The sequence below is a fragment of the Flavobacterium franklandianum genome, assembly GCF_007097365.1.
Classification (GTDB): domain Bacteria; phylum Bacteroidota; class Bacteroidia; order Flavobacteriales; family Flavobacteriaceae; genus Flavobacterium; species Flavobacterium franklandianum.
The window spans coordinates 374,150-489,492 of record NZ_VJZR01000002.1 but is presented as its reverse complement, the minus strand read 5'-3'; the positions used below and the strand labels follow the sequence as shown (position 1 = coordinate 489,492).

The following is a 115,343-nucleotide window of genomic DNA, read 5'->3' as shown; positions in this document are numbered from 1 at the left end:
AGATTTCGATATGAAAAACCGAGTTTCTGTCGATGTGCAAACTATTTTTCACAAAAAAGAAGAACGAACATTGAGCGCTGCATTAAAATTTTATTGTGGACAAAGTCTTGAAAATGCCCATACTGCTGAAGCGGATACGATGGCAACTTACGAAATTATGAAAGCCCAATTGGATCGCTACCCAGAATTGGAAAACGATATGAAATCACTTTCGGAATTTACCACTAGAAAAAAAATTGCCGATTTTGCTGGAATGATTGCATTTGATAAAGACGACAACGAAATTTTTACCTTCGGAAAGCACAAAGGAGTAAAAGTTGATAAAGTTTTAGAAAATGAACCCGGCTATTTCAGCTGGATTCAAAATGCTGATTTTCCTTTATATACAAAAAAAGTTTTGACGGCAATAAAATTGAGAAAATTGAACACAAAATAGGTTTCAGTCAGCAGGTTTCAGATTGCAATCTGAAAATCTGCAATCTGCAATCTGCAATCTGAAAGAAATGAAGATAATCTGTATCGGTAGGAATTATGCTAAGCATATTGAGGAATTAAAAAACGAAAGACCATCAGAACCAGTGATTTTTATGAAACCTGATTCGGCGGTTTTATTGAAACAACATCCTTTTGTGATTCCAGAATTTTCAAATGACATTCATCACGAAATCGAACTGATTGTAAAAATTAACAAAGTTGGAAAATATATAGACACCAAATTTGCTCATAAATATTATGACGAAATTAGTGTGGGAATAGATTTTACAGCACGAGATTTGCAAAACGAATTAAAAACCAAAGGATTGCCATGGGAAAAAGCGAAATCGTTTGATGGGTCGGCAGTAATAGGCGATTTTTTACCTAAAAGTCAATTTAATTCATTAGAAAATATTACTTTTGAACTGACTAGCAACAGCAAAACGGTTCAAAAAGGCAATACCGATTTTATGTTATGGAAGATTGATGAGCTAATTTCTTATGTTTCACAATATTTCACATTAAAAATTGGCGATATTATTTTTACAGGAACTCCAGAAGGAGTTGCAGTTGTGAAGTCAGAAGATATTTTAGAGGGATTTTTAGAAGGAAATAAATTATTTAGCATACAAATCAAATAAATGGCACTATATTACAACCTAGCAAAAGTGTACGCACTTTCAGATAACGACCCGGAATTTGTCCTGCAAATCGTAACGTTATTTGTCAACGAAATTCCAGAAGATATCGCAGAAATCAAAGAAGGAATCAAAAAGAAAGACCATAAACACGCCTATTCTTACGCTCATAAAGTAAAACCATCCCTAGATTTACTGGGTTTAAAAGTAGCTTTCGAAGAAATACTTCAGATAGAAGCATGGACAAAAACTGAGGGTGAAACTAAGGAAATCAAGGAGACTTTTAGGAGCGTTAAGCATCAAGTAAAAGATGCAATTAAGGAATTAAAAAAAGATTTCGATTTATAAGGAGCTTTTCCTGCTGTACGTTTCAAGTTTTTTTTAAAATCACTTTTTTTCTAAAAAAAATAAAAAAGGAGCTTCCTCTAGTCGCTCTTTTTATTTAGAAAAAATAGTGATTTTAAGCAAAAAGCTTTCCACTTCCATCAGGGCTAAAACAGATAGCAGGTTTCAGATAGCAGTATAATTGGAAACCTCTAAAATCTAATTTTCCCACTTCAAACCTCTAACTTCAAATGAAAGCATCCATAATAACCATTGGTGATGAAATTTTAATAGGACAAATTGTCGATACAAATTCGGGTTTTATAGCCAAATCATTAGACAGAATCGGTGTCGAAATTCACGAAATGATTTCCATTAGTGACAACAAGCAACACATTCTTCAGACTTTTGCAAAGTTTCAAAACACCGTAGATTTAGTCATAATTACGGGTGGACTTGGACCTACAAAAGACGACATTACCAAGAAAACTTTTTGCGATTACTTTGATGACGAACTAGTTGTAGATAAAAAGGTTCTCGGGCATGTTACCCAACTTATCGAAGGGTTTTACAAACGTCAGATTACTCAAATAAACAAAGATCAAGCCTTAGTTCCATCTAAATGTACTGTACTTCACAACCAAGTGGGAACAGCACCGGGAATGTGGATGAAAAAGGAAAATACCGTCTTTATTTCGCTTCCAGGAGTTCCATTTGAAATGAAATATTTGGTCGAAAACGAGATTATTCCCAAGATTGTCATAGAGTACAAGCGACCTTACATCATTCATAAAACCGTTTTAACCTACGGAATTGGAGAAAGTTTATTATCTGAAACGATTGAGGATTGGGAGAATAATTTACCGGATTTTATAAAACTAGCCTATTTACCGAGTCCAGGCCGAGTAAGATTACGCCTTTCAGCTCGTGGAACTGACAAAGAATTTCTAGAAAAATCCATTTCGAAAAATGTGACAACATTATCTAAAATACTCGGCGATAGCATTGTAGGTTTTGATGATGACGAAACCCTTGAAATTGTAATTGCCCAACTTTTGACACAACAAAACAAAACAATTTCGACCGCCGAAAGTTGTACAGGAGGTAAAATTGCCCAGGTTTTAACCTCAGTTTCAGGAGCTTCAAAGTATTTTAAAGGCAGCGTGGTTTCTTATGCAACCGAAGCGAAAATATCGATTTTAGGAATTTCGGAGGATTTAATAAAGAAGCATTCAGTAGTAAGTGCAGAAGTAGCTAGGGAAATGGCAATTTATATTCAAAAAATAATGAAAACGGACTATGCAATTGCCACAACTGGGAATGCTGGGCCTTCAAAAGGTGATTCAGATGCCGAGGTTGGGGCAGTGTTTATAGCAATAGCTACACCAAATGAAGTACTAATCGAAGAGTTTAATTTTGGCCAACCTCGTGATAAAGTGATAGATAGAGCCGCAATAAAGAGTTTAGAAATGTTGCGAAAAGAAATTTTGAAAAATGTGCCATAATTTTTTTGCGTAATAGGTTTATTTTTCTTTTCTTTGCACCCTGATTTTGAATAACGATAAAAGATAAGATAATGTCAAGAGTTTGCGACCTTACAGGTAAAAGAGCGATGGTAGGAAATAACGTTTCTCACGCTATGAATAAAACTAAGAGAAAATTTTCTGTTAACTTAGTTAAAAAGCGTTTTTATCTTCCAGAAGAAGATAGATGGATTACTCTAAGAGTAGCTGCATCTACGGTAAAAACAATTAATAAAAATGGAATCGCTGCAGTTTTGAAAAAAGCACAAGCAGGCGGATTTATTAAATAATCCATTCCTAAAAATACATCAAGATGGCAAAGAAAGCAAAAGGAAATAGAATCCAAGTAATTTTAGAATGTACTGAACACAAAACAACAGGTGTTGCAGGAACTTCAAGATACATTACAACAAAGAACAAAAAAAATACTCCAGATAGATTAGAGATTAAAAAATTTAATCCAATCTTGAAACGTGTAACTGTTCACAAAGAAATTAAATAATAATTAGAGATTTTAAGATAATCTTAGATGTCACATTTGAGATATATTAAAATACAAATAACATAGAATCATGGCAAAGAAAACCGTAGCATCCTTACAGACATCTTCTAAGAGATTATCAAAAGCCATCAAAATGGTAAAATCTCCTAAAACTGGCGCATATACATTCGTAGAATCTATTATGACTCCTGAAGCAGTTGACGAATTCTTGAAAAAGAAATAATTAACTTTCACATTATATAGAAAAGCTACTTTCATTCGGAAGTAGCTTTTTTATTTTTTATATTTACCGTCAGAAATGTATGCAATCATTGCAATTTTCTTAAGTTGATTACCTAATTGATTTTGCAATTTTATAATCGTAAGTTGCTAATCATAAATAATTTATCAAATGAGTTTTTTTAAAAAATTATTTTCTTCCGATAAAAAAGAGTCGCTTGACAAAGGTCTAGAAAAATCAAAAACATCTTTTTTTTCTAAGTTAACCAAAGCCGTTGCTGGAAAATCTAAAGTTGATGATGAGGTTTTAGATAATTTAGAAGAAGTATTAGTTTCTTCGGATGTTGGAGTAAACACAACGCTGAAAATTATTACCCGAATAGAAAAACGTGTTTCCGAAGACAAATTTCTTGGAACCGACGAGTTAAACCAAATTCTACGTGAAGAAATTGCTGGTTTACTGTCTGAAACAAATTCTGGCGAAGCTACCGAGTTTGTAATTCCAAATGCAACAAAACCTTATGTTTTGATGGTTGTGGGAGTTAATGGTGTTGGAAAAACCACTACTATTGGCAAACTCGCTTATCAATTCAAAAAAGCGGGTTACAAAGTAGTTCTTGGTGCAGCTGATACTTTTCGTGCTGCAGCAATCGATCAATTGCAAATATGGGCAGATAGAGTTGGCGTTCCTATCGTAAGACAAAATATGGGAAGTGATCCAGCTTCGGTAGCTTTTGATACTTTACAATCGGCAGTTGCTCAAAATGCCGATATAGTTATTATTGATACAGCGGGTCGTTTACACAATAAAATCAATTTAATGAACGAATTGACCAAAGTAAAACGAGTAATGCAAAAAGTCGTTGGCGATGCGCCACACGATGTTTTATTGGTTATTGATGGTTCGACTGGCCAAAATGCTTTCGAACAAGCCAAACAATTTACAGCCGCTACCGAAGTAACGTCGCTTGCAGTAACAAAACTTGACGGAACTGCTAAAGGCGGAGTGGTTATTGGGATTTCAGACCAATTTAAAATTCCTGTAAAATACATTGGAGTTGGCGAAGGAATTGAGGACTTGCAAGTCTTTAATAAATATGAGTTTGTAGATAGTTTCTTTAAATAAAAGCAAAATGAATTTTTCTTCCATTAAAAATTTACCCATCATTTTTTTTTATTTATTGAGCATAACATCCTTTGTTTTGTCGAATGTTGTTAGAGACAAAAATAGGGTGCTTTATTATATTTTGCTAGTGTTGGGTGCTGGTTTTTTTATTTTTGGATTTTTCAAAAGCAGAAAAAATAAACAACAATGAGAATAAAAGGTTAATAGTAAACTCTTTTATTACTTCTAGACCTTTGAGGTTTTAAAAACCTCTAAGGCCTGTTTAAAACCCAAAATGTAATTTTGGAATTAATTATTTTTTAGTACAAAGCACTAATTTTTGCCCATAATTCTTCATCAAAACCGGATAGTGCAAAAGTAGGATTGGCTGGATTTGCAACCTCTCCCATTCGTATTACTACCATTTTTTTACTTGGAATAACATAGATTTTTTGGTCATTTTTCCCCAAAGCCATAAACATATCATTGGGTCCAGTAGGAATTAAACTTCCTTTAAACTGAAGCTGAGATTGCGGCAAATGATAACTTTCTTTTCCGTTCAACCACCACAAATAACCGTATCCTAAATTAATGTTTTGGGATGTACTCGTGGCTTCGTTAAAATAAACTTCATTTAGAATAGTTGTGTTTTCCCACTTTCCCTTGTTCAACATTAATAAACCAAAACGAGCCATACTTCTTGTAGTACTGTAATACACACTATTATTCTCTACTTGAATCCAAGATCCTGTCATTCCGATTTTGTCTCTCAGTTTAGTATTGAAATAGTTAGTCCAAGTTTGTCCACTTGCTTTGGCAATAACATCTTGCAATTTTACATAAACATTATGATATGCCCAACGCGTTCCTGCATCCGCTTTGTAAGTGAGGCTTGCTGGATCAACCGCATCAGCATTGGCAAGATCTTCGATACCAGAAGTCATTGTAAGCAAATGTTTACTGGTAATTAGGTTTTCTTTAGTCAATGGTAAGCTTGTCCAACTGGTTCCAATATAATCGGACACTTTATTGTTGATGTTAATCAAACCTTCTTGCTGTGCAATTCCGGTAAGAGTTGCAGTCAAAGTTTTTCCTGCACTTGCCCAATACCATCCTGTAGAAGCAGAATGTCCGTTGAAATAATTCTCCATAACGATTCTTCCATTGACTAAAACGATGAAACCTTTGGAGTTTTTGAGTGCTAAATAATCTAACAGAGGTTGTACAGCAGTTTGTTTCCAACCCAAATCAGCAACAGATTTTGTTTCCCAAACATCGCCAGTCATAGGCGGAAAATAGATTGATTCTGGAGGAGTTCGACTTGGTAATGGAGTTTCCGAACTGCAACTAACACATAATAAAACAATTAGTAAGCTATAGATTATTTTATACATATTTTGAGTATTTAGGAATAAGACCAAAAATATTAAAAAAAGTTTAGTGAGTTTTTTTATTTTTTATTTTCTTTGGAATTTAATAAGAGTAACTTTGTCGAAGAGATAAAATGTCTTTTTATCCCAGAAACCCTAGCCATGATGGCTGAATTGTTTACACAATTCCCTTTTGTGACGGTGTCAGCCAAAGAGATATAGTGAACAGCAGGATTTAGCTCCAAAAAAAATAATTTTATGAAAAATACTTTTAACATTGTATTCTTATCGTTTCTTTTTGTCTCTTGTCAACAAAAGATAAAACCTGATGATATTGCCAAAATAAATGGCTATTGGGAAATCGAAAAAGTCGTTTTTGAAGATGGGAATGACAAAGATTATAAGATAAACGAGAGTTATGATTATTTTGAAATTGGCAAAAATAACTTAGGTCTTCGTAAGAAAGTAATGCCCCAATTAGACGGCAGTTTTATTGTAAACGATACTCAAGAAAGTTTAAAAATTCGGTTCGAAAAGGATAAAGTTTATCTAGATTACAATACTCCTTATGCCAAATGGTCAGAGGAATTAATTGCGATTTCAGACGAAAAGATGGTTTTTATGAATACCAAAAAAAACCAATATCATTATAAAAAAGCAACCCCAATAAACATTCTAGGTGATGGCAAAAAGATTAAATAATCAAAGTACCGTTGGCGATGTTTTAAAGCACATCATTCAAGCTAACAAATTGCAACCCGGAATGGATCAAATTGATGTGAGAGAAGCTTGGAAAAACCTGATGGGCAACGGTGTGAATCATTATACCAAAAATGTGGTTTTGAAAGGCAGCACCTTGTATGTAGAACTTTCTTCGGCAGTTTTGAGAGAAGAATTAACCCACGGAAAATCGAAAATTGTCGCCATGATTAACGAAGAATTGAAACGCGAAGTAGTTAAGGAAGTTGTTTTGAGGTAATGATTTCAGATTGTAGATTACAGATTTTATGACAATTCTAAAATACAAAAAGGCTTTCGAATACCGAAAGCCTTTTTGTATGGAACTAAATATTGAAATTACAACTTGAGATTCATCCCCAATTTGAAGTTTCTTCCAAGAGTATTATAACCCACATTTTCTACAAATTCTTCGTTCAAAATATTAGTTGCTGTACCAAAAATGTTTAGAATACCTTTAATTAATTCATAGTTCAAGGAGGCGTTTACCAATTGGTAAGAACCAAGAACTACATTCTGAGTTCCGTATGTATTTCCATCAAAGAAAGCGTCATTTCTACCATCTACATACTGATAATTGACGTTAAAAGTAGTCCTTGTAGCAATTTGATAATCCAATGATGAATTCACTTTATGCTTTGGAATCAATCGATCCAATGCTTTATCTACTTGGGTAAAAGTATAATTGGAATTCCATTTTAATTTTTCACTCAAAGCAAAACTGATTTGAGTTTCAACCCCTTTGGCTTTATTCGTCCCATCGATATTAATGTATTTATAGGCGGATGAAAATCCAATAAAATTAGTCTGCTCACGATAGAATCCTACTACAGAAAATATAATCTTCTTATCCAAAAGGCGTGTTTCAAAACCAGCTTCAACTGTGGTATTTTTTTCCGGTGTCAAAGCCGTATTTCCGTATGGAGAAAACAATTGATACAAACTTGGGGTAACAAAAGCTGTGCTATAAGATGCCAAAACTTTCAACGGAAACGCTTTGAAATCATAGGATGGATTCACATTATAAACCAACTGATTTCCATACTCGCTATGAATGTTCAATCGTGCTCCAGCGTTCACATTCAACCCAAAATCTGAAGTAAAAACTCCAGTCAAATAAGGATCAATCATATTGAATTTAGTGCTCTCTTTAGCGATATTGCCATAAGGCGTTATACTGTTCATATCAAAAAATTGATATTGCGCTCCTGTCACAACAAACAATGATTTAGTAATTTCATATTTATTAAAAGCATCCACATTTACGTTTCTAGAATCGTATTTCGAATAGCCAACCGTGCCAGAATACGAATCAAATTCGTCATAAGAGCGACCAATTTGATTGTAACTAGAATTCAATACCAATTCTCCTTTATTGTATTTGAATTTTGGCAAAAATCCAAATCGAGATTGTTCTGATTTGGAATGATTCTGGCTAATGTCGTTTGCACCTGTATTATCGAAACCTCCATCATAATCATTTTCCACTTTGTCGTAATTTCCAAAGAAATCCAAAGTCAATTTATCGGAAACTTTATAACCTATTTTCCCTAAATAATTGATTCTCGAAAATCGATCGGCTTCATAACTTAGGCTTTCATTTGGCTCAGCAATTTGGGAGATTCCTGTAGTTGCAGTACTATTCAACGAAGCAAAATAATTCAATTTTTTGGCGTTTCCATTTACTGAAAACCCTTGATTGTAATCCTGTGGAATTGTTTTTGAAGTCGATGCTGTGTTATACGTTCCCACATTCATATACCCATTTCCCTGAATGGCTTTCTTGCCCGATCTTTTCAAAGTGATATTGATAACAGCAGTAGCTGCGCCAGTTCCATACAAAGTGCTCGAAGCCCCTTTCATAATTTCGATGCTTTCCACTTGCTCGGCAGGAAGCAAACGCAAATCATATTCCAGACTAATTCCCGACGCATCGGTAACCGGAATTCCATCAATAAGAATCAAGACTTGATTGCTTTTTCCGCCACGAATGTAGTAGCCTAAATTTTTTCCTGCAGCACTTTGACCTCCGTTGATTTCGACACCCGCAACCGAATTAAGAATGGTTGCCACACTTTGTCCTTGCTTCATTTTTAAATCAGCGGAAGTGATTTTGGTAATTACTTTTCCAGATTTTTCTTTGGCCAAAGCAAATTTGGAATCCGAAATTACTACTTCATCCAATTGAGTTTCGGATGCATTGCTGTCTTTTTGCTGCGCAAATACACAGTTAGTCATTAGTACGAATAACGCACTAATACGAACGATTTTGTTGTTCATTTTAATAAAACATTTTTAATAATAAAAAATGGGAGAAAAGCATAGAATGACCCATACCCAAACCTTTTTTCCCGAAAGTTTGATACTCGATGTAATAGGCAGGTCTCCTGGCTTGCGTCTTGTTGTTTACCTTCCCATTCAAAGTTAGAAATTAGAAATATGAAGTAAGAAGTATTTAACTTCTAACCTCTACCTTCTAGCCTCCCACTTCCAAACAGTGGTTTTGTAGATAACAACAAGCTTTCTAGCTTACAGTTGCGGGTACAGCCCAGGATTTTCGATTTTAGATTTTAGATTTTAGATTTTTTACAATCTGAAATCTGCAATCTGAAATCTGCCACCTGATTCCCTTTTAATGCGGTTTTGAAAAACAAAACAGCAACCTCAATACGGCGGCAAAGATAGCGCAATTGTAAATTAAAATCATTGCAATTTTATTTATATATTTGTAGTAAACTATAACATTATGGAAACAATTATCGTCCATCCAAAAAACAATGAAGAACAAAAAGTAATAAAAGCTTTTCTGGAAGCATTGAAAATCAAGTTTGAAAACCTTAAAAACAAATCCGAGGAGACTGATTATAGTCCTGAATTTGTTGAAATGATTGAACAAAACAGAAAGGATTATAAAGCAGGAAAAGGTATTAAAGTCAATTTAGATGATATATGGAAATAATATTCCTGCCCAAATCTAAAGAACACCTTGACTTTTTTAAGAAAGTCAATAACCCTATTATTCTAAAAAAAATTCGACAACTTTTAGAAATAATTCCAGAAACACCTTATTCTGGAATTGGAAAACCTGAACCATTAAAGCATCATTTGTCTGGACTTTGGAGCAGAAGGATTAATCAGGAACATCGATTAGTTTACGAAGTCATACAAGCTGATAATGTAATTTTGATACATTCCCTAAAAGGTCATTATTAAAAAAAGACTACTTCTTATTCTCCTTCTTCTTCGAAAGTTTGACAATTAACCAAACGAAACCAACTAGAAAACACAAGATAATTATTCCCGCAACAACATAAATAAAAGTGTTTGAATTGCCTCTCATAACTTCCTTTTTAACAAATTTAATATCTTTGTTATGGTTAAAAAGTATCAAAAGTTACACAAGTATATTTTTGTGAAAACAAAAAACGATACTTTTGTAAAAAATTACCTTAAATGAAATCCTTACAAAATAGCGCTTTCTACTTTTTAGTCTTTTTGCTGTTCATTCAATGCAAAGAAGTTACAAAAAAAGAAACAACACTTGCCTCTTCAAAAAATGAAATTCAATATGCCAAAGGATTGGAAATCTACAAATACTCAGGTTTTTCCATCCTAAAAATCACAAATCCTTGGCCAAATGCTAAAGAAAGTTTTACTTATATTCTTCAAGAAAAAAACGGAATTATTCCAGATAGTTTAAAACAATTTCCGCTAATTCAAATTCCACTAAAATCGATTGTAGTAACCTCAACAACACATATTCCGGCTTTGGAATTATTGGGAGTAGAAAATACTTTAGTGGGTTTTCCGAATACAAATTATATTTCTTCAGTTAAAACCCGAAAGTTAATTGATGCCGGAAAAGTTCGCGAAGTAGGAGTCAATGAAAATCTGAACACCGAAGTTTTAATCGATATGAAACCCGATGTGATTGTGAGTTTTGGTTTAAATAATAGCAATCCAACTTTGGACAATCTTCAAAAAAGTGGTTTGAAAGTAATGCTCAACGGCGATTGGACAGAACAATCTCCTTTGGGAAAAGCCGAATGGATTAAGTTCTTTGGCGCACTTTACGGTTTGGATTCTAAAGCAGATACTATCTTCGCAAAAATTGAAAAAGAATATAAGACTACTTTGGAATTAGCTAAAAAAGCGACAACAAAACCAACTGTTCTCAGTGGCGCAATGTATCAAGAACAATGGTACGTTCCGCAGGGCGAAAGCTGGGCAGCCTTGTTTTTGAAAGACGCCCAATCCCAATATTTATGGGCAAACACTAAAGGAAATGGAAGTTTATCCGTACCCTTTGAAGTCATTTTAGAGAAAGCACAAAAGGCGGATTTCTGGATTGCTCCTGGCGATTTTTCAAGTTTGAAACAAATGAGCGACAGCAATCCACATTACAATCAATTTGCTTCGTTTAAAAATAAAAAAGTATATTCGTACAGCCTAAACAAAGGCGCAAAAGGAGGAATTGTTTATTTCGAATTAGCCTCTTCTCGCCCCGATTTAGTTTTGAAAGATTTGATCAAAATAGTACATCCTGAATTAGTACCTAATTACAAACTTTTTTTCTTTCAAAAATTAGAATAAGACACGAATTATATTAATTTAAAAAACTTAATTATCTTAATTCCTTAATGGTTTAAATCCTTGCAACACAAAAACCGAAATATCCTTTTATTCACCATACTGACATTGTCGCTGCTATTGCTATTGTTATTGAACATCAGTTTGGGTTCGGTTTCTATCCCCATAAAAGACGTTTTCTACAGCTTGACGGGAGGAAATTCCAGCAAAGAAACTTGGGATTACATCATCGTAAATTATAGATTACCCAAAGCCATTGCGGCAATTCTTGTGGGAATAGGACTCGCCATCAGCGGATTGTTGATGCAAACTTTGTTTAGAAATCCATTGGCTGGACCGGATGTTTTGGGATTGAGTTCTGGTGCAAGTTTGGGCGTAGCAACGGTAATTTTAGGAGCTGGATTTTTACCTGCATTTTTAGCTTCATTTTTATTGTCTTCTTATGGAATTATATTGGCTTCGAGTTTGGGGAGTTTCTTGGTTTTATTGGCCGTTTTATCGGTTTCGCAACGATTGCGCGACACAATGGCTATCCTGATTGTAGGATTGATGTTTGGCAGTTTAACCAGTGCCATTGTGGGAACACTCACCTATTTCAGCTCCGCTGAGCAATTGCAAAAATTCACTTTTTGGTCTTTAGGAAATCTGGGTAATTTGTCTTGGTCATCGATTGTGATTTTATCTGTTTGTGTAGTGATTGGTTTGTTTTTAAGCCTTTTGAATATCAAACCCTTGAATGCTTTGTTGCTTGGCGAAAACTACGCCCGAAGTATGGGAATGAACTACAAAAGAACCCGATTGATTATCATCTTGGCCACCAGTATTTTGACGGGAAGCATCACCGCTTTTGCCGGTCCAATTGCCTTTATAGGATTGGCCGTTCCGCATATTGCCAAATTGGTTTTTCAAACGAGTAATCACACTATTTTATTCTGGAGCACGTTGCTTTTGGGAGCCATAATTATGTTGATTTGTGATAGCATTTCGCAACTTCCAGGAAGCGATATTACCTTGCCAATTAATGCGGTGACTTCTTTATTTGGTGCGCCAATCGTAATTTGGTTATTGCTTCGAAAACGTAAAATGATGAACTAATATTTTTTTAAACGCATAGAAACATAGTTTTTATTACTTTTATCAAGACGCTTCGCTTTATTACAGTAAATCATAGCTTTGCTAAAACAAAGAATAGTCAATCTCATTCTTTCTACTATGCTTCTGTAATTTTTTAAAAAAATAAATATGATAACACAAAAATATTTAGATGATTTGACATACGAAGTCATAGGTTCACAATAGAAGTACACAAAATAATGGGAAGAGGTTTGCTTGAAAGTGTTTACCATCAGTGTATAAAAGAAGAATTAGCACAAAGAAAAATAAACTTTTCTACAGAGATGAAAGTTCCTCTAGTTTATAAAACCAAAGAACTCAAAATAGATTTTAAATGTGATTTATTCATCGAAAATTGTTTAGTTGTAGAATTAAAATCGGTAGTACAATCAAACCCTATATTTGAAGCTCAACTTTTAACCTATATGAAACTTTTAAAAGCTCCGAAAGGAATTTTAATCAATTTTAATTGTTTCAATATTTTTAAAGATGGGCAGAAAACTTTTGTAAACGAATATTTTAAAAATTTACCCGAAAAGTAACTTATTCCTCTATGTTTGAAACCAAGTTTCAACTATAAACTCTTTTAAAGATTCCCAAAAACTATGTTTCTATGCGTTTAAAATCTTATCTTGTAAATAAAAATGAGCAATAAAAATATCCTTTCAACTTCAAATTTAAGCATCGGTTACAAAACCAAAAGCTCGACAATAATCATTGCCGAAAATCTAAACTTGAATTTAAGGGAAGGTAAACTAATCGCTTTAATCGGTGCAAATGGTATTGGAAAATCAACACTTTTAAGAACTATTACAGGAATCCAAAAAACCATTTCAGGAACAGTTTCTTTGAACGAAAAGGACATTCACGAATTGGACGCTTTGACTTTGGCACAAAATTTAAGTGTTGTTCTTACCGAGAAATTACCCCCAAGCAATCTGACGGTTTGGGAACTCATTGCTTTGGGAAGACAGCCTTATACCAATTGGATTGGAACCCTAACCGACAATGATATCGCGAAAATAAACGAAGCAATCGAACTGACACAAATTGGTCATTTAATACATAAAAGACATTACGAAATTAGTGATGGGCAATTGCAAATCGTATTGATTGCAAGAGCTTTGGCACAAGACACGCCTTTAATAATATTGGATGAACCCACAACCCACTTGGATTTATTACACAAAGTAGTGCTTTTTAAACTCTTGAAAAAATTAACACAGGAAACGGGAAAATGTATTCTATTTTCGACCCACGACATCGATATGGCGATACAATTGAGCGATGAAATGATCATTATGACTCCCGAAAACACCATACAAGATCAACCTTGTAATTTGATTATGAAAGGCAGTTTCAATACTTTATTCAAAGATGAACATATTGTTTTTGATAGTGAAAAGGGGAAGTTTGTGATTTCTTCTTAACCACAAAGACGCGAAGCCCTTCGACAAGCACAGGATGACGCACGGAGTTCACAAAGTTGGCTCGAAATCCATATTTATCAAGTACTCCAATACTGCAACCTGCTATCTGCTACTTACCACCTGCTATCTGCCTTTTCGCTTCGCCAACCACAAAAGCAACCGAATTGGCAATATTAAAACTTCGAATTAATTTTGACATCGGAATGGTTAAATGATTTTCGAATTGAGCCAAAACTTCCTCGCTTAAACCAACGCTTTCTTTACCAAAAACCAGCCAATCGCCATCTTGAAATTCGGCATCATAAATGGATGTTGTTGCGTGAGAACTCATCAGGAACACTCGGGATTTATCTGGAATTTGGGTAATCCATTCCTCTATATTTTCATACTCGGTTACGTCCAAATGTACCCAATAATCCAAACCAGAGCGTTTCAGATTTTTATCATTGATAACAAATCCAAACGGATGAATCAGGTGCAAACGGCTTTCGGTACCCACACACAAACGACCAATATTTCCAGTATTGTTGGGGATTTCAGGTTCTACAAGGACGATATTTAACATATTTGAGGTTTTGGGTTTTGGGTTTTGGGTTTTGGGTTTTGGGTTTTGGGTTTTTAGGTATTAGTTCAAATGCTTTAATAACTTACAATTCAAAATTCATAACTTCTCTTACTTCTCCAGCTTGCAAATTATCCAAAAAAACATTTCCTATTCGGACTCTCACTAATCTCAAGGTAGGAAAACCAACGGCAGCCGTCATTTTTCGAACTTGGCGAAACTTTCCTTCATTGACAGTGATAGAAGCCCAAGAAGTAGGTCCGTGACGTTCGTCTCTTATTTTTTTTCCTCTCGCTCCAAAGGCTGGAATTTCATTTATAATAAAAGACTCACACCGTTTGGTGATATATTTCGTGCCGTTGAAACCAATTTCGACTCCTTTTTTCATTTCATCAATGGCTTCCTGCGTGATGATTCCATCCACTTGAACATAATATTCTTTATCTACTTTTTTGCTTCGAACAATTTCGCTCATTTTACCATCGGTGGTAAGCATTAACAAGCCTTCGGAATCTTCATCAAGGCGACCAATAGCCATTGTTCCTGCTGGAAAATCGTGCAATTCACCCAAGAGTTTTTTCTTGCGTTTCAATTCATAAATAAATTGACTCAAATAACCGTAAGGCTTGTGGAGGATGAAATGGTGGTGGGACATATTAAAATGTAAATTTCGTGTAAAAATAAACAAAATGCATAACTCCGAGAAAACCATCCTGTAATTAAATTTGTAAAAAACACCACATTAATCACAATACATTAAATTAAAGCACTTTACGGTTTTCCGTAAAAAATTCCTTTTATTTTTAACTTAATTTACATAACTCCAAATCAGTCCTAACTATTAAAAACCAAATTATGATAAAGAAATCCATTTTAATAGAGAATAAAACTTCGATTACTGCCAAAAACCTGCAACTAATAATCAAATCTGAAATCAGGGAAAGTTCGATTCCCATTGAAGATATTGGATTTTTAGTTTTAGATCATCAAGAAATTTACCTCAGTTTACCCGCAATGAATTTATTGGTAGAAAACAATACTTCGGTAATTATTTGCGCCAAAAATCATTTACCAAACGGAATGTTTCTCAACCTCAACAGCCACCATATTCAACAGGAAGTCTTCAAAAACCAAATCGAAGCTTCCATTCCGTTAAAAAAACAATTGTGGCAACAAACTATTGTCGAAAAAATAACCAATCAAGGCATACTTTTAGCAAAAATCACCGAAAATAAAAATAGTTTCGAATTCTTGGCTAGCAAAGTTTTGAGTGGTGACACTACTAATATGGAAGGCGTGGCAGCTGCTCAATATTGGAAAACCTTTTTTGACACTTATGACATCAATTTCAGGCGAGAACGCTTTGGCGATTATCCCAACAATTTCCTCAATTATGGTTATGCAATTCTTCGTGCCGCAACCGCCAGAGCATTATCTGGAAGTGGATTATTGAACACCTTGGGCATTCATCACAAGAGCAAATACAATGCTTTTGCTCTTGCCGATGATATTATGGAACCTTTTAGACCGTTGGTTGACGAAAAGGTTTTTGAGATTATGCAACAATACGAAGAACAGGAATTAAACACCAAAATTAAATCGGAACTTTTACAAGTATTAACCCGAACCGTTTATTTCAAAGACGAAAAAAGTCCGTTGATGGTGGCACTACAAAAAACAGCCAGCTCCTTACAGCAATGTTTTATGGGAAACAGAAAGAAAATCAAATACCCTAAATTATGGAACTTAACGCCTACCGAATAATGTGGTTGTTCGTGTTTTTTGATTTGCCCACAGAAACTAAAAAAGATCGGAGAAATGCTTCACAATTTCGAGGCAATCTTCTAAAAGATGGTTTCTCGATGATGCAATTTTCAGTTTATATTCGTCATTGCGCTAGTGGCGAAAGTGCCGATGTTCACGAAAAACGGATTAACAAACTCGTTCCACCTTTGGGAAAAGTCAGTGTTTTACGAATTACCGACAAGCAATTTGGGATGATTATCAATTATCTGGGCAAAGCCAAACAAGATGCTGTAGATGTGCCAACTCAATTGGAATTGTTTTAAATCATTGGTTCTTGCCGATTATCCCAAAAATAAGACAATTGAATTGTTTCTTTGTTTATTTCGTAAAACAAGGAACATTGCTTGTTAATAGTAGCTTTTCTAACTTTATTATTAAAATTAGAACTTTTATAAATATAGGGATGCTTAGAAATAGATTGAATTACAGAATCTACTTTTCGTATAAACTTTTTTGCAGACAGAACACCAAATTTTGCTTCAATATAAAGTACAATTAAATCAAAAGTTGTCTCAGCGTTTTCTGACCAAACAACTTTCATAAGTTATATTTGGTTTTGTATTTAGCCATAACTTCTTCGTGCGTAGAAAATTTTCCTTGCTTGAATTGTTCCTGACTCTCAAGAATCCCAGATTTTACGTGCTCTGGAAGTTCCTCCCAAAAATCAACTTCTTTTTCTTCAAAAGTGATTTTTGCTTTTATGGCAGTGGCAATTTCTTGCAACATACTTTTGTATTCCTCTTGGGTTTCAATAACTACTCTCATAATCGTTGTTTTTACAAATGTACTGATTTTTAAAAAGTTAATTTTATTTTTTGAAAATCTTTAGAAACAAAAAAATGCTCCAATCTAGCCTATCACGTGCTAAAAAGGAGCATTTTATTTTACGATATTCTTCTTTATTCTCTTGATTATTAGAAGGTAACAAGCCAACTAATATCGTGTTTTCTAATCTTTAATCAAACCACAACATATTTGTTTGTCGATTACTACTTCTAAACAATATCGTGTTTTCTAATCTTTAATCAAACCACAACGCTGCTTCAGCGTCTGCTTTTGCTTGCGCTAATATCGTGTTTTCTAATCTTTAATCAAACCACAACCTTACTGGAGTTGCACTCTCTATTCAAAAAAATATCGTGTTTTCTAATCTTTAATCAAACCACAACCTGTTTTAACTTGCTTTCCATCAACTTTTTAATATCGTGTTTTCTAATCTTTAATCAAACCACAACTACTGCACTAACTAACGATGTTATTGCCGAAATATCGTGTTTTCTAATCTTTAATCAAACCACAACTCGATTTTGTTATTATGAACATACAAAAGCAATATCGTGTTTTCTAATCTTTAATCAAACCACAACCCAGATTATTTCTTATTAGACCACGGGCATAATATCGTGTTTTCTAATCTTTAATCAAACCACAACATACGAGCCTGGTTCCATCAACACCTTCTCAATATCGTGTTTTCTAATCTTTAATCAAACCACAACCAACTTTCTCAACATCTCTACACCTGATAAAATATCGTGTTTTCTAATCTTTAATCAAACCACAACTGGCGGGTTGAACGAAATGTTTAAGGAATTAATATCGTGTTTTCTAATCTTTAATCAAACCACAACCTATATTTTGCTTTGTTCCGAAGTTTACCCAATATCGTGTTTTCTAATCTTTAATCAAACCACAACTTCAGAATTTAATAGAATCATTTTTAAAAAATATCGTGTTTTCTAATCTTTAATCAAACCACAACGCAGTTGCGACTTCTACTGATATTGATTTTAATATCGTGTTTTCTAATCTTTAATCAAACCACAACCCATTGGTTGGATGGAGCAAAGCGAAGTATAATATCGTGTTTTCTAATCTTTAATCAAACCACAACGCTTGCTACTATACAAGTGCGGGTGTTTTTAATATCGTGTTTTCTAATCTTTAATCAAACCACAACTTTGAGTCTGAGCTTGACTGTTTTGATTTGAATATCGTGTTTTCTAATCTTTAATCAAACCACAACTTTCATTGACTTTACAATCAAAATCTTTCTAATATCGTGTTTTCTAATCTTTAATCAAACCACAACTTAATGTAAAGAATGTCACGTCTAAAGCCCAATATCGTGTTTTCTAATCTTTAATCAAACCACAACTTTCTGTCGTTCCTGTATTACTTACGTCGGAATATCGTGTTTTCTAATCTTTAATCAAACCACAACTATTTATCATTACTCATTATTTCAATTTTGAATATCGTGTTTTCTAATCTTTAATCAAACCACAACTTTTGACTTCTATTTGTTGTTTTAAGAGTAATATCGTGTTTTCTAATCTTTAATCAAACCACAACTATTAGTTGGTTTACTCGGTTTTAGGTTTTAATATCGTGTTTTCTAATCTTTAATCAAACCACAACCCGCAAGTCCTTGGACTATTTATCCTAGGAATATCGTGTTTTCTAATCTTTAATCAAACCACAACCACGATATGCATCCATTTTCAAACCTGAAAAATATCGTGTTTTCTAATCTTTAATCAAACCACAACTATGACTTTGACTACAAAGGGATAGAATTGAATATCGTGTTTTCTAATCTTTAATCAAACCACAACAGTCAAGCGGCAATCTTCTTACCCACTTAGAATATCGTGTTTTCTAATCTTTAATCAAACCACAACTATACAATGTGTCCGTTTTGCGGCTTTAAAAATATCGTGTTTTCTAATCTTTAATCAAACCACAACTAATATCCGTGGCCTTCATAGCTAGAAGGTAATATCGTGTTTTCTAATCTTTAATCAAACCACAACTTAACTAGATGCTGTGAGCAATTGAATTCCAATATCGTGTTTTCTAATCTTTAATCAAACCACAACCTGCTGTTGGCGGTGTCTTCGGAACAAACTAATATCGTGTTTTCTAATCTTTAATCAAACCACAACTAAGTTGTTCTTGCCATATTCATTATTCTTAATATCGTGTTTTCTAATCTTTAATCAAACCACAACACTTATTCAAGCGCTATTGCAATGGGACTAAATATCGTGTTTTCTAATCTTTAATCAAACCACAACCATAACGTAATGCAAAAAATGGTTTTTCGTAATATCGTGTTTTCTAATCTTTAATCAAACCACAACCTTTAATTCGTTTAGCAGACGATATCAGTTAATATCGTGTTTTCTAATCTTTAATCAAACCACAACTTTCTTCTTCTCCTCGCTTTTTTCTTTCCTAATATCGTGTTTTCTAATCTTTAATCAAACCACAACGAATAATCACGGCGGTTTCGTCTATTGCCAAATATCGTGTTTTCTAATCTTTAATCAAACCACAACCTATGGGGATGAAGCTCGTTTGCTCAAGAAAATATCGTGTTTTCTAATCTTTAATCAAACCACAACATGTCTTAGATTTATCACCCAAAGCATTAAAATATCGTGTTTTCTAATCTTTAATCAAACCACAACTGCAATAACTTGTCATAAAGCTCAGGGTAGAATATCGTGTTTTCTAATCTTTAATCAAACCACAACGTAATTTGTCCAAGCGCTTTGGGGTCTGACAATATCGTGTTTTCTAATCTTTAATCAAACCACAACGTTGTGTCTACTCCAAGATTTTGTCTAATTAATATCGTGTTTTCTAATCTTTAATCAAACCACAACTATTAGGCTGTTGTTGTTTTAATCTTTAAAAATATCGTGTTTTCTAATCTTTAATCAAACCACAACGTCAACGTATCTGTTTCTATTTTCTTAGCAAATATCGTGTTTTCTAATCTTTAATCAAACCACAACCAGTATTGTTTTGCTACTCTGTTGGCGTCGAATATCGTGTTTTCTAATCTTTAATCAAACCACAACTTGGGAATCTTACAAAGATAATCTTAAAGAATATCGTGTTTTCTAATCTTTAATCAAACCACAACTTTTTAAAAATGATTCTATTAAATTCTGAAAATATCGTGTTTTCTAATCTTTAATCAAACCACAACCTTGTGGTTCTACTACAGAGATGTGGCTAAAATATCGTGTTTTCTAATCTTTAATCAAACCACAACGACGCGTTTAAATCAACCCAAAAACTATTTAATATCGTGTTTTCTAATCTTTAATCAAACCACAACCGGATGACAACATTATTACTCGAGCAGGATAATATCGTGTTTTCTAATCTTTAATCAAACCACAACTGAAAGCTACTGCATCCCTGCTGGGCGGATGCCATACCTTTCAGTTGTGGTTTGGCTGTTTAAGAGGTCGAAAAACTTATGTCAAAGAACTTCTTAAAAATTTTGCCTGCCAATGATAGCCATTATTTCTATTGTATCGGCATTGATTTTGTAAAAAATAGTATCAACTCCACAAACACAATATCTATATCCTTGTCGAAAACGAATAGCTTCGGGAAAAAGATACGGATTTGATGCTATTTTTGAAAAACAATCAAAAAGCATATCATAATATTTATTCGCTTGAAGCATTCCGAAACGACTCATTCCATATTCAAAAATTCGAGTCAAATCCTCTTCTGCTTGAATATTTAGTTTGTAACTAAACATTTAATTTTTTCTTAATTTCAGTTAATAACTCTTCTTTGGTTTTAGTGCTAAATCCACTTTTTTCCGCTTTATCAAGTTTCATTCTAACGAACTCAACATAATCTTCTTGCCTCCGAGCTTGCGTGATTAAATAATTTACAGCTTCACTTTTGCTCGTAAATTCTTCTTTTGTTACTTGCTGTTTTAACCACTCATCATTTTGATTGGCTAAAGTGATACTTTGTCGTGCCATAATAATAGTTTTTTGTTTGGTGTAAATTTACACCAAACTTTTTGAAATGGAATTATATTTTTAAAATTTTATCAATAAAATCCCAGCTTACAACGCATTAACTTTAACCAACATTATTTTGTATTTTTCAAATTAAACAAGTATTACCTACAAACTAAATCCTTTTCTGTATTGGTCGTGTGCATCATCAGCTCTTTTTCCCAACAAATCTGTCTCAATAATTTTAGGATTCTCTAATATGATATTAGTATAAATTTCAATAGCCAATCCATCAAAAACTTGATCTGGATTACTCGTTAGCTTACTTACAAAAGCTTTAAAATTGACTCCTTGCTCTAACATATTAGCAATAGCAATATTTTCATAAGCTGCTAAATATCCTAATTTATGGCTACCAAAAAAAACCTCAACTGCAAAACTATCATAGTAGTTTTTTATCTCTCGATTAAGCACTAATTCTTGACCAACAACAAGTTGATTTCTTATTTTTCCAAATTGATAATGCGTCAACCCCTTGACATAATTATCATATATTTTGACTGGTTTTTGCGACCAAGTAGTATTAGGAATTATCAAACCCGTTGTACCTAAACCTAAAGTTCTAAAAAAATCTAATCGATTCATAACTTATTTGAAATTTATCTTGCCAGAAGAAGACAATACAAACTCATATCCTTCAACTAACATATTTAATTTACTTACTTGTAATCTAATTTGTTCAAATGGCGTTTCAAAATCTACATCATAAATTTCTTTTAAATCACTAGCCTGCCTAGCTTCAAAATGAGTTCTAAAAGTTAACCTACCTTGGGCGTCAAATTTAGCTAATTTGTATAATCGATTATGTAAATCGTTAATAGGTAATTCTAAAATCTCTTGAGTATTTTCTTTAAAAAACAAAACCATCAATCCTTTTTTTAGAATATATTTTAATGGCAATCCTGTTTTATCGTGAGGATTAGTTACGATGTCATAGTTGATTTTATTTTTTCCATTACTTAACTTATAATATGAACCTGCATCAATATTATTAATCATTTCATACGACCTTTTTATTTTTCCTTTTTTATCAAAATCTTCATAAATAGCCATTGCAAAATTCTCATCATTCTGAGCAAATACTTTTTGTTTGTGTTCGTGTCGAGATTTTGATAATAAACTATGCTCTTTAATTTCTAATGGATTCTTTACTGAATTGGCATACAATCTAACTTTGTTTATTGGAATTCCTTTTTCTTCATTCATCCAAACCTTTTGATTTTCAGCAAGTTTATTTTTTTGTTGTGGATTTGAAGATAGCAGTAAAACCTTAGCGGCAATTGCTTGTTTTACCTTTTCTTTTACAACCTCATCAACAATATTTTCCACATCAGAAGCTTTAATACTTTCTAAATCTTTCCGGATTACATAGCGTATTTCTTCCTGTTGCAATGGGTTTTTAATTGCCCCATAAATACTGTCTTGATGCAAAGAACCACGAATAGTGTCACCTTGATGAAACCTTGCCATTTTTTCTCCGTTGCTATCTTTCTTAAAAATTATTTTGTTATTGTTGTCTGTTCTCGGAACATTTTTTCCGTTCGCATCTATTTCCATTTCGGCAACAAATTGTTTTTTCCCTCGTATTCTGATGATTTTTTTAGATTGTTTCTTTACATTATCCGGTGTATGGTGGGAAACCAGAATTTCATCCTCAATCTTTTTTAAATCTTCGGTAAAGGTTTTCCAAGGTTTTGATTGTTCAAGAACTGACTTCATCAATTTGTATTGATTTTTTTCCAAATCGTCTTCCAAATCCCAAGCGTGCGCCATTACATCATATTTGTCTTTGGTCATACAGGCAATTGTAATCGCATCAATACAATGATGTGTGTGCTTGCTACGGTCTTTGATTTCATAATATTTCTTCCCGTCTTTAATATAACTTTCCTGAATCCCCCAAGCTTTTCTAAACTCGGCTACCATTCCGCCTTTTACCGCTTCTACTCTACCAAAATACGATTTTAAATACGCACTGGCATATTTGGTTATAATTCCTGTATCCGGAATTTGGCTATTTTTGAAACCTACTTTTGGTTCTGTATAAGTAAACCGTTCGTATTTTCCTTTGAAATAGTCTTTTTCCAAATTCAATTTATGGCGAAGTCTTATTTTTCTATCTTTCTGTTCCTTTGTAGTTGCCGCTTTAATTGATTTTGAAATATTATTTATATCATATTCTAAAGCCAAATATTTCTTTTGCCAAGGTGAAACCCTAGCTAAAATATCGCTGTGGTTACTCAATTCAACAGGCATTTTATTCTTTTTAATTTCCCGATTATATCGCTTGCTGCACAAAGTTTTGTTCATTTGTGAATTGTCCTGCGATCTACTTCTTGGAATAGTATGTTCGATGTCGAAATCTGGGTCGCTACCAATAATTTGACAAATACTAATATTGGTATAATGCTCTTCATAAATTGTTTTTCTATCTTGTTCAATCCATAATTGATAGCGTAAAATATCATCTTCTGTCGGTTCAATGTCTATACCACTTTCCGCTTTATAATCTTTTTTGATTTCCTCAATATACTCTTTCCTGCTTTTTTCTATGTCCCTTTGAAAATCCTGAATTCCTTTTCGTTTATTGGCATCGTTTAATTCTCGAGCCATTTCGATATGGATTCTCGTTTTCTCGTCAACTTGCCCTTCGATAATTAAAGCATTCAATACTTTTCGCAGTTGATGCAAAGCTCGCATCGCCATTGGATTTTTTATCGAAGATATTAACGGACTTCCTAAAACTAATTTTTCGTTTCCATTTCCATCTTTTAAAATTTGCTTTCTAAAAACATCAATATCCGATGGGTGATACAGTTTTTTAAGCTTATTCTTGGCATTACAAAAAACTTGCCCATCATCATTTTGACCATCTAAAAAATCAAACACTTTTTCGTCTAATCGTTTAATTGTTATGAATTCATATTTCTTTAATTGCTCAATATAAACGGGGAACAACTGGTTTAAAATAGATTCTTTTTGGTCTTCAATTTGATTTAATTTCACAAATGAACTTACCTTTTTATCTAAATCTAATTTATAGGTTGCTTCCGCTTCTTTTGAATAGTAGAAACCTCCAACTTTACACTCTTTTATAAGTCCGTTTACAATTTCCAATACATTATTATCAAAGGTATTTGTGGCTATTAATTCGGCGATTTTAGTTTGAATGTATCTTCTATCGTCAAGATTTTTCCAAATGTCGGCATCTACAATATTCTCTATATTTGCCATAAATACAGCGTGTGAATACAATAATCCTGCTCTTAAAAAAGGATTGATTTTATTGATTGCTGTTAAACTCAAACTAGCAAAATCTTTCTTTAATTTTATTTTACTGAATAAAATGGCTTTCTTGTCCTCTAATTTCAGTTTGTCCTTTGCAAATTCCTGTAAATATAAATCAGATGAAGAAACGGAAATTAAATGCCATAAATCATTATAATCTACATTTCGAGTTACGCTTTCGCCGCTCTTATTCAGAGTTTCATAAGTATAGACTTTCGTTTTCCAATCCTCTCCCAAAGCATTTTTAAACGAAGTAGAAACCACACAACCACTCACGGAAGAATTCATATTATAATTAAACAAGTAATTGACCGATGCCGCTATTGATGATTTATAAAACGCATATTTACTACCACTTGGCACCAATTCCTTGGCTAAATCATCAAAATTAAAGTTGTCTTTTTTACGCAAAAACTTGGGGATTATTTTCAATCTTTCCTCATTAGACAGAAATCGTAACCTTTCATCATCGGGAGTTTTTATTTTTATGGTATTGATGTAACACCACATCCTATATTCTTCAAAATCAGGATGCGAAACGGCACATCTTGACTTGCTTTTTTCGAACGTACATTTGCCAATTAATCCTTTCTGAGATTTTAATGGTCTTTGAAAAAAAATTGCTTTATACAATTCTTTGGCTAATCCAAAATATCTTTTTTCGGGAAGTTTTTCATTAGCAATTATTCCGTCAATTCCTTGAGCCAAACAAATAACTTCAAATTCAGAACGGTAATGTTCTTCACGAGCTGTATATTGATTTCTAATTTTTCCTTTGTTATATAAACTAAAAAAGTATTGCCCTAAAGTCTTGAAATTTCCGTCTTTCATTGCTTGGGAAATCTCTCCAATTTTTTGTTTAACAGCTCCTAAATCTTCTTTCTTGTTTAAACGTTCAATAAGTATGGATTTAGTTTTCTCAAAATCTTTTGAGTTGTCTTTAATCGTTTTATCAAATGAATTATATAAGGTTTTCAATTTCTTTTCTCCTTCGTCCAAATCTGTGGCTTTGCGTTCAATTAAATCACGATCTTGGAAATAGTCTGTTAGTTCCAATTGAAGTTCCGTCATAGTTGAAACATTTTCAAGAATATCAAGAAAAGCAGGTTTATGTTGCTCAACAACACCTTCTGCTGATTGATCTAATCTATTGCTCAAAAAACCTCTTCGTTGCGCAATAAGATAGAAAGCTCTACCCAATTCTAATAAAGAAACTTTTTGTTTACTGGCTCTATCTCTAAAAACATAAGGATTTAAGTTTTTGGCATCATCGGTACGCAACCAAGAAATGAATTCCGGATTAAGTGGATATTTTTTAAAACCAGATTTTCTCCATTCTATAACTTCTTCTACAGATAATGGACACATATTATTTTTAGAAAGTACTTTTAGAGTTTCATATTTTCTTAATTTTCTACGAAACTTTATTTTTCTAGCACTTCTGAAAGCGGTTCTTTCTGCTGCACGAGAACTTTCAATTCCTTTCTCTGATTTAACACCTTCTGAAAATATCCGAACTCCTTTATCTAAAAGAGAAAATTCTGTTCCATCTTTATCAACAATCGCCCACCCAATCGAGTTTGTCCCTAAATCTAATCCTAATATTTTTGCCATAATAATCTGTATTTTGTAAGAATTTCTAAAGTTACTGAGAAAATAATTCATTGCTTTACGGTTTTCCTCATTCAAACTAAAGTTTTTTTTATTTATATTTGTAATGATTAAAATTTCTAATCTTTAATCTTATCACAATAAGGCTATATGCCGTAGATGAAAATCTTAAGTCCTGCTTCGGTGGGACTTTTTTATTTCCTTCCTAAAAAAATTACACCGCTACAAAACATTAGATCCTTCTCCACAAACCAAATGCTATGTTAAATGATTGCATTACCATAGCCAAATAGAATATCTTTATAAAAGTTGACTCTATTAATCCTAAAACAACCACTATGGGAAATAATGATCTAGGTTCAAAAAAGATGAACAATAAGCAAAATACGCCAGAAGAATTCAGCAATGAAATCCTACCTGAAAATTATGATCCTACAGCAACAAAACTTGTGGCAGAAGTAGAAACCAATAGTAGTGGAGACCAAAAAGTTGTACACAGAGCACGAAATGTTGATGCAAATCCGGAACAAAATAATAGTGAAGAGAACCAACAACCAAGCTCTAGTGTCGAGATTTTTTCAGATAAAGAAACCCAAAGAATGATTGAAAACAAAGACCACAACTCGGATATTACGGCACACCGATATCCCAATTCGGATCCCGATAATCACGAAGATCGAGGAAATATCAAATTAGACGAATAATTTTTTTGTTTTTTTGAGAAGCCAATAAGAAAGAAATTTTTTGTTGGCTTCTTTTTTTGTCCTTACCACACGAATTCTTAAAATATTATTTCAAAAACACTCTAATAATTTCATACTTTTACTTTTTCACAAAAAACTATTGTACGGACAAGTCGCGACTTGTCCCTACGTATAAATAAAAAACTTTTATGCTAAATATGCTTCCGTTTTTACTGCTTTTTATTGTTGCGCTCGCCATTGGTGTTTTCATTGGAAAAATTCTATTTTCGGCACGATTTCAATCTGAAAAAATAAGTTTAGAAGAAAAATTAATCGCTTCAAACAACCAAATCAACCAACAAAAAGAGCAGTTTTCAATAGAAAAAAACACATTCGAAAAGCAACTGGAAGTTTCAAATACTGAAAAAGAAAGCATTAGAAACGAAAAAGACAGCTTGGCTATTCAATTGACAAAGAAAGAAGTCGATTTTGAAAATCTTTGGCAACGCAACAAAGAACAAAAAGAAGAAGTAGAAAAACTTCAGGAAAAATTCACCAAGGAATTCGAGAATTTGGCCAATAAAATATTAGACGAAAAATCCAGCAAGTTCACCGAACAAAACAAGGAAAATATGAAAAACATCTTGTCACCTTTGCAAGATAAAATTCAGTTATTCGAAAAGAAAGTCGAAGATACTCACAAGGAAAGCATTGATTATCACGCGGCTTTGCGCCAACAAATTCTGGGTCTGAAAGAAATGAATCTTCAAATGAGCAAGGAAACTTTGAACCTGACCAAAGCCTTAAAAGGCGATAGCAAAATGCAAGGAAATTGGGGAGAATTGATTCTGGAACGCGTGCTGGAAAAATCAGGTTTGGAAAAAGACCGAGAATATTTTGTGCAACAATCCCACACCAATGCGGAAGGAAGTCGCGTTTTTCCCGATGTGGTCATCAATCTTCCCGACGGAAAAAAGATGATTGTCGATTCGAAAGTGTCGCTGACTGCTTATGAAAAATACATCAACGAGGAAGAGGATAGTTTGAAAATAGGCTTTTTAAAAGAACACGTCAATTCCATCAAACGTCACGTAGAGCAACTAGGCGAAAAAAATTACCACGATTTATATCAAATAGAAAGCCCTGATTTTGTCTTGCTTTTTATCCCGATGGAACCCGCTTTTGCCTTGGCGTTAAACGAAGACACGACTTTATACAACAAAGCTTTCGAGAAAAATATCGTGATTGTAACGCCTTCTACCCTATTGGCGACTTTGCGCACTATTGACAGTATGTGGACCAACCAAAAACAACAGGAAAATGCTTTTGAAATTGCCCGTCAAGCCGGTGCTTTGTATGATAAATTTGAAGGATTTGTAGCTGATTTAATTAAAATTGGAAAGAAGATTGACGAAAGCAAAGTCGAATACCAAGGTGCGATGAACAAACTCGTTGACGGTAAAGGAAACCTCATCACGAGTGTCGAAAAATTAAAAAAAATGGGAGCCAAAGCCAAGAAAGCACTTCCTGACAACATTTTAACTAGAGCTGGAAAAGACGAAAATTTGGAGTTAAATTAAACCACCTTGGGACAGAGCCCCAGAGGTATTAGAGAAATATCAGCCACAGATTCACAAATTTTCAAAAATATTTTTAATCTGTGACTCGAGCAATAGCGAACAGGCGAAGCAATCTGTAGCAAAAAAACCGAAGCGAGGAATAAAACATAAAAGAAATTAAAAAAACTATATGAAAAAATTTTTAGTCATTACTATTGGAATTCTGGTATTATCAACTGTTTGCTACTTTACATTTTTGTACAATGCAACGTATAGCGAGGGCATTCGTTCGGGAGAATTGATAAAATTTAGCAACAAGGGAATGGTTTTCAAAACCTATGAAGGGGAATTGAGCCAAGGTATTTCGGGTGCCCAAATTTTTAGTTTCTCCGTATTAGATAGTGATGAAAAAGTCATCAAGGATTTGAAAGCATTGGAAGGTCATTATGTAAAATTAACATATATAGAACGGTATAAAACATTCCCTTGGTGGGGAGATTCCAACTATTTTATCACTGGGATAAAAGAAGAGAATTCTCCATTCAAAATAAAATAAATTTTCTAAAAATATTAGCTGCTCTATTTAAGAATTATTCGAATAATTCGGTATCTTTAGGTAATTAAATTGGCAGCAAAATGAAAAAAATCATTTCAATCCTTCTATTCTTACTAGTCCATAATTCATTTGCCCAAAAAGAAATGACAACGGCTAATGGTGTCATACATTTTGAAGCATCGGTCCCTTTATACGAAGAAGTTACGGCAACAAACAAAACTATTTCAAGTAAATTAAATATAGGAACTGGAGCTTTAACTAGTGTAGTTCCAATGAAAGAATTTCGTTTTAAATTGTCTTTAATGGAAGAACATTTTAACGAAAAATACTTAGAAACTGACCATTATCCACAAGCTACTTTTAAAGGAAAAATTGAAGGTTTTAATTTGAATATCATAGACTCAAACCCCAAGGAATTTAAACTGAAAGGAGAATTAAAAATACACGGCAAAATAAAAAAAATATATACAATTGTTGCATTAAAAAAAATAGAAAACAAATTGGAAATTGTTTCAAATTTCAATGTGAATATTAAAGATTACAATATAAAAATTCCTGAAATATTGAGTATGAAAATAGCAGAAACTGTAACTATTCGAACTGTCTTTTGGGTTCAATAAAATCATTTACCAATACAATCCTCAAGAGCCAATTCTAGATTATTAAATTGAAATTGAAATCCTGTTTTTTCGATTTTTTCCGAAGAAACTCGTCGCCCTGCCAAAATAATTAATGCCATTTCGCCCAGTACCATTTGTATCAAAAAAGCAGGAACTTTGGGCAACCACAGTGAATATCCGTAGCATTTTGCCAATGTTATCGAAAAGATTTCGTTGTTTGTATTGTCGTTGATGGCCGCATTGTAAGCACCGGACATTTCATTGTTTTTTATAGCTTCTAGATAAATGGAGCACAAATCATCAATATGAATCCAAGGCATGTACTGTTTTCCTGAACCCAAAGCAGAACCCAATCTGTATTTAAAAATTGGGGCTAATTTCTTTAAAAAACCTTCGTCTTTCCCCAATACTAATCCTGTTCTAATTTTTACAGTACGAATTCCCAAACTCGCAATTGTATCTGCAGCTGCTTCCCATTTTTGACAAGTTGAACCTAAAAAATCATTAACTGCTAAAGTGTTTTCGGTACAAATCTCGGAACCATTAACAGCACCGTAAATCCCGACTCCAGATGCGGAAACAAAAGCTTCCAATTTTTTATTGTGTTTTTTCAAAACGTCATAAATCAACTGAATGGATTTTTCTCTGCTTTGAACAATTGACTCTTTCCTTTTGGCTGTCCATCTTTGGTCGGCAATCCCTTCACCAGCCAAGTGAATAATATAATCTGCTTTCAAAACCGCTTCTTCCTCTATAAAATGATTTGCAATATCCCAGCGAAAATAGGAAATATCAGCAGTATTGTGTTTAATACTTCTGCTAAAAATCGAAACAGAGAAATTATTTAAAATCAACAAACGGGTTAAGTATTTTCCAATAAAACCTGTTCCTCCAGTTATTAATACGTTCTTTTTCATATTACAAATTTAAGTATTATAATTATAGAATCAAACATTAACATTTATTTTTGTTTAACTTATATTGTTTTATCTTAAACAATTAGTATATTTACACCATAATTTAAAATTATAAAAAAATGGCAACTAAAAAAACAACCATTACCAGAGACAAAATAGTTTCTATGTATATGAATTATCGACTAGAAAAATCAGATCGACCAAAATCAGTTTATTTATTTGCTAAAGAAAATGGTTTTGATGAAGCCATTTTCTATTCTTTTTTTGGCACTTTAGAAAGTGTTGAAAAAGAAATCTATATAATATTTATTAAAAAAACGATAGTCTTGATTCAAAAAGACCCTGCATATGAAAATTATGATATGAAGAGTAAAATGCTGAGTTTCTACTTCACCCTTTTTGAAATGATGTCTGCAAACAGAAGTTATGTTCTCTTGACTTTAAAAGAACATCAGAACCAACTAAAAAATCTGATGCAACTTACGAGTCTCAGAACCGAATTCAAAATCTATGTTTCGGAAATTATTACTGACGAGGTGAGAACCCAATACGAAAAATTTCAAAATATCCAAGAAAAAGCGATTAAGGAATCAGCTTGGATTCAATTCCTTATGATTCTGAAATTCTGGTTAGAAGACGAATCTGCTTCATTCGAAAAAACAGATATTTTCATAGAAAAATCTGTAAAAGCTAGTTTCGAATTGATGAACATAGCTCCCATTGAAAGCATAATCGATTTAGGAAAATTTCTTTTTAAAGAAAAAATGCAACATAACTAATGAAAACAATAGACTACATCCCTACTTCAAAAATAGAAAGAGCCACAAAACTCGTTCAAACCGGTGCCAAAGTGGGCGTCAATTACTTAAAATATTACGGTGAAAAAATGGTGAATAGCGATTTAAATCGTGACAAACTCAATGAAAATAACGCCGAAGACATTTATGACGGACTCAAAAGCCTGAAAGGAAGTGCGCTGAAAGTAGCTCAAATGTTGAGTATGGACAAAAGCTTTTTGCCACAGGCTTATGTAGAGAAATTTTCTTTGTCGCAGTTCTCAGTTCCGCCACTTTCAGCTCCATTAGTCTTGAAAACGTTCAAGACAAATTTCGGCAAATCACCTTATGAAATTTTTGATGAATTTGACGCATTTTCCGTAAATGCTGCAAGTATTGGTCAAGTACATATGGCCGTGAAAGACAACAAAAAATTAGCTGTAAAAATACAATATCCTGGAATTGCCAATAGTATTTCCTCAGATTTAGCTTTGGTAAAACCTATCGCGATTAGAATGTTTAATCTTCAAGGCAAAGATTCTGATAAATATTTTAAGGAAGTAGAAGACAAATTGACCGAAGAAACTAACTATTTATTAGAACTTAAACAAAGCCAAGAGGTGGTTTTGGCCTGCCAGAAAATAGAAAATTTAGTTTTCCCAACGTATTATCCGGAATATTCTTCAGAGAAAATCATCACCATGGATTGGATGTCGGGGATTCATATTTCTGAATTTACAAAGAAAAATACCAATCTGGTAATCGCTGATAAATTAGGCCAAGCACTTTGGGATTTTTATATGTATCAAATTCATATTCTAAGAAAAGTTCATGCCGATCCTCACCCAGGTAATTTTTTGGTAAGCCCAGAAAACCAGTTGGTGGCAATAGATTTTGGCTGTATGAAACAAATTCCAAAAGAATTTTATATTCCCTATTTTGAATTAATCGACAAGAAAATCATTGACAACAAAGAACTATTTAGAGAAAAATTATTCGAATTGGAAATCTTAAGAGTAGATGATACCAAGGAAGAAACAGCCTATTTCACACAATTATTTTACGATTTATTATCTCTGTTTACTCAACCTTTTCAATCAGAAACATTCGATTTTTCGGATGAATTATTTTTTGAAAATATTGCAAAATTAGGCGAACAATTTTCAAAAGACACCAATTTGCGAAAAATGAACGGCAATCGCGGTTCAAAACATTTTATTTATATGAATCGAACTTTCTTTGGGTTATACAATTTGATGTTCGATTTGAAAGCGAAAATCGTAGTGAATCAATATAAAAAATACCAAAATTGAAAAAGGAATTCACCGACATTGAAAAAGACCGAATAATTGAAATGGCTTGGGAAGATCGAACCACATTTGATTCCATTTTAATGCAATTTGGCTTGAAGGAACAAGAAGTGATCTACTTAATGCGAATTGAAATGAAACCCACGAGTTTTAGAAGGTGGCGTGAAAGAGTTCAAGGCCGCAAAACAAAACACGAAAAGCTAAGGGATTTTCAGGAAGGCAGATTCAAATGCAGCAGACAAAGACAAATCAACAACAATAAAATTTCTAAGAGATAGAATATGAAAAATATAGTAATCATTGGTGGCAGCAAAGGAATAGGAAATGCCATTTTGTTGCAACAATTAGAAAACAATATAGTACATAACATTAGCCGAAATACTCCTGATCTCTCGCACACAAACCTAAAACATTACACAGTAGATGTGTTGAAAGATACTCTTCCTGATATCGAAAATATTGATGTTTTGATTTATTGCCCGGGTTCAATTAATTTAAAACCTATTGGCAGTTTGAGTATCGAAGATTTTAGAAATGATTTCGAAATCAATGTGATTGGTGCGGTGAAAACTATTCAAAAATATCTGCCTGTTTTAAAAAAAGGCACTAATCCATCTATCCTTCTCTTCAGCACTGTGGCAGCAAAGCTAGGAATGCCATTTCACGCTAGTATTGCAACGGCAAAAGCTGGAGTCGAAGGTTTGGTAAAATCGCTCGGAGCCGAATTGGCATCATTCGTTCGAATTAATGCTATTGCTCCTACTATTACCGACACTTCGCTTGCAGCAGGAATTTTACGAAACGATCGAATGAAAGAAAATATGATGGAACGCCATCCGATGAAAAACTACCTAAAACCAGAAGAAGTGGCAAGTATGGCCAATTACCTTATTTCGGAAAATGCAAAATCAATCTCCGGACAAATCTTTGAAATGGATTACGGTATTGTAACTTTCAAAATATAAAAAAGACACCTAAAACAACTTTATTACCGAACAAAAAACAAACAAAATGATAGCCAAACAAATAAAAGGGTACGAAAAAATAGAAAAATATGATACCGAAACCACGTCGATACTAGCCGATAACTACCGAAGCATAATTGAAAATTTAGGTGAAAACATCTACCGTGAAGGTCTTGAAAAAACACCAGAAAGAGCAGCAAAGGCGATGCAATATTTAACACACGGTTATGAATTAGATCCTCTTGAAATTCTAAAATCTGCTCTATTTACAGAAAATCACAAGCAAATGATTGTCGTAAAAGACATAGAAGTGTATTCGATGTGTGAACACCATATGTTGCCATTCTTTGGAAAAGCCCATGTCGCTTACATTCCTGACGGAAAAATTGTTGGTTTAAGTAAAATTCCAAGAGTTGTAGATGCTTTTTCAAGGAGAATGCAAGTACAAGAAAGATTGACAGATGAAATAAAAAATTGTATTCAAGAAGCGCTAAATCCGTTGGGAGTTGCCGTTGTGATTGAAGCCCAACATATGTGTATGTGCATGCGTGGCATTCAAAAACAAAATTCGGTGACCACAACTTCATCGTTTAACGGAGCATTCGAAAAAAACAAAACAAGAAAAGAATTTATTAGCTTGGTATCTAATAAATTGAGTTAACTTTAGAGAGTTAAAATAGAAAAAAAAAATGAAAATTCTCTTAACAGGTGCAACAGGATATATTGGCAAGCGACTTCTACCTATTTTAGTAAGTCAAGGCCACGAGGTCATTTGTTGTGTAAGAGACAAAAATAGGTTTTATACTCCGAAAGAGTTTATAAATAAAATTAATATTATCGAAGTTGATTTTCTGAAAACAGAAACATTGGATGCCATTCCAGAAGATATTGATGGAGCCTATTATTTAATTCATTCGATGTCCAGTTCCGCAGTTAATTTTGATGAATTTGAAAGGATTTCTGCTGAAAATTTTGTTCAAAGATTAAATCAAACTCGGGTAAAACAAGTTATTTATTTGAGCGGAATCGTAAATGACAAATCACTTTCTAAGCATTTATCCTCCAGAAAAAAGGTTGAGGATGTTTTGAATACAGGAAATTTTGCTACCACAACACTCAGAGCTGGAATTATAGTAGGTTCAGGCAGTGCTTCATTCGAAATTATACGAGATTTAGTTAATAAACTTCCAATAATGATAACTCCAAGATGGTTGAATACTAAATGTCAGCCTATTGCGATTCCTGATGTTTTAGAGTTTTTATCAAAATCATTATTGAATCACGTTACTTACGGAAAGAGTTTTGACATTGGCGGCCCAGATATTCTGACTTATAAAGAAATGTTGTTGGGTTTTGCCAAAGCCAAAAACCTAAAAAGATGGATTTATACTGTTCCTATAATGACACCCAAATTATCTTCCTATTGGTTGTATTTTGTCACTTCGACTTCCTATAGACTTGCCTCGGCTTTAGTCAGTAGTATGAAAGTAGAAGTGATTTGCAGGGACAATAAAATCAATGATTTATTAGGAGTAAAACCTATGTCCTATGAAAAAGCTTTGTCTAGAGCTTTAATAAAAGTAGATGAAGACAAAGTGGCTTCTAGTTGGAAAGATTCATTAGTCAGTGGCCGTTTTAATAGTAATATTTCAAAATTTTTAAAAGTTCCCAAAAAAGATTGCTTTATCGACAGACGCAAAAAAGAAATAGAAAACAGAGCCTTTACCATCGATAGAATTTGGTCTATTGGAGGAGAAACGGGTTGGTATTATGGCGATTGGTTGTGGAATTTACGTGGATTCATCGACCAGCTCTGTGGTGGTGTGGGTTCCAGAAGAGGAAGAACCAACAAACACGAAATTCATTCGGGAGATGCTTTAGATTTTTGGCGGGTTTTGTATGCCAATAAAGAAGAAGGCAAATTAGTTTTATATGCTGAAATGAAACTACCTGGCGAAGCTTGGCTAGAGTTCAAAATCATTAATAACACCTTATATCAATCGGCAACATTCAAACCCGATGGATTTTTAGGACACCTCTATTGGTATTCAGTCCTACCCTTTCACGGATTTATATTTCAAGGTATGTTGAATAAATTAATCAAATAAACTGTAAAAATATATAATTTTTTAAAGTAAAAAAAAGTAAAACCATTAAGACATTTAAGGTTCATTGAGAAATAAAAACTTTGATTTTTTAATATTCTTTATGGTTTAAAAAAATCACTTCAAAATTCCTGCTTTGTAAGTAGCGATAGCGCGATCTCTAGCAAATGCGTGTTCAACCATTGGCTTACAGTAACCCAAATCGAATTCGGGAATCCATTTTCGGATGTATATTTCTTTTTCGTCAAATTTCTTAAGTTGAATTTCTGGATTGAAAACCCTAAAATAAGGCGCAGCATCACAACCCGTTCCAGCAGCCCATTGCCAGTTTCCAACATTGGAAGACAATTCAAAATCCAACAACTTTTGAGCAAAATAAGCTTCGCCCCATTGCCAATTGATTAATAAATGCTTGCAAAGAAAACTCGCCACCACCATTCGAACCCTGTTGTGCATATAACCGGTTTCGTTGAGTTCACGCATTCCGGCATCGACCATTGGATAACCTGTTGTGCCAGAACACCAGTGTTTGAAATCTTCTTCGTCATTCCGCCATTGAATGCCGTCGTAAGATGATTTGAAATTGTGTGAAACCACTTTTGGAAAGCTGAATAAAATTTGCATAAAGAATTCTCTCCAAATCAATTCGCTCAAAAAAACATCGTTTTTTTTCGCTGCCCAATTCACTAATTTCCGAATGCTGACTGTTCCAAAACGCAAATGTGGCGACAAATGTGAAGTAGCATCCAAAGCCGGGAAATCACGAGTTTCGTGGTAATTAGTTACATTTTTGAGATTATGAGGAATGACTTTTATAGTACTTTGTTCAAATCCTATTTGCTCCAATGTTGGAAAAGTAAAGAAGGGATTCATCGCGTCTCTATAGAAATTAGAAAATTTATCAGAAGCATCATATTCTTGAACCGGAGCCATTGAATTGTATTTTTCTAACCATTTATTTTTATAAGGTGTGTAAATTGTATAAGATAAACCATCGGATTTTGTGATTTCTTTTTCCTCAAATATCACTTGGTCTTTGAAGGAGAAAGAATTTATTTTATTACTTGTCAATAATTCACAAATAGCCCAATCTCTTTTGATCGCATAAGCTTCGTAATCTTTATTGAAGAAGACTTCTTTGATGTCAAATTCTTGAATAAGCTGTTGCCAAACTTCGTGAGTTTTTCCTTTTTTGACCAAAAGGAAACTTCCAAACGCTTGAAGTTTTACATTAATTTTAGAAAGTGAATCGTGAATAAAACCAACTCTAGCGTCATTTTTGGGTAAACTATCTAGAATTGCCTCATCGAAAATAAACAAAGGAATTACTGGAAATTGAGATTGTAATGCGTGAAACAAACCAATATTATCCTCTAAACGCAAATCTCTACGGAACCAAAAAAAGGTTATTTCTGGTTTACTCATTTTTTAGAATTAAACATTTCATCCACTTTTACACATCGATAATCAAAAATTTCTTTCAATTTATTTTTCACCAACAATGAATTCATTATGCGACCAAGAAAACCCAAAGGCAAAGCATAATGAACTAAATCTGTCATTTTTGTACCGTTTTCAGTAGCTTCAAAAAAATGTTTGTGATGCCATAAAGCATAGGGACCAAAGCGCTGTTCGTCGACGAAATAGCTATTCTCTTTCACGTAAGTGATTACCGTCATCCAACTCAATTTCAAACCTAAAAGCGGGGAAACTTTGTATTGAATAATTTGTCCGGCATACATTGGTTTATTATCAAAATCCGTGATTTGAAAACCCATATCTTTGGGGGTGATTTTTTGCAAGTTTCTTGGACTTGAAAAAAAAGTCCAACATTCTTCGACACTTGCATTTACGTGTTGAACCGTTTCTTTTGTGTATACTTTCATATTACTTTTTTTCTATTTTTTTTATCAAAACCAAACTCATCAACAACATCGAAAAGGCATATCCAATATCTTCTATTGGGATTGTTCCTAAACGAATTCCTAAGTTTTCGGCATTATTATAAAACACTACAGGTTCGTCAATAAAACTTCCGGTTAGTATTCCGTTGACTATAGAAAATGGAAATAAAACAATCAGGAAGCTAATAAAAAAGGTGTTCAAAATGTGAGGAACTTTAAAAACGGTGTACGTTAATAATAGCACCCAAACTGTGTAATTGACAGCAGTGTATAATTTATCGTAATTAGCAAAAATGGTTGGCAAAAGAATCGCCATTAAAATCCAATATATGATTCTCACTGTTTTGTCCGAAAGAGAAACTCTTGGATAAAAATAGTGAAAGGCAAAATGAATAAAGATACTCGCATAAGGAATACAGATGAAAAACAACCATTCTTCTATGGGTAAATCAAAAAAATCAATTCCTGAATGGTAGCGTGGATTGAAACTCCAAACCCCCATTTTGGTAAAAATGATGTCCCAAATAATGAAGAATATTGCAGTTATAATTATAGCAGAAAAAACGGCCTTCCAACGTTTTATATACTTCATTCTGTTTTCAAAACTATACAGAAAGGGCACCAGAAAGGAGGCTATATTTAGAAAAAGATATAAAGACATTTTAAATTTTAAAATATTTGAAAGGCACGAAAAGCATCCCAAAACATTCTCCATATTCTTTTCCTAAGTGTTTGTGGTGCACTTTGTGACCTTTGCGAAGCGCTATTAAATACTTGTTTTTGGTATTCTTGAACAGCTTAAATCGTTGATGGATAAAAATGTCATGAACAATAAAATAGCTTAAACCATAAGCAAAAATACCTAGACCTATGAAAAATCTATAATCAAAACCTGCGGATGCTCCAAAGTAAAATAAAAGAATACTTGGAATAGCAAAAATTACGAAAAACAAATCATTTCGTTCAAAAATGTGAGCGTATTTAGGTTGATGATGATCCGCGTGTAAATACCATAAAAAACCATGCATTACAAATTTATGAGTACACCAAGTTATACATTCCATTATTAAATAAGTAGCCAAAAAAATTAAAAAAGATATCATCCTGAGAACGTTTTATAGTTGTTATAAAGGTATAAAAGTTAAACTAATTTCAATTTGTAAGTTACAAAAGAATTAGCAAATAAGAGTCCCTTAGTATAGTTAGAAATTCTAATTCTTGAATTCCTAATTTCTACGCAAGGTGTATTTTCTAATTTTTTTAATAATTTTTTATAATATACGTAGGCCGTATAAACACCAAATTTTGCTTCTAAAGGTAATTTTTTGATTCCTTGTAATGCCACTCTGAAATCTTCTTCAATTTCTTTGATAATCATAGCTTTAGAATTTTCATCAAAGGACTTTAAATCGACACCTGGGAAATAATTTCGATTCAAAACCAAATTGTCGTCTTTCAAATCTCGCAAAAAATTAACTTTTTGAAAAGCTGAACCCAATCGCATTGCCTCATCTTTCAACAGTTCATATTTATCATTATCACCGTTTACAAAAACTTTCAAACACATTAAACCTACTACATCAGCAGAACCATAAATATATTCATCATATTCTTCCTTGCTGTGATAATCAGATTTTATCAAATCCATTTTCATACTCTTCAAAAATGATTGAATCATATCATCCGAAATGTTATATTTATTTACCGTTTGTAGAAAAGAATTTAAGATCGGATTTAAACTTATCCCAAATTTTTGTGCTTTATAATAATCTTTCTCAAAATCATCTATCAAAGTTTGTTTGTCGAAACCATGAAAGGAGTCTACAATTTCATCGGCAAAGCGAACGAAACCGTAAATACTATAGATACCATCTCTAATACTTGGTGCTAAGATGTGAACTGCCATAGAAAACGAAGTGCTATAGTTTTTAGTCACTAAGACACTACATTTAAAAGAAACATCATCAAATAATTTTTTCATTTAATATATACTATTTATCAATTGTTACACAAAAGGAATTCTTTTAGGCAAAATAAGTTCAAAAATTAAGCTTCCTATTCAAAATTAAAAAACCAACTTATTATAGACTCGTTTTATCAAAACTTTTTTTAATCAAGTCGGAAACTATTTTTCCCGAAATTATTGATGGTGGAACACCTGGGCCAGGAACAGTTAATTGTCCAGTGAAAAATAAATTTTTTACTTTTTTACTGATAATCTTTGGTCGCAAAAAAGCAGTTTGAGTCAAAATGTTAGCCAATCCATAAGCGTTTCCTTTGTATGAATTATAATCATTAATAAAATCCTTCACACAAAAACTTTCTTTAAAGAGAATACTTTCTATTACTTTTTGGTCTGTCAAGGTTTCAAATCTTTCTATTATATTTTTGAAATATTTTTCTCTTATTTCAGGAGAATCTTCAATTCCTGGGGCAATTGGAATTAGGAATATACCAGCTTCCTGTCCCTCTGGAGCAACACTGTCATCAGTTTTACTTGGAAAACTAGCATAAAATAATGGTTTTTCAGGCCATTTGGGATCATCATAAATGTCTTTGGCGTGAACATCAAACTCGGTATCAAAAAACAAAGTATGATGCGAAACATCTTTTATTTTTTTATCAAAAGCAACATAAAACAAAAGTGAAGATGGAGCAAATATTTTTGAATCCCAATACTTTTCGGAATATCCTCGGTATTTTTCATCTAATAAAGTTTCGGTATGATGGTAATCAGCTCCGCTTAAAACCACATCGGAATATAGTATTTCTCCATTTGAAACTACACTTTTCACCACACCTTTTTCAACATTTATTTTTTCTACATTCTGATTTGTTTTGATTTTAACACCCAATTCTAACGCTAGAAGGTACATTGCTTTTACTACTTCGTACATGCCACCTTTGGGATGCCAAGTTCCTAAACCAAAATCTGCATAATTCATAAAGCTATAAAAAGAAGGTGTATTCGAAGGTTTTGCTCCTAAAAACAACACAGGAAACTCCATTATTTGTTGCAAACGATTATTTTTAATATTTTTTCGAACAGAAGTTCTAATTGTACTAAAAAACTGATTGGCTTTTTTTATTGTAACTGGTGTAATTAATTCCGTAATCGAAATACCCGGTCTGTAAACTAAATCTTTGATGGCCACATCATAATTATGCTTGGCATTATTCAAAAATGATTCTAAATGTTTGGAACTTCCTTTTTCCTGAATTTCAAAAATATCGAATATATCATTTAAATTATCAGGAATTTGAATAGTATCTAACTTATCGAAATACACGACATAAGCAGGATTTAATTTATCAAGATGGTAGTAATCTGATGGTTCCTTACCAAAATCATCAAAGAATTTTTCAAAAACATCGGGCATCCAATACCAAGTAGGACCAATATCAAATGTAAATCCATCCTTTATAAGTTGTCTTGCTCTACCTCCTACAGTACTGTTTTTTTCGAGAATTGTAACATCAAAACCCTCTTTCGCCAAATAACACGAAGCTGCTAGTGACGAAAATCCAGAACCGATAATTGTGATTGATTTCTTCATTTGTTTAGCAAATGTAATAATAAATTAAACAAAAATAACACAGTTAACAATAAATTATAATTCTTCAACTAAATCCGAAATAGAATTATAAACTGATATTTTGTCTGAAATATTATTTGTATCAATAAATTCAATCATTCTACCAAGGAAGCAAACACGTGAATTTGAGTCAATTATATTAGTGGTAATTTCTTCAATATAGTTATTTATTGCGTCTTTTGTTGGCTCAACCGTCAAATAGGAAACATAAACAATAGTGTCGAAGTATTTTTTCATATCCTTCAAACTTTCTATAGGCACACTTTCACCAAGATAAATTGTTTTGTACCCATTTAATAAAATCTCATAATTCAAATACATTAAACCTAGTTCATGAATTTCGTTTTCAGGAAGGTAAAGGACATATACTTTATCGGTTTTTGTTGGTTCAAGAATTTGGAGTTTTTCTGTATTTAACAGTAGTTTTTGCTTGATCAAAAAAGTTATAAAATGCTCTTGAGCAGGAGTAATAGTACCAGCTTGCCATAGTAAACCAATTTCTTGCATCAAAGGAATTACAATCTCATAAAAAACATCACGAAAGCTTTTTTCAGAAAGTAACCTATTATAGGTGTTAAAAAATAAAGCCTGATCAAAATTAATCATAGCCATTTTAAAAGCGTTTATAGCATGGTTTTTTGTGCTTTTTTCAGAAATAATTTCCCTAACTAGAAGCTCAATTTTTTCTGTTGAATGCTCCGCAATTCTTGATATTTTATAACCATAATCATTTAACAAAACTACATTTAGTAATTTTTGCAAACTCTGCAAATCATAATTCCTAATGTTGGTATCAGAACGCATTGGCTGAAGGACATTATATCTTTTTTCCCAAATTCGAATAGTATGAGCTTTTATTCCTGATAAGTTTTCAAGATCTTTAATACTAAAAACAGTCTTGACATTATACACGTTGTTTATCATTTTCAAATATTTATTAAACAAATGTATAAAAATATTTTAACAATGTAAAAAAAAATATAATTTTAAGTTCGGATAAATAATTATTGCTTGATAACTTTTTTGGTGATGGATCCTTTGTCATCATAAATCGAAATAAAATATACCCCTTTAGAATACTCGCTCCAATCCATATTTAAAGAGTCCGATTTTAGTTTTAAATCATAAATTAATTTGCCAGAAACATCAAAAATTTTAATACCGTTCATTGGTTTTGTTGCATGGATATTTAAAAAATGAGTTCCAGGATTTGGATAAATAGTTATTGTTGTAGTTTCATCAAACGAAGTTGTCGCCAAGCTATTATTTGAAGACATCCAGCTTGAAGCCAAATTATTATCCATTTCGGTACTAATTAATTGCAAATAGTTTCCTGTTCCATCTGCAGCGATTGGCCAAGGCATTGCATCGAAATATTCTACAGAATCAATTGTATTTCCAAAACCATCGGCTAATACTATCTTTTGAGAACTATTGGATAAATTTCTGGTAAATTGTCCAAAAGCAGCAATTCCATATTTGGCCTGAAAAGACAATGAATTACTAGCCAAATAAATACTACCACCAGCAACCACCAATGAATTTGCAGGAAACTGATAACTCAGTCCTAATTCTTTAAAATAAATTCCAGTTAAATTAACAGATGTATTGCTTGTGTTTTTAATCTCGACAAATTCTTGAGAATCACTTTCGGTACTTGTTGCACCCTTTGGGTTATAGTTAATTTTGGTAATAACTAGCTGCGGAATTGAAACTGTACTGCAATTTGCAAAAGACCCCAAATTACTTGTCATCCAGGAAATTCTATTCGACAACCAAGTTTTTAAATTACTAATTTCAGTTGGCGAATAATGAACTGCTGGATAAACATCGGTAGCCCATTTTTGTTCTTCTCTGACTTTAGCTTCACTAATTAAAGCAACTGTTTCGTCAATATATTGTGTCAAACTATAATAATTCAAGGGTTGTCCGGTCTTGGTCAATTCGTTCCATCTTTTAGACAAATAACATTTATATGTGGGATTATTGAATAAATCTTTCCAGAATTTGGCTCCTTCATTATCTCCGTTTGCAAATTGCCAAATAGTAGAATGACTCCTGTCGTATCCCCAAAGAAACAAATCGTTACCGTATGTTAAATTGAAATCCCAAATAGGTCCAGCTCTTAATTTTCCAGCTCTATCTTTGTGAAAATAAGTACTGTATTGATACCCATCTGCATTCGAAGCCAACTCATTGACAAGCATAAAATCGACAAATGAAGGAATGTCAATCACAGAAGGATAACCTGAAATTAAATCAACATTATTAGTTTGTGATGTCGTTTCTAATTTCAAAAACTGATTGTATATATAAGAGTTTTGCTCGGTGGTAACTGCCGCAGGTTTTGGTAATTCGTGTATAAAATCAGTCCAGCCTGCATAGGAATTCATAGTCCAAGCAATTGGGTCTCCACCAGTAGTTTTGTCGGATTTTGTGATGTAGCCGCCTGTTACATTTGGCGAAGCAGTATCTGCAGCAGCAATTTTTAACACATTCACCCGACCTGTACCCGCTTTTATTTTTTCTTGTAAGAGATACAATCCTCGATATTCCCCATTAATCACAAGTTCACAATAAGCAGTTCGTGTTGCATATTCGCCTATTTGTCTGGACAAATTATAAGACAAATAATCTCTTATAAGTGAAGGATCAAAGGCTAATCCATTCAAAATCCAATCATTTTCGCTTGGCATTCCCAGTAAGCTAACATTATTATTGTTGGTATTATCCGTTTTTAAAGTAGTTAAACCATAGCCTTTTTTGGGTAATTCCTGCGAGGACGAACCTCTAATTTCTATGCCAATTCTACCATTATAATTTAAAAAAGTAGCTGTATTAGCATCCGAAAGAAAATTTCTATTTCCATCGGGATGTTTGATAATCTTCATACTTGCCAAAATTTTTGGTTCATCAAGTATTGGCAGTGGTTGATTATTGTTATCTAAATCCGTAGTAATAATAACAATTGGCAAATTACTGTCAGTGAAAGTCTGCGAACTAACAACTTGAGAAAAAATTAACGCAACCAATAAAAATATTCCAGAAACTATTTTAAACTTAAAAAAAGATAATTTTGTCATAACACATTTATTTACATCAAATATAAGGACAAACAAGATAAATAAATGCCCCAAATTGCATCTATTTAATGAGATTACAATAATTTACAAGTTATATTTCAATCTAATAAATATGTAAATCTGAAACAAAAAAATAGGCTTACATTTGAAACTTTAGTTCAAAATAAAAATAAAAAAATGACAACAACAGATACAATCGGATTTTTAGGCGTTACAATATTATTGATAGCTTATTTTTTAAATTTAAATAACAAACTCGAAAAAGACAGTTTTGTCTATTTGCAAATGAATTTTATAGGTGCAGGATTAGCTTGTTTTGCCTCCGTTTTAATGAAATATTTACCTTTTATAATCTTGGAAGGATGTTGGACTATAGTCTCCGCTTTTGGACTATTTAAATATTTCAAACAAAAATAAAATCAACAAATAATACAGATAAAACTTTATTCTACTCCTAGCTATTTATAATAGCCTACCTTTCCAAAAAAATGGCGATTGAACAAAAAGTTCGGCTGGTAGAAGAATTATTTTTAGGTCTTGAAAAAGAAATTTCTGTTTTTAAATCCGAAACTAGTTTGCATTGTCTTGTAGGCTGTGGCAAATGCTGTTCTAAACCGGATATTGATGCGTCTCCATTGGAATTTCTGCCTTGGGCATTTCATCTGTTTTTGAATGGAAAAGCCGAAGAAGTTTTATTAGAACTAGACAACTCCTCTATCACAACTTGCCACATATACAGACCTTTAGCACTTTTAGAAGAATACAACGGAAGCTGTAGCAACTATCGTTATCGCGGATTAATTTGTCGCCTTTTTGGCTATGCCGCCAACAGAGATAAATATGGTGAATTGCGATTGGCAACCTGCAAAATCATAAAAGAAGACCAACTAGAAAGCTACAACAACACCGAAGAAGCCATTAGTAAAGGACTTTATGTACCCATTTTTACCGATTATTATATGCAATTGGCACAAATTGATTACCGAATGGGAACCACTTTACTTCCAATAAACGATGCTTTGAAAATGGCTATTGAAGAAGTATTGCAATATTATGCTTACAGACCCTTTCCGGGAGAATTAGAGGATATTGCTTAAAGAAGTACCCCAAAAAATAATTTATATTCTTTAAGCGAAATCGATAATAATGTTGTGATAATCATTTTATTTTCTAAATTGGTTCTTCCAAAACCTGTATTATGAAAAAATTGACCAAAGCGGAGATTAGTCAAGAAGTATTTGATTTGTATGATGACTATGCTCACAATAAAATCGAAAGAAGACAGTTTATCGAAAAATTGTCCGTTTTTGCCGTAGGAAGCATAACACTACCCTCGCTTCTTAGTTTTATGACGCCGAATTATATCGATTCGATTACTGTAAAATCGGATGACCCAAGACTGAAATCTGAATTCATCACTTACGAATCTCCAAAAGGCGGAGGAAACATCAAAGGACTTTTATCTCAACCAACAGGAGCCAAGAAAAAACTGCCTGGAATTATTGTTGTACACGAAAACCGAGGTCTGAATCCCTACATTGAAGACGTAGGAAGAAGAACGGCTGTCGAAGGATTTATTACCTTGGCTCCGGACGCCTTGTCGCCATTGGGCGGTTATCCCGGAAATGATGATGCAGGAAGAGAATTGCAAAAAAAACGGACTCGCGAAGAAATGCTAGAAGACTTTATTGCCGCCTACGAATTCCTAAGATCACATAAAGATTGTAATGGTTATGTTGGCGTGGTTGGATTTTGTTTTGGCGGTTGGATTGCCAATATGATGGCGGTAAAAATCCCAACATTGGCTGCTGCCGTTCCCTATTACGGTGGACAACCCACAGCTGAAGATGCCGAAAAGATAACTACACCGCTATTATTACAGTATGCCAGTTTAGACACCAGAGTAAACGAAGGGTGGCCTGCATTTGAAGCTATTCTCAAGAAAAATAAAGTAGAGCACACTGCCTATTTCTATGAGGGTGTCAATCACGGTTTCCACAACAATACAACTCCACGATATGACGAAAAATCAGCTACTTTATCTTGGACACGAACCATTCATTTTTTTAAAGAGAAACTAAAGAAGAAATAATATAAATTTTTAAGAATAAGAAGGCTCAATATGAATCAAAACATGTCCTAATTCTGGAATTTCACTGCGTAAAGTATCTTTTAATAAATGCGAGATGTCGTGACCTTCTCTCACCGTGATATCGGCGTTGACAATGGCGTGCAAATCGACGTGGTATTTCATTCCTGCTTTTCGTATGAAACATTTTTCGGTACTTTCAACCCCATTGACTTTAAGAGAAACTTTCCTGATTTCGACAATTAAATCGTCGTATAAATTTTCGTCCATTATTTCTCCTAAAGCGGGTCTGAAAATTTTATAACTGTTATAGAAAATAAATCCTGAGGCAAAAAGTGCCGCCAAATCATCAGCCGATTCGTAGCCTTTTCCAAAAAATAAGGCAATTGATATTCCTATAAATGCCGCCACCGATGTTATTGCATCGCTTCGATGGTGCCAAGCATCAGCTCTCAACGAAGAACTATTGGCTTCTTTGCTTCGTCTCATTACCAAACGAAATGAATATTCTTTCCATAAAATGATGACTCCAAGAACAATTAGCGTCCAAGATTCAGGCAATTTGTGTGGAACTCCAATATTGGTAATACTTTCGTGAGCAATAATGGTTGCGGAAGTAATCAGGAAACCAACCACTAAAAAAGTAATTAATGGTTCGGCTCGACCGTGGCCGTAAGGATGATTTGCATCAGCAGGTTTGTTCGAATATTTGATTCCAAATAAAACTAAAAAAGAAGAAAAAATGTCTGTTGTAGATTCGATTGCATCTGCAGTCAAAGCATACGAATGCCCAAAAAAACCAGCCAATCCTTTAATCAAAGCCAATAAAGTATTGCTTACAATACTAAAGTAAGTGGCTTTTACCGCAGTTTGTTCGTTTGTCATTTTAGTTAAAATAATAAACCTCAAAGGTTTGAAAAAAACCTTTGAGGTTTAGCGTTTTTATATTGAATAAAATTAAGCTCTAACTATCTTGGCGCCAATAGCTCTCAATCGTTCGTCGATGCGTTCGTAACCTCTATCAATTTGTTCAATATTTTGAATAGTACTTGTTCCATTGGCCGAAAGTGCAGCAATCAACAACGAAATTCCTGCTCTAATATCAGGTGAAGACATTGTGGTAGCTTTCAGTCTTGATTTGAAATCGTGACCAATTACAACAGCTCTGTGCGGATCACACAAAATGATTTTGGCTCCCATATCAATCAATTTATCAACGAAAAACAAACGACTTTCGAACATTTTTTGATGAATCAAAACATCACCTTTACATTGTGTTGCAACAACAATAACAATACTCAACAAATCGGGTGTAAATCCTGGCCAAGGTGCATCTGAAATGGTAAGAATAGAACCATCAATATCGGTTTTTACTTGATATCCGTCTGTATGAGCTGGAATGTAGATGTCATCCCCTCTTTTTTCTAAGGTGATTCCCAGTTTTCTAAAAACATTTGGAATCAATCCCAAGTTTTCCCAACTTACATCTTTAATGGTGATTTCGCTTCTGGTCATTGCTGCCAATCCTATCCAACTTCCAATTTCAATCATATCTGGAAGGATTCTATGTGTACAACCGCCAAGATTTTCTACACCTTCAATAGTCAATAAATTCGATCCAATTCCAGAAACGTTGGCCCCCATAGCATTCATCATTTTACACAATTGTTGCAAATAAGGTTCGCAAGCTGCATTATAAATAGTTGTGGTTCCTTTGGCCAAAACAGCTGCCATAACAATGTTAGCAGTTCCCGTTACCGATGCTTCGTCGAGCAACATATCAGCTCCAATTAAACCTTCAGGAGCTTCTACTCCATAAAAATGTTCTTCTTTGTTGTAACGAAATTTAGCTCCAAGATTGATGAATCCTTCGAAATGGGTGTCTAATCTTCTTCGTCCAATTTTATCTCCTCCTGGTTTTGGGATATATCCTTTTCCGAAACGAGCCAAAAGTGGCCCTACAATCATAATAGAACCTCGAAGTGCTCCGCCTTCTTTCTTGAAAGCATCCGTTTCGAGATAATTTACATTTACATCATCGGCTTGAAAAGTATAAGAACCCGCTCCATTTTTTTGGATTTTGACCCCTAAATTTCCCAAAAGGGTAATCAGTTTGTTAATGTCTATTATATCTGGAATATTATTGATGGTCACCTTTTCTGGAGTCAATAATATAGCACATAATATTTGCAATGCTTCGTTTTTGGCTCCTTGTGGCGTGATTTCACCTTTCAAGGTAACGCCGCCTTCTATTTTGAAAATTCCCATATTTTTTAGGTTAGAAGTTAGAAGTTAGAAGCTAGAAGTTGTCCACGGACCGACTCATAACTTATAACACATAACAGTTTTACAAAGGTTTTCTATTTTGATTTTTATGCGTAGGATTTGGCTTTCCTGTCTTGCTATTCTTGTTGCTTTGAATTTTTGGTGGTCCTGCAGGAGTAATTTTATTGGAAACTCGTTTGTTGGTTCGCAATAAATCAGTAGTAGTCAAAAGTTCTTCGGTGCTTTGTAGCATATTCAATTTTCCACCAGACAATTCAAATAAATGTTCGAAAATGACATCGTCTTTTACGGTGTCTTTATTCCAACTCAAGTACGATTTTTTCATATGATTGGCAATTACTTTTACCAAAGCATTTTTCATTTCGCCTTCCTCCCATTTGTTGGCAACATCAATCATATACTTAATATTATTACCATAATATCGGTATTTTGGAAAGTTTTGTGGGTATTGTAGCACATCTGGTTTCAACTGTAATACTTCACGGGTAGGAACTGGATATGGCGAATCAACATTCAATTTAAAATCGGACATTATGAAAATTTGATCCCATAATTTGTGCTGAAAATCAGGAACATCACGCAAATGGGGATTCAAACTCCCCATCACTTGTATGATGTATTTTGCCGCTTTGTTGCGCTCTTCCTTATCTTCGAGGACAGTCGCTTGATCTATCAATTTTTGCAAATGACGACCATATTCTGGAATAATCAAATGAGATCGCTCTGCATTATACTCCAAATGATGAACGACATCGTTTGCAACTTCTTTTACGTATTTTGTATTCATATTTATAGGGAAATAATACCTTTTATAGTAGAAACTTCAATGTATTTATCAATTATTTCTTGAGAATCTTTCATCATAACATCGACAGAAATACTTGTGAATTTACCGGTTTTGGATTTTGTAGTTTTTATTACTGCTCCCATACAATCAAAAGCTTCTTGCACACGAAGAACATTTTCCTTTTCAGAAGGCACAATAAATTTATACAAATATATTGACGGCCAAGTTGAACTCAAATCCAACTCTGCTTTTAATCGTTCATAAAACTCTCTGACTTCTTTTTCTTTTTCTGATTCCATTCTAAAATTAAAATAAAGGCAAATATACAGTTTTGAAATTACATTTTGGATTTTAGATTGCAGATTTTAGAATACCGAGTTTAGAAAATTAAAAAATAAATTTAGATTGAATTATTTTCAAAAAGAAAGAAACTCAAGCACTGAACTTAATTCTTATCAAAAAGTTAAAACCGCATAGAAAAACAATCTTTTTTCTTAATAAAAATGGGCAGTTGCTCAACATAGAGTTCATAGCTATGAGTAAATAAAATACCTATGAAAAACTTTATAAATAGTACTCTTTGATAAACTTCTATGTGGTAAAAATTATTTATTGAACTCCATTTATTACTAAAAAATAATGTTTCGAAATTCCGATAACTTTAGGTAAATTTGCACCTTATTTGAAAAACGTGAGCAAAGAAATTATAGTTATCATAGGTGGCCCTGGAACTGGAAAAAGCACCATCATCGATGGATTGATAGAAAAAGGTTTTTGCTGTTATCCCGAAATTTCTAGACAAGTAACTTTAGAAGCAAAAAAACAAGGCATCGAACAGTTGTTTCTTGAAAATCCTTTACTTTTCAGTGAATTGTTATTAGAAGGCAGAAAAAACCAATTCAAAAGCGCTATAGAAGAAACCCACAAAATTGTTTTTATTGACCGAGGAATTCCTGATGTTCTAGCCTATATGCACTATATTGGCGACAGTTATCCCACTCATTTTGACTTGGCTTGTCGTGAAAATTTATACACAAAAATCTTTATTCTTCCACCTTGGGAGGAAATATATGTGAGCGACGAAGCGCGTTACGAAAACTTTGAACAAGCAAAACTCATTCACAACCATCTTTCAGAAACCTATCAAAATTATGGTTACGAACTCATAGAAGTTCCAAAAGACAGTCTTAATAACAGAATTTTATTTATCTTAGATGAAATTTCTAAATAGTTTAGGAGTTTTAATTGCTGAGTTTTTAATTTTTTAAAGCTAATCAACAACTTTTTTTAATGGCTGAAGCATTAGCAATTCTTCAAAAATATTGGAAACACGACAAATTTAGGTCACCACAAGACGAAATTATCAATTCCGTTTTGGATGGTAAAGATACTTTTGGGCTGATGCCAACAGGTGGCGGAAAATCAATTTGTTTTCAAGTTCCAGCCTTAATGAAAGACGGAATTTGTTTGGTCATTTCGCCCTTGGTAGCCTTGATGAAAGACCAAGTGCAACGTTTGCAAAACCTCAACATCAAAGCTATTGCATTAACTGGCGGAATTCAATCGGACGAAATGATTACTCTTTTGGACAATTGCGAATTTGGAAATTATAAATTCTTGTATTTATCGCCAGAAAGATTACAATCAGATTGGATTTTGGAACGCATCAAAAACCTACCTATCAATTTGATTGCTATCGATGAAGCACATTGTGTATCCCAATGGGGACACGATTTTCGTCCTGCTTATTTAAAAATTTCCAACTTAAAAACTCATTTTCCAAAAGTTCCATTTCTGGCACTCACCGCTTCGGCAACAAAAACAGTTCTCGATGATGTCATTCTTCAATTAGGATTAGAAAATTCAGCGATTTTCACCAAATCATTTGCAAGAAAAAACATTGCCTATATGGTTTTTGAAGTCGAAGACAAACTGTATAGAATGGAGCAAATATTAAAGAAGAATCCACAACCTTCTATAATATATGTCCGAAATAGGAAATCGTGCTCGGATACTGCCTCGCAATTGCAATCTTTAGGGTTCAAAGCTACTTTTTATCACGGCGGATTATCCGTTAAGGAGAAAGAGAAAAATATGAGCCTTTGGATGAATGAAGAAGCTCAAATTATTGTTGCCACCAATGCTTTTGGAATGGGAATTGACAAATCGAATGTAAAAACGGTCATTCATATTCACCTTCCCGAAAGTATCGAAAGTTATTATCAAGAAGCTGGTCGCGCCGGAAGAGATGATCAAAAAGCATTTGCCATTATTCTCACCAGCCCATCTGACAAAATTCAAGCGCAAAATCAATTCATTAATGTATTGCCGGATAAAATAATTCTTACCCAGATTTATATCAAATTATGCACCTATTTCCGAATTGCTTATGGCGAAGGAATCAACGAACAATTTTCATTCAATTTGAATCATTTTTGCCAAAAATATGGCTTTCCAACCTTGAAAACTTTCAATGCCATTCAGTTTTTAGACCGTCAAGGCATTTTGAGTATGTCACAAGAATATTCCGAGAGAATCACGATGCAATTTATTATCGAATCCAAAGAAGTCATTCGCTATATGAGTTTGAATTCTAATGAAGAACCTGTTATTTTGTCCTTACTTCGAACGTATCCGGGAATTTATGAATCGCAAACTCCCATTAATTTATCGTTAATAGCCAAAAAATCTAGTTGCGATGAAGCGTTAATCCTTTCTGTTTTTGAAAAATTGAAAAATCTTGAAATCATTGATTATCACAAAAAAAGTAATGATGCCACCATTATTTTCAACGAAGTTCGCGAAGACGAAAGAACGATAAATCGAGTTTCGAAATATCTAGAAACCCAAAACAAACAAAAAGTAGCCCAATTCGAATCGATTTTGAAATACATCAATGAGAAGAAAGTGTGTAAAAGCAAGTTGATTCTGGAATATTTTGGCGAAAAAACCGAAACTGATTGTGGAATTTGTTCGTATTGCATTTCCAAAAAAAAGAAATCTAACGATGGTTCTGTGGTTTCAGAAAAAATCATTGCATTATTAAAAATACAAGCATTGAATTCAAGAGAAATTCAAAAACTAACAAAAAATAGCGAAGACGAAGTTATCTTTGCTTTGCAAAACTTATTGGAAAACAATAAAATCGCTATTAAACCCAATAATAAATATTCACTTAAATCCCCACCCCAAACCTCCATAAAGGAGAGGGAGTAGGAACTAAAAAAAACAGAAGTCATTTATTACAATCTTAATTTCTGGACTAAAAATAATCATTATGGAAAAATTAAGAATCGTATTTATGGGAACGCCCGAATTTGCAGTTGGCATTTTGGACACCATAATTAAGAACAATTATAATGTTGTAGGCGTTATAACCGCAGCAGATAAACCCGCAGGTCGTGGTCAAAAAATAAAATATTCGGATGTAAAAGAATATGCTTTGGCCAACAACCTTACTTTATTGCAACCCAATAATTTGAAAGACGAAGGCTTTTTAGCCCAATTGAAAGCTTTAAATGCCAATTTACAAATTGTCGTTGCTTTTAGAATGTTACCCGAAGTGGTCTGGAGAATGCCCGAATTAGGCACATTCAACCTTCACTCCTCTTTATTACCTAATTATCGCGGAGCCGCCCCAATAAATTGGGCTATAATAAATGGAGACATCAAAACTGGAGTGACCACTTTCTTTATCGATGATAAGATTGATACTGGAGCAATGATTTTAAGTTCCGAAATTGAAATTGCTGCTGACGAAAATGCAGGACATTTGCATGATAGATTAATGCAATTGGGAAGCGTGACCGTTTTAGAGACTTTAGCATTGATTGAAAAAGGAAATATTACAACAACTATTCAGAAAGATAATTTAGAAATAAAAACGGCTTATAAATTAAATAAAGAAAATTGCAAAATTGATTGGACAAAATCGGCACAGGAAATCCATAATTCAATTCGTGGTTTGAGTCCATATCCATCGGCTTGGTGTTTTTTTCAGGACAAAAACGAAGAATGGAATGTAAAAATTCACGAAGCAAAAATGACTTTTGAAAGGCATTCTATGGCAGTTGGCAGTTTGATTTGCAGTAAAAAAGAAATGAAAATTGCAGTGAAAGATGGGTTTATTGAGGTGAATAGTATACAATTTCCCGGAAAAAAGAAGATGAATGTAAGAGAATTATTGAACGGAATAGCTTTTTCCGAAAATGCAAAGGCGTATTAATACCAATAAAACGGGTGTTTAGGAAGAATTTACATTGGTTTATGAACAAAAAAAACAAGTTATCAACAAAACAAGTTAAAATTAATCAAAACGCTTGTAAGGGAACATATTCCTACTAATTTTGTTATTATTAACAAAGTTTTTTTAACCAACATTTAATAACTAAACATTATGAACAAATCAGAATTAATCGACGCTATCGCTGCTGATGCAGGAATTACAAAAGCTGCTGCAAAACTAGCTTTAGAATCATTTTTAGGAAACGTAGGTAGTACTTTGAAAAAAGGTGGAAGAGTATCTTTAGTAGGTTTCGGATCATGGTCAGTTTCTGCAAGAGCTGCAAGAGATGGTAGAAATCCTCAAACAGGAAAAACAATACAAATTGCTGCAAAAAATGTAGTAAAATTTAAAGCTGGAGCTGAATTAGAAGGAGCTGTAAACTAATTTAAGCTTTCTTAAATATAATAAAAACCTTCCTATGGAAGGTTTTTTTATACTTTTTATCGATTAAATTTTGTTTGAATTATCTTTTTTTCTTAGTTTTAATTAAAATATAACCTATGATTTCAGAAAAATTAAAAAAAGGAAAACTACTTATTGCAGAGCCTTCTATAATTGGAGATTTGTCTTTCAATAGGTCTGTAATTTTATTGGCGGATCACAACAATAAAGGTTCGGTAGGTTTTATCATTAATAAACCTTTAAAATACACCATAAATGATTTGGTTCCCGACATTAAAGCATCTTTCAAAATCTACAACGGTGGCCCTGTCGAACAGGATAACCTATATTTTATACATAATGTACCCAATCTAATTCCGAATAGCATAGAAATATCGAATGGCATCTATTGGGGAGGTGAATATGAAATTACAAAGGAGTTAATCAATAACGGTAAAATAAACAAGAATAACATTCGATTTTTTTTAGGATATACAGGATGGGATGTAGACCAGTTAGAAACTGAAATGGCAGAAAGCTCTTGGATTATCACCCAAAACAACTACGAAAATAAAATAATTGGAAAATCAGCCTGCCACTTTTGGAAAAAACAAATTATGGAGTTAGGCGGAGAATATCTAGTTTGGGTCAATGCTCCTGAAAATCCAACATTCAATTAATCACCATTCTATCGTATTATTCAATTTTTGAACAATTAGCTTCGAAAAATCAATCGTAAACTCTTTTTTGCGGTATTTCGTAATGGGCTGAATTCCTTTAATCACATTTGTAATAAACAATTCATCGGCTTTTTGCAGGTCGAATGGAGAAATTACTTCTTCAATAACTTCTAAATTTTCTATAGTTCGAGCCAGACTCAATATTTGTTTGCGCATAACCCCATTCAAACAACCCTCAGAAACTGGTGGTGTGGATAGGGTGTTCCCTTTGAGCATAAATAAATTTCCTTGCAAGGCTTCAATTACATTCTTGCTGTCATTCAATAGCAAACAATTATCCAAATCATTTTCAGAAGCATAAATACTTGCCGTAATATTTAGTAATTTATTTGTCGTTTTTATTGATGAAAGCAATTGTTTTGCCACATAAAAATCAGTATATAAATCTACAATATATTCTTTTTGAAAAATTGAATAGGGCGTATTCTCAAGACTTTCTATAGTAATCAAATAAGAAATAGTATTGTTTTGTGGCAAATAGTATCCGCCATCATTACGATACACAGTAATTCTAGCACGTGCAGAATTTTCTATTTTTTTGGCTTTAGCCAAAGTAAGGATTTGTTCTTCCAAAAACTCCATTGTGAAATTCATTGGAATTTCCATACGGACAATTCGCATTGAAGACATTAACCTAAAATAGTGATCTTCTAAAAAAAGAATTTTAGAATTCACTATTTTAACTGTTTCAAAAACGGCATCTCCATATAAAAAAGCACGATTGTGAGTCAACAAATTAGTATCTTTAGAGAGAATAGAACCATTAAAATTTATCATATTATTCAAAAAAAAAGTCCCGCGATTAAAGCGGGACAAATATAAGCTATAAATAACAATATTACTAAACCGAACCAATTACGTGTTTGAGATCGGATATCTGATTTTCCCACAAAAGCTTAGCTTCATTTACTTCGTCTAAATCCGCAAAATCAATAACTGTCAAAGAAACATCTTTTGTAATTTCGTCTACTAAAATATGAAGCTCAAAATAAAATTCAGTGTCTTTGTTGTTGTCATCAACCCATTTAAACCTCACTTTTTCTCCTGATTTTTTGGAACAAAGCCTAGCTTTCTCTTCTGAATCATTCCAAATGAAAGTAAAAAACTCTCCACGAGAATTAACGTTGTCGGCAAACCACTCTGACAAACCCGATGGAGTCGAAATATATTGGTACAACAATTGGGGAGATGAGTTTATTGGGAATTCTATTTCGTATCGTATTTTTGAATCCATTAGGCAGTATTAATTTTTTGGAAATTTATAGAATATAAAGCCAATAAAAAAGCTTTTTTAAAAATATTTTTTTTTATTGAATATATGCTTGTAACCTCTAATTTAATTTTTATATTTGCACCCGCATTGAAAGATGGTTTTCATCTGGAAATATGGCGAGATAGCTCAGTCGGTTAGAGCGCAGGATTCATAACCCTGAGGTCCCGAGTTCAAATCTCGGTCTCGCTACTAAAACAAACCCTTAAACATCAATTGTTTAAGGGTTTTTTTATTGAAATTAAGATTTAAAATATAGACTTTAAATATTTTTAGTAAAAAACCCAAGTGAAGAATTTTATAAATCGGACATTAAATATCAATACCCTTTAAAAGGAAAAAGGTACAAATGAAATGCTGTTTTCATTTATACTTTTAGAGAGTAAATCAAATATTTTAATTTATAATGAACTTTTTAATCCCATAATAAACTTCAGGATCTACATACTAATTTTTAAAAACCCCATATTTGCATTTGGATTCTTAATAATCCACGTGATAAGTTGTGAAAAATACAAATTAAAAAAACTTATATGCTTGCGTTTAAGCTTTGGTTTTCAATAGAATCCAAATTATTGATTTTTTTTAATTTCATCATACAATTTCAAAAATCGATTCAATTGTTTTTGCAGAATAGTGCGTTTTGTATACTATTTATACAATTCTTTACCAATAAAAAAGATAGTTACATAAATACCTGTAAGTAAACCAATAAAATTGAAAGCTATATGCCCATAAATTTTATTATTTAAGTTTAAAAAGCATTTTTATCTCCTTTTAAAGTTACAATAACTGTCCAAAAACAAATTTTAATGTCAGCGATTAAACTCCAACGCTGTACATATTCGATATCTTTATTAACCCGTCGGATCATATCATTTACAGTTTTAGTTTCGCCTCGAAGACCCGAGACTTGTGCTAAACCTGTGATCCCTGGCTTGACAAAATGACGAACCATAAAATTATTAATATGGTCATTATAGTCAGAGGTATGTTTTATCATATGAGGGCGTGGCCCAACAACACTCATATTTCCCATAAATACATTAAAAAATTGCGGGAATTCATCCAAACTAGTTCGACGGAGGAATTTGCCAATTGGGGTTACACGATCATCTCCTTTTTTAGCTTGTTGACTTTCATCACCGACATTTATATACATGCTCCGAAATTTATAACAACAAAAGGGTTCGTTTTTTTTACCTGTTCGCATTTGTTTGAATAAAACTGGCCCCTTACTTTGTCTTTTGATAAGGAAGGCTAATAAAGGATAGAGCCACGACAAGATTAAAACAATGACCAAACTACTAAAAACAAGATCGAATATTCTCTTAACTAAACGATTATAGGCGTTCTGAAGTGGCTCAAATCGAGGCTTTATAACATGAAAATTATCTAAATGGCTGGAACTAAAATGTTTTTTTGAGATTAGTGAAAAATCAGGAACAAATTTCAAACGCATACAATGCTTATCACCAAGTTCAAAGAAATAATTTAAATCAGAAATTAAATCGGGTTTAGATACAATGTATAGTTCATTGACATTGTTCTCTGATGCATTAATAATAGCATCGGAAAGTGCTAAACTAAATTCTTCATTTGTTGTATAATTCTCAGACGAATTTTCATTAAGAATACCCATAAAATGGATAAAATACGAATGGGTCTCCAAATGAGACGCTAATTCAATACTCGTTTTATTAAATCCCCAAATCGCTACTGTATAACGCTTTACAACCCATCTTTTTATATTTCCTGTTATTAGTGCAAACAAAATTCTGGATATCAAAAAATAGAACAGCAAAAAACTTAATTGAAATAAATTGGCTCTACTTCCGAAAAAGTATAGAATGTTATCTTGAAAAAGATAAATATAAATATACCATAAGATTCTTTGTGTAAAGAAAGCACGCCAACTATTGCCGAAAAATTCTTCTAAACTAAAAAGAACATCCACTCGATACAATTTAAAGTAAGTAACTGAAAACAACCAACTTAAGATTGTAATAGGAATCATTTTATCGAGAAACAAAACATTCAAACCAACTTTTTCAACTGCGGCTATTTTCAAAAATAGCATAGTACCAAATATCATGGCTATCATATCAATGACAGCACAGCAAATTATGAAGGTAAATTTATGTCTATTTCGCATTTGTTAATCTTTTATTGTTAATCTTTTAATCTGACATATAAATTGAATAGAAATGCTCCAATTAAACTTCCTAGAATTCCATAAAAAACATCCATTAAATCTGGATTCCTTTTTCGAATTAAAAATTGTCCGCCTTCGGCTATACAAACTATAATTGTTGCTATTCCTAAGTTTTGAATAAAATTCAAATTTTTACTGTAATTTATTTCGTTTGAACTTTTTTGCTGCGAATAAGTTTCTAATAAGAAACCTACAGCTAAAAAAGGAATTGCAGTACGCAAATTGTAATAATGATCACTCCATTTCAAAAGCCATCTAGGCAAATAGGTTTCGTCTTTAAAACTTGGATCTGGCAACCATGAAAAATAAAAAACCGCAGCAATAACAAAAACAAAAATTAAAAGAACTCTTTTTTTTGACATTTTATTCTTATATGAATTTAATTATTTAGCCTTATCTATTGCATAATTTATAATTCATACATGAAAAAAGAAAATTAGGCTTTTTTGAACCAAGACTTTTTTACTTTTTTTTCTTGATATTCATACCCATAGTTGATCCCATAACTATAACCGTATGAACTTTTTAAATTGACTTCGTTAATAAGAATACCAACATTTTTCAATTGTTCTTTTTTAATAAATTTATTTAACTGAACTAATGATCTCTTATCTGTATAATTGAATTTCGATACATATACTGTTACATCTGCTAAATGACTAAAATTGAGCGTATCAGACACCATTTGCACAGGAGCAGTATCTAGAATAATGAAATCATAAAGGCTCTTTGCCTCTTCAATTAATGTTTCAAAATTAGAATTGGTTAATAACTGAGTTGGATTAGGGGGAATTTCTCCTGCTATAAGGATGTCGAGATTGCTAGAAAAATTAGTGTCTTTTTTTAATGAACTTTTCCAATCAATACTATTATCAAACAAGTAATTTACTAGACCAATTTCATTTTTATTTAAATTAAAATATTCATGCTGTTGCGGATTCCTTAAATCGGCACCAATTAGCAAAACTTTTTTATTTTGATTACTTAATGTTATAGCATTATGAAAGGCGCAAAAAGATTTTCCTTCTCCTTGAATAGAAGAAGTGAACAGTATTACTTTCCCTATATTTTCATTTTTTCCTGGTAATAAATAAAATATATTAGAAACTAAAGTTCGTGAAGCCTCTGCTATAAGAGAACGAGAATTTGCTGTATTGTCTAACTTATCATTAGGGTTTGCTTTAGGGATAAATCCTAAAAAAGGTATATTTGCATTTACTTTATGAATATCATCCTCATTATGCACTTTGGAGTCTAATTGTAAATTGAGATAAATAATTCCAAAAGGAAGTAGTAGACCTAATAAAAAAGCACCTAACAAAAATGACTTGGGCTGCGGAAAAATGGGTGTATAATTTGTTACCGGTGAATTTAAAGTCTTTAAATTAGACTCTAAAATCGCGCCATTCAAAATAGCTTCTTCCCTTTTCTGTAATAATGCTGTATATGTTTCCTCCTTCGTATTTAAATTACTGTTGATGTTTCCCAAAATTTTATCATTTGTCGGGATGCTTTTCGCTTTAGAGTTGGCAACATTTTGTTCTGTTTTATTTGCTCTATTAGTTTGTTTTAAACTATTTAAATAACTTTCTAAAGTATTCAAAATTTCTAGTCTTTGAGATTTTAGTTGTGTCATTAAAGCTATGTAGGTAGGATTGTTTTTTTGTGCTCTTTGTAATATTAATTCACTCTCCATAAGTTTTGTGTTATAATTCAAAAGCATTTGATTTATTGATGTAGCTTCTAACTTATAATCTGTCCCCAAAGGCTTTAAACCATTAGAATTTCTGATGTCATTAATTGCATAATTAGTTAATGATATTTGTCTTTCATTAAGGTTAAAGTTTTCATTTTTTTGACTTCTATCTGCCGTTTTTTCTACAATATAATTGTCCATCACTAAGATGTCATTATTTTGTAAAAACTTTTCTTTCACACTCTCAATAGAATCTTTTTCTTTGGTAAAACTTTTTATCCTTTGATTTAAATAAGAAACTGTATTTACGTATAGTTTTTGCTTATTCATAACAATATTTTCATCCAACAAAACTATAATCTCATTTAAAATTTTTCTTGAACGATCTGGGCTTGATCCTATATGATTTATTTCTATAGTTCCTTTCGAGTCTTCTTCAGACACTACAATAAGCGCTTTCTTCAATTTCTTTTGAGCTACATCGTTTGGTTCTAAACTCACCAAATATTCACTATCAAAATAATCCGAAGGGTTTTTCATCGCTTTTGGAGACAATAAAATTCTAAATGGCAAACCATCTACAAGTTGGGTTCCTTTATATCCATTTACAACAAAACTTTTTTCCGTATTGGGGTCGGTCAAAGTAAAACCTTGTTTATTTATTTTTATCGTGTAAGTAATTTGAGGTAATATATCATTATCGATGGTTGGCCTTACAATAAAAGGAACTTCATTTACAAATTTACTTTGTACTTTATACACCATTTCAAAATAACTAATATTTAAATTCATAACCTTAACCACTTTCATCAAAAAATCATTCGATGTAACTAGCCTGATTTCTTCTTCTAAATTATCTTCTTTACTGGTTTCTTCGGAACTATTAGAACTATTCGAAATTATTTTCGTTTTTTCATCTTGCTTTTTATCAATAAAGAGTAAGGCCGAAGTTTGGTATGTTGGCGTAATTGTTACAATAAAATAAAAAGCGATACCCAAACACAAAATCAAACTAAGAACAAACCATTTCCAATGCAAGAAATATTTGAAAAATTCACTTTTAAAATCCATATTATTTTAATTAATTTGTAGAAATTTCTAAAAAAATTAGCATTAGTAAGAGGAAAGATATTTTATCATATTTCATATCATCAAACCCTCAATAACGACAAGTTTTTTATTAAAATTACGATATAATTTCAATCAAATTACTTAATTAAAGCCATTTTTGAAATTTATTTATTTTTTTTAAATCCGTATTATTGCAGTTTAAATAACAAGAAGAGTGATAAAAGAGATGCTGTTATTCCCAACAATTGTATTGGATCTTTGATAAGACCACCACTATTAACTTTAAGCTTATTAGGTGTTACGACAATAACATCATTTTGTCTGATGCGATAATCAGGATTTGACATCCACGAAGCCGTAGTTAAATCAATATGGTAAACTAGACGTTTTCCGTTTAACTCTCTAATAAGTTTTACATCTTTTCTAATTGCCGAGTAAGTAAGATCTCTTGCCAATCCAATTGCATCTAAAAGGCTAATAGACTCTTCTGTAAAAGGAATTACACCTGGTGAATTTACCTCTCCCAAAATCGTGAATTTGTTATTTAGGACTCTAACAAATACAGTAGGATTTACCAAATACCCTTCATTTATAAGACGTTCTTTAATTTTTTTTTCAGTCATAGTCGGAGTCATACCGGCCACACTAACTTCATTCAAAATAGGCAAAGTAACATTTCCTTGAGGGGTAACTAAGTATCCTGATAGTTTCATTAAGTCAACTGAACCATTTGCACTAGTAGATACAGGAAGATTAAAAGGTGCTGCTACTAAAGGATTGAGATCACTTATGTCTATTTTTAAGATATCATTGGGTTGAATTTTTGTTGCTGCATAATTTAAAGTCGAATTAGAATACTTATCTAAATCTTGTAAATACAACATCTGTTTCTTGGTGGTGCAAGACTGTAGCATCAATAAAAACAATATGACAATTGTTAGTAGGATTTTTTTCATAGTGATTAAAAGTTAGTATTATTAATTTTTATTTTATAATAACAAAAATAAAGAATATTCAGTAATAAAAAATCCTTTTTTAAAAACAAAAAAAAGGATTAGAAATACAGATTTTATAGTTGAACTAAGTACTGCCTTAAAGCAATAGTTTTTTTAAGAAAGACAACTGCAAATGCCGCTAAACCGTGAAATCTGTAAATTTTATAGTCTTCATACAAAACTTCGAAAGCTCGTTTTATGCTAGTACTCATTCCGCCCATTCTCATTTTGACAATATATGCATTAATATAACCCATATTAATTTTATGCTTGTAAATATAACGAAGTAAGAATTCTGTATCAGAAGCTATTTTAAAATCAAGGTTGTACAAACCATGTTTGTCGATTATCGATTTTTTTAAATAAACGGTAGGATGCAAAGGCAACCATCCCGATTTGACTTTTTTAAGACTAAAAATACCTCCTATTCTGTCACGAATCAATCGCTCTTCTTTATCATTTGAAACATAAACTCCATCCCCGTAAACTCCATCTAAATTTGGTTCATATTCAAAACGAGCTGCAATTCTTCTGATAGCGTTTTCGTCATAAAATTCATCATCAGAATGCATCAAGCCGATAACATCGCCAGTTGCCAATTTAACTCCCTTGTTAATAGCGTCATACATCCCTTTATCAGGTTCTGAAACATATTGACTTATCCTATCTCCATAAGACTCAATAATTTCTTTTGTTCCATCTGTAGAATTACCATCAATTATAATATATTCGACATCATGATAATTTTGTTTCAATACACTTTTGATAGCTTTTCCAATAGTCGCTTTACGATTGTAACATACTGTGATAATTGTAATTCTCATAATAAATATTTATTGAAGTAAAAATCTTTCTCCTTTTCGAAATCAAAATTATATCAAAGGTATTCTACTAAAAAATGTTTTCGATGAAACACAGCAATACTCGTTAAAAACACAAAAAAACTATCTTTAACATTCAAAAGGCATAGAAATGCGCCTTTAATTAGAAATTAAAAAAGGGCAGTTCAAACTGAACTACCCTTTTTAATTTCTAATTAATCATTTCACTAGTATATTTATTTCAACTAGAGCATATTATATATTTTATTTATTGAACCAATAGTAAAACTAAAACATTAATAAATGTAACAGCTATTTTCTAATAGAGTAAAACATATTGTAAATAAATCGTGGTTTCAATAAAAAAACAGACTACAATTTTAACAATAGCTTGTCAAAATAGCTGATGGTTGTAACCAACCCTTCACGCAATTGTATTTTAGGCTCCCACCCTTCTAGTTTATCTTTAGCTAAAGTAATATCGGGTTGTCTCTGTTTGGGATCATCTTGAGGTAAATCGAGATGAATGATTTTTGATTTGGAATTCGTCAATTCTATAATTGCCTGAGCCAATTCGAGCATCGTAAATTCATTTGGATTTCCCAAATTTACAGGTCCCAAAAAGGCAGGATCTGAACCCATCATCCTAATCATACCTTCTACCAAATCATCTACATATTGAAACGAGCGGGTTTGCAAACCATCTCCAAAAATGGTAATATCTTTTCCTTGTAAGGCTTGAACAATAAAATTGGACACTACTCGCCCATCAGCTGGATTCATATTTGGTCCATAGGTATTAAAAATACGTATGATTTTGATGGCAACATTATTTTGATTGTGATAATCCATAAATAAAGTCTCGGCACAGCGTTTGCCTTCATCATAACAAGAACGAATACCTATTGGGTTTACGTGCCCCCAGTAACTTTCGGGTTGGGGATGTACAAGAGGATCACCATACACTTCACTTGTACTGGCTTGCAGCACTGTTGCCTTGACGCGTTTTGCTAGTCCCAATACATTAATAGCTCCCATTACAGAAGTTTTTATCGTTTTTATAGGATTGTATTGGTAATGAACAGGCGATGCAGGACAAGCTAGATTGTATATTTCATCGACCTCAGCATAATAAGGCTCTGTAATGTCGTGGCGTACCATTTCAAAATAAGGATAGTCTAACAAATCAATTATATTCGATTTGGCTCCTGTAAAGTAATTGTCAAGACAAATCACTTCATTTCCTTCATTTAATAATCTTTTGCACAAATGGGAACCAACAAATCCAGCTCCTCCAGTTATTAATATTTTTTTCATATTAGTTTGTTTTATATTTTTCTGAATTTAATTGTTAATATTAATTCTAAAAATAAATATTATAAAATTTGATTTTCTCATTTGCCAAGCTCCCAAAAAAGAACTATTATTATAATTGATTTGACTTAGATTCTACTTTTTTTAAAATAATAAATTGCTCATAAATACTTTTCATAACACAAAATCTAAATCCTACTTTACCATCCAAAAAACCTAATTTAAGTATGTACATATAAAAAAACTTAAATAACGGCCGAAAGGGCATTTTGTAACTCAATGCTTTAAGTACTCTTCTTTTTTCGTGTGACTCTCCATAGATTAATTTACCAAAAGATATTTTTTTCAAGTTCACCTTTTGCTCATTTTCAGCCTCCTCAGAGGCATATTTTAAATGTTTAATGACCCATTGATTAACCCCCTTACTGAAAAAAAAATGCTCGTAAGCATTTTCTAATTTTCCTAAACCTTTTTTAAGATTACATTCTCTTTGCCCGTGTCCATATTGTTCAAATCGAGCATCTGTAAGTTTATGAAATCGCATTTGATAGACTGTTCCCGCTGAGTATTTCAACCAAGTACCCCAAAGTATTTCTTTTGCCGGTACCAAAAATGCACCAAATTGATAAATATCAATAACTTTATTACATTCTATTCTTAACTCTTTTGTAAAATGTTCATCTGCATCCAAATGAAACACCCATTCATATTTAAAATCTATAGTATCATTTGCAAAATTACGCTGTTGAGCAAAGTCTGTAAATTTATTTTGAAAAACTCTTAATCCATTTTTTTTTGCAATTTCAAAAGTTTTATCACTACTGTAACTATCTATAATAACAACATCATCGCACCATTTTATAGAATCTAAACAATCTAATAATGTGCCTTCTTCGTTATGAGTTAATATGACTATGCTAAATTTATTTTCCAAATTATTTATATCTTTTTTATTAAACAACTAATTTTTTGAAATACAATTATTCATTTGTTCTAAATTTAATTAGTTTCGCAGGATTACCTCCTACAATAGTATTTTCAATTACACTTTTGTTTACAACAGATCTAGCTGCAATAATCGCATTATCTTCAATACGTACTCCGGGACCTATAAAAGCATCCGCAGCAATCCATACTCCATTTCCAATTTTGATTGGTTTTAGTATCAAAGGGAAATCGTTTTTTGCATAATCATGCGTAGAAGCACACAAATAGGTCTTTTGTGAAATTACCGTATTAACACCAATACTAATTTTTCCTTGATTATAACAATCCACATTGGGTCCTAAACTAGAATTTGCTCCCATTTCTAAATTCCAAGGTGCCCATATTTTCACTGAGGCATAAATATGGGAGGACCAATCTATTTTAGCACCAAAACATTTTAGTACCAAAACTCTCCATTTTTTAAATAACCTAGAAGCAAAAGTTCGAAACAAAATTATACAAACTAAGTTCCAAACCAATCTCGAAATTTTATTCTTTAAACTAAAAGAATGACTGTAAGTAGATAAATCCAATGTATTATTTTTCATTGAGAACCTTTTTATATAAATCAACTATCTTTTTTGACACTTCCTTTAAGTCATATTTTTCCGCTACGAGTTTTCGTCCTTGATTTCCCATAACTTCTAAAATTTCAGGTGGTGTAGAAAAGACTTTTTCTAAAGTATTTTTTAAATTTTCCACCGACAAATCAATCCACCACCCACATTTATAGGTCTCTAAATCTTCCCAGGGAGTTCCTGTAGTGGTTATAACTGGAACTCCAATTACTAAAGCTTCAGCTACAACATTTCCAAAATTTTCACTGTAGGTGGGAAGAACCAATACATCTGCAGATCGCAAAAAGTCCCATTTATCTTTGTCGTATTTTGCCCCTACAAAATGTACGTTTTTATATTCCTTAACGCTACTTATTAATTTTTTCATATAATCTGGATCTCCCTCACCTCCGATTTCTAAAGACCAGCCTTTAGTCTGACTATTGCACCAAGCTGCTAACAAAAGTTCAATCCCCTTTTTGGAATGAATGCGCGACAAAAATACCATTTTTTTAGTACCATAGTTTTGTTTTTTTTCTTTTATAACGCTCAAATCAATACCGTTTGGAATAATGCAAATGGGATTGTTAAACCCCAATTCTTTGATATGATTGGCTTCCATAAGAGCGGTGGCGTGAATGTATGATGCTCTTTGGATAGCCTTCTTTTGATATAAAAACATACCGATTTTTTTCTTCCAAGAGTTACGAGCCATAATCCAAGGTTCTAGCATGCCTCTTGTAGTTATTATATAGGGTATTTTTTTTTGATAAGCCCAAAAAGCCATCACTTGAATGTAGGGATTCCAAATATGTTGGAGGTGAATTATGTCTACATCCTTAGGAGATAATCTGGAACCATAAAGAAAGAGTTTCCAAATAGAATAAAAGCGAACAGTTAAACTTGCTCTATCTGCCACTTTTACCATATCAGAACTCTCCTGTGTTATCAATTCGATAGTTGTGTCGAGCTCTGCCAATTCGACACAAGTTTGAGGTACCGATCGGGCTGGACCTCCAGAGCTTTTATCAATTGAATTAACTATATGTACTACTTTCATAAATTTTTGTTTTTGTTATAACTAGTAAAAAATATATTTTACCTATAAAAAAATAAATTGTTGCAAATATGGTGCGGTTGTACCATAAATTTTAAATTGAATTCTAAATAAAATCACCATCATTACAAATATAAAAAATCTTCTATTTTTATAGAAAAGTGTTTCAAATACTTTCCCTTTTTACCTGAAATGCCTTCTGTAATATTAAGTAATTTAATCCAGCATTTTTTTGTATAAATCGCATAATAAATAAGCCACCGTTTTGATGTCATATTTTTCTGCTACGAGTTTTCGTCCATTATTTCCCATTGTCTCTAAAATTTCAGTAGAGGTATTAAATACTTTTTTTAAAGTGTTTTCTAAATTGTTAACTGATAAATCAATCCACCAGCCACATTGATGTATTTCTAAATCTTCCCAAGGAGTTTTTCGGGTAGTAATCACAGGAACACCAACGGCTAAAGCTTCAGCAACTACAATTCCAAAATTTTCGCTGTATGAAGGTAGAATCATAAGATCGGCGGACCGTAAAAAATCCCATTTATCTTCACCATATAAGGCTCCAACAAACCTAACATTGTCGAGGTCTTTTGAACTCTGGACAAGCGATTTTAAATACCATGACTTTCCACTCCCCGCAATTTCCAGAGTCCAACCTTTTGTATCACTGTTACGCCAAGCTTTTAGAAGTAATTCAATACCTTTCTTAGGATGAATACGAGATAAATAAACTATTTTTTTGGTCCCATACTGTTCCTTAGCCTTTTTTATTTCGCTTAAATCAATCCCATTTGGAACGATACTAATCGGATTACTGAAACCCAGAGCTTGAATATTAACTGCTTCCATCTGAGCAGTAGCGTGGATTCGTAAAGCACTTTGAATGATTTTTTTTTGGTAAAAAAACAGGCCTATCTTTTTTTTAATAGGATTGTTCGCAAGTATCCAGGGTTCCAACATACCGTGAGGGGATACAATTACTTTAATTCCCAATTTTTGAGCTTGCTTCTGAAAACCATAATTTTCAGGACTCCAAATACCATTGATATGGACTATATCTGGTTTTTCGTCAACTAAAAATTGACGAAACTCTTTCAACATCAAAAACCACCTAATGATATTGGTGTCAAAAAATTTAATTTTAACTCCATTGATTGCTATTGGATCGGGTGAGATTCCAGTGGCAATTATTATTTCAAGATAATTTTTTAACTCAGAAGTTACTAATCGGATGTATTCCGTAGTACCTCCTTTATTTTTATCTATACCAGCAATAAAATGGATTACTTTCATTGTTCAATTTTAAGTTTTATGGAATCTAAGATTTTGTTACTAATAAACAAATCCTACTTCTCTATTAAAATATTTAAATTCTTTAGATAATTCTTTAATCTCTTTCGCTGGATTCCCTCCATACAGTCGATAAGTGTTTGTAAAAGATTTATTTAATAATGAGTTTGCTCCGAGTACACTGTAGGCTGGTAAAGATGCTCCACCCAAAATAGTTGATGCAGTTCCAACAAAACAATAATCTCCTATTGTTATAGGATGGCTGTCTTGAATATTCAATTCTAAATTAATGGAATGCGTCAATAATTGGCTAGAATACCCGGCAATCGTTACAAAACGACCAATTTTAATTTCATTGGTACAATCGATATGGTGATTTTTAGTAATAGCAGAATGTTGACCAATAATTAAATTTGATTTACGGTCTTCTTGATGCAAAAAATGTTTAGAATTAGTATTAGTAGGAAATCCTGTAATCCAATTTCCACGTGCAATGCTGGAATATTTTTCAATAAAAATTAAATCTAAATGTAAAGCAACATTGAAATGTCCAATTTTAGAATTCTTATCCATTACTAATTTTTTTGGATAAATCCAGGAAAGTCCTATTCTAGCAGATGGGTGAATTTCGTATCTAAAAAAACGAACCAACATCAATCGTTTTAACGACCAAGGCAATAAAACAGTTATTATTTTTAGTAAAAACATAATTAATCATTTATTAATTCTATATACTGCCGTATTGTATTTTCAAAATCAAACCGTTTAGTATTGATATACCCCAAACGAATTACTTTTTTTCTGAATGGTTCACTATTCAATTTCCTTAATTGATCTGCAAATGAAATCACATCATCAGGATTAGCATACAAGGCTGCATTACCTCCCACCTCATCCATCATTGGTGCTTTATTACTAGTAATAACTGGTGCTCCACAAGCCTGCGCTTCAATAATAGGCCATCCGAAACCTTCGGAATAAGATGGGAAAACCATAGCTTGACAAATCGAGTATAAGGCAATAATTTCTATATCTGTAGGACGATCTAATTGCACTATCCTATCGCTAACTTTCAATTTTTCAATTAAATTAAGTAGTTCAATATTTAATGGCTCTCCCGCTAAAACCAAAAGACCATCCCAATCGTCTTGCAATTCATCAATCAAATGTATCAATAATTTTCTATTTTTTCGTACCAAATCAGAACCAACATGCAATAGTAAAGGTTTATCATTTTGAAGTTGATATTTACTAAGTATCTCCTGTACTTGGTTCACTTCCATAGCTTCAAAATTTTTAGAAATAGCATTGTGTATGCAAATCCACTTTTTATTTAGACGAGGTAGTGTATCAATCTCCGTTAATTGATTCAATGTAAATTCAGATACTGCTGCTAATTTCTTGGCTCTAGATATGGCTTTTAAAATAATTTTTTGCAACACTTTACCTGATTTTGTTGCTGAGCAATAGGTGTCAGTAAACCCCAATCCAGCTCTAATTGCTAAAACATCGTGACAGGTTATTATAGTTTTATTTTTAGGTAAAAAATAGAGGTAAAAGGCATTAGAATGATCGCAAATGTGATAGCCAACTCGCTTGGATAAAATAAAATTTAAACTACGAATATAATAAAGTTGAAAGGGGAATACAAGGAATTTGTCAACATATCCAAACCATTTTTGCAAAATAGGACTTTTGAAGCCTAAATTTCTAAATATTTTATAAGGACGAATGACACGCGCTTGGAGTTTTGATTTTGCATATCCCTCAGCCATTAATTCCTCGAAAATTCTCATACTGAACTGGTTGTCAGGCTTATAATTTCCTATTAAAATTATTTCTTTAATCATAAAATATTTTTTTCTGAAGGAGTTTCATTTTTTTTCAAACTAGCCATTACTAAGCCTGCCATACTGACACCATATCCTAAAATACTAGGTTGCGCCCATTGACCCTGTGCAATTGCAGCACAAGCGGCTCCGCAAATAATAAAGGGGAGTAATTTTTCTTCTTTTGGTAAATTCCATGATTGAATAGCAATATTGGCTGCAAAAAATAGACGTAGAATAATTAGTCCCCCTCCAAAAATAATTCCTTGTTCTCCCGCCAAACGACTAAACTCTGTTTCTGCAATTAAGAAATCCACTTTACCAGATAACATTTTTGCTCCAGCATTGGTACCCATACCCAAATTACCCGCAAACAACGGTTGATTGAATAAATCAACAATTGGCTGCATAAAATCATTTAACATTCTTAACAAAATTGAGTCTGTTAAACCACCTCCACTAGTGCTTTTATTAGCAGCATCAACACGATGCATAAATACTTTTGAACTTAAGTTAAATAAAGTTGAATATTGCTGTAAAATAAGTATTACACAATATAATACAACACCTACTATTATTATTTTAAACATCATTTTGGCACTGGTAACCGAAGCCATTATGGCAAACAAACCAACTATGAGTACACTAACAACTGCACCTCGGCTAATGGTAAGCGGTAGGGCTATAACTAATGTTGTAGTACTTGCATAAAGTAAGATTTTGGGACAAGGTTCTTTGGACAACCAAAAATAAAATATAAATACTGACACTGCAGAATAAAAAATAGACAACCCTGAGGTAAATGAAAAAGTACCAGAAGGTCTAAAATAGCCCATTGCCCCCGAAAAACCGGCACTTCCCTCCCCTCCAATTCCGATATTAATAAAAGCGGATTGTGGACTTGTAAATTGAAAATAAACAATTAATGTTACCAAGATGTTGACAACCAACATCGCACGACCTAATTTTAGCACATCCTCTTTTGAAAAAACAGAACCAATGATAAAAACCAAAGGAAAATGTAGCATCATAATCCTTGCTCCATACAGCCCTACAAATAGATTCCCATGACCAAAAGTTAGTGTTACTACCAATCCTAATAATGTAAAAATTGCACTTAAAACTACATAAGGATTTAAAAATTTTACATTCAAATTTAAAGCCTTAATTATAATATAAACTGCAATTGGATCACGAACAATCAACAAAGGGGTAGCTAAGCTAGGTAAAATCCATTTTCTTAATGCTCCTTCAAAAATCCAAAGTAAAAAATACAACCAAATGGCTATTTTTATTGCATTATAATTCGGAATTACCGCTTGATCTGAAACTGTATTCATCACTCTTTTTTTATACCTGCTTTAACGATGAAAGTGCATCTGCCATCTCTTGACCATAAACCGCCCATGGTCTAGTTTGAGCTTTTTGTTGAGCAGCAAGTCCGAATTGTTCTACAATTTCTGGTGTTTCAAGTATTTTAGTGAAGACTTCTTTGATTGCCTCAGAAGAGCCTGCTGGCACAATCCATCCATCCACGCCATCCTTGATTACGTCCGGCCCTGCTGTACGATCTGTTGTAATAACGGGAACCCCTTGCGACATTGCCTCTGTAATCACCAAACCAAAACCTTCAAAAAGAGAAGGAAAAACAAAAACATCATGTTCGCGCATACAAGATAACACTTGATCATGAGACAATGATGGTATCCAATGATGTTGTTCTAAAGCGATGTTTAATGCGTTGCAGTTAGGAACAGCTTTATTTCCTATAATAGTTAACTCCACTTTATTTTGTAATCCTTCTACAGCTTCAAATAAATACGAAAGTCCTTTTCGTTGCGATAAACCACCAACAAATAAAATTTTTAGTTTACGATTAACTAGGGATAGATATTTTTTTTTTTGACTAACTTCTGGAAAACCATAAGGTATAACTTTTATTTCTGGTAAATTTCCAGGATACTCTTCTAATGTTTTTTTGGTAAAACTGCTTGCTACAAAAACAATATCAGCTAAAGATAGTTCTTGGTCTTTTTTATGTAACTTGGTTTGAGAATCATTAAACCCTGTGAGTGTTTCAGACCAATTTGGATTGGAGTCAAATTCATTTTGCATTAACAAACGAGCACTTTTCCAATAACCAATAGGTAAATCATAAATACAATTTATATCCAATTTTTTTGCTTTAGCAAAAGTGGCTAAAGCCCCATCTTCATAGGCATATACCCCTGTAATTCCTTCTTTTTTGGCCGCAACTAAACTATTTGCCACCCATTTATCGTGTTTTTGGTACACCTTATCAATGCAAAAAAAACCTTTTTCGTGGGACAATAAAAAGTCTAAATGTAATTTTGAAGCCAATAAACGACCAAACTCATAAAAAGATTTTGATTTTGTGTAAGGCTGCCACGATTTATCTAAACTTCTTCTTTTTAAATCTTTTAATTTAGATTGTTCACCTAATTTGAATAATAATTGACCTTGAAAAATAGCAACACAAGTATATAATTTAAATAAAAAATTTTTTTTGTGTAAACCATTTATTAAGGCTTTTGCATTTGCGTTTAATGTGGGATGAGAAAACAATATCATTTTAACCAAGCGTTATTTGTGGCAAGAAATTCACAAGGATTATAATTCAAAACTTCTATTCTCTTTTTTTCTATTTCTTTTGCTGGATTACCTATTACAATAGCATAGTCGTTTACATTTTTACTTACTACAGCACCAGCTCCCACAACTGCCCCTTTTCCAATTCGTACACCCGGCAAAATAATTGCATTCGTAGCTATCCAAGCATAATCGTCTATAAAAATTGGAGCTTTTTTATGACGCCAGAACGAATCCAAAACATCATGTGAGGCACTTAAGATAACTACACCATCATTGATGCAAACATATTTTCCTATAGTTACTTTATCATGCAAGGCAATCTCAACTCTACCAATAAAAGAAAATTCTCCAACCGTTAAATTTCTTTTATTTCCTCCAATTTTGGCTATCCCCATTTCAGCAGTATCAGATATTTTAGCACCTTTTCTGACAAGTTTTCTTCTTCGAAAATTAAATAAAATAACATCTTGTAAAGTAAAAATTCTTTTTACCCAACAAATAAAAAATACTTTACTAAAAAATTTATATTTTGAACGATTTATCCATAAATAATTAAGACTGGCCATAAAAATTAAATTTATAATTAACTAAAAAAATTATATCTTATTTTATTCCATAATTTTATTTCTTTTTGAATCTTTTTTTAAAACCTCCAAATAGTCCTAAATAAATAGGGATACAATTTTTAAATGGCAAATAAACGACTTTTAAACCGTTCTTTTTAATCATAAAAAATGCTCTTATAATACCAGGCTGAATTTTGGATCCTATAAAAAATTGTTTAAAAATTAAAAAAAATATCTCATATAAAGGTCTAAATTTTGCATAAACATAATTTATATTGAGTGTTTTGTTGTAATTCAATTCAGAAAAGATATCCCCTCTTTTATCATAGGATTCACGTTGACTAATAAAATGGTATAAAAAATTATCATTATCATATATAATTTTAAACCCATTTGCTTGGATTCTTTGAGCTAAATCTATCTCCCAACATTGCTCAGCTCCCTTAAATTCTAAAAAACTATCAATACACATGCTTTTTAATGCTTCTCTTTTAAAAGATAAGTTTACTCCTTTCAAAACATCAACTTCTGATGGTGATTTAATAATTCCAAGATGATGATTCCCTACCATAGTATTCCATTTAAATACACCAACTTCTTTTACAGGATTATATCCATATTTAGAATCAAGGTTTTTATCAGTTAGTTTATCAGGGCCTCCAAAAGCTCCCATTTTAGGGTCATTTAAAAATCCTTCTTTAATTCTTTTTGCCCATCCTTCGGGAAGTACAATATCATCATCTGTCAAACAAATAATATCTTTAGTACTTTTAAGTAAACCACAATTTAAAGCATTTACCACACTTGCTTTTTGAATTTGAATAACTTTAAAATTGTCATTAAGACCTTTATATTGTATTGCTAAATTGAAACTTTCAATATCATTTGGTCCAATTACAATTATGACTTCATCAATGTCATTAATTTGTTTATATACTGATATAAGTGTTCTTTGAAAATCAATTATTCTTTTATATGTAGGAATTATAAGACTAATTTTGTTCATTTTTTATGTAACTTGTTTAATGTTCTAAAAAAGGTTTGTATTTTTATTATATCAAAAAGCTTCTTAAATATTTTAGAGGATAATTTTTTAAAAAATCATTCAATTTAACAAAAATTAATTCAAAATCCGTTGATTCAATATTATATTAAATTATTTTTTTCTGGTTGTGTTAAAAAAAATAACTAATTTACTTTTTCTAATTGCAAGAAAATTGAAAAATTTAATTTCTATTTTATCAAAAAAAATGCATTTCAAAAAAAATTAAAATTATAAACAGTCAAATTGTTTTAAAATATCAAATTCAAAAATAATGTAAATTAATTAAAATTATTTTTAAAACTTTTTAAAATTTGCCAAATAGTATCGTAATTTTAAAAGTTGTCTTCCTAATTTTCATTTCTAATTTGGACTGTTGTAAATGATTGTTACATTTATATTAGAAAATAAAATCTAATAAAAAATCAATAAAAAATGACAATAAGAAATCTCAAGATAAAAATAAAATCCTTTAAATTTATATTCTAACAAATTCTTACCATTTTTAAAAAAAGATCCAACAAACAAATTTATTCTTTTCACACGATATTTAAAATTCTTTGGAGTATTTGCTTTTTTAATTGCATATTGATGAGATTTTATCCATTTTTTATAATTGGCCCATTTATCAGCTCTACGCCACGGATGTATTACCTTTGCACTTGCAATAAAAGTAGTATTTACAACCGCTTTTAGTCTTTCATAAAAATCAGTATCTTCAAGAGCTGCAAATGGAAAACCTTCATCAAAACCTCCTAATTTATTAAAAACTTCTTTTTCAACTGCGATATTACAAGTCCAAAAACAACCTCCAGTTAAATTCATAGGGCATTGTTCATCAAATCTTTCTCTATGTCTATCTGCATTTATATACCCTTCAATACCTCTATAAACTCCTTTATTAATTTCATTTAAATATGACAATAAGATGTCATGATCTGGAAGACAATCATCATCAATAAAAACAAGCCAATCTCCTTTTGCTTGTTTTGCTCCATTATTTCTATTTGATGCAGGCCCTTTTTGAGGTCCAGAAATAAAATGAACAAAAGGATATTCGCTTTTTAAATTTTTAATTTCTTCGTTTTGTTTGCTATCATCGCTTACAATTATCTCAAATTTTGTTGAATCAATAGTCTGAACATCAGGCATTAAATTATCCAAACATTTTCTCAATAAATCATATCTATTGTATGTGGGTATTATTACTGATAGAAACATATTTTATATTTTTTTAATTATTAGAAATTTTAATTAATATTTTTAAAAATTATAACTCATTTTAAAAAATTCATTTTAAAAATATTATATTATCTTTTTTTAATGAAACGCGCAGGTACACCAGCCCAAATTTCGTATGATGGAACTGATTTGTTTACTACTGATCCTGCTGCAATAATACTTCCCTTACCAATAGTAACTCCCTGCAATATAACACACGATGTACCAATCCATACATCATCTTCAATAATAATTTCTTTACTTGTTATTGGTTGCAAATTAATATTTGCATTACGATTAAACTCATGTCCTGTATCATTAATTGTACATTTACTAGCAATTAAGCAGTTACTACCAATAACAATCTTAGTATTACAAACAAACTCACAAGCGTGACCAATAAACACTTTATCCCCTAATTTAATATATGAACTATCATTAAAGGGGTGCCATAATCTAAAATCAACATCATCTTGTATCTCACAATAGCTACCTAAAATTAATTTGTTCGGCCAATCACACCTCATTTTCCCAATTTGGGTACCACTACCCGCCTGCATACCTCTTACTTTAAATAAAATAAGAGAAATATTTTGAACAAAGTTACGAACTTTAATATTTATTAAAGCGACTATGTTTGGTCGTTTCATAGCTATTATTTTTTTATTTGTATGATTTTGAATACACTGAACAAAGTAGTTTGCAATAATGCGACTAAACCCAAAGCTATATTTAAATACAAAACTCCTTTTAAACTACTTAAATCTAATAAGCTAGCAAAGATAATTATTGCCAACAAATTAATAGTAATTAACACAACTGGTGGCAATGCCCAACCTCTACTACTATACAAAGAAAATGCAATTCCAGATATCAAACCAATACAACTGCCAACAAAACTTAACACAAGTTCGTAATTTAAACTCTTATAGTCTTTACCAAGAATCCAAAGTATTGGAATTGGAAAAAAGTAAACGAACAAAACTATCAAGCTTGACGATACAATTAGTATCAACATGATTTGAATAAAACGTTGTAATAGTATTTTTTTTTCCAATGCCAATTTTGCAAAACGAGGAATTATTAATGTTCCAATTATTGTGCCCAAAACAGATAATAGTATACTAATTCTGCCTAAAGCACCCAGCTGTGCTAGAGAAGTTGTATTTCCAAAAATTGAAATTAGCCAAATAGTAATTTGACCAGACACACAAAAGTAAATAGAAGTTGGCATAATTTTCTTAACTAAAGCTAAAATTTCGAGACGTATTTCTCTATCGGGTTGTTGATTCTTGTCTGCATATTCATAACCCATCTTGCTCAATTGAAAATTACCCCAAATTCGAGGAATGCCAGAAGCTAAAATACCCACAAATGCCCAAGGAAATAGAAACAATGTCAAAGCTGTTAATAATAACCTGCCCAAACCAACTTCAACTTGATTTTTTTGCAAAGGAAGTATAGCTTGATGCAATTTAGGTATAATTTCAAGCACAGAGTCTGACAAAGCAGCGTAAAAAGCTGGAATTAAAGCTAATGCAATGAGTAAGGATGTTAACCAACTAGCTCCATTATGTACTAAAAGATAAAATAAAATTGGCACAGATACTAATAGGCTCACAATTCCAAATTTCCGCATTAAATCTAAACCGGTAGCCAAAACAATTCCCATTTTTTCATTATTCTGCCATACTTTTCCTCCTTGAGCCAATACACTAGTACTGATACCGCCATCCGTGAGTATTGCCATTGTTCCCAACATGGTATTTGCCAGAGTATAATAGGCATATTCCTGAACTGGTAATAAACGAATAATTAAAATACCTGAGGCAAACCCCACAGCCTGCACAATAATTTGAGCACCGCCAGTTATCGAAATTAACTTTCCCCAACTAACGATTGTATTGTACTTAGGATGTCGTTTTAATTTTATTAAAATATTTTTCAAGTGATGGAATTAAATCGTTAAAAATAATTTTTTTTTAATTAAGAAGGTTACCCTTTCCCAATTCCTTTGACCTGAAAACCAATTGCTATTAATTTTTCTACATCAAGAATGTTACGACCATCAAATACAAAAGCGGGTTTATACATCTTGGTATAAATACCTTCCCAATCGTAGGTTTTAAATTCGTCCCACTCGGTCATTACCGCAACAGCGTGAGCCTGATTCAAAGCCTCCATAGGAGTTTTATAAACAAAAATTTGTTTCAATTTTAATGCTATTTTTTGCTCTGTAAGCCCATTTAATTCCCATAAATAGCTCATATCGGCTTTAATTTTTGCCTCAGAAACTTTAGGGTCATAAACATGTATTTGAGCACCATCCTCGATTAGATGTTCCGCTACATAAATGGCTGCAGACTCTCGGGTGTCATTCGTATCTTTCTTGAACGCCCAACCCAAAAAAGTAATTTTTTTGTCGCTTACGGTATTAAATAACGAACTGATAATTTTTTTGGCAAAACGCGATTTTTGGTAATCGTTCAATATAATTACTTGCTCCCAATAATGGGCAACTTCTGGTAAATTAAAAAAGCGACACAAATAAACCAAATTTAAGATATCTTTCTGAAAACATGAACCTCCAAATCCTACCGAGGCTTTCAAAAATTTAGGTCCTATACGGCTATCCGTTCCAATGGCATTGGCCACCTCGTCGACATCAGCCTCTGTAACTTCACACAAAGCCGAAAGTGCATTAATAGAAGATATGCGTTGTGCCAAAAAAGCATTTGCTGTCAATTTAGACAATTCAGAAGACCAAACATTAGTGGTTAATATTTGCTTTGGTGTCAACCAATGTGCATACACATCAACCAGAGCTTGAATTGCTTCTTTGCCTTTAGGAGTTTGTTTCCCCCCTATTAGTACCCTATCGGCATTAAATAAATCTTCAATAGCAGTTCCTTCAGCCAAAAATTCTGGATTAGATAACACCTCGAAATGTACACCATTTCCCGTACTGTCCAGAATGGTTTGGAGGGTTTCGGCTGTACGAACAGGTAATGTTGATTTTTCGACAATAATTTTATCGTTTTTTGCTATTCGGGCTATTTGTCTAGCACACAATTCTACAAATTTAAGGTCTGCAGCCATGCCTTTCCCTTCTCCGTAAGTTTTAGTTGGCGTATTTACTGCGATAAAAATCATATCTGCAGCATCAATTGCAGCATCAACATCTGTAGAGAAAAAAAGATTACGCCCTCTGGCTTCACCAACAACTTCGGCCAATCTGGGTTCATAGACTGGTAAATTATCTAAATTTTCATCATTCCAAGCAGCAATTCGTGCTTCATTTAAATCGACCACAGTCACTTTAATTTCAGGACACTTTAACGCGATAACCGACATCGTTGGACCACCAACATAACCAGCGCCAAGACAACAGATATTTTTTATTTTCATTGTATATTAATTTTTCTTCAAATATATTTATATATTTAATACTATACTCCCTTTAATGCAAAAGGATAAAATATTCTCTATCCAATTTTGATCTTTCTGAATAATAATCAAATTAGACATTACCATAGAGCTCAAATACAAATGCATTATCTAGTGTTCATTAGTATATGTTTGAAAGTTCTTTTTTATACACTTCTTGACGAAGAATTGTACTTGAAAAACGATGGTCTCTAGTATTAAAAAAAAGTTCGATTCCCTTGTCCTCACAATACGTTCTGCCAGTGAAATCTGTGTTCTTGTATTCATCACCCACAATGCGGACATCAATGGTGAATGACTTCAAGATGTCTTCCAAGTCTTGCTCAGTAGCATAAGGAACCACTTCATCCACAAACTTGCAGGCTTTCAATTGAATGTAACGTTCGACTACAGTTTGTGTAGGTTTATTTTTTGTTGGACGGTCCAAAGTAGGATCAGTCTGTAAGCCCACAATTAAATAATCACAATGAAGTTTTGCTTCTTCAAGCATTTTTACATGCCCTGCGTGTAACAAATCGAAGGCACTAAAGGTTATTCCTGTTTTCATCTTTCTAGTTTTTTACATTAATTAGGTATATTTGGTGCATTATAATTCAATTGATTGGTAAATTAATTTCTTAAAATTGTAAGCATTTTTTAAGAATTGAATAAGGGTACCCCAACGACAGTCCCATATAAACTATCCAATTACTCTTGAAAATTATTGATAATTAGATAAATAATATTTTGAATGGATAAAAGGGTTATTCAAATCAAGGCTAAGTCGCGTTTTGCACACTAATTTATTCAAAAATGGAACAAAAATAATTTCTTATTATTGTTTCAATTAGTGCTGCGTGTTTACAAAACACAAAATATCCTCATTTTTGCTTCTTTATCTATTATCATTTTCAAAAATATATAAGATTTTCTTACTACAATAATAAATCTGTTCAAAGGATTTTAAAAATCGATAAAATACAGTTCAATCGATTTCGGCTTTATAAAACAAAGAAGAAGATGCCTATTATCTCTAAATCAAAAGTTGGTGTTAAAATTGAAAAGTAGTGGAAAAATTTCGTTTTTTATTAACACCAATTAGAATTCTATAAAAGTTTGATTGTTTTTTGTCACTTTTAGCGCTTTCGAAGTTCAGCATTTTGACAAATATAGTAAGAGATCTAGTTCATTTAAAAAAAATGAGGTTCCGATTAATTGTTGTTAATCTGAACCTCTAAAATTTTATAATTTTGGGTTGTTTTTTTTATTGCGTCACTAAGAATTGAGGGTATGGATTTGGCTTAGAGTTAATAATTACGGTTGGAATATTATCATTAATATTTACTAACAACTTACTCAAAGTAGGATTTGATAAGAAATTACTATTTACGTAAACAGCTTGTGTCTTTCCGTAAGTTCTTGTAACATTTCCTGCTATTATTGAGTTAAGTATATAATTCTGGTTATTATAATGTGTAGTAGTTAATGAAAATAAAGGAATATTATCACTAAAATTACATCCTTCAATAAAACTTCCCCAACTTCTGATTATAGCATCTGTTGTATTGTTATTATAAAAATTACAATTATACAATGATAAAGGGCTATCACGTATAATATTTGAACCTTTATGATTGGTAAAATCACAATTAGCAGCAAATGAAAAATTGTGACTATAAATATCAAATGCCAAATCATTATTGTCAAACTTACAGTTTATCCAAGCATTTAAATTATTTGCTCTAGTAGCTCTCATTGAAATTGCTGTATTACAATTTATAAACTGTCCGTTATAAAAAACAGCTTTATCTACATAACCTGCGTTTTCAAAATCATATGTAGGTTTAGGTTCTTGAAAAAATCCTATATTACAATTTACAAAACTTATATTATTTAAAAAAACATTGTCAAGCCCAAAATTCCAATACAAATGAATACCATAATTTTGATTTCTAAAAACAACATAATTAGAATTTAAAAAAGCAAGTTGTCTTATCTCATCTGGTGAATATAACCCAACACTGCCTCCCTGCAAAGTTAAAAAATCTAATTTAAAATTATTATCTCCTGTCGGTGATTCAAAAAGTGTAATTAAAGGAAAATCATCTGTTAAACCACATATCACTGTTTTTCCTGTTCCTGAACCTTTTATTCCTTTTAATCCATCGACTATTAGATTTAAGGTAGAACCAATATAAAAAACGCCTTCTGGAAGCTCAGCAATACCATTTGTATCAATTAAATTTTGGATGTACGCTCTACTATCAGGTTTTCCTGCTCTTTGAGTTCTCCAATTTGCACCAAGTGGGTCTGGTAAAGTTTCCCAAGTTGGTCTTACCCAAGGTGTATGTTGCGTTCCTATAATATGATTTGTTAACTGAGTTGAATTTTGAACAATTGATTTTTGAACAATTCCATTGTAAGTAATATCGTTATCTGCAATACCATTATATGGAAGGTCATCAATAAAATAAGCTTTAAAATCGTATCCTATAATTGTTCCTGCTTTTCTTACATAATCATCATGTCTTCCTTGGTAGTATAGGACATTAGTTTTTGAAGAAATAGTTGGCGAGCCACTTTTACCCTCACCTTTAATATATTTATGAAAAAATAATAAATTATTAGCATCTATATCAAATGTAGGTGTTTGAACAGAAGAATAACTATTTGCACCACCAAAATCTGCGATTTTTACATCGCCCATATTTTTAGCATAAAACATTGGTTTAGTACCTAAACCATTTAGATTCCAAGCTTCACTATCCAAACCCACAAAAGTTGCTGATTGTAGATTATCTATATCAGTCGTTTCACCAGCTGGTGTTAAAAAATTTGTATGTAAATGAACATTTCCATAACTAGGAGTTGTGCTATTTCCTTTCATAACAAGTTGTGGAGAATTACCATGAACTTGATGTCTTATTATTTTATTATTTCTAAAATAACCTGAACCACTACAATCTATTTTTATTGCAGAAAGAAAATTTATCAGCAAATTATTTTCAAACATTACATTTGCGCCAATCAAATTACTGTATTTAATAGATTTGAAAGTGCAACCTGAAATAACACTGCCAGATTGAAGTAGAATATTAGTAGGAGTTAAACTTTCTAAATATACTTTGGTACTTCCTGCAGCAACAGTTATCGTAGAAACTTTTGTTATGGAAGGATGTCCATACAACCTTTGATTACTTCGCATAACAATATTGACTCCTGAGTAATCCCCTTTTTCTAATCGTACTGAACCATAAGTATCTAAAGCAACTTGCAAAGTGGCTTTTTTAGTTATAGGTAATAAATAAGCCTTAAAATATTCAATTTCTTCTAGTTGGTTATTTACTATTGGCAATACCGGAAGTACTTGTTTTTGAGGCTCATCAATACCATAGTTGTAGTTCTGCGAAAAAACTACACTTGAAAAGAGTAAAAAATAGATTAGATGTTTCATTGTCCCGATATTATATAAGCATTTACACCTGATTTTCTTAGCAACCCAAATTTTACGTTCCCAGTTGTACTAGTAAACAGCGCACTAAGATTCGAATAGTTAATTGTTACGCCTGAGGATGCTTGTATTGTTAAAACAGCTCCATTATGAGCTTCTAAATTAATAGTATCACCTACTAACATGCTTCCAAAGTCAGAAGTTAATGTTAATATTGATGATGTTGTACATTCAATAATATTGTTTATGTCAGAAGCAGCAATACTTCTGGAGGAAGTAAATGGTATAACTACTGCTTTAGAAGTATTTGTTCCAGTTGCACCTACTAATCTTTCGGCAGTTTTTGCATGTAACGCATAAGGTACACTCAAAAGTTGTGTAATCCCAATAATGTTATAATTTGTCCCACCAGTAGCATCCACTTGTGTTTCTATAAAATAGGGTCCTTTTTCCCAAGCTATGGCACTAAAAGTGCCTGATGCAATATTTCCTGTTCCAATTTCAAGAGAAACTAGACCGTTGTTATTTGTTTTAACTAAATGAGTCTCTTCATAAACTTTAGTTCCTGTTGTAGCACCTTGATGCACAATAACTTTCAGACTTATATCCGAATTTTTTACCAAGCTATTGGTTTGTGATCGAATAATTGCTTGATAACTCAATTTTTCTGGTGCCTGTGCAAAAACATTAAGCGTAACAGTCACAAATAATAGTATGGTAAGTATAAGTTTCATAATTTTATTTTTTTAATATTTTAAACGTTTTCAAAATTTTGTTATCAACATATACTTGGAGTATATAAATAGAGGAACTAAGATCATTTAAATCAATCCGAGTATCAGCTTGATCAATTGTGTTTTGTTTTAAAAGCCTACCTTGTAAGTCATATAGTTGGTATGATTGCAGTCCACTTTTAAACTCAATTCCTTCCATATTTACAGTAACAAAATCTGTTGTTGGATTTGGGAAAATGACTATTTCTGCTTTGGGCTCAACACTATTTTCTGGAGTATCTAAAGTTTGACTTAATTCTTCTTGTTGAATTCCTTGGGCTACATCGTAAACAGATTCTCCAATATAAGTATAGAATACTTGCCCGATTGAATAAGTAACTGAACCAGAACTACCAGTTGCATCGTCACCAGATGCATTAAAGGTTTCCATAGTATCATTAGCATTTGCTTGAGTAGTTTGACTAATACCTTTAAAAGAAAAAAGCAACATCATTATTACAAGTAGGTTTGTAATATTTAAATTTAAAGATTTCACGATTTTTGGGGGCTTTAATTAATTTGCATTTATTTCTAATACAAAATTATTTAATTAAAAAAATAAAACCGACAAAATTCTAATATATCCGATTAAATACACTAAAATAGTATTATTAATGATATTTTACTTACGTTAAGCAATACGGGAAACACAATGATAATGTTAATAGTTTCCTTTTAAAAAAAACATTATAAGACATTACTTATGTTTTAAAAAAAAATCAGGATGATAATCATATATCTTCGATGAACTACTTAATATTTACAAAATAACGTTGTTTTATTTAAATAATTGTACTGGCAAACTCTTTTTATTTAAATTTTAAAATATATGTGAATATTGTTTTTATTCCATAATAATTAGGGCGTTTAATTAGATATTTCATATTTTAATTAACAAGTACTATGCTGGCTTTAAACTATTTATGCAAAAAACAAGAAAAAACCTTTATCTAGAAATATTTCCACAATTGAACATATTTTTTTTGAGAAAGATATAATTGTAACAAAAGTTGAATTTTAATTTTCAAAACACAAAACGGATTAGAAAACTGGTCTGATCCGAAGGAAAAAAAATAAACCATTAAGGATAAATCAAACAAAATATTCATCTGTAAAAAATTTAGTAGTTGCTTAAAAAAATTACCCCAAATAATTAACTTCAAAAGTTTATTGTCAATTATAAAAAAAAATAGACCTAATATAAAAATATGCTATTCAACGATTTTTATAGCTTTATATAGAAAATGCAAGTATTAGTGAAATATTTTTCTTTTTTTTGTGTTGATTTACCATGATAAGTAGCCTATTATTAACTTATTAAAAAACAGTAAATAAATTTAATTTTAATGTACTTAAAATGAAAAGCCCAGATAACAATCCTATTGAAAATGAAATAAGAGGACCCCAAATGGCGTATCCAAATAGTACTATACATGATCTTTTTACAGAGCAGTCAGAAATACATCCAAATTCAATAGCACTTGAATTTGAAGATAAGCAAGTTAGTTATGCCGAATTAAATACAATAGCAAACCAAATGGCAAATTATTTTTGGTCTCAGGGTTTGCGACCAGGCCAAATCGTAGCGGTTTCTTTAGATAGAACACCGGAATTAACCGCTTCATTATTTGCTATTTTAAAATGTGGAGCTGCCTATTTACCTTTAGATTCAAAATTTCCGACAACACGTTTAGAATTTATGCTCGAAGATTCTGAAGCTAATTTTTTGCTAACTTCAAAATCAATTTCAACTTCACTACCGAATCATTCAAAAATGATATGGATCGAGGACCTATTATCGGAACTAGACCAATATTCTTCCCTACCTATTTCTGTTGCCGTTTCGAACGAAGCTGTTATTTACATCATTTATACTTCAGGCTCCACGGGTAAACCCAAAGGAGTTACCGTAACTCATAAAAATTTAGTTAACTTTCTTAGTAGCATGAGCGCTGAACCTGGGATCAATAGGAATGACAAATTAGCATCAATTACGACTATTTCATTTGACATTTCGGGTTTAGAATTATTTCTTCCACTACTAGAAGGAGCGACAGTGGTTTTTGTTGATTACGAAACTACGCGTGATGGCCAGCTCTTATTAGATTTTATACAAAATAAAGGAATTACAATCCTTCAAGCCACACCAACAACCTGGCAATTACTTCTTGATTCAGGCTGGGAAAACCCACTAACGTTAAAAGCTCTTTGTGGTGGCGAAGCGATGCCATTGAATCTTGCACGAAAGCTAATTTCAAGATGTGATTCACTTTGGAATATGTATGGTCCAACAGAAACAACAATTTGGTCGGCTGTAAAACAAATTCAAGCAGATGATGAATTAATTACAATTGGATTTCCTATCGCAAACACTCAAATCTATTTATTAGACGAAGTAGGACAGGCAGTTGCCTCAGGATCAATTGGAGAAATAGTAATTGGTGGAGATGGGGTCGCACAAGGCTATTGGAAACGCGCTGAACTTACCGCTGAAAAATTCATTCCAAATCAATTTTCGACTGAGCCTAATTCTATTATGTATCGTACTGGAGACTTAGGGAAGCTATTACCAAATGGTGAATTGCAATGTTTAGGTCGTATAGATCATCAAGTAAAAATTAGAGGTCATCGTATAGAATTAGGTGAAATAGAAGCTACACTTAATAGTATTGATGGTATAATACAATCTGCAGTAATTGTGAGTGATTATTTAGGAAATGAAGCTAAAATTATTGCGTATTTGAAATCTAGTGAACTATCAAAGGATGAAAAGCAAATTCATAATGCACTTTCAAAAATTTTACCTGAAATTTTATTACCCTCTAGATATATTTGGATAGATGAATTTCCGATAACTCCAAATGGTAAAATTGACAAAAAAAACTTACCTCTTCCAGAATATGTTCGACCAGATTCAGCACCACTTTTAAGAAAACCACGAACAGCAATTGAAAAAGAAATTGCAAAAGTTTGGATTGAAGAACTTAAGCTGCCAGTTGTTGGTATAGACGATAATTTTTTTGAAATGGGAGGAACATCGATCTTAACACAACGAATAGTAACTATACTGAGAAAATGCCTTAGTGAAAATATATCCGTTTCAAATTTATATCGATACCCAACCATTGCAACATTATCTGAATATTTAGCCGTTCAAAATAAGTCGCAAAACGTAATTGATTACTCGAAAAGGGAAGATGAAAAATCTTCAAGTGATGTTGCCATTATTGGTATGGCTGGAAGATTCCCAGGAGCAGCATCCGTTGGAGAACTTTGGGACATTTTAAAAGAAGGAAAAGAAACGATTTCCTTTTTTAAATCTGAAGAAATTGATGTAAGTATTCCAGAATCAATAAGAAATAATCCCCTTTATGTAGGTGCTCGAGGAATTATACAAAATGCAAATACATTCGATGCTGCTTTTTTTGGAATCAACCCCAAGTTAGCCGAAGTAATGGATCCACAACAGCGATTATTTTTGGAAATTTCGTGGGAGGCTCTTGAGCAAAAGGGATATTTACCAAAACATTATAATGGGCGCATAGGTGTCTATGCTGGTACCGGAACGAATACATATTACAAGAAAAATATACTTCCTGACAATGAAATTTTAGATCAAATAGGGTATTTCCAAGCAGAAACTGTTAACGACAAAGATTATATTGCTACAAGAACTGCTTATCACTTGAATATAAAAGGTCCAGCTGTTAGTATTCATTCCGCTTGTTCCACTTCTCTACTTGCTATTGCACAAGCTGTACAAGCCATTAGAAATGGGCAGTGTGACATTGCACTAGCTGGGGCATCAAGTGTAACAGCGCCAATTTTTAGTGGCCATTTGTATGAAGAAGGTTCAATGTTAAGCGCCGATGGTCATTGTCGCGCTTTTGACGCAGCAGGTAAAGGAACTGTATTTAGTGACGGAGCTGGAGTTGTGCTCCTAAAAAGTCTGGAAAGTGCTATCAATGATGGTGACAAAATATATGGGATAATCAAAGGGATAGGGATTTCGAATGACGGAGGCAACAAAGGAAGTTTTACCGCTCCAAGTGCCGAAGGACAAGCTGCTGCAATTAGTGAGGCGCTCTTTGATGCAAAAGTTACACCAGATTCTATAAGTTATGTAGAAACACACGGAACTGCAACTCCTATTGGTGATCCTATAGAAATTGAAGGTCTAAAAATAGCATATGGCAAACAATCTAAAAATGGTTATTGCGCAATAGGATCTATAAAAACTAATATGGGTCATCTTACTGCAGCAGCTGGTGTAGCAGGATTGATTAAAACAATCTTGGCCATGAACAACAAACTTATACCCGCCTCACTAGGTTTTGAAAAACCCAATCCTGCTATAGATTTTGAAAACAGTCCGTTTTTTGTAAATGCTAAATTACGCAATTGGGATTCCGATGCACCTCTAAGAGCCGGTGTAAGTTCGTTTGGAGTTGGCGGAACTAATGTACATCTTATTGTTGAAGAATATCCTACTGAGCAAAAAGTTTCAAGTTCAAGTCGACCACTCCAATTACTGATGTGGTCCGCCAAATCTGAAAATAGCTTAAAAGGGTATGCAACTGAATTAGGTAAATTTCTTCAATCAAAACCCGATTCATTATTGGCAGACGTTGGCTATTCACTGAATAAAACCCGTGACACTTTTATTCATAGAAACTTTCTATTATCAAGCAACTGCGTTGATGCAAGCCAAGAAATGCTTTCTAATGAAAAGAATACTATAAAAACTTCCATATTAAAAGTAGCTCCAAACGAACTTGTATTTTTATTCCCAGGACAAGGATCTCAATTTTCTCAAATGGGAATAAACCTTTACAAAAATGAAATTATATTTAAAGAAGCAGTAGATATTTGTGCTGAGTTTTTATTGGACGAACTAAAATTAGACATTCGTGAAATTTTATACCCAGAAATAGTTACACCCGAAGCCGAGGCAAAATTGAAAGATACTCGTTTCACACAGCCTGCTTTATTTGTCACTGAATATGCTTTATCGCAACTTTGGTTAAGTTGGGGAATTAAGCCTACTGCATTCTGCGGCCACAGTATTGGTGAATTTGTAGCAGCCCACTTAGCTGGAATATTTAATTTACAAGATGCATTGCATTTAATAGCCACAAGAGGTCGATTGGTAAGTGAGCTTCCCGGGGGAAGCATGTTATCCGTAAGGCTAGCTGAAGATAAATTAAAAAATATTCTTCCAGACACCCTGTCGATAGCGGCCATAAATTCTAATGCTATATGCGTTGTTTCTGGTGAAGATGAAAAGGTTAATGAATTTGCAAAATCATTAGAACAGATGGAGATTGCAAACAAGTTGTTATTTACAAGTCATGCATTTCACTCAAAAATGATGGACCCAATTTTGGATTCATTTGAAAAAGAGGTAAAAAAAATACATTTAAACAAGCCATTTTTACCAATAGTTTCGACTGTTACAGGGACATGGCTCTTGGAAGAAGAAGCCATCGATCCAAAATACTGGACTAACCATTTACGCAAAACTGTAAGATTTTCTGATGCTGCGAACACATTATTAAAATTAGAAGACATTATGTTTTTAGAAGTGGGGCCAGGACAAACGTTAACTACTTTGACAAAACAACAAGGAACTGGTAAAATAATTCCTGCCTTTACAAGTTTACTCTTACCTAAAAATCAAGAAACCGAATACCATTCCTTACTCGGTACTTTAGGTGAGCTGTGGCTTAGAGGAATTGACCCCGATTGGAATGCCTTTTATCATCAACAACAAAGGCTTAAAATCGATTTACCAAGTTATGTTTTTGATCGTAAACTTTGTTGGATAGATCCTATAAATGTAGTTAAAAACCCTAAAGTTTTAAACCTATCACCAGTTTCTGATGTACCAGAAGTCTCAGCAAGTATTGACAACAATAGTGTCAAAACAAAAGATTCGAGAAAAGATGTAATACTTCTTAAGATTTCAGAAACCATAAAAAATGTATCTGGTATCATTTATGAGTTTGATACAGTTTCTACTACTTTTCTAGAACTAGGTTTAGATTCATTAGCGCTAACTCAATTAGCAGGTAGATTTAAAAAAGAGTTTGATTTACCCATCACATTTAGACAGCTTAATGAAGCATTTAGTTCACCCTTGCTATTGTCCGATTATATCGTCACTAACACACCTGAAGAAGGACTCTCTAATCATACCAAAGAGGAAGAAATGATTTTAGACAAAAATAATGAGTCTTTTTCTTTAAAAAATAACATTCCATTATCGTCAAATCAAAATCAAATCTCATTAGAACAAATTGTTCAACAAATTCAACTTTTGAGTCAAAAAATAGATTTATTACAAACCAATCAAAACAATTCGACAAATGAAACTTTTTCAATTTCAGGTTTAAAAACAGAACCTCAAGTTTCAATTGAATTAAAGAATGAAAATCAAATTGAAAAAAATGGAGTTGTTAAACAAGAAAAAAAACAAAAAATAATAGCAGATGAATCGCCAGTTCCCGGCGCAAGATTGGGACGAGATGAAGATGGAAACCCAGCTTGGTTTATCGAAGATTCTAGTAAAAATGGAGGATATATTAAAATTAATTTATAAAAAAGTACTTTAGGGGAGTTCTATAAATTAAAAATATGATTTTCAAGTAATTATACGTATATTCATTACTTAAAAGACAGATAAAAGTATGAGTAAACAAATATACAAATCGACAGGAAAGAAATCATTGTTTGACGAGCAATTTTCTGCTGAAAAATTGTCGGAAATTGGTAATCCGTTAGATAAAATTAGTAATATTATTGATTTTGAGATGTTTAGATTGTTATTAGAAAGTAAACTTCTAAACACAACCAAGAAAAATAATGCCGGAGCAAAACCGTTTGATGTAGTTCTGATGTTCAAAATCTTAATTTTACAACGATATTACGGACTTGGAGATAAGCAAGTAGAATACCAAATATTGGACAGAACAAGTTTTAAAAACTTTTTAGGATTAGATACAGGAGACAAAATTCCAGATGAGAAAACAGTATGGGCTTTTAGAGAAAACCTAACAAAATCAGGACTTATAGAAGATTTGTTTACACAATTTAAAAGTTTTTTAGAAACCAAAGAGTTGATATTAAACGAGGGTCAAATGATAGATGCCAGTTTTACAATTGCACCACGCCAACGCAATACTCGTGAGGAAAATGATAAGATAAAAAAGGGAGAAGGCGATGACTTATGGAATGACAAACCCCACAAAAAATCACACAAAGACATTGATGCTCGTTGGACAAAGAAAAACAACGAGAATTTTTATGGTTATAAAAACCACGCTAAAGTGGATACAAAAAGTAAATTCATCAACACTTTTGTTGTAACGAGTGCTTCGGTTCACGATTCTCAAGCTACCGATGACTTGTTAGACCAAAACGATGAAGGTCAAGAATTGTATGCTGACAGTGCATATACAGGCGAAAATCAAGAAGCAACAATTACGAAATATAAAATGATAAATAAAGTTCACGAAAAAGGGTACAGAAATAATCCGTTAACCGATGTACAAAAGAAAAGCAACACCGAAAAATCAAGAACACGAGCCAGAGTAGAACACGTTTTTGGTTTTATGGAGCAAAGTATGAATGGTCTAAAATTGAAATCAATAGGAATCGTAAGAGCAACTGGAATAATTGGATTAATCAATTTAACCTACAATTTATTCCGATATGAACAAGTAGTTAGACTAAACATTTTAAATATAAAAAACTAACAATCAAATAGATAATTATCCAAATAACTAGGTTTTAGAGGCGGAAAATTAAAAATATATTTAGGTTTGCCTGATAAAAAATAGTTTCTATAAAACAAATGGGGTTTGTTTTATATAAAAATCAAAAAAATCAATTTTTAGAACCCACCTTTAACCGATTCGTTCCAAAAGTTGCGTTTATCCTAATTTTCACTTTAAGGAATATTATATTTGGAACATATAAAAAACAAGAATTTCAATAAACTTTAGATAATTATGCGAATCAAGGGTTGAAAAAAGCATAAAAAGGAAAGAAATATCTTTCAAATAATTAGTTTAATAAGCTGATAATCAGTATATTTATAGTGTATCTAACGCACATTTAAATATATGATTAATCAGCCTAAAGGCCTAAAATTAATAAAAATCTACTCAATAATCTGCGACAGATTTGAAAAAGATTTAAAATATACTTGCGAACGTTTTAGCAACAACGATAAGCAAGATTTAACAGACCAAGAAATTATGACCATTTATCTATTTGCAGTTCAAGAAGAACAACGCTTTAGCATCAAACAAATTCACAATTATGCTTGTGATTATTTGCGTGATTGGTTTCCAAAACTCGGTTCATATACTGCTTTTTCTAATCGGCTTAACCAATTGTCGGAAGCTTTTAGACGTTTTACATCTTCGTTGTTTGAAGATTTTATACCCTCTGACTGTTTTGCTGATCAAAGTTTACTGGATTCAATGCCAATAATCACTTGTTCAGGAAAGCGTAATGCAAAAGTGGCTAAAGAACTAACCGACAAAGGATATTGTTCTACTAAAAACCTGTATTATTATGGTGTGAAATTACACGCATTGGCTTTTAGACGTTTAAATAAAATCCCTTTTCCTGAGGAAATTCAAATAACTCCTGCCTCAGTAAATGATTTAACTGTTTTCAAAGAAGCTTGGTCTGAGAAAACTAACAGAAATTTCTTTGGAGATAAAATATATAATAAACAAGATTTTTTTTCTGAATTAGAGCAAGAAAAAAACTCAATTATGATGACACCAGTCAAGGGTATCAAAGGGCAGTGTCAAGAAATTAAAAATAGAGACAAAGCTGCAAATGACTTGTTTTCGACAGCAGTATCAAGAGTTAGACAACCTATTGAGTCATTATTTAATTGGCTAATTCAAAAAACAGATATTCAAAGAGCTAGTAAAGTGAGGTCTGCCAAAGGACTGTTGATTCATATCTTTGGCAAAATCGCTTCCGCTTTTATAAACTTAATATTTTAACCCTTGATTCGCATTAATTATAAAAGAATTTATATCTATTTGAAGAAAAAAGCAGAAGAAAGCAAATAATAATAAAAGTTGTTTAAAAAATCACAATAGTTTATGACTTTTAAATACCTATAATAAAAAATAAAAAAACCAATGAACAAGTTAGAAGAAAACCCACAATTTAATCCATTTGCAGGTCCAGAAATAGAAAAGGTCATTTATACTACAAAATCACAATCTGAAATATGGACTTCTTGTTATTTCGGAGAAAATGATGCAAACAGAGCCTATAACCTGTCGTTCACACTAGATTTTGATGGCTCATTGGATACTCCAGCAATTGAACTTGCAATTCAAACTTTGGTTAATCGCCACGAGTCACTTCGTGCTGCTTTTAGCATAGATGGTGTTTATATGTCTATTTTCAAACAACTATCTATAACTATTAGCAAACTCAATCTATCCAGTTTGGATGAAAAGTCTCAAATTGATGCATTTGAGCATTATAAAAATGAAGAAGCCCATTATATTTTTGACCTTGTTAATGGCCCTTTGATTAAAGTTGGTCTGATTGCATTTTCTGATGTTAAAAATAGTTTGATATTAACAGTACACCATATTATATGCGACGGTTGGTCGATAGGTATTATTTTGCAAGAATTAGGGATAATTTATTCCGCTTTAGTTGAAAATAAAACACCAACACTAGAAGAATCGACCGCTTTTAGTGCTTTTGCAAATGATGAAATATTATTTTCTAATAGTAATGAATACAAAGAAATAGAACAGTATTGGATCAATTTATATAAGGAATCTATTCCTGAAGTTAATCTTCCTACAGATAATCCGAGACCATCTCCACGAACTTATTATGGCGCTCGTGTAGACTTTACATTAGATTCTGAGCTATCGGCATCATTAAAAAAGACAGGATTGAGCGTTGGTGCTAGTTTTGTCACAACTTTATTGGCAGGTTTTGAGGTGCTATTATATCAATTAACGGGTCAGAATGATTTGGTTGTTGGTGTTCCATCAGCTGCACAGCCTACAAATGGGATGGATAATTTAATAGGTCATTGTGTGAATTTATTACCCTTAAGAAGTAATCCCACTCCGGATATCAGTTTTATAGACTATCTAAAAAAACGAAAAACAGAACTTTTTGACGCTGACGATCATAAACATCTAAGCTTTGGTCATCTTTTACAAAAACTCAATGTACCCCGTGATTCCTCACGAATACCTCTCGTGCCTATCACTTTTAATGTTGATCTTGGGATAACAGATGGCGTTTCTTTTTCAAATCTTAACTTTGAGTTGAAAAACAATCCTAAATCTTTCGAAACTTTCGAAATTTTTCTAAACGTAACAGGTAAAGATAAAAATCTTGTATTTGAATGGTCATATAATAAAAATCTTTTCAATCCCGAAACCATCAAAAAAATGATGAGAGCATTTGAGCAGATATTACAAAAAGTAGTCGAAAACCCCGCTCAGTCATTACAAGAGATTATTTTTCAGGATTATACAAACATTTATAACAAATTGAATGACACAGAAACGTTATATCCTAACATTTCATTGTCAGAATTGCTGTGTAAACAAGCCGAGATATCTCCTAATAATGTTGCTCTTGAATACAATAACACAAAAATATCATACCACGATTTGCATATTAGAGTGAATCAGTTTGCGCATTTCTTATCTGCCCAAGGAGTTCAATCTGGAGATTATATCGCAGTTTCTTATCCACGTAGTCCAGAATTAGTATATTCCATTTTAGCAATTATCCAATGTGGAGCAGCATATCTACCTCTAGATCACGAATATCCAGCAAAGCGAGTTGAATATATGTTAGAAGACTCAGAAGCAAAATTTTTGCTAACCAGTAAAGCGCTGTCTTTGACCTTGCCTAAATGCTCCAATACTTTATTAATAGATGATGCTATGGCATCATTAGAGCAATACCCTTCAACAAAACTTCCAACCGAGGTAAACCCAGAAAATATATTATACCTTTTGTATACATCCGGTTCTACTGGCAAACCAAAAGGAGCTAAAATATCCAATAGAAACGTAGTCAATCTACTTTTTGCATTAGAAAATGAACCTGGCATAAAAGAAACTGATAGAGTTCCATTTATCTCAACAATTTCTTTTGATATTGCGAGTTTTGAATTATTTTTTCCTCTATTCAAAGGAGCTACTTTAGTTTTACCTGACCACGAAACATCGAAAGATGGAACCCTGTTGTATGAGATGCTAGAAAAGGAAAAAATTTCATTAATGGTTGGTACGACTACCACCTATCAGATGCTTTGTGATGCTGGTTGGTCAAAAAAATTACCTATAAAGATATGGTGTTGTGGAGAGCCGCTTCCTGTACCGGTTGCTAAGGAACTATTAAAAAGAGGCGATGAACTTTGGAATTTGTATGGCCCAACAGAAGTCACTATTTTTTCTTCTTGCAAACATATAAAATCCGAAGAAACATTGATTTCCGTTGGAGCCCCTATTGCAAACATGCAATATTATATAGTCGATGACCAGTTAAATCTGCTGCCGCCGAACACCGTGGGAGAAATTGCTATTGGTGGACTTGGAGTTGGAAAAGGGTATTTAGGAAGACCTGAGTTAACATCCGAAAAATATATTCCGAATAAGTTTACAAATAAAAAAGGTGACATAATGTATCTTTCAGGCGACATAGGAAAACTACTCCCAAGCAATGAAGTTGTGTGTCTTGGGCGTATAGATCATCAAGTTAAAGTGAGAGGTCATCGAATTGAAATTGGGGAAATAGAACTTGCTTTAATGGCAATTGACGGTATTAAATTGGCTATTGTTGTAGCTAAAACCGATATTCTTATTGCATTTATTATTACAAATTCTGAAATAGAAAACGAATTAGATGAGATTCGATTATGGCGAAATGAATTGGCCTCACAATTACCAGCATTTATGGTGCCACACGAATTTCATATTTTAGAAAAAATGCCAACTACACTTAATGATAAAGTAGATCGAACAGCTTTATTAGAATATAAATCCAATTCGGAAAGCAACCAAGAATATACTGCGCCTCGAACAAATGAAGAAAAGTTAGTAGCGGAAATTTGGGAAGAAAATCTAAAAAAAGAACGTATTGATATTTTTAGTAACTTTTTTGAAATAGGAGGGCATTCTATTATTGCAGTAACCATAGTCGTTAAAATTCAGAAAAAAACTGGTATCCGAATTCCTCTTTCTGCTGTATTTAAACATTCAACTATTGAAAAATTCGCCAAATTATTAATCAAAGAAAACAAAATTTAATATAACTAAGGGCAAACCTAATACATCTAAATTTTTAAAATCTATAATTTCAAGAAATAAAATAATTTTGTTTCCAATAGAGAGATAAAAAAAATTGAACATAACTTTTAGTTATCAAGCGAACATTTTAGATACCTATAAATATAAATTATATACATACATTTAGGCCTCAAAATAAGTACTTAACCACATTTAGACATCACAATGAATGATCAATCAAATACTCATAATAAAAATCAACTAATTCCACTTTCTGGTGATATTGAAACCGTAATCTATACTACAAAATCGCAGTCTGAAATATGGACTTCTTGTTATTTCGGTGGAAATGATGCAAACAGAGCCTTTAACCTATTGTATGCATTAGATTTTGATGGCTTATTGGATAGTAAAGTGATGAAAATAGCATTTCAAACTTTGGTTAATCGTCACGAGTCACTCCGTGCAACTTTTAGCAATGATGGTATTCAAATGTCCATTTTCAAAAATCTACCGATTGCTATCACCAATCTTGATCTATCAAATTTTGAAAAAAAGTCACAAATTGACAAATTTGACCATTGTCTAAACGAGGAAGCCCATTATGTTTTTGACCTTGTTAATGGTCCTCTATTAAGAGTTAGTTTAATTAAGATTTCTGATGTAAAGCATAGTTTAATAATAAACATCCATCATATTATTTGTGACGGTTGGTCTATAGGTGTTATATTGGAAGAATTAGGGATAATTTATTCCGCGCTAATTGAAAATAAAACACCGCTATTACCCGTTTCGATTGCTTTTAGTGAATATGCAGAGGAGGAACAATTATTTATAAATAGTAATGAATACAAAGAAATAGAAAAGTATTGGTTCTCATTGTATGAGCAATCTATTCCTGTAGTAAATCTTCCAACTGATAATCCGAGACCATCGATTCGTACTTATGAAAGCGAGCGTTTAGATTTTTCATTAGACGCACAACTCGTGGCTTCATTAAAAAAAATAGGTTTGATTGCTGGCACTAGTTTGATTACAACTATTTTAGCTAGTTTCGAGGTTTATTTGTGTCAATTAACTGGTCAAAACGATATCGCCGTTGGGGTTCCTGCAGCGGGACAGCCTGTAACTGGTATGAATGAGTTAGTTGGTCATTGTGTAAATTTACTTCCTTTAAGAAGTACTCCTGAGCCAAATATTAGTTTTATTGACTATCTAAATCAACGTAAAATAGAACTATTTGATGCTTACGATAACCAACAACTAAGCTTCGGACAGCTTTTACAAAAACTTAATGTTGCTCGCGATCCGTCAAGAATACCATTAGTTCCTGTAGCGTTTAATATGGGTTTAGACTTAACTGATGACGTTGCCTTTTCAAATCTTAATTTTAAATTAATAAATACAACGAGATCTTTCGAAACTTTCGAAATTTTTCTTAATGCGAGCGGTAGCGAAAAAAATCTTGTTTTAGAATGGTCTTTTAACAAGGTTCTTTTTAAACCAGAAACTATCAAGAAAATGATGGTGTCTTTTGAACAAGTATTACAAAAGATAGTTGAAGACCCATCAAAAACATTGGAACAAATTACATTTCAAGATTATACAAGCAAAAAATTCGAAATAAGCGGGCCAAAAATGTCTTATCCAAAGAGCACATTACATGAACTTTTTGCTAAACAAGCTGAAATATATCCTAATTCAATAGCACTTGAATTTGAAGATAAGCAAATTACTTATGGCGATTTAAGTACAATGATAAATCAAATGGCGAATTATCTTTGGTCACAAGGTTTACGACCTGGTCAAATTGTAGCTATTTCTTTAGAAAGAACTCCCGAATTAATTACCTCTCTTTTTGCTGTATTACAATGTGGTGCATCTTATGTACCTATAGACACTAATTATCCAGATGCGCGACTCAATATAATGATTGAAGATTCAGATGCTGCATTTTACATAGGTTTAAACTCAAAAAGAAACTTTCCAAATAAAGCGGTTTCTCTCTCTATTGGTACTATTTTGGAATCAATGGTCGATTTACCTGTAGCACCCATAAATCTTATGGTTCCTACTGAATCTGCTGCTTATATCATATACACATCGGGATCTACCGGAAAGCCAAAAGGTGTTCAAGTTGCACATTGCAATGTTATCAACCTTGTGTATTCGATGGCCAAAGAACCAGGTATATCTGCAACTGATAAAATATTTTCGATAACTACCATCTCATTTGACGCAATGGTGATGGAAATTTTCTTACCTCTACTTCACGGAGCTTGCGTAGTTCTTGTTGATGAGGAAACTAGAAGGGATGGAAATTTATTGTTAGAAAAAGCTGCTAAGGATAAAATCACAATGATGTGGGGAACCTCGAGTATATGGCACATTCTAATAGATTCGGGTTGGAAAGAACCGTTGAATATAAAGGCTTTGATTGGCGGAGAACCTGTACCAATTCCTTTGGCTAAAGAATTACTTTCAAGATGTAACGAATTGTGGAACATTTATGGACCAACAGAAACTACAGTATGCTCCTTTCTTACTCAAATAACAATAAATGATAATCCAATAACCATTGGCACGCCCATTGCAAATACAAATGTTTATTTATTAGATGCAAATAGAAAGCCTGTAAATGAAGGACAAGTAGGAGAAATAGTGATAGCCGGAGATGGAGTTTCTCTAGGTTATTTGAATCGGCCTGATCTCAATAATGAACGTTTTTTGACAAACACATTCAATCGGGAATTAGGTGGCAAAATGTACCTTTCTGGAGATTTAGGAAAACTTTTACCTAATGGCCATGTTCAGTGTCTTGGACGTATTGATCACCAAGTCAAAGTGAGAGGTTACCGAATAGAATTAGGCGAAATAGAAGAAGCTTTATTGTCTATCGATGGGATTAAATCAGCTATTGTTATAGCTGAAACTGACATTCTTATTGCATTTATTGAAGCCGATTATGAAATCACAAATGAACAAGATCAGATTCGATTATGGCGAAATGAATTGGCCGCACAACTGCCGACTTTTATGGTACCACACGACTTTAACATCTTGGAAAAGCTACCAACGACACTGAGTGGAAAAATCGACCGTAAGGCATTATTAAACTATAAATCAAATAAAATAGTTCAATATACTGAGCCCAGAACAGAGACTGAAAAAATAGTAGAAACTATTTGGAAAGAAAGCTTAAAGAGAGAAAAAATAGATATTTTCAGTAATTTCTTCGAAATAGGTGGACATTCATTAATCGCTGTTAGAGTAATGAATAAAATAGAACAGCAAACTGGGAAGAAATTACCACTATCTGCATTATTTGAACATTCTACCATCGAGCAACTTGCTAAACTATTAAACACCGATAGAGAAATTTATTCAGAACATTTAGTACCTATTAAACCTCAAGGCACCAAGCCTCCTCTTTTTATAATTCATGGTGCTGGTCTCAATGTTTTAAATTTCATACATATAGTGAGTCACTTTGATGATGATCAGCCCGTTTATGGCATTCAAGGAATTGGACCTAATGGATATGATAATTGGTTTGAATCCATCGAAGATATGGCTGCTTGCTATATAGAATCAATCATAAAAATAAATCCGAAAGGGCCATATGCATTAGCTGGATTTTCGTTTGGAGGTGTCGTTGCTTTTGAAATGGCTCGCCAATTAAAGGAGCAAGGCAAAACAGTAAGTATTGTTGCTTTATTAGACACTTATGCAGATTTATCCTATTATTATACTGCTTCTTGGCAAAAAAAACTGATGAGAATTTATGACAATAATAGTAAAAGATTAAGTTATTTAATAGAAATGCTCACGAGTTGGAAGGCTTTTAAAATACGTACCCAAGCAAAAAAAGAGCATATCTTAAAAATGTATTTTGGTCAAAAAGACATTTTGTCTGAACAGGAAGCATTGGCACTTGAAGAGTTTACAGTCGCTAGTAGTATGGTTAACAAAATTGTTGATCGCTATCAGCTAAAACCACAAAACTGCGGAGTAGATTTATTCCGAGCAAAAGATGATAAGGAATACAAATTAGACCCAATATTCTTGGGATGGAAAAAAGCAGCTTTGAAAGGAGTCAATATTCATGACATTCCTGGTGATCATCTTGCTATTGTAGATCCTCCAAATGATGAAATCTTAGCAAGAATGCTTCAGGATATTTTAGATGAAAGACATAGCAATATTTAATTTTTTATTATACACATAAAGGATGCTAAATTAAAAGTAAGGAATTTAAATTATACCATTTATGAAAAAACCAATATCTGAGATAAAGAATCCACTAACAGAGACAATTGTAGATTTATTTCAGCAACATGTTGATGAAATACCAAATGAAATAGCTGTCGTATTCAAGGATCTGAAACTTACTTATAATGAACTTAATTTACTATCTAATCAACTTGCTCACTATTTGATTAGCGAACAGGATGTAATTGTTGGGGATTTAGTAGGTATAATGCTAGGACGAAGCGAAATGTTAATTGTTTGCATTATGGGTATTCTAAAAGCTGGTGCAGCATACGTACCTATAGATCCTGAATATCCACAGCAAAGAATTAGTTATATACAAGACGATTGCAACTGTAAATTCACTTTTAATCAAGCTGCACTTGACAATTTTCTCGTTTCTAAAGCAAAATATGCTGATAATGCTCCCTCCACAGTATCTTTAAACCCAAACGACTTAGCTTATATTATTTATACTTCTGGAAGTACAGGAAATCCCAAAGGAGTAATGATTGAACATCGTAACCTATTAAATTATCTATTAAGTGTTAGTCATTATATTGATACAAATTCAAATAATTCTGGATGTTTCGCACACCTTTCTTTATCATTTGATGCCAGTATAACAGAGATTTTTCTTCCCCTAATATTTGGTAAAAAATTGATTCTTAGCTCAGGAACTGGATTAGAAATTTTTGATGATATTAATTTATTTAATTACGCTCCTTTTAATTTCATAAAGCTAACTCCATCGCACATAAGCATATTAATTTCCGTTATAAATAAAGAGGCCAGACCTCAACTCGCTAATAAGTATATTATTGGAGGTGAAGCATTATTTAATTATCATATTAATCAATTTAGGTCATCCAGCATCGATGCTATTATTGTTAATGAATACGGACCAACCGAAGCAACTGTGGGTTGTATTATTTATGAATTCAATACTTTTGAGGCTACACCTTCTAGCGAAAGCATTCCCATTGGCAAACCAATTTCAAATACCCAAATTTATATTTTAGGTGAAAATAGGCAGCTTTTGCCAGCAAATGAGGTAGGGGAAATTTTCATAGGAGGAAATGGAGTAGCAAGAGGATATTTTAATCGAGAGGATTTAACTTCGGAAAAATTTGTCCCGAACCCTTTCGATACCGATACTAAAATGTATCGTACCGGAGATTTGGCAAAATGGTTGCCGGATGGTAATCTTTTATATTTTGGCCGCCTTGATGAGCAAGTCAAAATTAATGGGCATCGTATAGAATTAGGCGAAATTGAGGCTGCACTAATTGCAATACCTCAAATAAAACTAGCTTCGGTTATACTGAGTAAACTTGACACTTCTGAACCTCGTCTTGTTGCTTATCTTCAACCCAAAGATAGTAACGAAAAACATCCTAATGTACGTGAAGAACTTTCTAAAATAGTACCTAGCTTCATGATTCCTAATATTTTTATGTGGGTCAATGATTTTCCACTGACAACAAATGGAAAAATTGACAAAAAAAACTTACCTATTCCAGAATATTTTCGCCCAGACTCAGCTCCAGTTTTAAGAAAACCTAGAATAGAAATCGAAGAAAAAATCGCAAAAGTTTGGGGTGAAATTCTACAAGTATCAGATATTGGAATAGATGACAACTTTTTTGAAATGGGTGGAACCTCAATTATGGCAGTAAAAGTTGTAGCGGAAATAGAGAAAAATACTGGTAAACGATTTCCTTTATCAGTATTATTTGAATATTCAACCGTCGAAAAGTTTGCTAGATTATTAAATGAGGGTAGCCAAATTTATTCAGATTGTATAGTCCCATTAAAATCTAACGGAAACAAAGTACCTCTTTTTATGGTTCACGGAGGAGGACTTGATGTTTTATATTTTGCGAACTTGAGTAAACACTTTGATGAAGACCAACCATTTTATGGGATTCAAGGTATTGGTTCTAATGGTTTTGATGATTGGCATGAGTCAATCGAAGCCATGGCAGCACATTACATTCAAGCTATTGTAAAAATAAATCCGGATGGCCCTTATGCCGTGGCGGGATATTGTGTTGGTGGAATTGTTGCTTTTGAAATGACCCGACAATTGCAGGAACTAGGAAAAGAAGTTAGCTTGACTTTATTAGTTGACTCTTATGCTGATTCCTCCTATTATTATAAAACGCATAAGCAAAAAAAACTTATTAGATACTATCATCGTACACGAAGAAGGCTAACGTTTTTAAAAGAAATGCTCACAAGTTGGGATGGTTTTAAGAAGCGTTTTAATGCAAAAAAAGAGTATCTCTTAAAAAGACAATTTGATGAAAACAACACAATGTCTGAACTAGATGCATTAGCGCTAGAACGATTCGTAGAAGCAACTTCTATGATGCACGGGATTCTTGACAAATATCACCTTAAGCCACAAAGCTTAAAAGTAGATTTATTTCGATCAAAAGATCATATGGATCATCAATTAGCCCCAACACACTTGGGATGGAAAAAAGCGGCATCAATGGGTGTTACATTACACAACATACCTGCTGATAATTTTGATATGAGAATAGCGCCACACGACAAAATCTTAGCAAGAATGCTTCAGGATATTCTAGATAAAAGACATGCCAACATTTAATCTCTTTATTTCAAATAAAAATATTAACGAACAAAAATTATCTCTTAGTAAAGAATATTCATTAAGTAATGATGATATAATAATTTATGCTCTCTACTTACCTAATTTTAATGAATTAACAAACGACTTAATCAATTTTCTTACTCCCGATGAACGCAACAGAGCCAAACGTTACTATAAGGAAAAAGACCAAAATAGATTTATTATTTGCAGGTCGATTTTAAAATTTGTTCTAGCAGCTCAAACTAAATTGGATGTTACAACTATTTATCTTGATTATCATCCCAATAAAAAGCCCTATTTAGCCTCTCATCCCTTGTTGCATTTCAATATATCACATTCTGAAGACTTTGCAGTTATAGCAATTTCGCGTAATATGGTTGGGATAGATATTGAATATGTTTCTGAAAATTTTGACTTTATACCACTTCTTCCAGATATTTTTAATGATAACGAAATTTCATCTATTCAAAAAGCTGTTAATAAAAAAACCGCTTTTTACACCTCATGGACACGTAAAGAAGCCTTTGTCAAGGGGTTAGGAAAAGGCATTGATGAAGATTTTAAAAAAATTCCGTGTTTGGAGGGACTTCATTGTATAGACTCTATTCTACTAAAAACTAGTGAAAAATGGCAAGTCTATAGTTTTGATCTTGCTGATTGCTATATAGGCGCTATAGCTTTTGAGAGTTTATCAACAATTTCTAAAAATCTAGTAATGTTCACGATGCCAAATACAATGAAAGAACTACTAGAGATGGCCCAAACAAGAAATAATTAATTTCCAAAAAAAGAAGTATAGTTTTTTGTTAATACTACTTCTTTAGATAAACAAATAATCCGAGTTTAAGAAACCTATTAGTTCTCCTTAAAAATATCCCTTTTTAATTTTCAAAAAATTAAAAATATGATATAATCATTCTCTACACTGAACTCAAGCCAAATTAGAAATTGATAAAAAAATTGTTACGGCATAACAATTTAATTTTTCTATAAAACAACTTCATCGTTTTATTATTTTGTAATATTTTTAATATATATATAAACGTTTACTGTATTTTAGCGTTAAAATATGTATTTAAACGATATTTAATTTTGTTTATTAAAAAATATTTTTTAGGTTTGAAGCTCAAAATCCCCCTATTATGAAAAGAATTACTTATATCGTACTACCGCTTCTATTTTTCACTTCGTTTTTGTATTCACAAAAAAACCATGATTCGCATATTCGAAAGAACCTTCCAAATGATGTTTACAAAAAAATTAAAATTTCTAATCCCTCACCAGAATTAATGAACAAGTTGGGGAGCATTGGCCTCGATTTAGATTGTGGTTCTCAATTTGACTCAAACGGTGATTTACTGATTGAAGTTTCTACATATGAAGCATCTAAAATAAATAAAATAACATCTTACCAGGTTGTTATTGACGATATGGAAAATTTTTATGCTAAACGTGCTGTAAAAAATTTACCGCAAGCTAAAGTAAATTTAAGAACTGAAAAACTTAACAAAATCAAAAGCACAAATAAAAGTACTAGTCTTAAAGCAACTTCTTTCGGAAATATTACGCACCGATTTGAAAAAACTGAAATTGATTGGACCGTTCCAACTAATTTTCAACTGGGAGCTTCTTTTGGAGGATGCCTAACTGTCGATGAAACAAATGCTCAGTTGGACTTGATGCGAAGTTTGTATCCCAATTTAATTACGGCAAAAGCAAATGCTTCTCCTACAAATCAGCTCACAATTGGCGGAAGACCAGTTTATGTAGTTAAAATTTCAAACTCAAACATCACTGGAACGAAACCTCAAACTTTATATACTGGAATGACACATTCTAGAGAAGTATCTAGTTTAATGAACCTTACATACTTTATGTGGTATCTTTTAGAAAACTATGCCACTGATCCAGACGTTAAAAATCTAGTTGACAATCACGAACTCTATTTTATTCCAATTGTAAATCCTGACGGACTTGCCTATAATCAACAACAAGCTCCAACTGGCGGCGGAATGCAACGAAAAAACAGAAGAGTAACTGGAACAGTAGCAGTACCATGTTCAATCTACTTAGACGGTATTGACTTAAACAGAAACTGGGGCACCTACTGGGGTTATGATGACCAAGGATCATCACCTGCTGGATGCGACGACACATACAGAGGAACTGCTGGATTCTCAGAAGCTGAAACTACTTCAATAAAAGATTTTTTCTTACTTCATAATTTTAAAACTTCTGTGAACCATCACGCCTACAAAAATGCTGCTTTACATGGACGAGCTGCCTTTTACCACACCAATAATAATACTGCTAATGCTGGAGTTCCCAATGGCAGAGAAAACGAATATTATCAATATTCTCACGATATGACACAATACAGCAGATATGCTTATGGCTCAAGTCCGAACATTAGCTACTGGAACAATGGAAACTGTAATGATTGGATGAGCGAAGGTTCTGGCAAAAATACTTTGTGTTGGACACCTGAAAATGGTGCTCCTACTGGTGAGGGTGGATTTTGGCCACTTCCTTCTCAAATTCCTACCATTGCTAAAAGAGCCATGAGAATGAATTTTATTGCTGGTTTTTATAGCGGTGTCTATGCAAAATTGCATGATCTAACTAAATCAGACATAAGCACTACTAGCGGAGCATTAAGCTTTGGATTAGAAAGAGTTGGTCAAACAGATGGAAATTTCACCCTTACTGTTACTCCTATATCATCAAACATATTATCCGTTACTAATGTGGCAGAACAATCAGGAATGACCGTTCTAGAACAAAGAAATCTTGGTGTAAATTTCACTCTTAGCCCAACAATAGCTGCTAAAGAGAAAATTGTATTTGAAGTTACACTCTCAAATGGAACGTATATTATTTATAAAACCCGCTTAGAAAAATATTACAATCCAACAAGTTTATTTACATCATTAGTTGACCCAACCACATTGACTGGTGCTGGATGGACAGCATCAGGAACAGCATCTTGGGCTATAACTACAACTGACGGTTTTGGTGGAACTGCGGGCATTACAACAAATACTGCTGCAGCATATGCTAGTGCAATAACTACTGCAAATTTAACTCAAACAGCTGCAATATCATTGGCTGGAAAACAACAAGTTGCGATACAATTTAATGCAAAATGGGATTTAGAAAGAAGTTTTGACTATGTCCAATTACAAGGATCACCAGATGGAGGTACAACTTGGATTGCCATGGATGGAAAATACACCAAACCTGGCACGACGACTTCCGTGACAGATTATACAACTACTCTTGCAACAACATCAAAAACAACAGGAGATAAAGCCTTTCAACCCGATGGACTACCCATATATGACGGAGATAAATTCGACAAGTGGGTACTCGAAGAATACTACATCAGCGCAACAGAAAATTCTGGATTATTTAATAAAGCCAGCGTGAAGTTCCGATTTATTTTTAGAACTGACTCTAATAACAGAGCTCACGGCTACAATACTACTTTTAAAGGGTTTAGATTCGATAATTTCAAGATACTTGAAATAAAATCCTCACCTCCAGTCGCCATTTGTAAAAATGCAACTTTATCACTAAACAGTGCTGGGTCATTGACCGTTCTTCCCGTAGATGTTAATGATGGTTCATCAGATGATATAGGAATTACCGCAATAACTGTTTCGCCAAACACATTCAATTGTAGTCACGCAAATACAACTCAAGCTGTAACTCTTTCTGTCACTGACGCTGACGGGCAAATATCGACTTGTGTTGCCTCTGTAACTATTACTGTTCCGGAAGCAACAATTACCACAATTTCACCAAACACCGCTATTAGTGGTGAAACAGCATTCACTTTAACTGTAAATGGTAGTAACTTTGTTAATGGTCAATCTTTGATAAGATGGAATGGAGCCAACAGAACTTCTACTTTTGTAAGTGCAAATCAATTAACTGCTTCAATTAGTGCTGCAGACATTTCAAGTTCTGGCACTGCTAATGTAACGGTTTTTAATTCTTGTTGTTCTATAGCAACCGTTGCCCAAACATTTACAATAACTACTAATTGTTCTTCAACGACTACTTGGAATGGAACTACTTGGTCAAATGGAGCACCAACAAGCTCAACTACAGCAATTATTGCTGGTAATTATAACGTTTCGACAAATATTAATGCTTGCACCTTAACCGTAAATAACAACGCCGTGGTAAGCATTCCCTCAGGTTATAATGTAACCTTAAACGGTGCGATAACGGTAAGTTCTGGAAGTTTCACTTTGAATAATAATGCCAATTTGATACAGACTTCAAATGCAGCTAATTCAGGAAATATTATAGTTAAACGTAATAGTTCTGCTTTAATTCGTCTCGATTATACTGCTTGGTCATCACCGGTAACTAATAATACCAGCTTATTTTTACAATCGTTTTCTCCAGCAACAAGTTCGAACAGATTTTATGATTATACCACATCTACCAATTTGTATACGGAAATTGCAAGTCCAGCAACAACAAATTTTGCTTTAGGCAAGGGGTATTTAATCCGTATTTCAAACAACCATCCAACTACTCCAACGGTTTGGAACGGAAGCTTCACAGGTGTTCCTAATAATGGAATAATTCCGATTACGATAACAAATGGAGGTGTAGGAAAACGATTCAATTTAGTTGGAAACCCTTATCCATCAACCATCAGTATGACTCAGTTTGTTGCGGATAACAATACAAAAATTACAGGAACTTTATATTTCTGGAGAAAAACAAATGGATTAACTAATCCAACTTATTGTACTTGGGTTAATGGAGTTTTCACTTCTAATGGGGGAGCCCAAGTTGTAAATCCTAATGGAATTATTCAAACTGGACAAGGTTTCTTTGTAGAAGCTCTGAATTCGGCAACCTCAGTAACCTTCAATAATGGACAGAGAATAGCGAATAATGCAAATCAATTTTTCAAAACAAAAGTTGTCGAAAGAAGTACAATTTGGCTAAACGCAACCAATTCAATTGGAAACTTTTCTCAAATGGCACTGAGTTATGTCTCTGAAGCAACTCAAGGTGTAGACGATTTTGACGGAAAATATTACAACGATGGAGCTATTGCCTTAAATTCGGTTCTGGACAATACCGATTATGTAATTCAAGGTCGTGCCTTACCATTCGATGGAACAGATGAAGTGCCATTGAGTTTCAAAGCAACAAACCCTGGAAATTACACTATTGCTATAGACCACGTAGAGGGTTTGTTTTCAGGAAGCCAAGATATTATCTTGAAAGACAATGAAACTGGAACTGAAACTAATTTAAAAAATGGCGGATACACATTTAGTGCGCCAACTGGAGCAACAAATTCAAGATTTTCATTAAAATACCAAAAAACGTTAGGAACCAACACTGTAGTTTTTGACGAAAATAGTTTAGTAGTTTTCAAAAAAAATGGAAACATCAACATCAAATCAAATGGAACATTTATTGACAATGTAAAATTGTATGACATAAGAGGTCGTTTATTATTCGAAAAAACAAAAGTTAATGCAAATGAAACGAGTATTGAAAGTTTAAAATATGCGAACCAAGTTTTAATTGTTCAAATCACATCCAACGATAATAAAGTAATAAACAAGAAAGTAGCCAATTAAACACTACGGGTTAAAAATATTTAAAAACAATTTAAATTCAGAAAAAAATGAAAAATAAAGTATCAGAATATCATAAAGTAACTTTTTGCATCTGTTCTATTTTTGCAATTTTTGCGGGCCTTGGCATAGAAACTTTTACTACAATACCTTTGATAAGTACTGGTGGAATAGGTTATTATGTTTCGTTTGTAACGATCATTGGTTTGTCTTCTTTCTTTTTAAAATTTAAAGATTTTCAACAAAATATTGAAGCCACAAAAGTAATCACTTCTGTGAACTCCAAAAAACATCCCTAATTGAAGTTTTAGTTTTTTTTAGTTTTTTTTTAATACCAGTTCAAGTTATTCATTTTTTGAATTTCTTGAACTGTTTTTTTATGTGAATTAAACCAATGGGGCCAATTAATAACAGACCAAGAAAAAAAATTAAAAAAATGTTGTTTTTATAGGATCACTTGTACCCTCTAAACATACTTTCAAAAATTAAAATCAAGAACATCAAAACATTAAAAATTGAATAAATAATAGTTGTTGTGGTATATAAAGTGCCAAATTTAAAATCTCAAAAAAGAGTATTGAGAAAAAAACAGTATCGCAAAAAAATTGAAACTCCCCAAAAAAGTAGTTTTTTTTTAATTTATAATACTCGCTCCAACTCCACATAAAAAAAACTACAAACCTTTCATATTTGCACAAAAATAATTGAAATAATTTAACAGTTGTTTATTCCTACACAAAGTTATAATATATGTATTTCAACGATAAAAAATGTTTTTTTATCGTATTAAAAACAAATGTTCACTATCTTTAAGTTAAATAATTGGGGCATAAATCAATTATAATTAGATTGTCTATAAAAATAAGACTAGCCAAAATTAAATTCAAAAAAACCAATCCTAATTATTAGAAAAACTAACTAATTCTCCATCCTTTTTACTCAAAAAAAGAAATGAAAACTACTAACAACATTGGCATAAAAAAATACCTTATTTACGGGTGTCTTTTTATTGCCAATTTGGGATTTTCACAAACACAAACCTTTACAACTTCTGGCACATTTATCGTTCCTGTTGGTGTTACTAATGTAACTGTCGAAGCATGGGGCGCTGGTGGCGCTGGTGGTGGATGTACAACTCTAAATAGATCCACAGGTGGCGGTGGCGGTGGCGGAACATATACCAAAAACACTACTATTACAGTAACTCCTGGAGCCTCTATCACTGTTACAGTGGGTGCAGGAGGAACAGGTGTTTCGGCTGGCAATGGTAATCCAGGCGGAACCTCCACATTTGCATCAACTGTTCCAGTTACCGCAATTGGAGGGAATGGAGGGAATGTAAACGGCACTACTACTCCACTCAATGGCCTTGGCGCAACTGCCGCAACTGGAATTACCTATACTGGTGGTGCAGGTGGAGTTGGTAATGCTGTTTCTGGAACTAGTGGAACTAGCGGCGGTGGTGGTGGTGGAGCAGGAAGTACAGGTTCTGGGGCAGCCCCAACCACAGGAATCAATGCTGGAATTGGTGGTAATGGTAGTGGTGGTAATGGAGCCGCAGGTAAAGCTAGTAATGGAAATGGAACTGCAGCCACAGCTTTAAGTGGAGGCGGTAGTGGAGGACGAAATGACAACACTGCTGCAGTTAGAACGGGTGGCAACGGATTTAGAGGTCAAGTAATAATTACTTGGATTCCTCCACTAGAAATAAATATTCAAGGAAATACAACCACTATTGTTGATGGCGATACATCTCCAAGTTTAACTGATTTCACTGATTTTGGTTCGGTCGATACCAGTTCTGGAACAACTACAAAAACGTTTACCATTCAAAATACTGGCGGAACTACATTAACCATTGGTACAATTTCATTTTCAGGAACCAATGCGGCTAATTTTACAATTACAACAAATCCAAGTGCAACTGTCACAGCTGGAGCCAGCACTACATTTGTGGTGAGCTTCAACCCGAGTGCTCTTGGACTTAGAACGGCAACAATTTCAATTGTAAATGATGATGCTGACGAAAATCCTTATGATTTTTCTATTCAAGGAACAGGAACAGAACAAGAAATCAATATCCTTGGCAACGCAACAACTATTGTCGATGGAGATTCAACGCCAAGCATAACTGATTGGACAAATTTTGGCTCTGTAGATGCCAGTTTGGGAACAATAACAAAAACTTTTACTGTTCAAAATACGGGTAGCAATACCCTGACAATTGGAACAATTTCTATTTCTGGCACTAATGCTAGTGAATTTAACATTACGACAAATCCAAGTGCAACTCTTACATCAGGAGCAAGTACAACATTTGTGGTAACTTTCGATCCGAGTGCCACTGGAACTAGAACAGCTACAATTGCAATTGCGAATAATGACACTGACGAAAATCCTTATAATTTCAATCTCGAAGGAACAGGTACACAAACTTTTTTTGACAGTGACGGTGACGGCATCTATGATAATGTAGATATTGACGATGACAATGATGGGATTTTGGACGTAACCGAAGAAACAAATTGCAAAAATGCAAATGGATATAATGTAAATTATAAATTCTTGGACGAAAACTTTGGAACAGGATCCAGAACAACTATCAATACTACTTATGACGCAACTACAACCTATTGCTATGCTGATGGAACTGCTGGTACAAATACAGCAGATTGTCCAACTTTGAGTGACACTAGTATGAATGATGGAGAATACACCGTAGGGTCTAGTGCACAAATAGCTTCTTGGGCTGCAACCTATTGGTATGTGGGAGGCGACCATACTAGTGGTGACACAAATGGAAGAATGGCATTGTTCAATGCTTCCTATACGCCAGGTATTTTCTATACAGCCCTAATTACTGGTGCTCTGCCAAACATACCCATTACCTATAGTTTTTGGGTTATAAATTTGGATAGAACAGATGCACCTGGAATCGCCACCAGATTAAGACCAAACATTAAAGTGGAATTCAGGGACATTAATGATGTCGTTTTGTCTACCATAAGTACTGGTGCAATTGCGCCTACAACAAATGGAAATTCAGCAGGAGATTGGTATCAATTTACTTCAAATTTAACTTTGAATGTAAATGCTTTCAAAGTAATATTTATAAACAACGAAACAGGTGGTTTAGGAAATGACTTAGCGCTGGACGATATCTTAATTACACAAACTTTATGTGACAGAGATGGAGATGGTATTGCCGATGTTTTTGACTTAGATGCCGATAATGATGGTATTGAAGATGTCATTGAAGCAGGTTTGGGAAATATCAGTAACGGAAAAGGAAAAATTGATGCAACTTGGGTTGATTCAAATGGGAATGGGCTTCACGATAGTGCCGAATCTACAGCAGCCCTTCCTGCCTTGGATTCTGACGGTGATGGAATTTCAAATTATATTGATTTGGATAGCGACAACGATTCTCTTTTTGATGTGGACGAATCTGGAGCTGGCAATACAAATGCTGCCACTGGTTTTGTAAATGGTGATGGAGATATTACCGGTGATGGAAGAGGAGATGGACCAGAAACTGAAGCTTTTAGAAGCAAAGATACTGACGGTAATGGTTCTAGCGAACTTTATGGCGATGGAATCTTGGACATTTATGATTATGGAACCGGAGCAAATCAATACGGAAATTTAAATCAAGGTACAGCAACTGCAAATCCAGCAACAACCTTTCTGCTAGATACCGATAGTGATGGAATCCCTGATTATTTAGACACTACATCAAATGGCTCCTCTTTTGACATTGCCAATACCGTTTTAATTTATGATTATAAAACTTTAGACGCAAACAACAACGGCATTATTGACGGAACAACCGACATAGACAAAGATGGTATTTTGGATACTTTTGATACTAATACTGCCTATTTTGGTTCTCCAAGAGATTTAAATACCAAATTGTTTTTAGACTTTGACGGCCGTAACGATTACGGTCAAAGTACAGCAATTCTTGGTGGCTTAGCCAATGCGTCGATGATGGCTTGGATTGATTTGAATTCAGCTTTTTCAACTGATGGAATTGTTGTGGGACAAGAAAAATTTCAAATCCGAATTAACAGCGAAAAAAAACTACAAGCAATTGTAAACAGCACAACAGTTACCCACAATACAGCTCTTAACGTTTCGCAATGGTACAATGTAGGTGTAATTTATAATGGCATCGATATAAAGTTATATTTAAACGGAGTTGTTGTGGCTACACAAGCAGCAACAGGAGCAATAGCTACTGATACTTCTCTGCTTACCATTGGAAAAGACCCAAGTACAAATGCTAAATTTTTTAAAGGGAAAATCGATGAAGTCCGTGTTTTCAATGTGGCCTTAACCGATTCACAATTACAAAGAATGGTTTACCAAGAGATTCAAGATACCGATTCAAAAATTAGGGGAGCAATCATTCCTAAAAATATTGCCCAAATTCTAGTACCCACAAACACTTTGCCTTTTACCAATTTATTGCGCTATTACAGAATGGATGTTTACAAAGATGATATCATCGATGATCTAACAACTTCCACTACAGATTTGACTGGAACTAAAATTTACAACCATAAAAATATTTTTGTGCAACAAGCACCAATGCCTTTCCTAACTGAGAGAACTGGCAATTTTGCAACTGCAGTGAATAGCCCTACAAAAGAAATCAGGGGATTGGATATAATGGATCAAGATTGGTCGATAGTAATAGTTCAACACAACATTACAGAAACCTCAAACAATACAGATTTGGGTATGATTGTAAACTCAGGAAAAACCATCTTGATGAATAATGACACTAAAATTCAGAATGATTGGTATCTAAAACTAGACGGAAAAATAGATTTGGTTGAAAAATCACAATTACTTCAAACCACAGAGAGTGACTTATCCACAACTAGCTCTGGATCAATAGAAAGAGATCAACAGGGACAAAATAATTTATACAATTACAACTATTGGAGTTCTCCTGTAAGTCCAATTAATACGATTGCCAACAATACCGATTACACCGTTGCAGAGATGCTAAAAGATGGAACTACATCAACACCACAAAACATAAATTGGATAGCAGGCTATAATGGATCGGCCACTTTACCAATAAGTTTAGCAAGATATTGGTTATACACTTTTGACAATTATGTTAATGCATATGCGAACTGGAATAAAATAGTAGAAACAACGCCAATTAGAGTGGGCCAAGGGTTTACTCTAAAAGGAAGCGGAGCCGAAGGCACAACCCAAAATTATACTTTTTTAGGAAAACCAAATAATGGTTTAATAAACTCCAATACTGTTTTGTCTGAGCAATTGCTATTAACCGGAAATCCATATCCATCAGCATTAGATGCGGTTGCATTTATAAATGATAATATTGGGTCTATTGATGGAAACCTATATTTTTGGGAACATTACTCAACAAATTACACACACGTTTTAAGAGAGTATCAAGGTGGATATGCTACCCTTAATTTAGTAGGTGGTGTTGCTTCAGGATCTATTCCTAGCTCTGTAGATGTAGATTTTATTAGCGGATTGGGAACACCCTCAAAAGGAGCGCCAAACCAATATATTCCTGTGGGACAAGGATTTTTTGTAACTGGAAAAACGGGTTTTGGCGGAACTGTTGTTTTTAATAATAATCAAAGAGCTTTCTATAAAGAAGACGAAACTGGTCTTTCAAACATAATGTTCAAAACTAAAGCAACTAATAAAACAAATACTATCGCAAATCCTAATAATAATTACCTAATTGCAAAAGATACATTAAAAAGAATTCGTTTAGGTTTCAATGCAAACAACAACTACCATCGCCAATTATTATTAGGCTTTATGAATGAAAAAGCAACAAACAAAATGGATTATGGTTATGATGGTAACATTTTAGATGATTTTCCAAATGATATGTATTTCTTGAATGGCGAAAACCAATTAGTAATTCAAGGCGAAGGCTTTTTTGATGTAAATGCTTGTTTCCCTATTGGCGTAAAAACAGCATTAGAGGGAAAAGTAAGTTTTATTGTTGATGCTTTAGAAAACTTCAAACCAGAACAATCCATTTATATTTACGATAATCTTACTGATACTTATCACGATATCCGAATCACAAAATTTGAAGTCGATTTACCAATTGGCAATTATGACACAAGATTTTCTTTAAGATTCAAAGACAAAACACTTAAAGTGAATCAATATTCATTAACAGAGGCCATTCAAATATTCCATATTCAAAATGGAAATTACCTTGAAATTAAAAACAAATCAATCGATTTTACGATTGAAAAAGTAACTCTTTATACTATCCTAGGTCAATCGATATCCACTTGTAAAATTGAAAATCAGGAACAAGAAAACATCCAAATCCCAATTAAAACAGTACGTTCCGGCGTATATATTGCCAAACTAAAAACCTCTGTTGGGGAAATCAGTAAAAAAGTAATTGTATTTGATGAATAATTCAAAAATATACTTGCACTATTCGAAAAAGTTAGAAATGTACTGCTCAAATTTTTAAAACCGATACCGTTTTTTGACTCTACTGAAAAGTAAAATGCAATACATTCATTATCAAAAATCTGCAGATAAGTTCCGTGTCCAAAATCTTGGCAAAAAAATAAAGAAAAAATTTTCGTTATCTTCTAAAAAATTATTCCTGCCCAAAATATTGAGCGGGATATTTTTTTGTATTCTGTATTAAAAAAATTTATTAAATACTAATATTATTTTTTATTGATAAACATACATATTATACTTACAAATATTTATTATTTGTGTATTTTATCGATTTATAATGCATTTTAACGTTAAAAAGTAAAATATATTTTTTATGTTTGACAACCAAAAGAATCTAGTAATTGAATTCTATTCTATTACTAAACTCTAAGTTGAAAAAAAATAAACAAACATAAAAGCACCTATTCATCCTTTTAGCACTAAAAATATGAAAAAAAATACTCTAATAGCAAAAGCATGTCTTACCCTAGTTTTTTTATTGATAAGCCTTTTGTGTGTGGCTCAAAAAAATAAATATGAAAACTATAAAAAATCAAAACAAAAGATTAGTACATATTATTCAATGTTTTATTTATTAGTAATAATTAGTTTTCTATTTATTACAAACACAAACGCACAAACCGTTTTGATTTCCCCAACTGGAGATGGAGGTTTTGAAACAGGTACAACATTTGCTTCAAATGGATGGATAGACGTTAACGGATCAAATACTTCCAGAGTTTGGTATGTCGGAACCGGTCAATCTGGTTTTACAGGTAATCGGTGCGCACTAATTGGGAATAGTGCAACAAATGTTGGTACAACCTCTAATGCCAGAACTGTTCATATTTATAAAAGTATTACTATACCTGCAGGTGCAACAAACATAAGTTTATCATTTACATACAAACAAGCAGTTGCTGATTATTCATCCAGTACTTATTATGATTATGTTAGTGTCTATACCGACAATAACACTCCAACAGATGGAAATTTACCGACAGGAACTTTGCAATTTGGGCCTTATCCAAATTCAAATGTTACAACATTTACTTCTCAAAATACGACATTACCGAATAGCTTG

General features: G+C 32.8%; 96 protein-coding genes, 1 tRNA gene, 1 CRISPR repeat array and 1 riboswitch (2 of these 99 running past the window's edge). Of the genes, 48 read left to right on the top strand and 49 right to left on the bottom strand.

Translation table 11 applies throughout. The features are described 5' to 3' along the window. The 8 genes from FNW17_RS04700 to ftsY all read left to right on the top strand — a co-directional run. Window positions 1–436 carry the 3' portion of a 3'-5' exonuclease gene (locus FNW17_RS04700; protein ID WP_144070993.1) on the top strand. Its footprint begins 335 nt before the window's first position, so 436 of the gene's 771 nt are visible here — the last part of the coding sequence; its start codon lies off the left edge, out of view; its stop codon occupies window positions 434–436. 67 nt (window positions 437–503) lie between these two features. Beyond that, complete coding sequence (locus FNW17_RS04695) at window positions 504–1,115, top strand: fumarylacetoacetate hydrolase family protein (RefSeq protein ID WP_144070992.1); 612 nt, start codon at window positions 504–506, stop codon at window positions 1,113–1,115. After that, entirely contained in the window at window positions 1,116–1,460 is a 345-nt protein-coding gene (locus FNW17_RS04690) for an Hpt domain-containing protein (protein ID WP_143390340.1), read from the top strand. It abuts the gene before it with no gap. A gap of 227 nt (window positions 1,461–1,687) precedes the next feature. Next, window positions 1,688–2,941 (top strand): competence/damage-inducible protein A, encoded by a 1,254-nt coding sequence (locus tag FNW17_RS04685; protein ID WP_143390338.1) that lies wholly within the window; start codon window positions 1,688–1,690, stop codon window positions 2,939–2,941. 71 nt (window positions 2,942–3,012) lie between these two features. Next, a complete protein-coding gene (gene rpmB / locus FNW17_RS04680) occupies window positions 3,013–3,249 on the top strand; it encodes a 50S ribosomal protein L28 (protein WP_103806174.1) in 237 nt (78 codons plus the stop codon). Window positions 3,250–3,272: 23 nt separating this feature from the next. Beyond that, a complete protein-coding gene (gene rpmG / locus FNW17_RS04675) occupies window positions 3,273–3,461 on the top strand; it encodes a 50S ribosomal protein L33 (protein ID WP_103806173.1) in 189 nt (62 codons plus the stop codon). Between the two features lie 70 nt (window positions 3,462–3,531). Continuing rightward, window positions 3,532–3,684, top strand: a complete 153-nt coding sequence (locus FNW17_RS04670) for a DUF4295 domain-containing protein (RefSeq protein ID WP_082014152.1) — start codon at window positions 3,532–3,534, stop codon at window positions 3,682–3,684. Between the two features lie 168 nt (window positions 3,685–3,852). Next, window positions 3,853–4,806, top strand: coding sequence for a signal recognition particle-docking protein FtsY (ftsY, locus tag FNW17_RS04665; RefSeq protein ID WP_143390337.1), 954 nt, complete (start codon window positions 3,853–3,855; stop codon window positions 4,804–4,806). Window positions 4,807–5,105: 299 nt separating this feature from the next. Here ftsY and FNW17_RS04655 read toward each other — a convergent pair whose 3' ends face one another. Next, complete coding sequence (locus FNW17_RS04655) at window positions 5,106–6,179, bottom strand: serine hydrolase domain-containing protein (RefSeq protein ID WP_143390333.1); 1,074 nt, start codon at window positions 6,177–6,179, stop codon at window positions 5,106–5,108. 234 nt (window positions 6,180–6,413) lie between these two features. Here FNW17_RS04655 and FNW17_RS04650 point away from each other — a divergent pair, with 234 nt between their 5' ends. Next, complete coding sequence (locus tag FNW17_RS04650) at window positions 6,414–6,857, top strand: lipocalin family protein (protein WP_144070991.1); 444 nt, start codon at window positions 6,414–6,416, stop codon at window positions 6,855–6,857. After that, complete coding sequence (locus FNW17_RS04645; protein WP_143390330.1) at window positions 6,838–7,134, top strand: DUF721 domain-containing protein; 297 nt, start codon at window positions 6,838–6,840, stop codon at window positions 7,132–7,134. The genes FNW17_RS04650 and FNW17_RS04645 overlap by 20 nt, the downstream gene beginning before the upstream one ends. 98 nt (window positions 7,135–7,232) lie before the next feature. Here the strand turns inward: FNW17_RS04645 and FNW17_RS04640 are convergent, their stop codons facing one another. Further along, window positions 7,233–9,173 carry a TonB-dependent receptor plug domain-containing protein gene (locus FNW17_RS04640; protein ID WP_235893241.1) on the bottom strand — a complete coding sequence of 647 codons (1,941 nt, stop codon included), beginning with the start codon at window positions 9,171–9,173 and terminating at the stop codon, window positions 7,233–7,235. An 80-nt stretch (window positions 9,174–9,253) separates the two neighbouring features. Beyond that, window positions 9,254–9,576, bottom strand: a riboswitch (cobalamin riboswitch). 63 nt (window positions 9,577–9,639) lie between these two features. Between FNW17_RS04640 and FNW17_RS04635 the strand changes: the two genes are divergently transcribed. The 6 genes from FNW17_RS04635 (at window position 9,640) to FNW17_RS04610 (ending at window position 14,026) form a co-directional block, all read left to right on the top strand. Then, the gene (locus FNW17_RS04635; RefSeq protein WP_143390329.1) at window positions 9,640–9,852 is read left to right on the top strand and encodes a DUF2683 family protein; all 213 of its coding nucleotides are present in this window, start codon (window positions 9,640–9,642) and stop codon (window positions 9,850–9,852) included. After that, on the top strand, window positions 9,843–10,106 hold the full coding sequence (locus FNW17_RS04630; protein WP_143390328.1) for a Txe/YoeB family addiction module toxin: 264 nt from the start codon (window positions 9,843–9,845) through the stop codon (window positions 10,104–10,106). The genes FNW17_RS04635 and FNW17_RS04630 overlap by 10 nt, the downstream gene beginning before the upstream one ends. Before the next feature lie 240 nt (window positions 10,107–10,346). Further along, complete coding sequence (locus FNW17_RS04625) at window positions 10,347–11,486, top strand: ABC transporter substrate-binding protein (protein ID WP_144070990.1); 1,140 nt, start codon at window positions 10,347–10,349, stop codon at window positions 11,484–11,486. A gap of 60 nt (window positions 11,487–11,546) precedes the next feature. Then, on the top strand, window positions 11,547–12,578 hold the full coding sequence (locus FNW17_RS04620; protein ID WP_143390326.1) for an iron ABC transporter permease: 1,032 nt from the start codon (window positions 11,547–11,549) through the stop codon (window positions 12,576–12,578). A gap of 218 nt (window positions 12,579–12,796) precedes the next feature. Continuing rightward, window positions 12,797–13,138 carry a GxxExxY protein gene (locus FNW17_RS04615; RefSeq protein WP_235892958.1) on the top strand — a complete coding sequence of 114 codons (342 nt, stop codon included), beginning with the start codon at window positions 12,797–12,799 and terminating at the stop codon, window positions 13,136–13,138. Between the two features lie 102 nt (window positions 13,139–13,240). Next, window positions 13,241–14,026, top strand: coding sequence for an ABC transporter ATP-binding protein (locus tag FNW17_RS04610; protein WP_144070989.1), 786 nt, complete (start codon window positions 13,241–13,243; stop codon window positions 14,024–14,026). Window positions 14,027–14,135: 109 nt separating this feature from the next. Here FNW17_RS04610 and FNW17_RS04605 read toward each other — a convergent pair whose 3' ends face one another. Then, window positions 14,136–14,591, bottom strand: a complete 456-nt coding sequence (locus FNW17_RS04605; protein ID WP_144070988.1) for a tRNA (cytidine(34)-2'-O)-methyltransferase — start codon at window positions 14,589–14,591, stop codon at window positions 14,136–14,138. Between the two features lie 82 nt (window positions 14,592–14,673). After that, on the bottom strand, window positions 14,674–15,243 hold the full coding sequence (locus tag FNW17_RS04600) for a pseudouridine synthase (RefSeq protein ID WP_185965264.1): 570 nt from the start codon (window positions 15,241–15,243) through the stop codon (window positions 14,674–14,676). Window positions 15,244–15,443: 200 nt separating this feature from the next. On the opposite strand from FNW17_RS04600, the gene cas1 reads away from it, so the two are divergent. After that, a complete protein-coding gene (gene cas1 / locus FNW17_RS04595) occupies window positions 15,444–16,352 on the top strand; it encodes a type II CRISPR-associated endonuclease Cas1 (RefSeq protein ID WP_144070986.1) in 909 nt (302 codons plus the stop codon). Then, on the top strand, window positions 16,328–16,657 hold the full coding sequence (gene cas2 / locus FNW17_RS04590) for a CRISPR-associated endonuclease Cas2 (RefSeq protein ID WP_144070985.1): 330 nt from the start codon (window positions 16,328–16,330) through the stop codon (window positions 16,655–16,657). The genes cas1 and cas2 overlap by 25 nt, the downstream gene beginning before the upstream one ends. Here cas2 and FNW17_RS04585 read toward each other — a convergent pair. The 6 genes from FNW17_RS04585 to cas9 form a co-directional block, all read right to left on the bottom strand. After that, a complete protein-coding gene (locus tag FNW17_RS04585) occupies window positions 16,654–16,935 on the bottom strand; it encodes a type II toxin-antitoxin system RelE/ParE family toxin (RefSeq protein WP_144070984.1) in 282 nt (93 codons plus the stop codon). The two genes, cas2 and FNW17_RS04585, sit on opposite strands and share 4 nt — an antisense overlap. Next, window positions 16,932–17,159 carry a hypothetical protein gene (locus FNW17_RS04580; RefSeq protein ID WP_144070983.1) on the bottom strand — a complete coding sequence of 76 codons (228 nt, stop codon included), beginning with the start codon at window positions 17,157–17,159 and terminating at the stop codon, window positions 16,932–16,934. The genes FNW17_RS04585 and FNW17_RS04580 overlap by 4 nt, the downstream gene beginning before the upstream one ends. Before the next feature lie 170 nt (window positions 17,160–17,329). Beyond that, window positions 17,330–20,595: a CRISPR direct-repeat array (repeat unit 36 nt; unit sequence AATATCGTGTTTTCTAATCTTTAATCAAACCACAAC). A gap of 93 nt (window positions 20,596–20,688) precedes the next feature. After that, window positions 20,689–20,964 carry a type II toxin-antitoxin system RelE/ParE family toxin gene (locus FNW17_RS04575; RefSeq protein ID WP_144070982.1) on the bottom strand — a complete coding sequence of 92 codons (276 nt, stop codon included), beginning with the start codon at window positions 20,962–20,964 and terminating at the stop codon, window positions 20,689–20,691. Beyond that, complete coding sequence (locus FNW17_RS04570) at window positions 20,957–21,196, bottom strand: ribbon-helix-helix domain-containing protein (protein ID WP_144070981.1); 240 nt, start codon at window positions 21,194–21,196, stop codon at window positions 20,957–20,959. Before FNW17_RS04570 ends, FNW17_RS04575 begins: the two co-directional genes overlap by 8 nt. Window positions 21,197–21,343: 147 nt before the next feature. Further along, entirely contained in the window at window positions 21,344–21,820 is a 477-nt protein-coding gene (locus tag FNW17_RS04565) for an HIRAN domain-containing protein (RefSeq protein WP_144070980.1), read from the bottom strand. A 3-nt stretch (window positions 21,821–21,823) separates the two neighbouring features. Continuing rightward, entirely contained in the window at window positions 21,824–26,137 is a 4,314-nt protein-coding gene (gene cas9 / locus FNW17_RS04560) for a type II CRISPR RNA-guided endonuclease Cas9 (RefSeq protein ID WP_144070979.1), read from the bottom strand. 365 nt (window positions 26,138–26,502) lie between these two features. Between cas9 and FNW17_RS04555 the strand changes: the two genes are divergently transcribed. The 4 genes from FNW17_RS04555 (at window position 26,503) to FNW17_RS04540 (ending at window position 29,552) form a co-directional block, all read left to right on the top strand. Further along, entirely contained in the window at window positions 26,503–26,838 is a 336-nt protein-coding gene (locus tag FNW17_RS04555; RefSeq protein WP_144070978.1) for a hypothetical protein, read from the top strand. A 188-nt stretch (window positions 26,839–27,026) separates the two neighbouring features. Next, on the top strand, window positions 27,027–28,397 hold the full coding sequence (gene rmuC / locus FNW17_RS04550) for a DNA recombination protein RmuC (RefSeq protein WP_185965263.1): 1,371 nt from the start codon (window positions 27,027–27,029) through the stop codon (window positions 28,395–28,397). Window positions 28,398–28,566: 169 nt separating this feature from the next. Further along, window positions 28,567–28,932 carry a 6-phosphogluconate dehydrogenase gene (locus FNW17_RS04545; RefSeq protein WP_144070977.1) on the top strand — a complete coding sequence of 122 codons (366 nt, stop codon included), beginning with the start codon at window positions 28,567–28,569 and terminating at the stop codon, window positions 28,930–28,932. Between the two features lie 80 nt (window positions 28,933–29,012). Continuing rightward, window positions 29,013–29,552, top strand: a complete 540-nt coding sequence (locus FNW17_RS04540; protein ID WP_144070976.1) for a YceI family protein — start codon at window positions 29,013–29,015, stop codon at window positions 29,550–29,552. A gap of 2 nt (window positions 29,553–29,554) precedes the next feature. Here the strand turns inward: FNW17_RS04540 and FNW17_RS04535 are convergent, their stop codons facing one another. Further along, window positions 29,555–30,469, bottom strand: a complete 915-nt coding sequence (locus FNW17_RS04535) for a TIGR01777 family oxidoreductase (protein WP_143390306.1) — start codon at window positions 30,467–30,469, stop codon at window positions 29,555–29,557. Between the two features lie 119 nt (window positions 30,470–30,588). On the opposite strand from FNW17_RS04535, the gene FNW17_RS04530 reads away from it, so the two are divergent. Genes FNW17_RS04530 through FNW17_RS04505 form a run of 6 tightly spaced genes read left to right on the top strand, consistent with a single transcriptional unit; the run spans window position 30,589 to window position 35,628 of the window. Further along, complete coding sequence (locus FNW17_RS04530; protein ID WP_143390305.1) at window positions 30,589–31,248, top strand: TetR family transcriptional regulator C-terminal domain-containing protein; 660 nt, start codon at window positions 30,589–30,591, stop codon at window positions 31,246–31,248. Beyond that, window positions 31,248–32,558, top strand: coding sequence for an ABC1 kinase family protein (locus FNW17_RS04525; RefSeq protein WP_144070975.1), 1,311 nt, complete (start codon window positions 31,248–31,250; stop codon window positions 32,556–32,558). The genes FNW17_RS04530 and FNW17_RS04525 overlap by 1 nt, the downstream gene beginning before the upstream one ends. Further along, window positions 32,555–32,833, top strand: a complete 279-nt coding sequence (locus tag FNW17_RS04520) for a TIGR03643 family protein (RefSeq protein WP_262710831.1) — start codon at window positions 32,555–32,557, stop codon at window positions 32,831–32,833. Before FNW17_RS04525 ends, FNW17_RS04520 begins: the two co-directional genes overlap by 4 nt. A gap of 3 nt (window positions 32,834–32,836) precedes the next feature. Further along, on the top strand, window positions 32,837–33,520 hold the full coding sequence (locus FNW17_RS04515) for an SDR family NAD(P)-dependent oxidoreductase (protein WP_143390303.1): 684 nt from the start codon (window positions 32,837–32,839) through the stop codon (window positions 33,518–33,520). Between the two features lie 46 nt (window positions 33,521–33,566). Beyond that, entirely contained in the window at window positions 33,567–34,181 is a 615-nt protein-coding gene (gene folE, locus FNW17_RS04510; protein ID WP_143390302.1) for a GTP cyclohydrolase I FolE, read from the top strand. Window positions 34,182–34,209: 28 nt separating this feature from the next. Next, on the top strand, window positions 34,210–35,628 hold the full coding sequence (locus tag FNW17_RS04505; protein WP_144070974.1) for an SDR family oxidoreductase: 1,419 nt from the start codon (window positions 34,210–34,212) through the stop codon (window positions 35,626–35,628). Window positions 35,629–35,742: 114 nt separating this feature from the next. Here the strand turns inward: FNW17_RS04505 and FNW17_RS04500 are convergent, their stop codons facing one another. From FNW17_RS04500 to FNW17_RS04465, 8 genes are all read right to left on the bottom strand, one after another. Beyond that, entirely contained in the window at window positions 35,743–37,050 is a 1,308-nt protein-coding gene (locus FNW17_RS04500; RefSeq protein ID WP_144070973.1) for a cryptochrome/photolyase family protein, read from the bottom strand. Further along, entirely contained in the window at window positions 37,047–37,511 is a 465-nt protein-coding gene (locus tag FNW17_RS04495) for an SRPBCC family protein (protein WP_143390299.1), read from the bottom strand. Before FNW17_RS04495 ends, FNW17_RS04500 begins: the two co-directional genes overlap by 4 nt. Window position 37,512: 1 nt before the next feature. Next, window positions 37,513–38,190 (bottom strand): lycopene cyclase domain-containing protein, encoded by a 678-nt coding sequence (locus FNW17_RS04490; RefSeq protein ID WP_143390298.1) that lies wholly within the window; start codon window positions 38,188–38,190, stop codon window positions 37,513–37,515. 1 nt (window position 38,191) lies between these two features. Next, a complete protein-coding gene (locus tag FNW17_RS04485; RefSeq protein WP_143390297.1) occupies window positions 38,192–38,632 on the bottom strand; it encodes a sterol desaturase family protein in 441 nt (146 codons plus the stop codon). Between the two features lie 38 nt (window positions 38,633–38,670). Further along, a complete protein-coding gene (locus FNW17_RS04480) occupies window positions 38,671–39,510 on the bottom strand; it encodes a phytoene/squalene synthase family protein (RefSeq protein ID WP_143390296.1) in 840 nt (279 codons plus the stop codon). A gap of 100 nt (window positions 39,511–39,610) precedes the next feature. Beyond that, entirely contained in the window at window positions 39,611–41,086 is a 1,476-nt protein-coding gene (locus FNW17_RS04475) for a phytoene desaturase family protein (RefSeq protein ID WP_144070972.1), read from the bottom strand. A gap of 54 nt (window positions 41,087–41,140) precedes the next feature. Continuing rightward, window positions 41,141–42,049: a MerR family transcriptional regulator gene (locus FNW17_RS04470; protein WP_235893240.1), complete on the bottom strand. Its 909-nt coding sequence runs from the start codon at window positions 42,047–42,049 to the stop codon at window positions 41,141–41,143. Window positions 42,050–42,129: 80 nt separating this feature from the next. Beyond that, window positions 42,130–44,208, bottom strand: a complete 2,079-nt coding sequence (locus FNW17_RS04465; RefSeq protein ID WP_144070971.1) for a CotH kinase family protein — start codon at window positions 44,206–44,208, stop codon at window positions 42,130–42,132. A gap of 177 nt (window positions 44,209–44,385) precedes the next feature. On the opposite strand from FNW17_RS04465, the gene FNW17_RS04460 reads away from it, so the two are divergent. From FNW17_RS04460 to FNW17_RS04450, 3 genes are all read left to right on the top strand, one after another. Then, window positions 44,386–44,625 (top strand): CBU_0592 family membrane protein, encoded by a 240-nt coding sequence (locus tag FNW17_RS04460; protein WP_143390293.1) that lies wholly within the window; start codon window positions 44,386–44,388, stop codon window positions 44,623–44,625. A 71-nt stretch (window positions 44,626–44,696) separates the two neighbouring features. Beyond that, window positions 44,697–45,305, top strand: a complete 609-nt coding sequence (locus FNW17_RS04455) for a YkgJ family cysteine cluster protein (RefSeq protein ID WP_143390292.1) — start codon at window positions 44,697–44,699, stop codon at window positions 45,303–45,305. A 101-nt stretch (window positions 45,306–45,406) separates the two neighbouring features. Continuing rightward, window positions 45,407–46,300, top strand: a complete 894-nt coding sequence (locus tag FNW17_RS04450) for a dienelactone hydrolase family protein (RefSeq protein ID WP_143390291.1) — start codon at window positions 45,407–45,409, stop codon at window positions 46,298–46,300. Between the two features lie 9 nt (window positions 46,301–46,309). Here FNW17_RS04450 and FNW17_RS04445 read toward each other — a convergent pair whose 3' ends face one another. The 4 genes from FNW17_RS04445 to FNW17_RS04430 form a co-directional block, all read right to left on the bottom strand. Then, on the bottom strand, window positions 46,310–47,182 hold the full coding sequence (locus FNW17_RS04445) for a cation diffusion facilitator family transporter (protein WP_143390290.1): 873 nt from the start codon (window positions 47,180–47,182) through the stop codon (window positions 46,310–46,312). 72 nt (window positions 47,183–47,254) lie between these two features. Beyond that, a complete protein-coding gene (gene murA / locus FNW17_RS04440; protein ID WP_144070970.1) occupies window positions 47,255–48,565 on the bottom strand; it encodes a UDP-N-acetylglucosamine 1-carboxyvinyltransferase in 1,311 nt (436 codons plus the stop codon). 79 nt (window positions 48,566–48,644) lie between these two features. Next, a complete protein-coding gene (locus FNW17_RS04435; protein ID WP_143390288.1) occupies window positions 48,645–49,370 on the bottom strand; it encodes a DUF4290 domain-containing protein in 726 nt (241 codons plus the stop codon). 2 nt (window positions 49,371–49,372) lie between these two features. Then, on the bottom strand, window positions 49,373–49,669 hold the full coding sequence (locus FNW17_RS04430; RefSeq protein ID WP_143390287.1) for a DUF493 family protein: 297 nt from the start codon (window positions 49,667–49,669) through the stop codon (window positions 49,373–49,375). 392 nt (window positions 49,670–50,061) lie between these two features. Here FNW17_RS04430 and FNW17_RS04425 point away from each other — a divergent pair, with 392 nt between their 5' ends. From FNW17_RS04425 to FNW17_RS04405, 5 genes are all read left to right on the top strand, one after another. Then, a complete protein-coding gene (locus tag FNW17_RS04425; protein ID WP_143390285.1) occupies window positions 50,062–50,601 on the top strand; it encodes an AAA family ATPase in 540 nt (179 codons plus the stop codon). 59 nt (window positions 50,602–50,660) lie between these two features. After that, a complete protein-coding gene (locus FNW17_RS04420; protein ID WP_144070969.1) occupies window positions 50,661–52,586 on the top strand; it encodes a RecQ family ATP-dependent DNA helicase in 1,926 nt (641 codons plus the stop codon). 61 nt (window positions 52,587–52,647) lie between these two features. Then, window positions 52,648–53,595, top strand: coding sequence for a methionyl-tRNA formyltransferase (gene fmt / locus FNW17_RS04415; protein WP_144070968.1), 948 nt, complete (start codon window positions 52,648–52,650; stop codon window positions 53,593–53,595). Between the two features lie 171 nt (window positions 53,596–53,766). Next, window positions 53,767–54,039, top strand: coding sequence for an HU family DNA-binding protein (locus FNW17_RS04410; RefSeq protein ID WP_143390282.1), 273 nt, complete (start codon window positions 53,767–53,769; stop codon window positions 54,037–54,039). A gap of 116 nt (window positions 54,040–54,155) precedes the next feature. After that, window positions 54,156–54,716, top strand: a complete 561-nt coding sequence (locus tag FNW17_RS04405; protein WP_143390281.1) for a YqgE/AlgH family protein — start codon at window positions 54,156–54,158, stop codon at window positions 54,714–54,716. Here the strand turns inward: FNW17_RS04405 and FNW17_RS04400 are convergent, their stop codons facing one another. Both FNW17_RS04400 and FNW17_RS04395 read right to left on the bottom strand, forming a co-directional pair. Further along, the gene (locus FNW17_RS04400) at window positions 54,717–55,553 is read right to left on the bottom strand and encodes an aminotransferase class IV (protein ID WP_143390280.1); all 837 of its coding nucleotides are present in this window, start codon (window positions 55,551–55,553) and stop codon (window positions 54,717–54,719) included. Between the two features lie 64 nt (window positions 55,554–55,617). Beyond that, entirely contained in the window at window positions 55,618–56,010 is a 393-nt protein-coding gene (locus tag FNW17_RS04395) for an START-like domain-containing protein (RefSeq protein ID WP_143390279.1), read from the bottom strand. 154 nt (window positions 56,011–56,164) lie between these two features. Between FNW17_RS04395 and FNW17_RS04390 the strand changes: the two genes are divergently transcribed. Then, window positions 56,165–56,238 (top strand) — tRNA-Met (locus tag FNW17_RS04390). Window positions 56,239–56,800: 562 nt separating this feature from the next. Here FNW17_RS04390 and FNW17_RS04385 read toward each other — a convergent pair. The 24 genes from FNW17_RS04385 to FNW17_RS04270 all read right to left on the bottom strand — a co-directional run bounded on the left by FNW17_RS04385 (window position 56,801) and on the right by FNW17_RS04270 (window position 83,469). Then, a complete protein-coding gene (locus FNW17_RS04385) occupies window positions 56,801–58,150 on the bottom strand; it encodes an exopolysaccharide biosynthesis polyprenyl glycosylphosphotransferase (protein ID WP_262710833.1) in 1,350 nt (449 codons plus the stop codon). 68 nt (window positions 58,151–58,218) lie between these two features. After that, window positions 58,219–58,623, bottom strand: a complete 405-nt coding sequence (locus FNW17_RS04380; RefSeq protein ID WP_126563215.1) for a hypothetical protein — start codon at window positions 58,621–58,623, stop codon at window positions 58,219–58,221. A gap of 74 nt (window positions 58,624–58,697) precedes the next feature. After that, the gene (locus tag FNW17_RS04375) at window positions 58,698–61,028 is read right to left on the bottom strand and encodes an exopolysaccharide transport family protein (protein WP_144070967.1); all 2,331 of its coding nucleotides are present in this window, start codon (window positions 61,026–61,028) and stop codon (window positions 58,698–58,700) included. Window positions 61,029–61,216: 188 nt separating this feature from the next. Then, window positions 61,217–61,942 carry a polysaccharide biosynthesis/export family protein gene (locus FNW17_RS04370; RefSeq protein WP_185964795.1) on the bottom strand — a complete coding sequence of 242 codons (726 nt, stop codon included), beginning with the start codon at window positions 61,940–61,942 and terminating at the stop codon, window positions 61,217–61,219. 155 nt (window positions 61,943–62,097) lie between these two features. After that, window positions 62,098–62,847, bottom strand: coding sequence for a glycosyltransferase family 2 protein (locus FNW17_RS04365; protein ID WP_143390275.1), 750 nt, complete (start codon window positions 62,845–62,847; stop codon window positions 62,098–62,100). A 369-nt stretch (window positions 62,848–63,216) separates the two neighbouring features. Then, a complete protein-coding gene (locus FNW17_RS04360; RefSeq protein ID WP_144070966.1) occupies window positions 63,217–64,161 on the bottom strand; it encodes a UDP-glucuronic acid decarboxylase family protein in 945 nt (314 codons plus the stop codon). A 109-nt stretch (window positions 64,162–64,270) separates the two neighbouring features. Next, window positions 64,271–65,092 (bottom strand): glycosyltransferase family 2 protein, encoded by an 822-nt coding sequence (locus FNW17_RS04355; protein ID WP_185965262.1) that lies wholly within the window; start codon window positions 65,090–65,092, stop codon window positions 64,271–64,273. Window positions 65,093–65,138: 46 nt separating this feature from the next. Continuing rightward, window positions 65,139–65,693, bottom strand: coding sequence for an LbetaH domain-containing protein (locus FNW17_RS04350; RefSeq protein ID WP_144070964.1), 555 nt, complete (start codon window positions 65,691–65,693; stop codon window positions 65,139–65,141). Beyond that, window positions 65,683–66,762: a glycosyltransferase gene (locus FNW17_RS04345; RefSeq protein WP_144070963.1), complete on the bottom strand. Its 1,080-nt coding sequence runs from the start codon at window positions 66,760–66,762 to the stop codon at window positions 65,683–65,685. The genes FNW17_RS04350 and FNW17_RS04345 overlap by 11 nt, the downstream gene beginning before the upstream one ends. A 213-nt stretch (window positions 66,763–66,975) precedes the next feature. After that, entirely contained in the window at window positions 66,976–68,055 is a 1,080-nt protein-coding gene (locus FNW17_RS04340) for a glycosyltransferase (protein ID WP_144070962.1), read from the bottom strand. 39 nt (window positions 68,056–68,094) lie between these two features. Continuing rightward, complete coding sequence (locus FNW17_RS04335) at window positions 68,095–68,760, bottom strand: acyltransferase (protein ID WP_235893239.1); 666 nt, start codon at window positions 68,758–68,760, stop codon at window positions 68,095–68,097. 2 nt (window positions 68,761–68,762) lie between these two features. Then, entirely contained in the window at window positions 68,763–69,902 is a 1,140-nt protein-coding gene (locus FNW17_RS04330) for a glycosyltransferase family 4 protein (protein WP_144070960.1), read from the bottom strand. Continuing rightward, complete coding sequence (locus tag FNW17_RS04325; protein WP_144070959.1) at window positions 69,899–71,221, bottom strand: hypothetical protein; 1,323 nt, start codon at window positions 71,219–71,221, stop codon at window positions 69,899–69,901. The genes FNW17_RS04330 and FNW17_RS04325 overlap by 4 nt, the downstream gene beginning before the upstream one ends. A 10-nt stretch (window positions 71,222–71,231) precedes the next feature. Next, window positions 71,232–72,473, bottom strand: coding sequence for a glycosyltransferase family 4 protein (locus FNW17_RS04320; RefSeq protein ID WP_144070958.1), 1,242 nt, complete (start codon window positions 72,471–72,473; stop codon window positions 71,232–71,234). After that, a complete protein-coding gene (locus FNW17_RS16625) occupies window positions 72,470–73,060 on the bottom strand; it encodes an acyltransferase (protein ID WP_144070957.1) in 591 nt (196 codons plus the stop codon). The genes FNW17_RS04320 and FNW17_RS16625 overlap by 4 nt, the downstream gene beginning before the upstream one ends. Window positions 73,061–73,115: 55 nt before the next feature. Further along, on the bottom strand, window positions 73,116–74,066 hold the full coding sequence (locus FNW17_RS04310) for a glycosyltransferase (RefSeq protein WP_144070956.1): 951 nt from the start codon (window positions 74,064–74,066) through the stop codon (window positions 73,116–73,118). Window positions 74,067–74,516: 450 nt separating this feature from the next. After that, entirely contained in the window at window positions 74,517–75,323 is an 807-nt protein-coding gene (locus FNW17_RS04305) for a glycosyltransferase family 2 protein (RefSeq protein ID WP_144070955.1), read from the bottom strand. A gap of 89 nt (window positions 75,324–75,412) precedes the next feature. Then, complete coding sequence (locus FNW17_RS04300) at window positions 75,413–75,973, bottom strand: acyltransferase (RefSeq protein ID WP_235893238.1); 561 nt, start codon at window positions 75,971–75,973, stop codon at window positions 75,413–75,415. A gap of 5 nt (window positions 75,974–75,978) precedes the next feature. Then, window positions 75,979–77,271: an MATE family efflux transporter gene (locus FNW17_RS04295; RefSeq protein WP_144070954.1), complete on the bottom strand. Its 1,293-nt coding sequence runs from the start codon at window positions 77,269–77,271 to the stop codon at window positions 75,979–75,981. 47 nt (window positions 77,272–77,318) lie between these two features. Further along, window positions 77,319–78,731 (bottom strand): nucleotide sugar dehydrogenase, encoded by a 1,413-nt coding sequence (locus FNW17_RS04290; protein ID WP_144070953.1) that lies wholly within the window; start codon window positions 78,729–78,731, stop codon window positions 77,319–77,321. A 160-nt stretch (window positions 78,732–78,891) separates the two neighbouring features. Next, window positions 78,892–79,317 carry an adenylyltransferase/cytidyltransferase family protein gene (locus FNW17_RS04285; protein ID WP_144070952.1) on the bottom strand — a complete coding sequence of 142 codons (426 nt, stop codon included), beginning with the start codon at window positions 79,315–79,317 and terminating at the stop codon, window positions 78,892–78,894. Between the two features lie 696 nt (window positions 79,318–80,013). Then, window positions 80,014–82,203: a hypothetical protein gene (locus FNW17_RS04280; protein WP_144070951.1), complete on the bottom strand. Its 2,190-nt coding sequence runs from the start codon at window positions 82,201–82,203 to the stop codon at window positions 80,014–80,016. Beyond that, on the bottom strand, window positions 82,200–82,934 hold the full coding sequence (locus FNW17_RS04275; RefSeq protein WP_144070950.1) for a hypothetical protein: 735 nt from the start codon (window positions 82,932–82,934) through the stop codon (window positions 82,200–82,202). Before FNW17_RS04275 ends, FNW17_RS04280 begins: the two co-directional genes overlap by 4 nt. Window positions 82,935–82,938: 4 nt before the next feature. Further along, on the bottom strand, window positions 82,939–83,469 hold the full coding sequence (locus tag FNW17_RS04270) for a T9SS type A sorting domain-containing protein (RefSeq protein ID WP_143390259.1): 531 nt from the start codon (window positions 83,467–83,469) through the stop codon (window positions 82,939–82,941). Window positions 83,470–84,330: 861 nt separating this feature from the next. Between FNW17_RS04270 and FNW17_RS04265 the strand changes: the two genes are divergently transcribed. The 11 genes from FNW17_RS04265 to FNW17_RS04215 form a co-directional block, all read left to right on the top strand. Beyond that, complete coding sequence (locus tag FNW17_RS04265; RefSeq protein ID WP_144070949.1) at window positions 84,331–89,574, top strand: polyketide synthase; 5,244 nt, start codon at window positions 84,331–84,333, stop codon at window positions 89,572–89,574. Window positions 89,575–89,662: 88 nt separating this feature from the next. Continuing rightward, a complete protein-coding gene (locus FNW17_RS04260) occupies window positions 89,663–90,730 on the top strand; it encodes an IS5 family transposase (protein ID WP_144070948.1) in 1,068 nt (355 codons plus the stop codon). Between the two features lie 369 nt (window positions 90,731–91,099). After that, window positions 91,100–92,002 (top strand): transposase, encoded by a 903-nt coding sequence (locus FNW17_RS04255; RefSeq protein ID WP_144070947.1) that lies wholly within the window; start codon window positions 91,100–91,102, stop codon window positions 92,000–92,002. Between the two features lie 141 nt (window positions 92,003–92,143). Beyond that, complete coding sequence (locus FNW17_RS04250; RefSeq protein ID WP_144070946.1) at window positions 92,144–95,305, top strand: non-ribosomal peptide synthetase; 3,162 nt, start codon at window positions 92,144–92,146, stop codon at window positions 95,303–95,305. 204 nt (window positions 95,306–95,509) lie between these two features. Next, window positions 95,510–99,493, top strand: coding sequence for a non-ribosomal peptide synthetase (locus tag FNW17_RS04245; RefSeq protein WP_144070945.1), 3,984 nt, complete (start codon window positions 95,510–95,512; stop codon window positions 99,491–99,493). 61 nt (window positions 99,494–99,554) lie between these two features. Next, entirely contained in the window at window positions 99,555–102,155 is a 2,601-nt protein-coding gene (locus FNW17_RS04240; RefSeq protein ID WP_144070944.1) for a non-ribosomal peptide synthetase family protein, read from the top strand. Beyond that, window positions 102,142–102,936: a 4'-phosphopantetheinyl transferase family protein gene (locus FNW17_RS04235; RefSeq protein WP_143390254.1), complete on the top strand. Its 795-nt coding sequence runs from the start codon at window positions 102,142–102,144 to the stop codon at window positions 102,934–102,936. Before FNW17_RS04240 ends, FNW17_RS04235 begins: the two co-directional genes overlap by 14 nt. Before the next feature lie 364 nt (window positions 102,937–103,300). Beyond that, on the top strand, window positions 103,301–107,779 hold the full coding sequence (locus tag FNW17_RS04230; protein WP_144070943.1) for a M14 family zinc carboxypeptidase: 4,479 nt from the start codon (window positions 103,301–103,303) through the stop codon (window positions 107,777–107,779). A gap of 47 nt (window positions 107,780–107,826) precedes the next feature. Continuing rightward, window positions 107,827–108,075, top strand: a complete 249-nt coding sequence (locus FNW17_RS04225) for a hypothetical protein (RefSeq protein WP_126563091.1) — start codon at window positions 107,827–107,829, stop codon at window positions 108,073–108,075. Window positions 108,076–108,727: 652 nt separating this feature from the next. Continuing rightward, the gene (locus tag FNW17_RS04220) at window positions 108,728–114,223 is read left to right on the top strand and encodes a choice-of-anchor D domain-containing protein (protein ID WP_144070942.1); all 5,496 of its coding nucleotides are present in this window, start codon (window positions 108,728–108,730) and stop codon (window positions 114,221–114,223) included. Between the two features lie 484 nt (window positions 114,224–114,707). Further along, window positions 114,708–115,343, top strand: the start of a protein-coding gene (locus tag FNW17_RS04215; RefSeq protein WP_144070941.1) for a LamG-like jellyroll fold domain-containing protein. It continues 6,381 nt past the right edge of the window; the window shows 636 of its 7,017 coding nt (coding positions 1–636); it begins with the start codon at window positions 114,708–114,710; its stop codon lies off the right edge, out of view.

What these genes read in the sequence shown, in the direction of transcription:
- FNW17_RS04695 (WP_144070992.1), top strand. Translation starts at nt 504, where the DNA reads ATGAAGATAATCTGTATCGGTAGGAATTATGCTAAGCATATTGAGGAA.
- FNW17_RS04690 (WP_143390340.1), top strand. Translation starts at nt 1,116, where the DNA reads ATGGCACTATATTACAACCTAGCAAAAGTGTACGCACTTTCAGATAAC.
- FNW17_RS04685 (WP_143390338.1), top strand. Translation starts at nt 1,688, where the DNA reads ATGAAAGCATCCATAATAACCATTGGTGATGAAATTTTAATAGGACAA.
- rpmB (WP_103806174.1), top strand. Translation starts at nt 3,013, where the DNA reads ATGTCAAGAGTTTGCGACCTTACAGGTAAAAGAGCGATGGTAGGAAAT.
- rpmG (WP_103806173.1), top strand. Translation starts at nt 3,273, where the DNA reads ATGGCAAAGAAAGCAAAAGGAAATAGAATCCAAGTAATTTTAGAATGT.
- FNW17_RS04670 (WP_082014152.1), top strand. Translation starts at nt 3,532, where the DNA reads ATGGCAAAGAAAACCGTAGCATCCTTACAGACATCTTCTAAGAGATTA.
- ftsY (WP_143390337.1), top strand. Translation starts at nt 3,853, where the DNA reads ATGAGTTTTTTTAAAAAATTATTTTCTTCCGATAAAAAAGAGTCGCTT.
- FNW17_RS04655 (WP_143390333.1), bottom strand. Translation starts at nt 6,179, where the DNA reads ATGTATAAAATAATCTATAGCTTACTAATTGTTTTATTATGTGTTAGT.
- FNW17_RS04650 (WP_144070991.1), top strand. Translation starts at nt 6,414, where the DNA reads ATGAAAAATACTTTTAACATTGTATTCTTATCGTTTCTTTTTGTCTCT.
- FNW17_RS04645 (WP_143390330.1), top strand. Translation starts at nt 6,838, where the DNA reads ATGGCAAAAAGATTAAATAATCAAAGTACCGTTGGCGATGTTTTAAAG.
- FNW17_RS04640 (WP_235893241.1), bottom strand. Translation starts at nt 9,173, where the DNA reads ATGAACAACAAAATCGTTCGTATTAGTGCGTTATTCGTACTAATGACT.
- FNW17_RS04635 (WP_143390329.1), top strand. Translation starts at nt 9,640, where the DNA reads ATGGAAACAATTATCGTCCATCCAAAAAACAATGAAGAACAAAAAGTA.
- FNW17_RS04630 (WP_143390328.1), top strand. Translation starts at nt 9,843, where the DNA reads ATGGAAATAATATTCCTGCCCAAATCTAAAGAACACCTTGACTTTTTT.
- FNW17_RS04625 (WP_144070990.1), top strand. Translation starts at nt 10,347, where the DNA reads ATGAAATCCTTACAAAATAGCGCTTTCTACTTTTTAGTCTTTTTGCTG.
- FNW17_RS04615 (WP_235892958.1), top strand. Translation starts at nt 12,797, where the DNA reads ATGGGAAGAGGTTTGCTTGAAAGTGTTTACCATCAGTGTATAAAAGAA.
- FNW17_RS04610 (WP_144070989.1), top strand. Translation starts at nt 13,241, where the DNA reads ATGAGCAATAAAAATATCCTTTCAACTTCAAATTTAAGCATCGGTTAC.
- FNW17_RS04605 (WP_144070988.1), bottom strand. Translation starts at nt 14,591, where the DNA reads ATGTTAAATATCGTCCTTGTAGAACCTGAAATCCCCAACAATACTGGA.
- FNW17_RS04600 (WP_185965264.1), bottom strand. Translation starts at nt 15,243, where the DNA reads ATGTCCCACCACCATTTCATCCTCCACAAGCCTTACGGTTATTTGAGT.
- cas1 (WP_144070986.1), top strand. Translation starts at nt 15,444, where the DNA reads ATGATAAAGAAATCCATTTTAATAGAGAATAAAACTTCGATTACTGCC.
- cas2 (WP_144070985.1), top strand. Translation starts at nt 16,328, where the DNA reads ATGGAACTTAACGCCTACCGAATAATGTGGTTGTTCGTGTTTTTTGAT.
- FNW17_RS04585 (WP_144070984.1), bottom strand. Translation starts at nt 16,935, where the DNA reads ATGAAAGTTGTTTGGTCAGAAAACGCTGAGACAACTTTTGATTTAATT.
- FNW17_RS04580 (WP_144070983.1), bottom strand. Translation starts at nt 17,159, where the DNA reads ATGAGAGTAGTTATTGAAACCCAAGAGGAATACAAAAGTATGTTGCAA.
- FNW17_RS04575 (WP_144070982.1), bottom strand. Translation starts at nt 20,964, where the DNA reads ATGTTTAGTTACAAACTAAATATTCAAGCAGAAGAGGATTTGACTCGA.
- FNW17_RS04570 (WP_144070981.1), bottom strand. Translation starts at nt 21,196, where the DNA reads ATGGCACGACAAAGTATCACTTTAGCCAATCAAAATGATGAGTGGTTA.
- FNW17_RS04565 (WP_144070980.1), bottom strand. Translation starts at nt 21,820, where the DNA reads ATGAATCGATTAGATTTTTTTAGAACTTTAGGTTTAGGTACAACGGGT.
- cas9 (WP_144070979.1), bottom strand. Translation starts at nt 26,137, where the DNA reads ATGGCAAAAATATTAGGATTAGATTTAGGGACAAACTCGATTGGGTGG.
- FNW17_RS04555 (WP_144070978.1), top strand. Translation starts at nt 26,503, where the DNA reads ATGAACAATAAGCAAAATACGCCAGAAGAATTCAGCAATGAAATCCTA.
- rmuC (WP_185965263.1), top strand. Translation starts at nt 27,027, where the DNA reads ATGCTAAATATGCTTCCGTTTTTACTGCTTTTTATTGTTGCGCTCGCC.
- FNW17_RS04545 (WP_144070977.1), top strand. Translation starts at nt 28,567, where the DNA reads ATGAAAAAATTTTTAGTCATTACTATTGGAATTCTGGTATTATCAACT.
- FNW17_RS04540 (WP_144070976.1), top strand. Translation starts at nt 29,013, where the DNA reads ATGAAAAAAATCATTTCAATCCTTCTATTCTTACTAGTCCATAATTCA.
- FNW17_RS04535 (WP_143390306.1), bottom strand. Translation starts at nt 30,469, where the DNA reads ATGAAAAAGAACGTATTAATAACTGGAGGAACAGGTTTTATTGGAAAA.
- FNW17_RS04530 (WP_143390305.1), top strand. Translation starts at nt 30,589, where the DNA reads ATGGCAACTAAAAAAACAACCATTACCAGAGACAAAATAGTTTCTATG.
- FNW17_RS04525 (WP_144070975.1), top strand. Translation starts at nt 31,248, where the DNA reads ATGAAAACAATAGACTACATCCCTACTTCAAAAATAGAAAGAGCCACA.
- FNW17_RS04515 (WP_143390303.1), top strand. Translation starts at nt 32,837, where the DNA reads ATGAAAAATATAGTAATCATTGGTGGCAGCAAAGGAATAGGAAATGCC.
- folE (WP_143390302.1), top strand. Translation starts at nt 33,567, where the DNA reads ATGATAGCCAAACAAATAAAAGGGTACGAAAAAATAGAAAAATATGAT.
- FNW17_RS04505 (WP_144070974.1), top strand. Translation starts at nt 34,210, where the DNA reads ATGAAAATTCTCTTAACAGGTGCAACAGGATATATTGGCAAGCGACTT.
- FNW17_RS04500 (WP_144070973.1), bottom strand. Translation starts at nt 37,050, where the DNA reads ATGAGTAAACCAGAAATAACCTTTTTTTGGTTCCGTAGAGATTTGCGT.
- FNW17_RS04495 (WP_143390299.1), bottom strand. Translation starts at nt 37,511, where the DNA reads ATGAAAGTATACACAAAAGAAACGGTTCAACACGTAAATGCAAGTGTC.
- FNW17_RS04490 (WP_143390298.1), bottom strand. Translation starts at nt 38,190, where the DNA reads ATGTCTTTATATCTTTTTCTAAATATAGCCTCCTTTCTGGTGCCCTTT.
- FNW17_RS04485 (WP_143390297.1), bottom strand. Translation starts at nt 38,632, where the DNA reads ATGATATCTTTTTTAATTTTTTTGGCTACTTATTTAATAATGGAATGT.
- FNW17_RS04480 (WP_143390296.1), bottom strand. Translation starts at nt 39,510, where the DNA reads ATGAAAAAATTATTTGATGATGTTTCTTTTAAATGTAGTGTCTTAGTG.
- FNW17_RS04475 (WP_144070972.1), bottom strand. Translation starts at nt 41,086, where the DNA reads ATGAAGAAATCAATCACAATTATCGGTTCTGGATTTTCGTCACTAGCA.
- FNW17_RS04470 (WP_235893240.1), bottom strand. Translation starts at nt 42,049, where the DNA reads ATGATAAACAACGTGTATAATGTCAAGACTGTTTTTAGTATTAAAGAT.
- FNW17_RS04465 (WP_144070971.1), bottom strand. Translation starts at nt 44,208, where the DNA reads ATGACAAAATTATCTTTTTTTAAGTTTAAAATAGTTTCTGGAATATTT.
- FNW17_RS04460 (WP_143390293.1), top strand. Translation starts at nt 44,386, where the DNA reads ATGACAACAACAGATACAATCGGATTTTTAGGCGTTACAATATTATTG.
- FNW17_RS04455 (WP_143390292.1), top strand. Translation starts at nt 44,697, where the DNA reads ATGGCGATTGAACAAAAAGTTCGGCTGGTAGAAGAATTATTTTTAGGT.
- FNW17_RS04450 (WP_143390291.1), top strand. Translation starts at nt 45,407, where the DNA reads ATGAAAAAATTGACCAAAGCGGAGATTAGTCAAGAAGTATTTGATTTG.
- FNW17_RS04445 (WP_143390290.1), bottom strand. Translation starts at nt 47,182, where the DNA reads ATGACAAACGAACAAACTGCGGTAAAAGCCACTTACTTTAGTATTGTA.
- murA (WP_144070970.1), bottom strand. Translation starts at nt 48,565, where the DNA reads ATGGGAATTTTCAAAATAGAAGGCGGCGTTACCTTGAAAGGTGAAATC.
- FNW17_RS04435 (WP_143390288.1), bottom strand. Translation starts at nt 49,370, where the DNA reads ATGAATACAAAATACGTAAAAGAAGTTGCAAACGATGTCGTTCATCAT.
- FNW17_RS04430 (WP_143390287.1), bottom strand. Translation starts at nt 49,669, where the DNA reads ATGGAATCAGAAAAAGAAAAAGAAGTCAGAGAGTTTTATGAACGATTA.
- FNW17_RS04420 (WP_144070969.1), top strand. Translation starts at nt 50,661, where the DNA reads ATGGCTGAAGCATTAGCAATTCTTCAAAAATATTGGAAACACGACAAA.
- fmt (WP_144070968.1), top strand. Translation starts at nt 52,648, where the DNA reads ATGGAAAAATTAAGAATCGTATTTATGGGAACGCCCGAATTTGCAGTT.
- FNW17_RS04410 (WP_143390282.1), top strand. Translation starts at nt 53,767, where the DNA reads ATGAACAAATCAGAATTAATCGACGCTATCGCTGCTGATGCAGGAATT.
- FNW17_RS04405 (WP_143390281.1), top strand. Translation starts at nt 54,156, where the DNA reads ATGATTTCAGAAAAATTAAAAAAAGGAAAACTACTTATTGCAGAGCCT.
- FNW17_RS04400 (WP_143390280.1), bottom strand. Translation starts at nt 55,553, where the DNA reads ATGATAAATTTTAATGGTTCTATTCTCTCTAAAGATACTAATTTGTTG.
- FNW17_RS04395 (WP_143390279.1), bottom strand. Translation starts at nt 56,010, where the DNA reads ATGGATTCAAAAATACGATACGAAATAGAATTCCCAATAAACTCATCT.
- FNW17_RS04385 (WP_262710833.1), bottom strand. Translation starts at nt 58,150, where the DNA reads ATGATAGCCATGATATTTGGTACTATGCTATTTTTGAAAATAGCCGCA.
- FNW17_RS04380 (WP_126563215.1), bottom strand. Translation starts at nt 58,623, where the DNA reads ATGTCAAAAAAAAGAGTTCTTTTAATTTTTGTTTTTGTTATTGCTGCG.
- FNW17_RS04375 (WP_144070967.1), bottom strand. Translation starts at nt 61,028, where the DNA reads ATGGATTTTAAAAGTGAATTTTTCAAATATTTCTTGCATTGGAAATGG.
- FNW17_RS04370 (WP_185964795.1), bottom strand. Translation starts at nt 61,942, where the DNA reads ATGCTACAGTCTTGCACCACCAAGAAACAGATGTTGTATTTACAAGAT.
- FNW17_RS04365 (WP_143390275.1), bottom strand. Translation starts at nt 62,847, where the DNA reads ATGAGAATTACAATTATCACAGTATGTTACAATCGTAAAGCGACTATT.
- FNW17_RS04360 (WP_144070966.1), bottom strand. Translation starts at nt 64,161, where the DNA reads ATGAAAAAAATATTAATAACTGGAGGAGCTGGATTTGTTGGTTCCCAT.
- FNW17_RS04350 (WP_144070964.1), bottom strand. Translation starts at nt 65,693, where the DNA reads ATGAAAAATAATACATTGGATTTATCTACTTACAGTCATTCTTTTAGT.
- FNW17_RS04345 (WP_144070963.1), bottom strand. Translation starts at nt 66,762, where the DNA reads ATGAAAGTAGTACATATAGTTAATTCAATTGATAAAAGCTCTGGAGGT.
- FNW17_RS04340 (WP_144070962.1), bottom strand. Translation starts at nt 68,055, where the DNA reads ATGAAAGTAATCCATTTTATTGCTGGTATAGATAAAAATAAAGGAGGT.
- FNW17_RS04335 (WP_235893239.1), bottom strand. Translation starts at nt 68,760, where the DNA reads ATGTTTTTACTAAAAATAATAACTGTTTTATTGCCTTGGTCGTTAAAA.
- FNW17_RS04330 (WP_144070960.1), bottom strand. Translation starts at nt 69,902, where the DNA reads ATGATTAAAGAAATAATTTTAATAGGAAATTATAAGCCTGACAACCAG.
- FNW17_RS04325 (WP_144070959.1), bottom strand. Translation starts at nt 71,221, where the DNA reads ATGAATACAGTTTCAGATCAAGCGGTAATTCCGAATTATAATGCAATA.
- FNW17_RS04320 (WP_144070958.1), bottom strand. Translation starts at nt 72,473, where the DNA reads ATGATATTGTTTTCTCATCCCACATTAAACGCAAATGCAAAAGCCTTA.
- FNW17_RS16625 (WP_144070957.1), bottom strand. Translation starts at nt 73,060, where the DNA reads ATGGCCAGTCTTAATTATTTATGGATAAATCGTTCAAAATATAAATTT.
- FNW17_RS04310 (WP_144070956.1), bottom strand. Translation starts at nt 74,066, where the DNA reads ATGAACAAAATTAGTCTTATAATTCCTACATATAAAAGAATAATTGAT.
- FNW17_RS04305 (WP_144070955.1), bottom strand. Translation starts at nt 75,323, where the DNA reads ATGTTTCTATCAGTAATAATACCCACATACAATAGATATGATTTATTG.
- FNW17_RS04300 (WP_235893238.1), bottom strand. Translation starts at nt 75,973, where the DNA reads ATGAAACGACCAAACATAGTCGCTTTAATAAATATTAAAGTTCGTAAC.
- FNW17_RS04290 (WP_144070953.1), bottom strand. Translation starts at nt 78,731, where the DNA reads ATGAAAATAAAAAATATCTGTTGTCTTGGCGCTGGTTATGTTGGTGGT.
- FNW17_RS04285 (WP_144070952.1), bottom strand. Translation starts at nt 79,317, where the DNA reads ATGAAAACAGGAATAACCTTTAGTGCCTTCGATTTGTTACACGCAGGG.
- FNW17_RS04280 (WP_144070951.1), bottom strand. Translation starts at nt 82,203, where the DNA reads ATGAAACATCTAATCTATTTTTTACTCTTTTCAAGTGTAGTTTTTTCG.
- FNW17_RS04275 (WP_144070950.1), bottom strand. Translation starts at nt 82,934, where the DNA reads ATGAAACTTATACTTACCATACTATTATTTGTGACTGTTACGCTTAAT.
- FNW17_RS04265 (WP_144070949.1), top strand. Translation starts at nt 84,331, where the DNA reads ATGAAAAGCCCAGATAACAATCCTATTGAAAATGAAATAAGAGGACCC.
- FNW17_RS04260 (WP_144070948.1), top strand. Translation starts at nt 89,663, where the DNA reads ATGAGTAAACAAATATACAAATCGACAGGAAAGAAATCATTGTTTGAC.
- FNW17_RS04255 (WP_144070947.1), top strand. Translation starts at nt 91,100, where the DNA reads ATGATTAATCAGCCTAAAGGCCTAAAATTAATAAAAATCTACTCAATA.
- FNW17_RS04250 (WP_144070946.1), top strand. Translation starts at nt 92,144, where the DNA reads ATGAACAAGTTAGAAGAAAACCCACAATTTAATCCATTTGCAGGTCCA.
- FNW17_RS04245 (WP_144070945.1), top strand. Translation starts at nt 95,510, where the DNA reads ATGAATGATCAATCAAATACTCATAATAAAAATCAACTAATTCCACTT.
- FNW17_RS04240 (WP_144070944.1), top strand. Translation starts at nt 99,555, where the DNA reads ATGAAAAAACCAATATCTGAGATAAAGAATCCACTAACAGAGACAATT.
- FNW17_RS04235 (WP_143390254.1), top strand. Translation starts at nt 102,142, where the DNA reads ATGCCAACATTTAATCTCTTTATTTCAAATAAAAATATTAACGAACAA.
- FNW17_RS04230 (WP_144070943.1), top strand. Translation starts at nt 103,301, where the DNA reads ATGAAAAGAATTACTTATATCGTACTACCGCTTCTATTTTTCACTTCG.
- FNW17_RS04225 (WP_126563091.1), top strand. Translation starts at nt 107,827, where the DNA reads ATGAAAAATAAAGTATCAGAATATCATAAAGTAACTTTTTGCATCTGT.
- FNW17_RS04220 (WP_144070942.1), top strand. Translation starts at nt 108,728, where the DNA reads ATGAAAACTACTAACAACATTGGCATAAAAAAATACCTTATTTACGGG.